Source organism: Baekduia sp. (assembly GCF_035318805.1).
In the GTDB taxonomy this organism is placed as follows: domain Bacteria; phylum Actinomycetota; class Thermoleophilia; order Solirubrobacterales; family Solirubrobacteraceae; genus Baekduia.
Genome location: NZ_DATHDY010000042.1, coordinates 1 through 108,097, shown reverse-complemented (window position 1 = coordinate 108,097; position 108,097 = coordinate 1). Strand labels below are relative to the sequence as shown.

Below are 108,097 nucleotides of genomic sequence, written 5' to 3'. Positions count from 1 at the left end.
GGCCTCTGCCCACTGATCGGAGGACAGGACGAGCGCGCCGCCGCCGTCGTTGACGCCGGGTGAGTTGCCGGCGGTGTGCGAGCCCTCCTTGCCGGTCAGGCCCGGGAGCTTGCTCAGCGCCTCGAGCGTCGAGCCGCGGCGCGGGCCCTCGTCGACCTCGACGACGGTGTCGCCTTTGCGGCCCTTGATCGTGACGGAGGCGATCTCGTCGGCCATGCGGCCCTCGTCGATCGCGGCCAGCGCCCGTTCGTGGCTGCGCAGCGCCCAGCGGTCGAGGTCGGGGCGCGTGAGCTCGAGCTGGTCGCCGATCTCGGTCGCCTCGTCGAACATCTGCCGGCCGCTGAACGGGTTGGTCAGCCCGTCGTGGACCATCGCGTCCAGCGCCTTGGCGTCGCCCATGCGGTAGCCAAAGCGCGCCTGGGGCAGCAGATACGGCGCCCCGGACATCGACTCCATCCCGCCGCCGACGCCGACCGTGACATCGCCGGCGCGGATCGCCTGGTCGAGGATCACCGTCGCGCGCAACCCCGACGCGCACACCTTGTTGACCGTCTCCGAGGAGACCTCGTTCGGGATCCCGGCCTTGATCTGGGCCTGACGCGAGGGGACCTGCCCCTGGCCGGCCTGCAACACCTGACCCATCACGACATGATCGACCTGGTCGGGCGCGACGTCGGCGCGCTGCAGCGCCGCGGCGATCGCCGTCGCGCCGAGCTCGGTCGCAGCGACGGTGGACAGGCCGCCGCCGAGCTTCCCGATCGGGGTACGCGCGGCGCCGAGGATGACGGTCTTGGGCATGGACCCGCAGCCTAGGCGCGGCCAACGGCCACCCCTACCGACTCCGGGCCAGCACCTCCCGAACCTTCGGCCAGTCAGCTCCGTCGTGTACGTCGCCGACGACCGTGCAGCGCCGTTGCAACGCCCCGGGTCTACAACGGGAGAGCGATGATCACTCCCTCCGCTCGCGCCGACGCGTCGCCCGCTCTCGTGCCACAGCCGCCGCACCCGGCCACGTGGGTGCCGCCACGGGCCAGCGTGACGCCGCTGCGGGTGGCGGAGCCCGTCGAGCCGGCGGCCGGCGACGAGCGCCCAGTTGGCCGCGCGCACGAGATCCGCGCGATCATCGCCGACGGTCAGCGGCTGGTCCGCTCCGGACTCCGGCGGCTGTTCGAAGAGCAGCGCGACATCGCGGTCACGGGCGAGGCCGAGAACGGCGATCAGCTCATGGCGCTCGTGCGCAGCGCGCAGCCGGACGTGGTCGTCATCGACGCGGGGCTGCCCGGCGTCGACGGGTTCGAAGTGACGCGGCGGATCCTGGCCGAGTCGCCGTCACGAGCCGTGGGCGTCGTGCTGCTCGTCGGCGGCGAGGACGACGAGGTCGTGCTCGCCGCGCTCGAGGCGGGCGCGGGCGGCGTCCTGGCCAAGGAGAGCGAGGCGCCGGAGTTCCTGCGGGCCGTGCGGGTGGTCGCCCACGGTGGCGCCACGCTCGGTCCGGAGCTGACGCCCCGGCTCATCGCGTGGCTCCTATGTCACACGGCCTGCCGCGGGGAAGGTCCCGCCGAGCTCTCCGAGCTCACGCCGCGCGAGCGTCAGGTCATGGCGCTGGTCGCCGCCGGGTTGAGCAACGACGAGATCGCGGAGCGGCTGGTCGTCACGCCGGCGACCGCCAAGACGCACGTCAGCCGCGCCCGCCGCAAGGTCGGCGCGCGGGACCGCGCGCAGCTCGTCGTCTACGCCTACAGGAACGGCTTGGTCGCCGCCCCCCGCGCGGTGGCCGAGGACGGCGAAGCCGGGGTCGTACGCCAGCCGCGGGCTCGATGGACGACGCCCGCATCTCACGAGGAGCGTCGCTCTGCCTGACGCGGCTCGACGGAACGATCGCAACGAAGCGCCCGGTCGGACGCGGAGGACCGACCGGGCGCAGGGAGGGAGGAGGAGAGGACCGCGTGTCAGGGCATCGGGTGAGCCATGAAGAACGTGTACATGGCGGCCGTCTCGTCCGGACCGGCCGGGTCCGAGTACTGCTGGCAGCCGCATCCGCCGGACCACGCGTGGCCCATGCCGGCCACGAGCCAGGACTGCATCAGCTCGCCCTCGTCGCGGTCCGAGTAGGTGGTCACCGTGTAGCCCTGCCCGCCGGACGAGGTGCCGTGTGTCACGGCGGTGGGCTGGACCGGGACGGAGCCGTCCTTGCCGCCGCCATCGGCGTAGTCGTCGGTCACCTGCCACTGCTGCACGAGCTGCTGGGCGTTGACCGGTGGCACCGTCGTGTCCTGGTCTCCCTCGAACAGGATCACCGGCATCGGCCTGGCGTGGCTCCCCATGGCCTGGTAGGCCTGCTGTCCGGCCGCGACCGGGTCGGCGCTCTTGTAGCCGGCGCAGGCGGCCGTCGCCGCGTACTCACAGCCCGAGCCGATCCCGGCGGCGGCGTACAGGTCGGGGTACGTCGCGGCCATGACGGAGGCCATCGCGCCGCCGGCCGACAGCCCGTTGACGTAGATCCGGTGGGGATCGACGGTGTAGTGCTGCTGGACCCACTGGGTGATGCCCGCGATGAGGGCCGGCTCGCCCTGGTCGCGCGCCATGTGGGCCTGCTGGAAGAAGTTCCAGCACTCCAGGTTGTTGCCGCTGTGGCTCTGCTGCGGGAACACCACGATGAAGCCCTTGGCTTCCGCGAGCGCGTCCCAGCGCGTCAGCTGGCGGAACACGTCGGCCGTCTCGGTGCACCCGTGCAGGGCGACGACGAGCGGCACCGCCGTGCCGGCCTTGTACGTCGACGGGACGTAGGCCTGGTAGTCGAGCGCGCCGGCCGAGCCCGTGTAGGTGCCCGTGAACGTCTTGCCGGCAGCCTGGCCGGACGTCGGGGTCGACGTCGGGGGTGCGGTCGTCGTTCCACCGCCCGTGACGGGGAGGGGGTTCCACGTCGGCTTCGTCGGGTTCGCGCCGACGGGGAGGCTTGGGAGCTTGGGCAGCCCTGGGATCGTGGGCAGGCTCGGCCACGTGGGCCAACTCGGGACCGTCCAGCCCGTGGCAGCTCCTGCGGCGGTGGGCCATAGGGCGAACGTCAACACGCCCACGAGGCAGATCGCCGCCGGCCACGTGCTCCGGAGTCGCCGCGCCCGTCGTCGTCGTGCGTCGTTGGTGGGCGGCCCCGCGCCCCGGATCATCCGTGAATCGGTGTCGTACGGCAGCATGCTTCGTGCTCCTCTCGGGCTTCGTGCCCGGTGGATCGGCGTATGCGCCAACCGTAATTCGGGCGGACGGCGCAATGAAATGCGTGATAACAAGAACCTGGCGGCTCCCGCTTCGTAGCCCCTACAGACGGCCTGCGGCCCGGCACGCCGCTGCGGCGTACGTCTAGGGGTGCCGTAGGCGGCCACCGAGGCGGAGGCCCACGACGGCCGGCCGTCGCCGCCGGAGGTGGGTCCCCAGTCGCGACAGCGACACAGTTTCCTAGGGCGCCAGGCTCGTGGCCTCACGGATGCGATGCGGGGAGGCCATCGGCAGCCTGCGGATGGACATCTCGACCATCAAGGAGGCCCGGCTTGCCTCGCCCCAGAGCGATCGCGCGGCAGATCAACGACGACTTCGACCAGTGGACGGACGCCTACGTCGACTGGATCGAGGAGTGCATCAACGTCCAGGAGGCGTATGAGAGCTGGTGCAGCTCCGGCACCGGCGAGGACGCGGACCTCGCGTTCCTCGTCTACCGCGCCGCACTCGATCGTGAGGAGCAGGCGTCGATCCTCATCGCCGAGCTCGCACCATGACGACGCGCGCGAGCGCACGCGAGGATGCTCGGCGCGCTCGGCGGTCACACGGGAGCGGTCGACCGTCGACCGCGCTGGGGACGCCGTCCCCAGCGCTGCCTCCTCACGCCACGCGCCGCCGCGCGACCTCGCCGTAGTCCCGGGCCGGATCGCCCGCGGCAACGGCGTCGTCGGGGACGATGCGCAGCTCGTCGCCGTCGGGATTCGGCGCTGCCTGGGCCGTGCCCGCCCAGGTCTCGACGCGCCCCGCCCACTCGTCGGCTGCATCCCGGCGACGCGTCGTCCGCACGCCGGACGCGCCGGTGGTCGTCGCGGGGCCAGCTCCATGTTCGCTCACGTGCGTTCTCCTGTTCTGGCGGGCGCGAGCATCGTCGACCACCACGTCCCTGCGGCCCACTGAGCCGGAGGGCAGCATCCGCCCCTCCGGAGGACAGCCTCGAGCCGGCGGCTACGTCGCATCGCGTCCCTGGACCGCCGGGCACGCATCGGCGGCGTGTCCGCCGGCCCGCAGGTGGTCGAGGATGAGGTCGGCCTCGCGCAGCGGGCGGTCCAGCAGCGCGGGGAGGGGGAGCTCGGGCGCCGGCTCGCCGACGACGCCGCCGATCGGCGCCCGGGCCATCAGGCAGCGAGCCTCGGCTCGCTTCGATGCTGCGTGGCCGGCGGCACGAGCCACCGGCGCCACGGCATGGCTGGCCCGCCGTCGCTGCTGACGCCCCCGAACGGGCCGGCCGACGTAGTGCGGGGATCGCAATGCCCTGCGCATCACGCGAGCGGCCCTCGGGTAGCGGTAGAGCCGGAACGGGCTCGCCGTCCGGTTGCCCTGGTTGTAGGCGAGCATCCGCACGCGGGGATGGGCTGACACCCAGGCGAAGAAGCGCCGGATGAAGCTCGCGTCGTCGCGTCCCCACATCGCCCACTCGCCGAAGACGAACGGCTTGCCGGCGTACCGTGGGGTGGAATAGAAGCGATCCAGCCCGTTGAAGTTCGGAAACCGCGAGTAGAAGTCGGTGCCCACCCAGTCCACGTAGGCGCCACCTGGCCAGTAGCTCGCCGGACCGTTGCCCGCGACGTTCGGCGAGCCGGCGGTCATCGGCGTCCACTGCAGGGTGACCTGCGGACGGGGCAGCCAGCGGGCCGGCCCCGTGGCGGCCCTGCGCAGGCTGGGCATCCCGAGGGCCCGGAGCCGGGCGTCGATCGTCGCGATGCGTCCGCCCTTCACGACCAGGTAGACGCGCCGCCAGGCCTGACGGAACCAGAACTGGGTGTGGGCGGAGTCGCGGGCGCGGCCGTCGCGGCCGTAGGCGCTGTAGGGGTTGGCGGCGTTGTTCATCTCGCCGAACGGCCGCAGGTACACCGGCCGCCCGTAGGCCGCGAAGTCGCGCCGCAGGGAGGACAGGTAGCGGTCACCCCGGCCGAGCGCGATGTCGCGCGGGGTGATGCGCTCCCGGGTCCCGGGGCCGTTGTAGGTCGAGAGATGCACCATGAGCCCGGCGCGGGCATCCTGGGCGCGCCGGTAGGCGTACTGGAAGGAGTCGCCCCAGTTGACGAAGAACTGGAACACCGCGGGCCGCTTGCCGGCCGCGCGCACGTAGCCGTCGACGGTGCGCCCACCGGTCACGCCCACGAGCACCTTCCCGTGGGGTGCTCCATAGGGCTGCGCCGAAGCGGGTGCGGCGATCGCCGCCAGGGTGGCGACCACCGCGGCGACGAGCACACAGACAGCGATCTGGGCGCGGGCGCGCGCCCGCGTTCGGGATGACGAGCGTCTGCTGGGCAATGGGGCCCCCGGGGGCGGTGAAGAGCTTTCAGCCGGACGCGAACCTGCCCAGCAAGGACGTCACGAATTGTCCGGGCGGCCGCCCTCCTTGTCATCGCTCTACGGGCGACAATTCCCAGTACCCCCAGGGGTGTACGGTCGACCGGATGCACGCTACTTTGGTGATCGATCCGGTCTTCTGACTCATGAAGAGTGCGGCGCGTGGGAGGACCGGCGTGCCACGGCGGGGGCGGAGCCGCCGCCGTCCTGGATCGCATGGACGACGGCCAAGGCGCCGTCGATGGGGATCGCGAATCCGTCAGGCGTGGCCTGCGGGCCCGGCGGGTCGCCCGCCGCGGCGGTGTCCATGCCGATGACCTGGCCGCCGGCGTCGATCAGCGGGCCGCCGGAGTCGCCGGGCTCGATGCGCGCGTCGGTCTCGATGAGATCGTGCAGATGCTCGGGCTCGAGGCCGTTCTCGTCGGTCACGGTGATCGACCGGTGCAGCTGCGTGACGGTGCCGGCGCTCACCGACGGCGCGCCGCCGACGCCGCCCGCGTTGCCGACGGCGGTGACCGCATCTCCGACGGCCACCGTCGACGAGTCGCCGAACGTCGCGGGCGTGAGCGCGGGCGCTCCGAGGACCTGGAGCAGCGCCACGTCCTGGTCTGCGTCGGCGCCGAGCACCCGTGCCCGGTACCGGCGGCCGCCGGGCACCGTGACCCGGATCCGCCTCGCGCCGCGGATCACGTGGTTGTTGGTGAGCACCGCGCCCTGCGGGGTGACGACCATCCCGGTCCCGGCCGCGATCGTGCCGGTGTCTCCGACATGGCCCGTGATGTCCACCACGCCGTCGACCATGGCCCGCACGGGCGCCGGCGACCCACCGCCAGGGCCGTCCGCCGCCGTCGCGGCGCGCATCGGCGAGCTCGAGGGGGGCGTGCCGGCGAGGGCGAGGCCGGCGGCCAGGACGACCGGCCAGCGGCGGCCCAGGGCGGTCGCGATCGCGACGATGCCGTCGACCGCCATCTAGTAACCAAGCGTCTTGTAGCTGATGTGCGTGCAGCCGTGCAGCTGGTAGATGCGACGGGACCTGTGCGACAGGTACACGATGGTCTGCCGCGAGTGGCACGTGATCGAGCCGTAGCCGAAGTGGGCGTGGACGACGTCGGCGCCGCCGCCGGTGTCGATGGTGTTGTGACCGTGGCTGGCGTAGATGAAGTCGCGGCCGGCGCCGCCCTGCAGGACGTCCTGCTGCGTGGTCGGCTGCCCTGAGGGCTTGTAGTCACCCCAGATCACGTCGCCCGCGTTGCCGGCGTAGATCGTGTCGTTGCCGTGGCCGCCCAGCAGCTCGTTGTGGAGGTAGGGGAGCGGGGCGACGATCGGGCCGCTCTCGTCGAGCTTGTGCATGACGAGCGCGCCGTCGATGTTCGGCCAGCCGGCGTGGCTGGTGTTCGCGCCCGCCATGGGCGCGATGCACGTCGACAGCAACAGCAGGAGCAGACCGGGCAGCAGGACACGGCGCATGGACGGCACCACCAGACCAGAGGAGGGAACGGGCGCGACCGGACGCGGGCACCGGCGCGGTGCCCGACGGACCGCGCGTGCTCGCTCAGCGATGAGCTGATCGCAGCATGCAGGCGTCCGGGTCATCACGGTACCCGCCGGCCGTGGCCTGCGCCCGCCGTCCTTCGGGCGGGTAGGCGACCGCCCGAGGGACAGGGCGGGCGGGTCGGTGCCGGAAGGGTCAGTCGGAATCGGCACTCCGGACAGCTCCCGACACGGCGGCCGCGACGCACCATGTCAGAGATGACGTCGACGTCCACACCTCTCCGGCGCACACGGCCCTCCCGTGTGGCGGCCGGTGACGGTCGGGCGCCTGCACCCGGCCTGACCCGCCCGGGCGAAGGGTGACCGACGCCGGCGCGCGGCGGGTTCACGCCCGCCGCGCGTCCTGCTGCACTCGCGCCATCGAAGCCCTGTCGCAGACCGAAACGGAGGATCGCCATGCATGACCCGCACACGACTGCACTCGAGGTCGATCTCGGCGAAGCCCGGCGCCGGCTTCGGCTGGCCCGAGAGCAGATGGCCGCGCACGCCACGACCGAGCACGTGCGGTCCGCCGGGGCGCGGCGGCACTGGCCGAGTCACGGCGCCGCCGAGCAGGCCGGCCGGTAGGAGACTGTGTCGCTATCGCGACTGGGGACCCACCTCCGGCGGCGACGGCTGGCCATCGTGGGCCTCGGCCTCGCTGGGCCGCCTACGGCACCCCTAGCTGTGTCGCTATCGCGACTGGGGACCCACCTCCGGCGGCGACGGCTGCCCATCGTGGGCCTCGGCCTCGCTGGGCCGCCTACGGCACCCCTAGCTGTGTCGCTATCGCGACTGGGGACCCACCTCCGGCGGCGACGGCTGGCCATCGCGGGCCTCGGCCTCGCTGGGCCGCCTACGGCACCCCCAGTGGCGAGCGCGGCCCTCGGCCGAGGGCCAGCGCGGACCGGTCACGCGGTCAGCGGGCGACGCCGGCCGCCGCGCCTACGGTGCGGCGATGCAACGATCGGTCACGGCGGGCGCAGGCTGGCAGGTCGAGTCGTGGGAGCAGCCCTCGGGGCGCACCGGCTCGCAGGACGCCAAGTTGGTGTGGCTCGACCCGACCGCGGGCCGGCTGCGCGTGGCGGCGATGGACGGCGTGACGCCGAGCCTGCGGTGTCGCACCGTCGCCGGCGTCGACGGCGCGATGTACGCGGCCGCGGTCGTCCGCCTGGCGCTGCAGCGAACCGAGGCTGCGCTGGACGAGTGCGTGCTGGCGGCCAATCGCCACCTCCACGACGCGGCGCTCTCGCGGTCGCGAGACCAGATGCAGGCGTGCGTGACGGCCGTCGAGCTCTTCCCCGACGGCCACGTCGACGTCGTCCGCGCAGGCGACTGCGAGGCGTGGGCGCGTACCGAGCGAGGGTGGGTCTCGCTCGGATCCGGCAGCGCGCTGACCCGCGACGTGGCCGCCGAGTGGGCGGACTGGCAGCGCCGCAACGCCACCGTCAGCCGCGACGTGCGCCACGACGCGGAGGAGCGGTTCCTGGGTCGCCGGCTGGCGTGGACGTCGACCGCGGTCGGTCGCTTCGCCTCACCGGTGCTTCAGCATTTCAGCGCCGACAGGGTGCTCGAGCTGGTGCTGGCCAGCGACGGGGCCCGCCTGTCGGAGCTCGTGCTCGACGACCTGCCGTCGTGGCTCGGCGGCCTGCGCCGCTGGGAGTCCCAGCGCCGGCATCTGGGCCGGGCGGCCGAGAAGGTCCACGACGACGTGACGGTGCTCCGCCTGCGCCCCAGCCCGGTGGCGGCGGTCGGATCGACGCCCCGGGAGGCCCTTCCGGGAGGAGTCGACCTGGGACGACGGGCGGCGTGACGGTAGTGGGGAGAAGTGCAGGACACACGGTCCCGAGGGCCGGTCCAACGCGGGGTCACGAGCGGGCATCGTGTTGACGGTGGGCGGCATCCGCCGCTCGACGAAAAGGAGATCACCATGTTGTCCATGAAACGGCGTTGCGCCGCAGCCACCGCCGCTGTCGCCGCCCTGGCCGTCGCGATGCCGGTGGCGGGTGCCGGCGCGGCGATTCCACTTCCCTCGCTGCCGCCGCTCGGCGCCGGCATCAACGTCAACAACCTGTGTCCGACGCTGCCGGGATTCCTGAACATGGGCCCGACCGGCCCGCTCGGACCGCTCGGCGCCTACGGGCCGCAGCACAACGCGAACGACCTGCCGACCGGGTGCGCCGCGTTCAACCTCGGGCCGAGCGGGCCGCTGGGCCCCCATGGCGTCTTGGCCGGCGCCCCGACGGGCTGAAGCAGCCGCAGGTGACATCGCTGTCCCGGTGGGCAGGCCACGCCCGCCCACCGGACAGCTCGCCGCGGCCGTGATGGACGCCAAGCTTCCGCGACCTCGTTGCCCACTACGCGCCTTCGCCCATGCCCCGGGGGCAGCGACGAGCCAGTAGTCGAGCCCCGGTCGGCGGAGAGCAAGGAGCTACAGCACGCATGTCATCACGCACCCGTCGGGCCGCAGCGGCGGCGCTCATCGGCGTCCTCGCCGGCAGCCTTCCCGTCAGCGCCGTCAGCGCCGAAGCCGGCACGGACCACGCCAACGCCGACCGCAGCATCGGCCCGGTTGGTGCCAGCCAGCCTCCCGATGCGCCGCCCGATCCCGCAGCAGGCGGCGGCGACGGGACCGCGCCGCCGGACGGCGCCCCGGACGGAACCGCCCCAGCGTCTCCGAGCAGCGAGCAGGCCGGCGGTCCGCAATGCGGGCAGGTGATCTTCACCGACTCGCTGCCCGACACGCTGCCCGCCGCGCTCAGCTGCGGCCCGGTGACCATCAACATGACGGTCAACACGGTGACCACGACCACCACCATCACGACGGTCAGCGCTCCGATCACCGCGGCCGGCGGCCCGATCAGCACCGAGGTCGCCAGCCCGGCTGCGGTCGCGACCCCGGCGGCGGCCATCACGCCCGCGTGCCGCCCGGCGGCCAGCAAGCCGAAGGCCACGCGAACCAAGCGCAGGGCGAAGGCCAAGCGCCCCAAGCGCAAGGCATCCACCACCACGGTGGTGCTCCAGCCCAGGAAGGAGGCGCGACCGGTCAGGATCGTCGTGCGTCTCCGGCCGCGCCTGGGCCGCTGATCGGCGCATGGACGACGCGCTGTCTCGGCGGGCCGGCCATACACTGCTCGGGCGGCACGACGAGCTGGCGGTGCTCGACCGGCTGGTCTCCGCCGTGCGGGCGGGGCACAGCGGCGCGCTGGTCGTGCGCGGCGAGCCGGGCATCGGGAAGTCGGAGCTGCTGCGCCACGTGATCGAGGTTGCGTCGCCGGCCTGCCGGGTCGAGCGGGCGGCCGGTGTGGAGTCCGAGATGGAGCTGCCGTATGCGGGCCTGCATCAGCTGTGCGGGCCCCTGCTCGACCGGATGGACCGCCTGCCCGGCCCGCAGCGCACGGCGCTCGAGGCGGCATTCGGGCTGTCGGCGAGTGCGGCGCCGGATCGCTTCTTCGTCGCGCTGGCGGTGCTCGGCCTGCTGTCCGACGTGGCCGCCGAGCAGCCGCTGGTGTGCGTGGTGGACGACGCGCAGTGGCTGGATCGCGCGTCGCTGCAGACGCTGGGCTTCGTGGCGCGGCGGCTGGGCGTGGAGTCGGTCGCGCTGGTGTTCGCCGTGCGCGAGCGCGACGACGAGCTCGCGGGCCTGCCCGAGCTGAAGGTCGGCGGCCTGCGCGGCGACGATGCGCGCGCGCTGCTGAGCTCCGTGCTCCTCGGGCCGCTGGACCGGCGCGTGGCGGACCGCATCCTGGCCGAGACCGGCGGCAACCCGTTGGCGCTGCTGGAGCTGCCACGCGGGCTGACCGGAGCCCAGCTGGCGGGCGGGTTCGTCGTTCCCGACGGCGTGCCGCTGTCGGGCCGCATCGAGGAGAACTTCCGGCGGCGCATGGAGCACCTGCCGCCCGACGCGCGGAGGCTGCTGCTGCTCGCGGCGGCCGAGCCGGTCGGCGACCCGGCACTGCTGTGGCGCGCGGCGGCGCGGCTCGGCATCCCGCCCCACACGGCGAGCGTCGCCGAGCGCGAGATGCTGATGGAGATCGGCACGCGGGTCAGGTTCCGGCACCCCCTGGTGCGCTCGGCGGTCTATGGGGCCGCGTCTGCGGCGGAGCGCCGCGACGTCCACCGGGCGCTGGCTGCTGCCACCGACCCCGAGGCGGATCCGGATCGCCGTGCGTGGCATCGTGCGACCGCGGTCGCGGCGCCCGACGCCGCGGTGGCCGACGAGCTCGAGCGCTCGGCCGGCCGGGCGCAGGCGCGTGGCGGCCTGGCGGCGGCCGCCGCGTTCCTCGAGCGTGCGACCGCGCTGACCGTCGACCCCGCGCTGCGGGCCGAGCGGGCGCTGGAGGCCGCCCAGGCCAAGCTCGAGGCCGGCGCGCCCGCGGCCGCGCTCGGGCTGCTCGCGCTCGCCGAGGCCGTGCCGCTGGAGGAGCTGCAACGCGCGCGCGTGGACCGTTTGCGGGGTCAGATCGCGTTCGCCTCCAGCCGCGGCGCCGACGCGCCGCGGCTGCTGCTGCGGGCGGCGAAGCGGCTGGAGCCGCTCGACGGCCGCCTCGCGCGCGAGACGCACCTGGACGCGCTCCAGGCCGCGATGGTCGCCGGAGCGCTGGGCGACCGCATGCTCGAGGTGGTGGCGCGGTCGGCGCGTGCGGCGCCGCGCGCGCCGGGGCCGCGCATCGCGGCGGACCTGCTGCTCGACGGGGTCGCCGTGCTGTTCACCGACGGGCACGCAGCGGCCGCCCCGCTGCTCGAGCGCGCGCTGGCCGAGACGCCCGACGAGACGTGGACGCGCTGGCCGTGGCTGGCCGCGATGATCGCGTGGGAGCTGTGGGACGTCGAGACCTACTCCGCGGTCGCGGAGCGCCAGGTCGCGCTGGCGCGCGAGGCCGGCGCGATCACGACGCTGTTCCCGGCGCTGTCGATGCTCGCGGTCGCGTGCGTGCACGCGGGCGACTTCGAGGCCGCCCAGGCGCTGCTCGACGAGGCGGCGGCGCTGGCGGACGTGACGGGCGTCACCCCGTGGGCCTACGCGCGGATCGTCCTGTCGGCGTGGCAGGGCCGCCAGCCTGACGCGCTCGAGACGATCGAGGCCGCGGTGCGCGACGCGAGCGCCCGCGGCGAGGGGCTGTTGCTGGCGTTCGGCGAGCTGTTCACGGCGGTGCTCCACAACGGCCTGGGGGACTATCCGGCCGCCCTCGTCGCGGCGCGCCAGGCGTCGAACCGCATCGGCCTGGGCTTCGTGGCTCGGGCGCTGCCCGAGCTGGTCGAAGCGGCCGTGCGGAGCGGCGAGCCCGACGCCGCGGCGGCCGCGCTGGCGCGCCTCCGCGAGCTCACGCGCTCCCACGTGACCGACTGGGCACTCGGCGTCGAGGCCTATGCCACCGCGCTGGTCGACGGCGACGAGCATGCGGACGCGCACTTCCGCGCCGCGGTGCAGCACCTGACGCGCGACGGGCGCGCCGCGTACCTGGCGCGTGCCCATCTGCTCTACGGCCAATGGCTGCGCCAGCAGGACCGGCGCAGAGAGGCGGCCCAGCAGCTGCACCTGGCCCACGACCTCTTCGCCACGATGGGCGCGGAGGCGTTCGCCCGGCGGGCGGCGCGCGAGTTGCTGGCCACCGGGGAGAAGGTCCGCAACCGGACCGGCCAGATGTCGCGGCCGCTCACCGCCCAAGAGGCGCAGATCGCGCAGCTCGCGCGCGACGGCCTCTCGAATCCCGAGATCGGCGATCGGATGTTCATCAGTCGCCGCACCGTCGAGTACCACCTCGCCAAGGTGTTCACGAAGCTCGGCATCCGCTCACGCAGGGAGCTCGAGACCGCGCTCCCGGCGCACGCCAAGCCCTAGGCGAAGCCTCGCCCAGGGGCTCCTAGAGTGGTTGTCCGAGCGCTGACACAGAGGCGCGAAGCCGATCGACCGCTCGACGGTACCGACCGGCACGGTCGTTGACGAGATGCTCATGGGCGAGGGGTAGACGACCGCTTCGTCGACTAAGGCGTGCGGACCCGGTTGACCGACATCACGAGGACGAGCCACTACGGCAGTCGGAGTTGTTGGGGTTGCGGTGGCGTCATGTTGATTGGGTCGCTCAGCGCATCCGCGTCCGCAATGCCTACGTGCGTGGCGAGCATTCAGGCGAGGGGAAGTCCGACGAGTCGACGCGGCGATCGGTGCCCGTGGCCGACGAGGCGTTCGACGTCCTGAAGGTCTGGCAGCAGAGGAGCGCCTACCGCGCACCGGACGATCTGGTCTTGTGTCATCCCGAGTCCGGCAAGCAGCTCGACCAGCCGTCGGAGCGCGAGGTGGAGATGGTCGACGAGGCGTTCTCGCGACGCCGCGCGGTCTAGCGATCCTGTCGGACCAGCTCGTCGATGACGATCGCGTCGAGCGCTTCGTGGTCGTGGGTAGTAGCGGCCCACCAGGCCGACTTGTAGGCGTCGTCGTCGGCGAGGTCGATCAGCGGTCGCAGGCCGTCGAGCATCAGCAAGTAGTTGCGCAGATGCCATGTTGTACGTGTGTTGCCGTCGAGGAACGGGTGGGTGTCGTATACGTCGACGGTCAACGTGTTGGCCTCGGCGACGATGATCTCGACGAGCTCCTCGTCGGACTCGTAGGAGCGGTGTTCGCGGCGGTAGGACCAGTTGTCGCACGCATTGACCAGCGCCGGGACGATCGCGGGCACCTCCACGGCGGTGCCCTTACGGTTGAGCACCATGCTGGTGCGCGGATGGCCGGCGTCGTCGGGGAACGTCGTCTCGAACCAACGGCGGTGGATGTCGAAGACCAGGTGGATGTCGACGGCGCGCCGGATGTCCGACTCCGCGAGAGCGGTCAGCCAGCGCAGGACGTCCTGGCCGCGCTCGGCGATCTCCCGGGCGGTGGCGAGCGGGTCGTAGTCGAACCCGGGCGATGCCTGGAACGCGCCCGGCACTGAGACAGAGCGGGAGAGCTACGCCGCGCGCGGAGGGCGGGTGGCGGGCCGAGGCGCTGCCTCGTCCGCGATCTGGTGAGGCGCTGCGTCCGCAAGCCGCATGGCCGTATCCGTCGATGCCTCGATCTCGTCGTCGGTCAACTCGAACGACGGGCGGGCGCGATCGGCCAACCGGCGCTGCCGGTTCTCGGCGAGGCGAGAGAGCTTGGATCGGTCGACGGACATGGGTCAAAGGGTACCGAGCGAGGCGGTCTTCGGCGAGCTCCTTAGACCATGGCCAACGCACCGCGGCACCTTGCATGCGCATGAGTCTGAAGCAATCGCTAGTGGATCGTTACGACTACGAACGTCCGTTCCGTCCACGATCATCGGCGCATGGTGCCAGTTAGACGAGCCACTGCCGCTGATCTCATAGCGACCATCCCGCAATCGGCGACGCGGGCACGGGTCGAGGCAAGTTTGCCCGAACGACTCAAGCGGGCCGAGCTTCCGCCGCTCGACGGGGGAGCCGCTGAGATCGCGAAGATCAAGCAGGAGATCGCGCTCGACCTCGCGCCGTACGATGCGATGCACATCCTCGCCTGCCTGACGGTCACCCAGTTGTTCACGCGCTCGGAGATCTACAGCGAGTTGGATGACGATTCGGCCGCGACGATCGAGTGGGTCGCGTCCGTATTGCTGGAGCGGCCGTCGCCGTTGCCTACCGCAGAGCCTGCCCCTCCTGCGACGATGAGCGCGGCGATCCAGCGAACGCTTGATCGGACCCGAGGCATCACGATGCAGGCGATCATGGGGGCGCGCCGCCGGCGCGACCAGGCCACAACCGCACTAGATGCAATCGCGGCTGAGGTCGAGGTTCATGACGCCGTCTCCCGGTGGCCAGGGTACGCCGCGCAGGCGCGGATGCTTCTCGAGCGGCTGGCCGAGAGCGCGGACGTCGCGACCTTTCTCCGTGGCGAGATCGGATTCGATCTCAGCCAGGCTCTGCAAATCGAGGATGCGGTCGGACGCTTCTTGACGGCGCGGTTCAACGCACATGGTGAGCGTACGGCTCACGTCGTCAAAAACTTGGAGGCGGAATTCGACGCTCATCCAGAGGCGGTGCCGGCTGCGCTCAAGGTGAGCGACGAAGGGGAGCGCGCGCACCGTGGGCTCTGGATGCTCGCCCAAGAGCACTTCTCCGAACGCCTGCGCGATGCACTGCTCGTGACGGCTGATGATCTCGCGGCCGAAGCCGAGATCGAGGTCAGAGTCGTCGAGGCGTTCTTGCGAGCGTTCTCGAGCAGCTTCGGCGACACGAAGGGCACCAGTCTCCTGACAGGCCGGAACGTCGTCCGGAAACGGCCATTCGTTACCGTCGGCGACGGTCGCTATCTGCTCACTCTGCCGGGCAACCTGCTCTGGAGCATCCGTCCGCTGGCGGAGGCTGGCATGAAAGCCAACGCCGCGATCTTCCACAAGTACGAGTCGGCGCGGTCTCGCTATACGGAATACGAGAGCGCACGCCACTTCGCAACGGCATTGAGAACCGATCAGGTCTGGACCAACGTCGGGTACTGGCTCGACGGGGCGTGCTACGAGGCGGATGTACTCGCGCGCGTCGATGACGTGTGCGTCGTCGTCGAGGCGAAGTCCGGTGAGCTGACGGGCAAGGCGTGGCGCGGACGAAAGGCAGACCTAAAGCGCGACTTGGACAAGCTGCTTGGCGAGAGCAGCATTCAAGCTGGCCGCCTTGCCGCTGAACTTCAAGCGCGTCGAATTCCTGAGTTCGTCGACCGAGCGACAGGAGCAGCCCTGACGATCCCGCTCGAGGGAGTCGATCGCGTCGAGTCCGTGGTTGTGACGCTGGAAGGTCTTGGCTTCGTCGGCCTGCTCCTCCCGCAGCTCCGGGAGGCCGGGGTCCTCGACGAAGGCGAGCCGCCATGGATCGTCTCTCTGTACGACCTCGAGGCGATTGCTGGCTCGTGCGCGCACGCGGCGCAGCTCACGTCATACATCCGCCACCGCCGAACGTTGGACCCGCGCGTGGAGTTCGTCGACGAGTGCGATCTATGGATGTTGCATCTCAAGGAGACGCTCGACTTCCGCGCGGTGCGCGGGCGCGTCATCCTCGTCGACGGTCGAAGCGACGACCTCAACCAGTCCTGGATGTTCGGTGCCCGCACGCCAAAGATGAAGCTCGACAAGTTGTCAAAGCGACGACTGCGCGAGCTGGATCGCAAGCGGCCCGCAGGCTTCATCGCCGCCGGCGAGAGCGTCATCGCGGACGCCCAACGTGGTCGTCGGCCCAAGGTGCAGGTGTTCTAGAAGAGCTACCAGAGCGGCCCCGTCGACTGGAATACGAGGGAAGACCCGCCTGATCTCGCCATGTTCACTCCAGTGTCCCTCTTGGCGGCTGCGTCGTCAGTTGAGGAGCTCGTCGGTCGACGTCGCGGGGCATGATGTCGTCTCGCGTCCGCGTCCGATCCGCCCCTACCGGGCCTCCGTCGGGAGGTCGTTGAGGAAGCGGACTACCCGGACACCGCCGTCGTCGTGTACGAGTTCGCCAAGGACGTCGCGGCGTTCGCGAACGCCGAGGGCGGGGTGATCCTGATCCCGGCCACCAGCCGCCGGGAGGGGGCCGCCGAGGTGATCGACGAGGTCCGCGAGCTGCCGCGCGACCTCGTGAGCCCGCAGTCGTGGCTCGACCACATCGGCGCGAAGGTCTACCCGGAGCCGGCGGGCGTCGACGTCGTGTTCGTCGGCGCCGAGCGGGGTCAGCTCCTGGTGATCGTCCCGGCGCAGGCGGACCCGCGCAAGCCGTTCCTCGTGCGGAACGCGGTCGAGGGCGATCGCGTGCTCTCGCACGCGATCACGCATGCTGCAGGCGCTGGTGGCACGTGCGCGCGCCGCCGGCCTGCAGGTCGACGTGTCGGGCAAGGGGTTTCGCATCAATGTGCCGGGCGAGCTGCCGATCGACCTCTCGGTCGCCGACCTGCATCCGAAGCTTGAGCCCATGGCCCTACACGGCATCCTCGAGCGCCTCGCGGAGCACGGCGTCGAGAGTCGCCGGACGTCCTCGGGGCTGCTGGTCTTGCCCGCCTGACGGGCGGTGCACGGCCCGGGTCTGCGGCTAACGACCAGCCGGCTCGGAGCCAGCGGGCCCCGGCCCGAGCTCAGGCCGACTCGGTGGCGGCGCAAGTTCGCCCGGCCGCTTGTCCTCGCGGCGCCGCCATCCGAGCCGCAACCGCCGCGCTCCTCTCGGGCGCGGATCCCGCACGAGCTGCTCGGCGATCGTCTCGAAGCGGTCCGTGATCCGGGCCAGCTGCTCGGGCGAAGCGCCGGCCGCGCGCGCCTCGGCGAGCACCGCCGACAGCGCGACAGCATCGCCCCGCGCCCGTTGCTGGCGCAGGCCGTGGTGGGCGTCGGCGGCGACGAGGCGCAGCTCTCGAATCGTGTCGTCTTGCTCACCCATGGTCAGTCATCGCTTCCAGCGCCATACGTACCTCGACGACGACGTCGGTGGCGCCCGCCACCGCGACGGCGGCCAACACACCCGCGGCCAGCCGGATGCCGGGGAACAGTGGCGCGGTGCTGCGCAGCGCGTCGTCGGGCGGGAGGGACGCGCACGCGCGCAGGCATCGCTGCAGCGACAGGAGCGCCGAACGCCCGGACTGGCGCGGCCGCTCGCGCCGGACGCTTCCGACCCAACGCTCGGCGTTCGCGGCGCTTTCACGGTCATGGATGGACCCGAGGGCGTGGAGACCCTTCAGGACGATGTCGTCGGACCCCATGGCAGCGATGAGCGCGGCGCGTCCCCAGCGATGCAACGCGACGTCGGCCAGCTCGAATAGCGGCCACGCCGCCGTGATTGCCGACGCTGGAGGCACCGGAGTGTCGCGCAGCGCGCGCCTCAGCCTTGTGCCCTGCTGGCTGTCGAGCTGGTCGTACAGGGACGTGAGGAAGTACGCGGTGATGCTCGGCGGCTCGTCGTCTGTGACGGCCACGGAGGTGAGTCGCACGAAGCTGGCGCCCGCTCTGCGCCCCTGCTCGGCGGCGACCCCGTCCCACAGCACCACGTGGATCGCCGACGGGTCGACCTCGGTGGGGAGCACGGTGCGGAACAGATCGAGCTGGCGTTGCACGTCGTCCTCGGAGACACGCCAGAACGCGGCGAAGTCGCCCGACGTCAGCGGTTCGTCCTGCTGCTCGGCGGCCTGGCCCCACTCGTCGATGAACGCGAGGACCTCGCGCGCCGCCTGGGGATCCCCGGCGCGGGCGCGCACCAGGTCGTCGAGCGGACGCCCGACCTCGCCGGTGAGCGGTAGCCGGATCGCGCGACCGTCCGCGCGGCTCCCGAGTGGCGCGTCAGCGCCGAAGTACATCGCTGCGCCCGTGAGCTGCGCCTCGTGCAGCAGCGCCTCGACCTCGTACTGCTGCACGGTGATCGCGTCCGCGCCGCCGCCGGGCCGGGCAGCAACGAGCTCGGAACGCAGCTGCTCCCAGCTTGCGGCGGTCGCCAGCTCCCGTTGGGCCGCACCGGGACCGAGCACGGCCGCTGCCGCGCGGATCGCTGGCTCGCGCAATCCGGTCGCCATCGCCGGATCCACACGCACCGCGCGCTCGCACAGGCGGATGCCGAGCGCGGCGGCGTGACCGCGCGCAGCATCGGCGATGATCACGCGGCGGGCCAGCCGCCATGAGCCCAGCGCCAGGTGCGGGGGCCGGGCAGCCGTGCCGTTGGACGCGAGCCCGACCGCCAGCCGAGGCGCCTCCCGCGTGCGGGCGAACCGCTCGCGCTCGAACGCCATCACCCGGCCGGTCCGTTGCGGCGGGATCGGCTCGCCCCGGCCGACCCCGGCCAGGGCCAGCAGCGCCGACGTCGGCGCGGGCACCTGAAGCTCCTCGAGTTCGATGCGCAGGAGCTCGGGGATGGACGTAGAGGGGGGCGGGGCCATGGCGACGAGTGAATAACTAGGGTGAATAACCATAGCCATCGTGTAGTCCGCCCGTCAACCTTCCGGCGGATCCCCTGTCTGGCCTCAGCTCGGGCTGCTCGCGTGTTCGGCGGCGGGCTCGGGCATCTGGCATACCTCTCCGGATCGCGCTCCCCTGTCCCGTGCGCCGGGTGAACTCGTCTGCGGTGGATCGTCGGTTCTCCGATACGCAGCCGCTGGCTGGTGGCCACCCTCCGGAAATGTGGGTGGAAGGTCTTGGAGGGGCGCGTCTTCAATGACGCCCTGCTGTTCAAGTCCGTCCAGCCGGAGGAGGGCGTCGTGGTCGCCGTCGAGATCCGCAAGGCGCGAGGCGACCCCAGGGAGAGGGCCGGCGTCGAAGTCGCTGCGACTGATCAGCAGCAGGCGCGCATCTGCGAGCGCCGGGACCGGAAGGGAGGGCCGCCGATCCGGCCGGGGGGGCCCGCGCAGGTCGAGCCTCCGGCCGGCGCTGCCGACGACCCGCTGAGGTCTGTCGCCGAGGTGGTAGCGGCGCTGCGCGCCGCGGACGTGACCGCGCGCGATCCTGGCGCGGATGTGGCGGCCGGACCCGCGCGCGCGGCGGTCGATCGACCCGGGCGGTCGGCCAACCCGGAGCGCACCCGACCGGCGCCCTAGCTAGGCGCGGCCGTTCATGGCACCGATCGCCGCCGCGACCTTCGCCGGGCCGTGCGTGTCGCCCATGACCAGCGTGTAGTGGTTGACGCCGGCGACCGTCTCGACGCGGGCCTCGGGATGGCCGGCCGCGAAGGCGTCCAGCAGCTCGGCGGAGATGAGGGGGTTGTCGGCCTCGTCGAAGAGCCCGCGCTCGGCCCGCAGCACCTGGACCGGGACGTCCGGGCCCACCCGATCGAGGGCCAGCCGGGTCCGGTCGTCGAGCACCATCTCGGCGCTGTCGACGCGCACCGCCGTCGCCGAGGCGACGCACCGCGCCCCGTGGTCCTCCTCCACCAGGTCATAGCGGGCGTAGGCCTCGACGTCGTCGTCCCACGTGCCCGCGAACGCGGGGTGGCCGCGCCACCCCTCGACGTAGACGTCCGCCGACGGGAAGGTGATGTCCAGACGCATCACGGCGTTGTGCACGGTCGTCTGCAGCAGCTGCTCCCGATCGTCGGGCGGAGGCAGCGGCAGACCGGCGTCGAGGAGGACGAGCCCCGCCACACGCCGCGGGTGCTCGGCGGCGAGGCGCGCCGCGACGTAGGCACCCATCGAGTGCCCCACGAGGACGGCACGCTGCGCTCCGACGCTGTCGAGCACCGCGATCAGGTCCTCGACGTGGGTGGCGATCCCGTACGGGCCCGGCAGCGTCGCGCTGCGCCCGCGCCCCCGCAGGTCAGGCGCCAGCAGGCACGTGCTCCCGGATGCGGCGAGCCGGCGGGCGACGGCTCGCCACGTCATGAGCGAGGCGGTGACGCCGTGGATCGCCAGCACGACGGTCTCGGCCTCGTCCGCCGGCGTTCCGGCGCGCGCCACGTGGAGCGCGCCCCCCGCAACCGGGACCTCGAAGCACTGCTCGAATGGATCGCGCCGGCACGGTGGCGGACGATTGTCGACATGGTCGGGCTGGTGACTTGTCACCAGCACAACATGTCGCACAACCGGCGCCCAGTCGGCTGACCGTCGTGACGGCGCCGACTGGACGCCCGGAGGGCGTGTACGGGTCGACGGCGTGCGTCAGTGGAACTTGATGACGTCGACCTTGACGTCGCTCACCGTGAAGTCCTCGCCGCTCTTGGTGCACGAGTTGTTGAGCGTCGCGGTGATCTGATGGGAGCTCGACGCCGACGGCTCCATCACCGAGGTGACCACGATCGGCATCGTGACCGTGGTGGACGCCGGGGCGGTCGGGGCGACGGCGAACGTCGCCGGCTTGCCGTCGACCTGCAGCATGAGCGCGTTCCCGAAGGAGCCGGTGCACGCCGACGGGGTCGTGATGGTCGCGCTGCCGGTGACGAGGTCGACGTCGCCCGGGGCCTGGGTCCACGTGCCGCCGTCGACCGGGACGTTCGTGGTGGCGCCGTGCGGCGCGCCGACCGTCTGGGTGCCGCGGGCCCGGACGACGATCGCTCCGCTGCCGTCCGCGCCCGCCGGGCCGGCCGGGCCGGCCGGGCCCGGGGTGCCCGCGCGCCCGCCCGCGCCCTCGGTGCCCTTGCTGCCGTTCGCTCCGGCCGACCCCTTGGCCGCGGCGTTGCTCGAGGCTCCTGACAGGGCGGCCAGCGTTCCGTGTGCGAAGTCGGCGCGCTTCAGCGTGCCGTCGATGACGTTGCGCCCGTCGACGCTGCCGGCCGCGAGCTTGCCGTGGGTCACGGCGGCGGGCGCGAGGACGCGGCTGGTGACGCTTCCGGGCGTGAGGCGCACCGCCGCGTACGACGTGCCCCCCAGTGCGGCGAACAGCGCGAGATATCCGACGAGGTTGTCTCGGAGATGGCAGATGAACCGGCGGCGCATGGAGGACCTTTCCAGGGGGAGGCGACGGTGGTGGGGCCGGAGTCGACGCTCCGGGCAGAATGCAACAGCCTGCGGCTTCGGGGAGTGGGCGGCAGCTGTCCTACAGGCCAGAGGCCCGCTGGCCCGCCGCCTTGCCGGTGGCCGAGCGCGCGGCCAGCCACGCGGCCACGTCCGGCCAGACCTCCTTGCGCGCCTTGGATCCGGCCATCAGCCCGATGTGGCCACCGGGGCGATCGAGGTGCTCGACGTCGGAGCTGCCCGTCATGTCCAGCAGCGGCCGGGAGTTGGCCGGCGGCGCGATGTGGTCGGCGTCCGCGGTGACGACGAGCAGCGACTGCTCGATGCGAGCGAGATCGACGCGCCGGCCGCGCAGCCTGAGGTGACCGCGGACCAGGCGGTTCTCCTTGTACAGCCACGTGACCCATTCGCGGAAGGCGCGCGCCGGGAAGTCGGGGTTGTCGGCGATCCACTTGGCCATCGACTGGTAGGCCGCACGATCGACCGTGCCGTCGTAGACCGATTCCGCGAGCCGCCGGTAGGTCGTCCACAGGTTCGTGACCGGCTTCATGAGCTTGTTGGCGATGTCGATCGTCACGCCCGGGACTACCGGCCAGTCGTCGGTGACGTGGTCGACGTCGAACGCGTCCGGGCCGACCCACGTCCGATACAGCGACCCGGTCGTGTCGATGGGCGTCGTCAGCAGCACCAGGTTGCGCGCCGGGCTGCGCGCACCCTCGAGGGCGGCGTGCATGGTGCAGAGCGTTCCGCCGATGCACCAGCCGACCAGGGTCAGCTCCTCGGCGCCCGACGAGCGCCGGACCTCGCGCATCGCCCACGGGAGCGCGTCGCACACGTAGTAGTCGAGCCCGGTGTCGGCGTCCTCGGGCCCCGGCAGCCCCCAGTCGAGGAGGTAGACGTCGAAGCCTTCCTGGAGCAGGTACTCGACGAACGAGCTCCCGGGACGCAGGTCGAAGATGTGCGGCCGGTTGATCAGCGCGAAGACGAGCAGCACCGGGACCGCGTGGCGCCGGTCCGCCGAGCGGTACCGGTACAGGGTGGTCTTGCGGTGCGTCCAGACGACGTCCTTGGGCGTCGTGGCGATCCGCACGTCGTCGGTCGTCAGCAGGATGTTGAGCGTCTCGACCGCCGCCGCCGCCACCCGCCCCGGGTGCGGTGGGCTCACGCCGAGCCGCCCTGCGGGTCGCGGGCGTCGCCGATCTTCTCGAGCTCCTGGAGCAGGACCTCGAGCTTGTCCTCGATGCGGTTGAGGCGTCGCCCCAGCCGGTGGACGTCGGCGCGCCCGGCCATGCGCAGGTTGCGCAGGACCATGTCCCAGATCCCGGCGTTGAGCGTCGTGAGCGCCACGGCGTTCTCCGCGGCCTGCCCGAGCACGTCGGTGAAGCCCTTGCCCTCCACCAGCTGCTCCATGCTCGAGGACATCGCCTTCTCGGCGTCGCCGAGCAGCTGACGGAAGGGCGCGGCCACCGGCCAGCCACCCGGGGTGAACGGACCCGCCATGGACGGTCAGTCCCCGTCGAGCAGCTCGCCACGGTGCCCGACGAGCACGTCGCGCAGCGAGGCAGGGCGCCGGCCGGTCAGCAGCTCGAAGGCCGGATCGACCAGGTCGAAGTAGTTCTCGCGGGTCGCCACGCCGAGGTTGACGATCGCGCGGGCCACCGCCTTCGGCGCTCCGAGCCGGGTCAGCCCCCAGACGAGCCGGCGGTCGCCGATCGCCACCACCTCGACGGGCCGCCCGCTGACCTCGCTGACCAGCGCGGCGATGTCGGATTGCGAGAGCGCCTCGGGGCCGGTGACGTCGTAGATCCTGCCCTCGTGGCCGTCGGAGAGGAGCACTGCGACGGCGGCCGCCGCGCAGTCCTGGCGGGAGATCGGCGCGATCCGGCCCTGGCCGGCGTTGGTCACGAGCTTGCCGTAGCGGACCGCCATGACGCCCAGCGGCACCTGGAGATCGGCGTACGCGCCGTACCGCAGGATCGTCCAGGCCATCCCGCTGGACATCAGAGCCTCCTCGGTCTCGCGGTGCTCGTCGGCGACGTCACCGGTCGGATGACCTGTGCACGGGTTGGTCAGCGAGGTGTAGGTCACGTGCCGGATGCCCGCACCCGCCGCGGCGGCGATCGCCGCTCGGTGCTGATCGGTGCGCTCACCGATGTTGTTGGTGCTGATCAGGACCATCCGCGTCGGTCCCTTGAGGGCCTCGGCCAGCGACTCGGGCTCGTCGAAGTCCCCGTACCGGACGTCGGCTCCACGCTCGGCCAGGTCGGCCAGGGCGTGTGGGCGACGGGTGACGAGCACGATGTCGTGGGCGGGCATGCACTCGAGCAGCTGGAGGGCGATGAGCCTCCCGAGCTGGCCCGAAGCGCCGGTGACGGCGACCTTCATCGGGGAAGTTCCTTTCGGTGCGAGGTGGAGTTGAGTGGAGGGCGAGACGGGCATCAGGTCCGGCGGAAGCGCCAGGTCGCAAGGGTGGCGGAGACGATCAGGATCCCGGCCGACCAGATCAGCGCCGAGAGCGCCGGACCCGACGCCGGGGCCGTCCCCTCCATGAGCGCGCGAAGCGCGTCGGCGACCTTGGTCACGGGCTGGTTGTCGGCGAACGTCTGCAGCCAGCCGGGCATCATCGCCGTCGACGTGAACGTCGACGCGGCGAACACGAAGGGGAACGTCACGAGGAAGGCGGCGAGCTGGGCGGTCTCGGTGTCGCGGACCCCCAGCGCGAGCAGCGCGAAGAGCCATGAGCAGGCGTAGCCGAAGAAGACGGCGATCCCCAGGCCGGCGGCGACATGCAGCACGTCGGTGTGCATCCGGAAGCCGACCAGGAGGCCGACGCCGATGAGCAGGGCCACCGTGTAGCTCAGGCGGATCACGTCGGCGAGCGTGCGTGCCGCGAGGATGGCGCCGCGGTGGATGGGCAGCGACCGGAAGCGGTCGGTGATGCCCTTCGACAGGTCGTCGGCGAGTCCGACGGCCGTCGACGACGCGCCGAAGATCACCGTCTGCACCAGCACGCCCGGGATCAGGAAGTCGACGTAGCTCGTGTAGCCCGGCACGTGGATCGATCCGCCGAACACGTAGCGGAACAGCAGCACGAACATGACGGGCATGACCGCCGAGAGCACCATGATCTGCGGCGTGCGCCACATGCGCAGCAGGTGCCGATGCGTGATCAACGTGGTGTCGCGCACGAACGCGCTGGGACCGTGGGACCGGACCGGCGCCGGCGGCGCGGTGACCATGGACGTCCCGTCGACCGGCACGGCGCTCATGCGACCACCTGCTCAGACGCGAGCCGCGGGCCCAGCGCCGAGGGCGCCGTGCCTGGTTGCGCCGAGCCACCGGGGCTCGTCAGCGCGAGGAACACGTCGTCCAGCGAGGGGCGGCGCAGGCTGATGTCGTCGACCTCGATGTGCGACTCCTCGATGCGGCGCGCAGCCATCAGGAGCGTCGCCACCCGGTCGCTGACCGGCAGCGTCACCCGCTGGCCCCGCACGTCGGCGACGGGCGCGCCGGAGCCCAGGCCCGACAGGAGCGCGACGAGCCGATCCAGATCGCCGAAGCTCGCGGCGCGCACCTCCAGGACGTCGCCGCCGACGCGCTCCTTGAGCTCTGCGGGAGAGCCGGTGGCGATCATCCGGCCGCGCTCGATGACGGCGATGCGGTCGGCGAGCCGGTCGGCCTCCTCGAGGTACTGCGTGGTCAACAGGAGCGTCGTGCCCTCCCGCACCAGCTCCTCGATGAACTTCCACAGCTCGATGCGCGTCCCGGGATCGAGGCCCGTGGTCGGCTCGTCCATGATGAGGACGAGCGGCCGGCCCACGAGGCTCGCGCCCAGGTCCAGCCGGCGGCGCATGCCGCCCGAGTACGTGAGCACCAGGCGGTCGGCCGCGCCCGAGAGCGTGAGGCGGTCCAGCACCTCGATCGCCCGCGCCCGCGCCTCGCGGCGGCGCAGCCCGTAGAGCCGTCCGACCAGCTCGAGGTTCTCGCGACCGGTGAGGGTCTCGTCGACCGCCGCGAACTGGCCGGCGAGGCCGATGCGCGAACGCACGGTCTGGGCGTCGCGCACCACGTCGGCGCCCGCGATGCGCGCGTTCCCGACGTCGGGCGACAGCAGGGTGGAGAGGATGCGCACGAGGGTCGTCTTGCCGGCGCCGTTGCGGCCGAGCAGGCCGAGGACGCTGCCGCGCTCGACCGTGAGGTCGACGCCGGCCAGCGCCACCGTCGAGCCGAAAGACTTGACAAGGGCCTCGGCCGTGATCATGGGGGGGTCGCTCATGTGGGGGTCCTTGTTCGCGGTTCAGGTGATGGGATCGAGGACGCGGTCCGCCATCGCGGGCGCTTCGAACAGGGCTCGGTCCATCTCGCGCAGCTCGGGCGAGACGCTCGGGCGAAAGCCCATGCGGTGCAGGACATCGGCCTCGAGATCGAGCCCGGGAGCGATCTCGAGCAGCTCCAGGCCGACGGGCGCGAGGCGCAGGACGCAGCGCTCGGTGATATAGAGCACCCTTTGGCCGCGGGCGCGCGCCTGCGCGGCGCTGAACGTGATGTGCCCGGCGCGCGCGACGAACTTCGACGCGCCCGGCTCGACGACGCGCAGCGCGCCGGCGCCGACGTCCACCTGCGCTCCCGCGGCGAAGGTGCCCATGAAGTACAGCGCGCGCGTGCTCTGGCTGATGTTGATGAAGCCGCCGGCGCCCGGGAAGCGCGACCCGAACCGGCTGACGTTCACGTTGCCGTCGGCGTCGACCTCCGCGAGGCCCAGGAAGGCCTGGTCCAGCCCACCGCCGTCGTAGAAGTCGAACTGGTAGGGCTGGTCGACGATCGCCGCGACGTTCGCGGTCGCCCCGAAGCTCAGCCCGCCGGCCGGCAGGCCGCCGACGCCGCCGGCCTCGACGGTGGGCGTGAACGTGGAGAGCAGGCCCTCCTCCTCGGCGACCCCGACGATGCCCTCCGGCATCCCGATGCCGAGGTTCACGACGGCGCCGGGCTCCAGCTCGAGCGCGGCGCGCCGTGCGATGACCTTGCGCGCGTCGAGGTCCATCAGGGGCATGGCGTCGCTGCTCGTGCGTGCGTCGCCCGAGTAGCTCGGGTTGTAGCGCTCGGCGAAGGTCTGCAGGTGGTTCGCCGGGCTGGCGACGACCACCGCGTCGACGAGGATGCCCGGGATCTGCACCTCGCGCGGCGACAGCGTGTGCCGGGCGACGACGCGCTCCACCTGGACGATCACGGTGCCGCCGGAGTTGTGTGCGGCCTGCGCGATCGACAGCGCCTCGAGCGTCACCGCCTCGCGCTCCATGGTGATGTTCCCGGCGGCGTCCGCGGTGGTTCCGCGCAGGAACGCCACGTCGATGGGCATGCTCGGGTAGAAGAGGTACTCCTCGCCGTCGAGCTCGAGCCGCCGAACGAGGTCGTTCGGCGTGCGCTCGTTGAGGCGGCCTCCGTCCAGACGCGGATCCACGAACGTCCCCAGGCCGACCTTGGTGACGAGTCCCGGCCGCCCCGCCGCCGTCTCGCGGTACAGATGGGAGATGACGCCTTGCGGAAGGCAATAGGCCTCGATGCGATCCTCCATCGCCATCCGGCCCAGGGCGGGCGTCAGGCCCCAGTGCCCGCCGACCACGCGCCGGACGAGGCCCTCGTGGGCGAGGTGGTTCAGGCCGCGGGCCCTGCCGTCGCCCTGGCCGCCGGCGTAGAGGAGGCTGAGGCCGCGCGGCTCGCCGCTGGCCGCGAAGCGGTCCTCGAGGGCGAGCAGCAGCTCCTCGGGAACCCCGATGCCCACGAAGCCGCCCGTGGCGAGCGTCGCCCCGTCGGCGACCAGCGCCGCGGCCGCGCCCGCGCCGATGACCTTCTCGCCCAGCCGTTGCGCGCTCATGCGTCGCCCAGCGCGCACCGGATCGCGCTCGTGACCCTGCCGGCGCCCGGGCCGGGGCCCAGCAGGATGCTGTAGTGGTTGACGTCCTCGACCTCGTCGATCTGGACCTCAGGCCGTGCGGCGCTGAGCTCCTCGATCACCGCGGAGGACAGCAGCGGGTCGTCGTCGAGCATCCCGCGGTGGGCGCGGAGGAGGCGTACGGGCGCCTGCACGCCGGCCAGCGCGTTGCGCGTGGCCTCGTCGAGCAGCAGCTCCCGGCCGTCGGTGCGCACCGCGGACTCCGAGGTGACCGACCGCACGGCGTCGGGGCGGACCTCGTCGCCGGCATCGGTGAGCTCGTACGTGAGGTACGCCTCGACGTCGTCGTCCCACGGCCCCGCGAAGGCCGGATGCATCCGCCACATCTCGAGGTAGTCCGTGCGCCTGGCGTACGTCACGCCGAGCCGGGTGAGCGCCGGGCCGAGCACGGTGTGCAAGGCCTCGTCGGGGTCATGATCGTCGGGAAAGGGGAGGGGCAGGCCGCCGTCGACGAGCACCAGCCCGGACACGCGCTCCGGATGCTCGGCCGCGAACCGCGCCGCGACGTACGCGCCCATGGAATGACCGGCGAGCACCACGGGCCCGACCCGGAGGAAGTCCAGGACGGCCAGCAGATCGGCGACGTGCGCGTCGATCCCGTACGGCCCCGGGAGCTGGGCGCTGCCGCCCCTCCCGCGAAGGTCCGGAGCCAGCAGGCAGGCTGCCGTGGTCGCGGTGAGCTCCCGGGCGACCGACGCCCAGGCCAGATGCGAGGCGGTGATGCCGTGCAGGGCGACCACGACGCCCTCGGCCTCGGCCATGGGCCGACCCGCAGCCGCCACGGTCAGGGCGCCACCGGCGACGGGGATCTCGCACGCAGCATCGAACGCGTCGTCCATGTCGGCACAGACTCGGGCTCGGGACGCGCCGGTAGTGCTGGCCATGGTGCCAGCGCAGGCTGGCCGACGGGTCATCCGGGGGGCGCGGCGCCCGGACCGGCGGCGCACCACGGACCGGTCCGCGCCGCCCGGATGACCAGGCCCCTTCTGCGCGGCCTGACAAGAGACTCACGGGGTCGATCCGTGGTCCGCTGAAACGGCTTCGACCCAACCGGAGCAACAGGAAGCCGCCGGCGGAGGATCGCCGGCGGCTTCCATTCGTCTGGGCGCCGTGAGGACGGAGACGCGGCCGACGGCGTCGGCCGCCGCCGCCGCGCTCAGGGCAGCTCGCGCACCACGATGAGGTTCGTCGCGTCCGGGAAGAACGCCCGCGGCCCGGCCGTCACGACGACACGGTCACCGCTGGCCAGGCCGACCTCGTCGCGGGCGACGTCGAGCGCCGTCTCGGTCAGCTCGTAAGGCGAGCCGCCGACGTCGGCGACGACCGGGTGGACTCCCCATTCGGTCGTGAGCTTCGCGGCGACCCCCGGGTCGTGGGCCAGCGCCAGGATCGGGGTCCTGGACCGGAACTTCGCGCAGTCCCGCGCGGCACCGCCGGTGGTGGTCGGGACCACGAGCAGCTGCGCGGCGAGTTGCTCGGCCAGCACGACCGAGGCGCGCATCACCGTGGCCGACGGCGTGTCTCCCTGGTATTCGCCGACCTGGGCGCGACCGTGCACGACGGGCGTCTCCTCGGCCGCCTCGGCGACCGCCGACATGATCCGGATGGCCTCGACCGGGTGCCTCCCGACCCCGGTCTCGGCGGAGAGCATCACCGCCGAGGTGCCGTCGATGACCGCGTTGGCGACGTCGGCGACCTCGGCCCGCGTCGGCTCGGGCGCCTGGATCATCGACTCGAGCATGTGCGTGGCGGTGATGACGAACTTGCCCGCTTTCGTGGACCGGGAGATCGTGTCCTTCTGCATCAGCGGGACGCGCGCCAGTCCTGCCGTGACCCCGAAGTCGCCGCGGGCGACCATCACGCCGTCCGACGCGTCGATGATCTCGTCGAGGCGCTCGTAGGCCTCGACCGTCTCGATCTTCGCCACGATCGATGCCCGCGAGCCTCCGGCTCGCAGCCGCTCACGGAGCTCGTCGATGTCCGCCGCCGACCGGACGAACGACAGGGCGACGAAGTCGGCCCCGGCGAGCATCGCCGTATCGAGATCGGCCACGTCCTTGTCGGTGATCGCCGGGAGCTCGGGGCGGGCGCGCACGACGTTGATCCCCTTGCGCGGCGCGATCGCGCCGGCCGACACGGCGCGCGCGACGACGTGCCGGTCGCCGGCGCTCTGCACGGCGAACCGGGGCACGCCGTCCCCGATCACGATCTCCGAGCCGCTGGTCACGAGGTGCGCGAAGCCGGCGAAGTCGACGGTGGCATGGCCGGGCGCGGCGGCGTACGGCCCATCAGAGCTGAACGTGACCTCCTCACCGACGAGGACCGGTCGCTCGGCCGTGCTGGCCGAGAGACGCAGCTTGGGGCCCTGGAGGTCGAACAGCACGCCGATCGGCCGCCCGGCGCGCGCCGCGGCCGCGCGAACCTCGCGCGCGCGGCGCAGCAGGTCCCGCGAGTCGCCGTGCGAGCAGTTCAGGCGCGCGCAGTCCAGGCCCGCCGCCACCAGATCGTCGAGGACGCCCGGCGGGTCGGTGGCGGGTCCCAGGGTCGCGACGATCTTCGTCTTCCTGCGGATGGCATGGGTCACGCAGCCAGCGTGCCGCCACCCCACGCGCTTCGAGCTGTTCGCCGGACCGGTTCGGACCGTCCCACGGGTCGACGACTTCGCCGTCGACCCCCGAGACCCTTCGGAGCATCGCGAGGCCGACCCCGACACCCCTGTCGTCGTGCGGCGCGTTCCGCTAGGAGAACGTGTCGCTATCGCGACTGGGGACCCACCTCCGGCGGCGACGGCTGGCCGTCGTGGGCCTGGGCGTCGCTGGCCGCCTACGGCACCCCTAGCCCTGGTGGCGCTCCTGGCCGTCATCGGCGCAGGAGCGGTGATCGATCAGGCTCGGCACGGCATCGACGACGGCGGCCGTTCTGCGTCGCAGGCGCAACCGGTGGTGCAGGCCGTCGCGGACCGCTCGCCGTGCTCTCGACCGCTGCGGCACCCGGATCCCGTGATCCTCGTGCCGGGGACGTTCGCGGCGACCTCGTGGGACGTCATCGGGCCCGCGCTCCTGCGACGCGGGTACTGCGTGTTCACGCTCAGCTACGGCAACGCGGGCACGCTGGACATCGCCGGCTCGGCCCATCAGCTCGCCGCGGCCGTGGGGCACGTCCTGGCCCGCACCGGTGCCCACCAGGTGGCCATCGTCGGGCACTCCGAGGGCGGCATGATGCCCCGCTACTACATCAAGCGGCTGGGCGGGGCGGGCAAGGTGAGCGACCTCGTCGCCCTGGCTCCCTCCAACCACGGCACGACGAACATGCTCACCCTGGCCGGCGCCGCATATGGGTGCACCGCCTGCGCTCAGCAGTTCGCCTGGAACTCGAAGTTCCTGGCGGGACTCAACGCCGGAGACGAGGCACCGCCGCCGGTCGACTACACCGTCGTCCAGACGCGGCTCGACGAGGTCGTCACGCCGTACACCTCGGCCTTCCTGAGCGGTCCGCGCGCCCGCGTCACCGACGTCACCCTCCAGGATCGCTGTCCCGGCGACGCCGTCGATCATGTCGACGTGCCGACCGACCGCGTCGCGGTGCAGTGGGTGGAGAACGCCCTCGCCGTGCGCGGACCGGCCGACCCGCGCTTCCGGCCCCGGTGCTGAGCGGCGACCGCGCCCGCCCGTCCGGCGTCGTGGCAGGGCAACGGCGCTGCAACGGCGTTGCCGTACACCATGAGGCGATGCCTGATCCCCTCGCCACGGACGGCCGGACATGACGTCTGCCGGGCCCGTCGCGATGGACGGGCACCGCGACGGCCCCATTCTGCCGGTCCGCGCGATCATCGCGGTGGAGCACCGGCTGGTGCGCGCCGTCGTGCGGCGGCTGTTCGAGGATCAGCACGACATCTCGATCGCCGGCGAGGCGGCGACCGGTGAGCAGCTGCTGGCGCTCGTGTCGCGGGTGAAGCCCGACGTCGTGGTCATGGACGTCGAGCTGCCCGATGCCGACGGGTTCGAGGTGACCCGGCAGGTGGTCGCCCGATCGCCGGCCGGAGTCGCCCGGGTCGTGCTGCTGATCGACGCCGACAGCGACGACAGCATGCTCCACGCGCTGGAGGCGGGCGCGAGCGGGGTCCTCGCCATGGACAGCGACGCGCCCGAGCTGCTGCGTGCGGTGCGGGTCGTGGCGGCGGGTGGCTCGGTGCTGGGCCCCGACGTGACCCGGAGGGTGATCGCGCATCTGCTGTCCGACGGTCCGCGGCGCTGGAGGGTGCCGGCCGAGCTCTCGGAGCTCACGCCGCGCGAGCGCGAGATCGTGGGCCTCGTGGCCAGGGGGATCGGCAACGCCGAGATCGCCGAGCGCCTGGTCGTGACGCCGTCGACCGTCAAGACCCACGTCAGCCGCGCGTGCCGGAAGGTCGGTGCCCGCGACCGCGCCCAGCTCGTGGTGTTCGCCTACGAGTCCGGCCTGGTCCGTCCCCGGTCCGGTGGCCCGGACCACCACGAGGTCCTCGTCCCGGGTGCGGCTCACGGCCGCTGGCGGAGCGTCGCGCATGACGGACAACGATTTTCGCGCTGAGCGTCACGACGCCAAGGGCCGGAGCCGACAGCCCATTGGGACAGTCGACGCCCGGCGCGCCGGCACGGACCATCCGTGCATGGCAATCAGCGAGATCCAGAGCGTCGCCGAGCGTCCGGAGGGCAACGAGCTCGCGGGGCGGGTGGCGCTGGTCACGGGCGGCACGCGGGGGATCGGCGCGGCGATCTGCCGTGCCCTGGCCGGCCACGGCGCCAGCGTGGCGGCCGGCTTCAGCCACGACCGGGAGCGGGCCGAGGCATTCAGGGCCGAGCTCGCCGCCGGCGGCGCCGACGTGACGCTCCATCGGGGCAACGTGAGCTCGGCCGAGGACTGCCGGCGAACCGTGCAGGAGGTCGTCGACGCGCACGGCCAGATCGACATCCTGGTCAACAACGCCGGGATCACGATGGACCGGATCGTGAGCAAGATGGCCGACGCCGACTGGTACGACGTCATCGGGGTCAACCTCTCCGGCACGTTCTTCATGTCCAAGGCAGCGCTCGAGCACATGCTCGAGCGCGGCAGCGGCCGGATCATCAACATCTCCTCGATCATCGGCCAGACCGGGAACGTGGGGCAGGCGAACTACGCGGCGTCGAAGTCCGGCCTGTTCGGGCTGACGATGTCGCTGGCCAAGGAGGCCGCGTTCTCGCTCAAGCGCGCGGGCCGGCTGGAGGCGTACGGCGCCGGCATCACCGTCAACGCCGTGGCGCCGGGCTTCATCGAGACCGAGATGCTCGACTCGGTGCCGGAGAAGGCGCTGGAGCGGATCCGGTCAGAGGTCCCCTTGCACCGGCTCGGACGGCCCGAGGAGGTCGCCCGTGTGGTCCGGTTCCTCGCCGCCGACGCATCGTCGTACATCACCGGACAGGTCTGGGCGATCAACGGCGGCCAGGAGATGTAGGTGGCCGTCGAGCGAGTGGTGACCATCGCCACGACCAGGTGGCTCGGGTGATCCGGGGCGATCGACCGGAGGACATCCGGCGGCGACTGAGGACCCTGGCGCGGGAGTTCGCGGATGCGATCGCCACGGGGCGGAGCCATCCTGCAACCGACGGCGCCGCCACGGGCGGCCAGCCCCCGACACGTCAGGAGATCCGCATGGAGGAACACGCGTCGAGGCGCTTCGAGGCCTTCGCGGCATGACCCGCCCGCCGCGGTCGGTCGCGCCGCAGCGGCCGCTCACCGCGTTCGTCCTGGCGGGGGGAGCGAGCCTCGGCGCCGTGCAGGTCGGGATGCTCCGGGCGCTCTACGAGCGCAACATCGTCCCCGACCTCCTCGTCGGCGCGTCGGTGGGCGCGCTGAACGCGGCGTTCGTCGCCTCGCGCGCGCAGGACGTGGCCACCGCCGATGCGCTCGCGCGGGTGTGGGCGTCGGTGCAGCGCCAGGACGTCTTCCCGCTGGACCTGCGCACCGTGGTCGGCGGCCTGAGCGGGCGGCGCGACCACCTGGTGGGCGCGCACGCGCTGCGCCGCATCGTGCGGCGCTACATCGGGTTCGAAGACCTCGCCGACTCGCCGATCCCGCTGCACATCGCGACGTACGACCTGGTGAGCGGGCGCGAGGTGCTGCTGTCGGCCGGCCCGGCGGTCGACGCCGTCCTCGCGGCGACGGCGATCCCCGGGATCCTGCCGCCCGTCCAGATGGGCGAGCTGCGGCTCCTCGATGCGGCCGTGGTCAACAACACGCCGATCTCGCACGCCGTGGCGCTCGGCGCCGAGCGTATCTACGTGCTGCCGACCCAGGACCCGATGCGGCCTGGGCGCCGTCTCCCGCGCAACGCGCTGGAATGCGCGATCCAGGCGCTGGGCGTGCGCACCGCCAACCACCTCCAGGCCGAGCTGGCCCGCTACGCGCCCGACGCGGAGCTGATCGTGCTTCCGGCGCCGAGCGACCAGCAGGTCCGGCCCACCGACTTCGGTCAGGCGCGGCGTCTCACGGCCGATGCGCTGGCGGGCGCGCGGATGACGCTCGCGCTCGGCGGCGCCTCGGGCTGGGCCGGCGCGGCGCTGACCCACCTGTACGCCGTGCCCCCGCCCAGCTGAGAGTGAGGAGCCCGGCGGCGGCGGGGCCGTGTCACCCCAAGGCGAACGGGTCTCGGGCCTCGGCGTCGTCGAGCGCCACCCAGACCGTCTTGGTCTCGGTGAACTCGTACACCGCCTCGTGGCCGTTCTCCCGGCCGATCCCGCTCATCTTGAAGCCGCCGAAGGGCGCGTTGGGCGCGACCATCCGGTACGTGTTGACCCAGACGCTCCCGGCCTGCAGGCGGTGCGCGACGCGATGCGCCCGCCGGACGCTCTCGGTCCAGACGCCGGCGGCGAGGCCGAACTCCGAGCTGTTGGCCAGCGCCACGGCCTCGTCCTCGTCGTCGAAGGCGAGGACTGACAGGACCGGGCCGAAGACCTCCTCCCGCGCGATCTCCATGTCCGGGCCGACGTCGGTGAGGATCGTCGGCTCGTAGAACAGGCCGCCGAGCGACGCGGACACGCACGCGCCATGGGCGACGGTGGCGCCCTCGGCGCGCGCCCGGTCGATCAGCCCCGAGACCTTCTCGAGCTGCGGCGCGTTCGCGAGCGGCCCCATCTCGCTGTCGGCGGCCATCGGGTCGCCGAGCTTGATCGCCGTCGCCAGCGTCACGAGCCGGTCGACGACGGCGTCGTGGACGTCGCGATGGACGAGCAGCCGCGAGCCGGCGACGCACGTCTGGCCCGTGGCGGCGAACACGCCGGCGACGATGCCGGTGGCCGCCGCGTCGAGATCGGCGTCGGGGAAGACCAGCTGGGCCGACTTGCCGCCGAGCTCGAGCGCGACGCGCGTCATGTTGTCCATCGCCGCCTTGCCCACGGCGATGCCGGTCTGCGTCGAGCCGGTGAACGTCACCTTGTCGACGCCGGGGTGCGAGACGAGCCACTGGCCGACCTGCGGGGCGACGCCGGTGACGACGTTGAAGACGCCCGCGGGGAACCCGGCCCGCTCGACGCAGCGGGCGAGCTCCAGGGTCGAGATCGGCGTGTAGGGCGACGGCTTGGCGACGACCGTGCAGCCGGCCGCCAGCGCGGGCGCCAGCTTCCACGTCAGGAGCATCAGCGGGGAGTTCCACGCCATGATCGCCCCGACGACGCCCACCGGCTCGCGCCGCGTGTACAGGAAGTAGCCGGGCTTGTGGGACGGGATCGACGCGCCCTCCAGCTTGTCGGCCATCCCGGCGAAGTAGTTGTAGTAGTCGGCCAGGGCCCTGGCCTGGCCCAGCGTCTCCCGCAGGAGCTTGCCGTTGCCGCGGGTCTCGACCGCGGCCAGGTGCTCGGCCTCCTCGGCCAGCACGGTCGCCAGCCGCCGCATGCACGCGGCGCGGTCCGCTCCGGTCATCTTGCCCCAGGGTCCGGCGAGCGCCGCGCGCGCGGCCGCGACGGCGCGGTCGACGTCCTCCCGTCCCGCCTCGGGCGCCCGTGCCCACGGCTTGCCGGTGAAGGGGTTCAGCGCCTCGTAGGTCGCTCCCCCGACGGCGGGGCTGCGCTCGCCGCCGATCGCGAGGTCGTAGGTGGTGAGCTCGTCGGAGGAGATCATCGGGACGCCTCCAGCGCCTCGGCGCGGCCCCGGAGGACGTCGGCCATCCGCACCACGTCGTCCTCGCCGTAGCCGCTGGCGGCGGCCAGCGTGAGCGCCTCGTCGGCGACTGCGACCGAGAGCATCGGCACGTCGGTGCTGCGACCCAGCTCCAGCGCCAGGCCGAGATCCTTCTTGAGCAGGCGCACCGTGAAGAAGACCTCCACGGAGTCGGGGTCGAGGAAGGCCTCGCGCTTGTAGGTGATGTAGGGCGATCCGATGGCGCTGTCGGCCAGCACGTCGAGGGCGCGGTCGCCGGCGATGCCGCTGCGCTCGGCGGCCACGAGGACCTCCGACAGCGCGAGGTTCGTCACGCCGATGAGCGCGTTGACCGCGAGCTTCATGGCCGCTCCGGCGCCGGAGTCGCCGAGGTGGTGTTGAGCCCGGGTCATGGCGCTCAGCACCGGCCGCGCGCGCTCGAAGGCCGCGGCCCCGCCGCCGACCATCGCCACGAGCTGCGCGGCGCGGGCGGCGGGGATGCTGCCCGAGACCGGGGAGTCGAGCAGCTCCGCGCCGCGCTCCGCGCAGCGCGCCGCGAGCCGCCGCGCCAGCTCCGGGCCGATCGTGCTCATCTCGAGGACCAGATCGCCGGTCGAGAGCCCGGCCAGCACGCCGTCGTCGCCGTGGTAGACCGCCTCGGCGGCCGGGCCGTCGGCGATCATCGTGATGGTGACGTCGGCCGCCGCGGCGACCGCCGCCGGCGTGTCGGCCACCGCGGCGCCGCGGGCCGCGAAGGGCGCGCAGTGCTCGACCGTGCGGTTGTAGACCGTCACGGGGAACCCGGCGTCGAGGAGGTTGCCGACCATCGGGCGTCCCATCCGTCCCAGGCCGACGAAGCCGACATGCGGCTGGTCTGGTTGCTGTGCTTGCACGATCGTGGTCCTCGGTCGTTCGATGGGTCAGGGGGTGCGCCAGGTGGCCAGTGCCGTGTCGCAGATCGCTTCGGCGCACCCCACATAGTCGCTCGCCCTGGGGAGGGGGCCGATGTCGGCGGACGCTCCGCAACGCTCACGGACCGCCTGCTCGAGGGTGAGGCCGCGGAGGCGGACGTCCTGCGCCGCCTCGTAGACGACGTCGTGGGCACGCTGGCGGCCCAGCGCCGGGGCGAGCGCGATCATGTAGGCCTCGGCCATGATCAGGCCGCCGTCGGCGAGCAGGTTGCGCTGCATCGCCTCGGCGTCGACGTGGAGGCCGGCGACGACCTCGGCCGCCTCGCGGAGGGCGGCGGCGGTCAGGCAGGCCACCTGCGGGATCACGTGCCACTCGACCTGCCACTCCCCGGCGGCGCGCTCGTGCCCGGCCTCGGCGGCGCGCGGGAGCGCCGTGGCCAGTGCCTGGGCCGTGACGGCGAGTCCGACCACGGCCTCCGACCCGATCGGGTTGCGCTTCTGGGGCATGGTCGACGACGCGCCGCGGTGATGGCCGGACGCCTCGGAAAGCTCACCGATCTCGGTCCGTGACAGGTCGATGACCTCGCGCGCCAGCCGGGCGGCGGTCGCGGCGAGCTGGACGCAGAGCTGTCCGAACTCCAGGACACCGTCGCGGGCCACGTGCCACGGCACGTCGCCGGCGGCGAGGCCCAGGCGCGCGGCGACGCGCGCGCGCAGGGCGGCGGCGTCGGGGCCCAGCGCGGCGGACGTCCCGCCCGCGCCGTGCAGCGACACCACGGCGATGCGCGGGAGCGCCTGGTGGAGGCGCTCGCGATGGCGGGCGAGCTGGGCGACGAACACGGCGACCTTGGCGCCGAGCGTCGTGGGGACGGCCTGCTGGGCATGGGTGCGGCCGGGCATCACGGTGCCGCGGTGGGCGGCGGTCAGCGATGCGAGCTCCTCGCCGAGTGCGTCGACGAGCTCCTGCAGGCGGCCCAGCGCGTCGCGCAGCGCGAGGGCCAGGGCGGTGTCCATGATGTCCTGGGTCGTCGCGCCGTAGTGCACGCGCTCGGGCACGGAGTCGGGGATGGCCGCCGCGACGGCCCGAACGAGGCCGAGGATGGGATAGCCGACGTTGGCCGCCTCGGACCACAGCGCGTCGCGGTCGATGGAGGTCTCGGCGGCCGCGGTCACCGCGACGGCCTCCGCGCCGGAGAGGTGGCCGAGCGCCGCCTGCTCCTCGGCGAGGGCGCATTCGACCGCCAGCCAGTCGGCGATGCTGCGCTCCTCGCTGAACACCGCGTGCATCTCGGGATCGACGTGCAGGCGCGTCAGGAGGGAGAAGGGCTCACGTGGGGCGGATGCGGTGGGCGGGAGCAACATGTTTCGGAGAGATTGACACAGGGGCCTCCAACTGTAAAGTCTCACCAACCACTAGCGGAGGCCTGGCAGGCCTTGGAGGAGACCCACGTTGACCGCACAGCGCACGCTCGTCCGCCACGGATGGGTGATCACCGTCGACCCCGAGCTCGGCGACGTCCCCGCCGGCGACATCCTGATCGAGGACGGGCGGATCGTCGCGGTCGGGCCTGACCTCGGCGTCACCGACGCCAAGGTCATCGACGCGACCGACCGGATCGTCATCCCCGGCTTCATCGACAGCCACCGCCACACGTGGCAGACCGCGCTGCGCAACATCGCCGCCGACTGGACGCTCAGCCAGTACATCACCGCCATCCTCGTGCAGCTCGGCGCCATCTACCGCCCGGAGGACACCTACATCGGCGGTCTGCTCGGCGTCCTGGAAGGGCTGGACGGCGGGATCACCACCATGCTGGACTGGTCGCACGCCCTCAACACGCCCGATCACGCCGACGCCGCGCTGGACGCGCTCGTCGAGTCGCGGGCGCGCGGCGTGCTCGCCCACGGCAACCAGAACAGCATCTGGCTCGGCCCCGCCTCGGCGGACTGGTCCGACGCCCGCCGCCTCCGCGAGGGCCGCTGCTCCTCGGAGGACGGGCTGGTCACCATGGCCATGGCCGTGCGCGGACCGGACTTCGGCAGCATCGAGGCGGCCGAGGAGGACTGGGCCGCGGCGCGCGAGCTGGGCCTGCGCATCACGGTGCACATCGGGGTCGGCGGCTTCGGGAGCCGGCACGTCGCGCTGCTCAACGACCGCGAGCTGATGGGGCCGGACACGACCTACGTGCACTGCAGCCGCCTCCACGACGACGAGCTCGCGATGATCGCCGCGACCGGCGGGACGGCCTCGGTCGCGTGTGAGGTGGAGATGCACATGGGTCACGGCTACCCACCCACCGGTCGCCTGCTCGCCGCGGGCGTGCGGCCCAGCCTGTCGATCGACGTGTGCACGGGCATCGGCGGCGACATGTTCGCCGCCATGCGGTCCACGCTGTCGATGGAGCGCGCGATGGCCAACGACGCGATGCTCAACGCCGGCGTCACCCCCGAGCGCCTGGAGGTGACGTCGCGCGACGTGCTGGAGTTCGCCACGATCCAGGGCGCCCGAGCGCTCGGGCTCGACGATCGCACCGGCAGCATCACGCCCGGCAAGGACGCCGACCTCGTGCTGCTGCGGACCGACCAGCTCAACATGTTCCCGGTCAACCACCCGGTCGCGTCGGTGGCGCTGGCGGCCAACACCTCCAACGTGGACACGGTGCTCGTTCGCGGCCAGGTGGTCAAGCGCGACGGAGAGCTCGTCGGCGTCGACCTCGCCCGCCTGCGCCGTCTCGCCGACGACTCGCGGGAGTTCCTGCTGAGCTCGGTCGGCGCCCCGCGGGACGGCGCCTGGCAGCCCGCGGCGTTCGTCGCGGGCTGACGCTGCGGACGGCGCGCGCGTACGGGCCCGCCCGCCCGCCCGCGCCCCCGCTGCGCTACCGGGGAAGGTCGTCGCGGCGCGGGACGAAGAGCTCCAGCGCGACGACGCCGGCGAGGGCGCGGGCCTCGTGCGGCAGGCCGCCGGGGATCGAGATCGTCTCGCCGGGGCCCACCTCGATGACGCCGCCCGCGGCCTCGTCGTCGAAGACCACGGCGAGGCGGCCCTCCAGCACGGTGGTGTGCTGCTCGTGCGGATGCGCGTGCCGGGGCAGGGTCGTGCCGGACGAGAGCGCGAGCCGCAGGAGCGTCACGCCGTCGCCGTGGACGACCTGGCGGTCGATCCCCGGTGCGACGCGCGTCGTCGGCATGGCGTCCCAGACGACGTAGGTCGCGCGGGGCGCCGCCAGATCGTCGGGCGTCATACGACGAAGTTGGCCAGGCCGCCGTCCACGGCGAGCACCTGACCGGTGATGTAGCTGGCCCGGTCGGACGCCAGGAACGCCACGGCATCGGCCACCTGGTCGGGCTCGGCCCAGCCGTCGCAGCGGACGCCGAGGCGCTCGGCCATGTCGGCCATGAACTGGTCGCCGTCGATGCCCTGCTCGGCCCCGAGGCGCTCGGCGTTGGCGACCCACGCGTCGGTGCGGATGAGCCCGGGGGAGACGCAGTTGACCCGGACGCCGCGTGCCGACAGCTCCTGGGCCAGGTAGCTGGTCAGCGCGAAGATCGCGGCGTTGGCCATGCCGCTGGCCGACGAGTGGGGCAGCAGCGACCGCCCCGAGATGCCGCCGACGTTGATGACCCGTCCGGTGCCGTCGTCGGGGAAGTGCGGCATGGCGGCGCGCGCGATCCGCAGCATGCCCATGGTCTTGACGTCGAAGGTCTCCATCCACTTGCGGTCGTCGGAGCCCTCGACCTTGCCGCCCTGGAGGATCGGGCCGGCGTTGTTGACGACGATGTGCAGCGCGCCGAAGCGCTCCACGACGCGCGACACGGCCGCCTCGGCCTGCTCGGGCTCCTTGAGGTCGCCGGGCACCGCGAGCACCGCGCCGGAGCCGTCCCCCTCGTCGCGCAGTCGCTGCGCCGCCGCCTCCAGCTGGCCGGCGTCCCGCGCCAGGATCGCCACGTTGGCGCCCTCGCGGCGCAGCAGTTGCGCGACGGCGTAGCCGATGCCCTTCGATCCGCCGGTCACCAGCGCGGTACGGCCGTTCAAGCCGAGGTCCATGTGCGTTCTCCTCTGCGGCCTGCGACGCAGGCTCGTCGGTTGCAAGGTTCCCTCGGCGCTCGGCCTGCGGGGCGCGGGCGATCCCGCGAGTGGTCGATCAGCTCCATGGGTCGACGACGATCTTGCCGTGCGCTGCGCCGGAGGCGATCGCGTGCAGACCATCGGGCACGAGCGCGTCCAGGCCGATCAGGCGGTCGCATACCGCGTCACCCAGCCGCCCGTCGGCGAGCAGCTCCAGCGCGCCGGGCAGGTCGTCGGCCAGCACGTGGGCCATCGAGCTGCGCACGTCGATCTCGCGCAGCGTGAGCTCGAGGAGGTCCATCGCGACCGGCTGCTTCTGCAGCCCGATGATCACCACCACGCCACCGCGCCGCGTCAGGGCGATCGCGGTCGCCGGCCCGCCCGCGCCACCCGAGGCCTCGAGCGCCACGTCGGCGCCGCGGCCGCCCGTCAGCTCGAGGACCGTCGCGGCCGGATCGTCGTGCCGCGCGTCGACGACGTCGGTCGCGCCGAGGCGCAGCGCGAGCTCGAGCCTCCCGGGGTCGATGTCGATGGCCACGATCCGTCCGGCGCCGCGTCCGGCGGCGGCGGCCACCACGAAGGCTCCGATGCCGCCGACGCCGATCACGGCCACGCCGGCACCGCGGGCGACCCCGCCGCGGGCCACGGCGTGGATGCCGACGGCCAGCGGCTGGGCGAGCGCCGCGTGGTCGTGCGAGCAGGACGCGGGCACCGCAAGGCAGGTCGACGCCGGAACGCGGACGCGCTCGGCCAGGCCCCCGTGGGCGTGGAGGCCGATCGTGAAGTACCGGGCGCAGAGGTTCGTGCGTCCCGCCAGGCACCACGAGCAGCTCCCGCACGACACGCCGGCGCCGCTGACCACGCGATCGCCGACGCGCAGCCCGGCCACGTCGTCGCCCACCGCGTCGACGACGCCGACGAACTCGTGGCCGAGGATCAGCGGGCCGAGGTGCCCGCTGACCGGATGACGGCGCTGCAGCGGCACGAGGACCGGCCCATGGAGGTACTCGGCGCAGTCGGTCCCGCAGATCGCGGCGCGCAGCACGGTGAGGACGACCTCGCCGGGGCCCGGCGCGCCGGGCGCGTCGACGCGCTCGATGCGCACGTCGCCCGGCCCGTGGAACACCGCGGCGCGCATGGCGCCGGCGCTCATGCGGCCGCCTCGGCGCCGACCAGCGCGGTGGTCCGCAGGCGCGCGAAGGCGCACGCGGCGATCAGGACCAGCCCGCCCGGCAGCCAGTACTGCCATTCCTGGCCCAGGTGGAGGAAGGTGATGGCGTTGAGGACCTGGGTCGTGAGCAGCGCGCCGAGCATCGCACCGACGTAGGAGCCCCGGCCACCGTAGATGCTCGCTCCGCCCAGGACCACGGCGGCGACGCTCGACAGCGTGTACGCCCCGCCGACGCCGGGGTCGCCCAGGCCCACCTGGCCCGCGAGCAGGATGCCCGCCAGCGTGGCGAACAGGGCGCAGAGCACGTAGGCGGCCATGACGGTGCGCCCGACGGGCACGCCGATCCGGTGGGCCGAGGCCTCGTCGGACCCGACGGCGCGCAGGGCCAGCCCGAAGCCCGTCCGGCGCAGCACGAGCTCGCAGGCCACGGCCACCGCGATCGCGACGAGGAACGCGATCGGCACGCCGAGCACGGTCTGCTGGATGCCGGTCATGAACGCGCTGTCGAACACTCCGTCGGGGCTCGGGCGCAGGAGCAGCGCGATGCCGGCCAGGATCGTCAGCGTCGCGACGGTGGTGATGATCGGCGAGATGCGTGCCAGGCGCACGAGCGCGGCGTTGACGGCCCCGACGACGAGCCCCGCTCCGAGCGCCACGGCGACGCCCGCCGCGATCGCGCCCGCTCCGCTCTTGGACAGCAGGAACGACAACAACACCACGGTGAGCGCCATCATCGCGCCGACCGAGAGGTCGATCCCGCCCGTGAGCAGGACGGTGAGCTGTCCGAGCGAGACGAACACGAGCGCCGCCGCCAGGAACAGCATGCTCTGCAGGTTGACGGCGGAGAGGTACGACGCGTCCGACGACGCCGTGTAGGCGCCCAGCAGCGCGACGACCGCCAGCAGCACTGCCGTGGGCGCGTGGTCGCTGCGCGCCAGGTGGCGCAGGCTGCCGCGGGTCCGCGGTCGCGGAGCGGCGTCGGCGGTGCTCGCGCGGGCCTGCGACGAGGCGACCGACGTCCGGGTGATCGCCTCCTCGGTGATCGCGTCGCCGTCCAGCGTCGCGATGAGATGGCCTCGGGAGAACACGGCCACGCGGTCGCACAGGCCCTCGAGCTCCACCGCGTCGGAGGACAGCACCACGACGCCCTTGCCCGAGTCGGCCAGCTCGCGCAGCAGCCGGTAGATCTCGGCGCGGGCCCCGGGGTCGACGCCCTGCGTCGGCTCGTCGCACAGCAGGACGGTGGGCGCGCTGAGCAGGGTGCGTGCGAACACGACCTTCTGCTGGTTGCCGCCCGACAGCGTCGTGACGCCCGTCTCGGGCGACGCCGCCTTGACCGCGACGGCGGCCAGGCCGTCGCGCACCTCCGCGTGCTCGGCCGGCCGGCTGAGGACGCCCGCGCGCGCGAAGCGCCCGAGCGACGAGGCCGCCGCGTTCTCGCGGACCGACAGACCGGCGAAGAGCCCCTCGCGGGCCCGGTCGGCGGGGATGTAGAGCACCCCGGCGGCCCGCGCCGTCGCGACGTCGGCGACCACGGTCGGGCCCGACGGGCCGGCGACGGCCACACGCCCGTCGTGAGACTCGAGCCCGCCGAGCGCCCGCATGACCTGCCGCTGCCCGTTGCCCTCGGCCCCGGCCAGGCCGAGGATCTCCCGGGCCCGCACCGTGAAGCTGACGTCGTGGCAGCTCGCGTTGGAGAGCCCCTCGACGTCGAGCAGGCCGGGCCGCTCGTCGCCGGAGGTCGCCTTGGCCGGGAAGACGGCCGACAGCTCACGGCCGACGATGCGGTGCAGGATCTCGTCCTCGGAGACGCCGGCGGCCGGGAACGTCCCGCGGCTCTCCCCGTTGCGCAGCACGGTGATGCGGTCGGCGATCCGCATGACCTCCGGGATCCGGTGCGAGATGTAGACGATCGCCGTCCCGCGCCGCTGGAACTCGCCGACCTGGGCGAAGAGCCGCTCGACCTCGGCGGCGTTCAGCGCCGCGGTGGGCTCGTCGAGGATCAGCACCTTGGGGTTCAAGGCCATGGCCTTGGCGATCTCGACCATCTGGCGCTCGGCGACCGTGAGGTCCTCGCCGCGCAGCGCCGGGTCGATGTCGGCCTCGATGAGCGCCAGGTGCTCCGCCGCCCAGGCGACGGCGGCCCCGAGCCGGGGCCGCCGTCGACGCGGCAGGACCAGCGCCATGTTCTCGGCCACCGTGAGGTGGTCGACGACGGCCGGATGCTGGTAGACGACCGCGACGCCGAGGTCACGCGCCGCCGACGGCGACGGGTCGAGCCCGACGCCGCCGATGAGCACGTGCCCGGAGTCGGGCGCGAGCGCTCCCGCGGCGATGGCCATCAGCGTGGACTTCCCAGCGCCGTTCTCCCCGAGAAGCGCGTGGACTTCGCCTTCGACCACCTCGAAGCTGACGCCGCGCAGGGCGCGGACGCCGCCGAACGACCGGCGGACGTCCTCGAGCTTCAGCACGGGAGCGCTCATCGCGTCACTCCGCTCCGGCCGCGGCGCCCGTCAACCCGTTGAGCGTCTCCTGCGACAGCAGGTCGTTGGACATGTAGGCGTCGGGCGGGCGCGTGGAGTCGCAGTGGGGTGCGAGGTCCCCGCCGGCCACCGAGTCCTCGAACAGCGGCAGCGAGATGATGGACTTCTCGTCGTTGGCGATGCCGTTGACGGCGGCCACGGCCTTGCGCACGGCGAGGCGGCCCATCCAGTTGCGGCCCGAGATCGTGGCGAGCTCGAAGCTGTCGCTCGTGCCGTCCTCGGCCTTCCACGAGCAGGCGACCTGGTTCGCCTCGAGCGTCGCGACGGGCGGGATCGGACGGCCGGCGGCCTTGAGCACCTTCACGACGGCGGCGCTGGACTGGCCGTCGCCCATGAGGATGCCGTCGATCTTCGGGTACCGGGTCAGCAGACCCGACATCACCTTCTGGCTCTGCGCCGGATCCCAGTTCGTGACGGGCCACGAGTCGGGGTTCGTGCCGGTGACGAGCTTGATCTTCGGGTACTGCTTGAAGGTCTCGATCACTCCGGCTCGCTCGCCCTTGTCGACCGCGTTGCCGGCCGGGCCGCCCAGGTAGATGACGTTGCCCTGCTCCTTCATGCTCTTGGCCAGCCACGTCGCCCAGGTGCGCCCTGCAGCGGTGGGGTCCCAGTCGACGTAGGTGACGTAGTCCTTGCCCGGCGTGCCGCCCGGGTTCGACCCCCACGGGACGACCTTGACGCCGTGCGCGGTTGCGGTGCGGATGCCGGCCAGCTCAGCCGGGCCACCGGCGTCGGGGATGATCACGATCGCGTTGGCGCCCTGGGCCACGAGGCTGTTGGTCCCCGAGATCGCCTTCTGGAGGTCGAAGCCCGCGTTGACCACGATGGTCTTCTTGATCGCGGGGCACTTCTTGGCCTCGAGCTGGATCTGCTGCAGCGAGGACTTCGACCAGCCGTTGAGGCCGCCGCCGTCCTGGATGCCCAGCGTGATCGGCTTGGTGCCGCACCACGGCGTCGTGCCACCAGCGGGCTTGGCCGCGGTGGTGGAGGCCGCGCCCCCAGCATCGGAGCCGGCGTTGGATGCGGTGGATCCGCACGCGGCGAGGGCCAGCGAGCACATCGCGGCCGCCGCCAATGACACACGCGGCGCGAGGCCGCGCGTCGATTCGACGTTCATTTGATCTCCTCCTGCACGAGCGGGGCGGACGCCCCACGGGTTGGTTGCGGCGACGCGGCCGATGGCCGCGCTCCCGGCTGGGCGCCGCCGGCGCCCGCGGAACGTCCAGGTCCCGAGCGCAGCACGCGCGCCCAGGGCACGTTGCGCAGGCCCATGCCGAGCGCGACGATGGACCCCTGGATCAGGTTCTGGACGGCGCTGTCGGATCCGCTGGCCAGAAGGACCTGGTCGAGCTGGCTGAGGAACAGCGCGCCGACGGCGGTCGCCACCACGCTGCCCCGGCCACCGGCCAGCGACGTGCCGCCGAGCACCACCGCCGCGATCGTCGGCAGCAGGTAGGGGTTGCCGGCGAACAGGCTCGGGGCCGAGGTCAGGCTGGCGAGCAGCACGCCGGCCGCGGCGTAGCAGAGGCTCGCGGCGACGTAGGCGCCGAGCTGGTAGCGCGCCACCGCGATCCCGGCCACCCGCGCGGCCGCCGGGTTGGCGCCGACGAGCTCGAAGCGGCGGCCGGCCACGGTCTTGTGCATCAACCACGACACCGTCCCGACGAGCGCGACCGCGAGCAGGGCGAGCACGGGAACGCCCGCCACCGTGCGGTCGCCGAAGCGCGACAGGTTGGCCGGCACGGTGTTGGCGATGCTGCCGCCGGTGATCTTGATCACGGCGCCGAGCGCGAGCGCGTTGACGCCGAGCGTGGCCACCAGGGGCGTGACGCCCATGCGCGTGACGAGCAGCCCGATGACCACGCCGCAGGCCGCGGCGGCCAGGGCCACGACGAGCAGCGCGAGGGCCAGCCGGTCGGAGTTGCCGTGGGGAACGCGGGTCACCAGCGCCGCGGCGAGCGACATCGTGCCCGGCACGGAGAGGTCCAGCCCGCGCTGCTGGACGACGAGCGTCTGCCCGACCGCCGCGATGGCGAGGATGCCGGCGAACGGCAGCATCGCCTTCAGCGCGCTGGCGCCCACGCTGCCCGAGGCCAGCGCGGGGCTGACGGCGAACAGCAGCACGGCAGCGGCCCAGATCGCGGTGAACGGGCCGGGCTGAGCGCGGCGACGCAGACCGTCCGCCAGGCGGCGGGAAGTCGTCTCCTCCATGACGAGTTTGTAACACCACGAGAAACGTAATGTCAACTAGGAATAAACGATTCGTCTCGACACACGAGACAAATGAGGCCCCGCGCTACGGCACGTAGGGCGCCGGAATCCAGGTCCCGCCGCAGCAGGCGTCCGCGATCGAGGGCTGATGGCGGGCCTCGCCGAGCAGGTGGTCGCGGCTCGCCTCGGCCCGGCGCCGCAGCGCCGGCTGGTCGACGCCCACCAGACGGCCGTCGCGCTTGACCGCACGGCCGCGCACGAGCACGTGCTCCACCAGCCCGGGGTGGGCGTCGTAGACCAGCGCCGCGTACGGGTGGTTGAGCGGCGTCAGCGCGAGATCGTCGGCGCGCACCACGATGACGTCGGCGTCCTTGCCCGGGGTCAGGCTGCCGATGCGATGCTCCAGCCCGACCGCTCGGGCGCCCTCGACGGTCGCGAACTCCACCACGTCGCGGCAGGTGACCCGGAGCGCGTCGACGGTGGTGCCGGCCGCGTCCGCGGCGGCGTGGTCCAGCGCTCGCTGCACGCCGATCGTCGTGCGCATGACGCCGAACATGTGGCCCCCGTTGGACGAGCACACGTCGATCGACAGGCTCGGTCGCAGGCCCGCGTCCAGCAGCCGCCCGGTGGCCGGCCAGCCGTGCCCCATCTGCATCTCGACGTCGGCCGCGACGGAGGCGGTGCCGCCGCTGTCGGCGATCATCGCGATCTCGTCGTCGCCCAGCGTGTTGCAGTGCACGTACGTGACGTCGGGCCCCATGAGGCCCACGTCGCGCAGCCACGCGACGGGCCGGCTCTTGCCCCAGTCGCCGTCGCCGACGTGGACGGTGACGCGCACGCCGAGCTCGCGGGCCAGGCGGTAGTCGTCGGTGGTGACGTCCTTGGTCGCGAACTGCGGCCCGCGCAGGGCCATCGCCATGGTCACCAGCTGGTCGTCGCTGGAGAAGTGCTCGGTCCGGATCCGCCGCGCGTCGGCGGGATGCGGCACGTCGCTGGGCACCTGGTACTGCGCGGCTCCGCCGCCGTGGGCGAAGACGGCGCGCGCCCCCGACTCCCGGAGTCCGGCGATCGCGGCGTCCGCGTGGTCGGGCGTGTTGAGGTTGTGCGACCAGTCGAGCAGCGTCGTGATGCCCGAGTCCAGCGCCTCCAACGTGCCGAGCAGGTTGGCGGTCTGGGTGTCCTCCGGGCGAAACAGCCCGCTGAGGCCGGCGTGCAGGCCGGTGAAGTAGTGCGCCAGCGTCCAGTCCGACGCGAGGTTGCGCAGCGACGCCTGCCACGTGTGCCGGTGGGTGTCGACGAACCCCGGGAGGACGATCGCGTCGCGCGCGTCGATCACGGTCGCCCCCTCGGCCTCCAGCCCGACGCCGACCGCCGCGATGCGGCCGTCCTGCACGAGGACGTCGCCCTGCTCGAGGTCGCCGATCGCGCGATCCATCGTGAGCACCGTGCCACCGGTGATCAAGACCCGTTCCATCTGCATGCATCGCTCCCTGTCGCTCTCCCTGAGATGCCGGCCCAGCTCCAGGCCACCGGCCGTGTGGTCTACATTGACACTCGGCATCACCGATGTAAAGTGAGGCGAATCACCTGGCTGCAGGTGCTGATACGGCGAACGAGAGGGGACAGGACATGGGCCACACCTACGGGCTCAACGCGGTCGACTGGGAGCAGCGCCTCGACACCGACGCCTTGCGCACGGGCCGGCTGGCCCGCGCCAAGCAGGCGCTCGAGGACTCCGAGCTCGGGGCGCTCCTCCTCTTCGACATGGCGAACATCCGCTACGTCACGTCCACGACGATCGGCATCTGGGCGAGTGACAAGCTGGCCCGGTTCGCCCTGCTGCCACGCGGCGGCGATCCGCTGATGTGGGACTTCGGATCCGCCGCGCGCCACCACGAGCTCTACTGCCCGTGGATCAGCGACGACACGTCGGCGGGCATCTCGACGATGCGCGGCGCCTTCTCGCCGGAGTCCGGTCGCGCCCAGGACGTCGCCGAGAAGATCCGCCGCGAGCTCGACGCCCGCGGCCTCGCGGGGACGACGATCGGCATCGACGCGATCGAGCCCGAGGTGCTGTTCGCGCTGCAGGCGGCCGGGCTGAAGCTCGCCGACGGCCAGCAGCTGATGCAGCGCGCCCGCTCGATCAAGACGCCCCAGGAGATCATCGCCCTGGACACCGCCTGCATGATGGTCGACGCCGCCTACGACGAGCTGTACCGGGCGCTCAAGCCCGGCATGCGGGAGAACGAATGCGTCGGCCTGGTCAGCAAGGTCCTCTACGACCTCGGCAGCGAGCACGTCGAGGGCGTCAACGCGATCTCCGGCGAGCGCTGCAGCCCGCACCCGCACATCTTCTCCGATCGCGCGCTGCGTCCCGGCGATCCGGCGTACTTCGACATCATCCACAGCTATCTCGGCTACCGGACGTGCTACTACCGCACGTTCGTGGTCGGCTCGGGCTCGCGCGCGCAGGCCGACGCCTACCGGCGCTGCCGCGACATCCTCGACCAGGCGATCGCCCTGATCCGTCCCGGGCGCACGACCGCCGAGATCGCCGCGTCCTTCCCGCGCGCCGAGGAGTTCGGCTTCCCCAACGAGGAGGCGGCATTCGCGCTGCAGTTCGGGCACGGCGTCGGCCTCGGCGTCTGGGAGAAGCCGATCATCAGCCGCCTGGTGTCGCTCGACCATCCCGAGACGCTCGAAGAGGGCATGGTGTTCGCCATCGAGACGTTCTGGCCCGCGACCGACGGCTGGTCGGCCGCGCGCATCGAGGAGCAGCTGGTCGTGACCGCCGACGGCTGCGAGATCATCACGCGCTTCCCGGCGGAGGAGCTCATGGTCGCCGGCCCGACGAACTACTTCACGGTGAAGGGCGCGCTGCCGACCATGCGCGACACGCAGTCCCACCTCAATCGCGTGGTCGCTCCGAGCACCGACGGTCCTGGGCTCCTGACGGGCGCCTAGCCTAGACTCCGAGGAGTGGCTCTCGATGCGGACAAGCCGGCGGGGGAGCGGCGTGAAGAGGTCATGCTCACGCCGGAGATCGGCGACCGCCTGCGGCGCGCCCGCGAGGCGCGCGGGCTCGGGGTGCGGGCCCTGTCGCGCCTGATCGGCGTCTCGGGCAGCACCGTCTCCCAGATCGAGCTCGGCAACGTGATGCCGTCCGTGGCGACGCTCTACCGGCTCGTGTCCACGCTGGAGATCTCGATGGACGATCTCTTCTCGGTGCCGCCGGCAGCGGGCACCGAGGACGGCGGCGTGCCCGGCCCGCCGCCCGAGCAGCAGGGCAAGGACCCGGTGCAGCGCCGCGAAGGCCGGCCGAGCCTGAAGCTGGCGTCCGGCGTGGTGTGGGAGCGGCTGAGCAACGTCGCCAACCCCAACGTCGAGTTCATCTGGAGCACCTACGACCCGCACGGCGAGTCGTGTCCTCCCGACGGGCTCATGCGCCACGGCGGCACCGAGTTCGGCTACGTCCAGAGCGGACGGCTGGGCGTGACGATCGGCTTCCGCACCTACGAGCTCGATGCCGGCGACTCCATCTCCTTCAACTCCACCGAGCCGCACCGGCTGTTCGCGCTCGGAGACGACTCGGCAGAGGTGCTCTGGGTTATCGTCGGCCGCTACGGCGACGCGCGCGAGCTGCCGCCGGCGCCCGAAGGCTGACCCGGCGGCGGGGCCTTAGGAGCGTGGGTCGCTAACCGCCGCGGGTTTCGCCCCCTGGGCGAAGACCCGCAAGGGAACCTGGCCCTCTGGGCCAGTGTTCCCCTAGGCCGCCGGTCGGAACTCCGAGGCGGGCGCGCCGGCTTCGGGCCACGGCCCGCTGCGGGCCGTCTCGACGGCGGCCTCGAGCTCGGCGGCCACGCGCTCCTCGACGGCGTCGACGTCCGCCGCGGCAACGCCGAAGCGCTCGGCCAGGATGGCGCGGGAGACCAGCAGCGGATCGCGCTGCCTCCACTCGTCGAGCTCGCCGTCCTTGCGGTACCGGCCCGGGTCGCTGCGCGAGTGGCCGACGAAGCGGTAGGTGAGGGACTCGATGAACTGCGGCCCGCCGCCGGCGCGGGCGCGGGCGACGGCCTCGACCGCCGCGGCGTGGACGGCGGTCACGTCCATGCCGTCGACGACCGCCGTCGGGATCTCCATCGTGCGCGGCCGATCGGCCAGCGTGCCGGCCATGGCCTCCTCGTAGGGCGTGAACTCGGCGTAGCGGTTGTTCTCGCAGACGAAGACGACCGGCAGCGACAGCACCTTGGCGAAGTTCAGCGACTCGTGGAAGTACCCCTGGTTGCTCGTGCCCTCGCCGAAGAACGCCACGGCGACGTTGCCGGTGCGCCGCAGCGCGAGCGCGGCGCCGGTCGCCGCGGCGATGCTCCCGCCGATGATGCCGAAGCACCCGATGAGCCCGTGCTCGACGTCGATGACGTTCATGGACCCCGCCCGGCCGCCGCATACGCCCGTGGTGCGCCCGAGCATCTCGGCCATGAGCGCGCTCGGGTCGACGCCGATGGCGAGCGCGTGCCCGTGGCCGCGGTAGGTGCCGGCGATCCGGTCGCCGTCCTTCAGCGCGCGGCACACGGCGGTCGCCCCGGCCTCCTGGCCGGAGTACAGGTGCGTCGTCCCGTGGACCTCGCCCTTGGTGAACAGCCGCTGGACGGCGTCTTCGAACCCGCGGATCAGCACCATGCGCGCGTGCAGCTCCAGGAGCGCGTCGCGGTCCAGCAGGTCCGCCGGCGGGGGCGCGTCCGGCCCCTGTCGGTGCTTGGTGCTCGTCGCCATCTGGCGCCTCCTCGGTCGGCGGGTCCTCGCGGTGGCCAGCGGGGACGGGTGTGAGACCACAATAAACGTTTGCCGTCGATTCAGGCAAATTTGCGCTGTAGCGCCGAGTTCCGTAACGTATAACCACACAGTTGCTCGGCCGCCCCGGCCGTTGCGTTCGTCTACACCTCACAGCGAGAGCACTATGTCCCTGCTGGCCTCGGCCACCGACGTCCTCATGCCGCGCCTCTCGGACTCCATGGAGGAGGGAACCATCGTGCGTTGGCTCGTCGACGACGGCGCGACCGTCGTCGCAGGCCAGGAGATCGTGGAGATCGAGACCGACAAGGCGACGATGGTCCACGAGGCCGAGGCCGCCGGCGTGCTCGTCGTCGTCGCGCAGGAGGGCGACACCGTCGCGCTCGGCGAGCCCATCGCCCGCCTGGCGCCGATCGGTGGCTCCAACGGAGCTGCTCCGGCGTCCGGCGCGCGCACGCCCGCATCGCCGGTGGCGCGCCGCATCGCCCGCGAGCGCGGGGTGGACCTCGCCGCCGTCACGGGATCGGGCCGCGGCGGCCGCATCACGCGCGCCGACGTCGAGGCCGCGGTCGCGCCGCCGGCGCCGGAGCCCGTCGCGCCGCCTGCGCCACCGGCCGCCTCAGCGGCGGCGCCGCCCGCGGCCGCCACCGCCGCCCCGAGCCAGGCCGCCCGCGCGCCGAAGGGCGCGACCGAGCTCTTCGAGCTCAGCCGCATGCAGAAGACCATCGCCCGCCGCATGGCCGAGGCGAAGGCGACCGTCCCGGAGTTCACGCTGTCGCGCACCGTCGCGATGGACGCGGCCGTGACGCTGCGCACGATGGTCGGCGACGCGCCGCTGCCGTCCTACAACGACATGGTCGTGAGGGCCTGCGGGCTGGCGCTGCGCGCCGTGCCGCGAGCCAACGGCACCTACCGCGACGAGCGCTTCGAGCTCCATGAGCGCGTCAACGTCGGGATCGCGGTCGCAGCCGACGACGCACTGCTGGTGCCGACGATCTTCGACGCCGACATCCGGTCGCTCGGCTCGATCGCACGCACCGCGCGCAGGCTGGCCGCCCGCTGCCGCGACGGCGTCGTCACGGCAGCCGAGCTGGCGGGCGGGACGTTCGCCGTCTCGAACCTCGGCATGCTCGGCGTCGACCGCTTCACGGCGGTGATCAATCCGCCGCACGCGGCGATCCTGGCGGTCGGCGCGCTGCGCTCGCAGGCGGTCGTGCGCGACGGCGAGCTGGCGGTCGGCCAGACGATGGAGCTCACGCTCACCTGCGACCACCGGATCCTCTACGGCGCGCAGGCGGCAGAGCTCCTGGGCCTCATCGCCGGACACCTCGAGTCCCCCGCGTCCCTGCTCCTCTGACCCCGTCCCTGCCCGGAGAACCGCTCATGCCCGACCTCGAATTCCGTACCGCGATCCACGACGCGCTCGAAGCAGAGCTCGCCGCCGACGAGGACGTGGTCTTCTTCGGCGAGGACGTCGCCCTGCCCGGCGGCGTGTTCGCGGTGACGCCCGGCCTCGCCGAGCGCTTCGGCGCCGAGCGGGTCTTCGACACGCCGATCTCCGAGCTCGCGCTGAGCGGCGCGGCGTTCGGCAGCGCCGTCTGCGGTCTGCGCCCGGTGGTCGAGATCATGTTCGGCGACTTCTTGGCGCTGGCGATGGACAGCCTCGTCAACCAATCGGCGAAGTACTGGTTCCTGTCCAACGAGCAGGCATCGGTCCCGCTGGTCATCCGGTCGGCGGTCGGCGGCCGCGGGCGCTTCGGGGCCATCCACTCGCAGATGCCGATCACGTGGTTCCTCAACGTGCCCGGCCTGAAGATCGTCTGTCCGGCGACGCCCGCCGACGCCAAGCTGCTGCTGCGCGCCGCCATCCGCGACGACAACCCCGTGCTGTTCCTCGAGCACAAGCGGTTGTACTCCATCAAGGGCCCGGCGCCCGCCGCCGGTGAGCAGGCGCGGATCGGCGAGGCGCGGGTGGTCCGCGCCGGATCGGACCTGACGATCGTCACCGCCATGCGGGGCGTCCACGATGCCCTCGACGCGGCCGAGACGCTCGCGGGCAGCGGGGTCGACGCCGAGGTGATCGACCTCCGGACGCTCCGGCCGTGGGACCGTGCGACGGTCTTGGAGTCCGTGCGGCGGACGAACCGCGTCCTGGTCGTCGAGGAGGGACCCGAGACCGGCGGATGGGCCGGCGAGATCCTCGCCGCCATCGCCCACGAGGCGCTCGACGACCTCGACGACGCCTGGCGCCTGACCACCCCGGACGTCCCGATCCCGTACAGCCCGCCGCTCGAGGACGCGCACTACCCCGGACCCGAGCAGATCGTTGCGTCGGTGCTCGAGCGCCTGGCGGTCGCCTGAGCCGGCACGGACCGCCGGCTCATCCCGTTGGGATGATGCCGCGCCCCAGGCGATCGACGACGATGCGGGCATCGGTCCTCGGACTCGCATGGCCATGCACGCCTCCACGACATCCGGCTCGCGTCACGATCCCCGACCGGGAGTGCCATGACGACGCTGCCTGGCGGGGACCCCTCGTCCGCGCTGCGGCGGACGGTCTTCTTCGCGGCCGGTCTCGGCGCCGCGGCGGTCCGCGCATCCCGGGTTCCGGCCGGCGTGGCGGTCGAGCTGGGCCGCGCCGTGGAGCTGCGCAGCCGCCGCCTGGTCGGCGACGCGGCCGGCCAAGCCGGCCTCGCGGCCCTGGACGCCGTGCTCGCGTCGCGGTTCACCGACGAGGCCGTCGAGCGCGTGCTGCGCAGCCCCGCCGCCGGACGGGCGGTCGTCGGCGCGCTCGGCGCCCCGTTGGCCGAGCAGGCGCTGACGAGCGCGCTGAGCGGTCCCCTGGTCGACGCCCTCGCTCGCGACGTGGCGCGCTACGCCGTGGTGGAGCGGGTGAGCGGCGAGATCCTCGCCGGCGAGGCCCTCGACCACCTGACCGCCACGCTCCTCGAAGGGGATGCGCTGGAGAAGCTGTTCGAGCGGATCGAGGCCGCCGGCGTTCCGGAGCGGCTGGTGGAGCGCGTGCTCGTCGACGGCGTCGCCGAGCAGGTCGTCGCGCGCGTGCTCGAGGGGCCCGAGCTCGAGCGGCTCGTCGACGTCGCGCTCAGCAGCGATCGGGTCCAGGGCGCGTTCGGCGCCGCCCTGGAGAGCGAAGGGGCCGAGCGCCTAGTCACCCGCGCGATGGACAGCCCGGGCGCGGAGCGGCTCGTGGGCCGCGCGCTCAAGAGCCCGGGGATGGAACGGCTCGTGATGGGGGTCGTGGACAGTCCCGCGACCGAGCGCCTCGTGACCGGCGTGATCGAGAGCCGGCTGCTCGACCAGGCGGTCTCACGCCTGCTCGAGAGCGAGGAGCTGTGGCTGATGGTCGAGGAGATCGCCCGCAGCCCCGCCGTGACCGAGGCGATCACCCAGCAGAGCGTCGGCTTCGCGGGTCAGGTCGGCGACGAGGTCCGCACGCGGTCGGGCAACGCCGACGCCTGGCTGGAACGCGCGGCACGCCGTGTCCGCCACCCGCGTCGCTACGGCGAGGGCGCCCCCGGGCCGAGTCACGACCCGGCGGCGCCATGACCGCCACGCACGGGCCCGGCGAGGACCACGCCGCGCGGGCGGCACGCGCTCAGCTGGCGGCCGCGCTGCGCGCGCGGGCCGACACCGCCGCGCGCAGCACCGTCACGCCGGCCGAGGCGGAGCGCGCCGGCACCTACGCCGGCCTGGTGACCCGCACCGTCGCCTACGTCCTCGACGCGGCGGTCATCAACCTGGTGGCGTTCGTGGTCGGCGCTGCCGCCGCGCTCGCGCTGTCGATCTTCGACCTGTCCAACGCCCTCCAGACCGCCGTCACGGCGACCCTCGCCGCGGTGTACGTGCTGTGGGCCATCGCCTACTTCGCGGCGTTCTGGTCCACGACCGGCCAGACCCCCGGCGCTCGCGTCATGCGCATCCGCGTGGTCGACGCGCACGGCGGGCGGGGGCTGAAGCCGCGGCGCGCGCTCGTGCGCGTCGCCGGCCTCGTGCTCGCCACGATCCCGCTGTTCGCCGGGTTCCTCATGATGCTCTGGGACCGTCGGCGCCGCTGCCTTCAGGACCGCCTGGCCCGGACCGTCGTGGTCCATGCCCCGCCGCAGGTCCGCCTCGTGCGCCGCCACGTGACGCCGGACCGCCACGCCGGCGCCGGCTGAGCGGTCAGGTCGGGGCCGCGACCGCCGCAGCGCCATCGTCGGCCGGCGCGACGTCGGCCGCGGCGCGTGCGCGGGCGAGGTCGGCGGAGATGCGCGTGATCGCCGACGTCAGCGGCCCCGCGAGGACCAGGCCGGCGGCGCCGAACAGGCAGCCGCCGGCGATCGTGACGACCAGCACGGCCAGCGGGTGGATCCCGAGCGCGGTGCCGTAGGCGATCGGTTGGACGAGCTGCTGCAGGATGCCGTTGGCCAGCAGCTGGAGGATCACCATCCCGATGGCGGCGTCGGTGCCGGCGCCGCCGAGTGCGACGAGGACGGCGAAGGCCCCGGCGGCCCACGCGCCGAGGTACGGGATGTAGGCGCCGAGGAACGTGACCGCCGCGATCGTGCCGGCCAGCGGGACGCCGAGCAGCAGCGCGCCCGCGCCGACGACGACGGCGTTGAACGCCGCCACCAGCGTGACGCCGAAGAAGTAGCCGCGCAGCGACTGCAGCACGCGGTGCGACACCGAGTGCGCGACGGGTGCCGGGACGGTGCTGTGGCGCTCGACCCACCCGCGGATCTCCGGGCCGTCCTTGAGCAGGAAGAACAGCGACAGCGCGGTGAACGAGAGGAACACGACCAGCGACGACAGCTGCTTGATGCCGCCCGTGACGCCGTGCAGCAGCGCGGGCACGGCCGCCTGCACGGCCGAGCCGAGGTCCTGCTTGGCGTTGTCGGCCTCGCTCGAGCCGACGCCGAGGTCCTTCAGCCACCCGGCGATCGTGTCCTGCGCGCTCTTGAGGTGGCCGCCGAGGTCCGAGCTCTGGCCGATGATCCCGCCGACGACCACGATCGACACCACGACCGCCAACGCGATCAGGCCCAGCAGGATGAGCGCGGCGCCGAGGCCGCGCGGGACGCGATGGCGCTGAAGGCCGCTGACCAGTGGCGAGGCCACGGCCGCGACGACGCCCGCGGTGATGAGCGGCATGACGATCGTCTGGGTCAGCGCCATCAGCCACACGCCGCCGGCCAGCAGCAACGTCACGCCGACCAGCAGCCACGCCGTGAAGCCGAGGTCGCGCAGCCAGGCCGGCGTCCTGAGCACGCCGGTGAGCTGCGCGGGGTCGATCTCGACGACCTCGTCGTCGTCGGCGCGGCGGGCGTGATCGCCGTCGCCGTCGGGATGCTCGTGGTGCCGGAGCCGGCCGCGGATCATGGGGCGAGCGTGCCAGCGGGAGGCGCGTGCGTCGTCATCCCCTTGGGGTGACGGCACGGCGGCACGGACCGCTCCGCCGGCGAGTCATCTGAACCGGGTGATGCCGCCCGCGAGGCGCGCGCGCAGAGTTGGCTCGTGCATCGCACCGTCGCCCGCACGCGGCGTCTGACCGCCGACGCCGTCGAGCTCTACTGGGGCACCGGCCTCTGCGACGACGTCCCGGCGCTGTCGTGGTTCCTCGCCGTCGCCCTGGTCCCGCTCGCGCTCGGGATGACCGCGCTCGCCTCGATCGCCCTGGGCGACTACGCGCAGGCGCAGGCGGTGGCCGAGCGCGCCGCGGGTGTCCTGCCGCCGGACGTGCGCGATCAGCTCGTCCAGCTGATCCTGCGCACGGAGAGCGACTCGGGGTGGCTCCTCGCGGCGTCGGTCGCGGGCATGGTCTGGACGAGCTCCGGCGCCGTCGGGGTGATCGAGCGCGTGATGTCGCGGCTGCTGCAGCGGGAGCGGTTCGGACCGCTGACGGGCAAGGCACGCCATCTCGGGCTGGCCGGCGCGGTCGTCGTGACGATCGTGCTGATGGCGCTGGCCGCCTCGAAGGTCACCGGCCTGCGGGTCCGGCTCGGCCTGGACGGCGCCGGCGCTCAGGTGCTGGTGACCGCCGGGGCGACGCTCGCGAGCGCCGTCGTCTGCGCTGGGCTCTACCGGTTCAGCCCGCGCGACGGCATCCCGTGGCGGGCCGCCATGACGGGTGCGCTGCCCGCCGCGGTGGCGCTCCAGCTGATCCCCACCGCCGTGGCGTTCTACCTGCGGCTCGTCGCGGGCCGGACGCCGGTGCAGGTGTTCCTGGTGCTGGCCGGCGTGCTGTTCACGTGCTATGTCGCCGCGCTGGTGCTCCTGCTCGGCTCAGCGGTCGCGGCCCGCACCTCGTCGCAGGCGGGTGACGTGGTCGGCAGTCGTCGCGTGAGCCGGAGCGAGAGCAGCGCGGTGAGTGCGACGGCGCCGAGCGACAGCCGCAGCGCTTCGAGCTGCGCGTCGCTGTAGCCGGTGGCGACGGCGTGGGCCTGCGGGAGGGCCGCCCATCGTAGGATCGCTGCCGTGGCCGATCCCGCACGCACGCTCACGCTCCTGCACAACCCGCACTGCCCGACGTCGGTGCACGCCCTGGACACCCTCGAAGCCGCCGGACACGACGTGCAGGTGCGCAAGTACCTGCTCGTCAAGGAGCGCTTGAACGAGGAGGAGCTGCGCTCGCTCGCGCAGCGCCTGCAGGGCGATCCGCCGGACGCCCTCATCCGGCGCGACAAGCGGTACGAGACCCTCGGGCTGCACGCCGGCGGCCTCGGGATCGACCAGGTGGTGGCGATCCTCGCCGAGCACCCGGCGCTGCTGCAGCGTCCGATCCTCGACGACGGCGCCGCCGCGATGATCGGGCGCCCCCGCACCCGTGCGGCCGCCTGGGCGGCGGCCGGGCGCGTCGTCGACTCCTAACACACACCTTCCTCAGGAGCGCTCCTGCGCGCGGCCGAACGTGGCCGCAGCGTTCGCGTGGAGCTCTTGGAGTTGCGCCGGGCTGGGGCACCAGGTCGACTCGAAGCCGGCGGTGTCCCAGCCGGCGAGGCGAGCACCGGCCTCGTAGGCGCTCTGGAGGAACGCCAGCAGCGTCGTCCTGGGGTCCGGGGCCGTGCGCACCGTCTCGTAGGGGAGGATCGCCAGCGAGCCGGAGCCGAACTCGATCCACTCGCCCACCGGCAGCGGCTGGTCGCGCAGGCCGTCGGGCTCCGGAGCGGTGTAGGAGTAGTAGGCGGCGTCGCCGACGTTGTCGTCGCCGGCCCAGAACCCGAACGAGATGACCTCGCGCGAGTAGGCCTCCTGCGTGACGGCGTCGGCGTCCAGCGGCGCGCCCGGCCGGCCCGAGAAGCGGCTGACCGCGAGGTCGAGGCTGTGCCAGAACAGGTGCACGGGGCTCGTCTTGCCGTTGAACCAGCCGCTGAACTCCTCGAACACCGCGTCTGACCAGTCGAGGACCCGGCCGAAGCGCGCGATCGCGTCGCGATCCCAGGCCGCGTGCTCGGTGTCCCGAGGAAACGGCGTCGTCATCGGGACGCCGAACGGCTCCTCCCTGATCTCGACGTCGATGCCGAGCTCGGCGAGCATCGCGTGGAGGCGGGCATCGAAGTCGGCGACGGCCAAGCCGGCGGAGAGCGGGAAGGACTCCGTACGCCCGTCGGCCGTCCGCACGACCACCGTGTGATCGACGAAGTCGATGGTGATCTCGAACGTCGTGCCGCCGTGGTGCAGGCGCCGCGTCGTGAGCCCGCGGACGTCGACGTACAGCGGGACGTTCCACCAGTGGTTGCGCGGCGCCGTGGTCGCCAGCCGGATCTTGCCGACGATCTGGCAGTAGAGGTGCAGCGTGTCCTTCGTTGGCCGCCAGTCGGCCAGGTGCAGCTCCGGCAGCGTCATGGTCCCGAGAGTACTCCGCCGACCTCTACGGCACCCCTAGCGGATGGCTGATCGTCGTCGAGCGCAGGACGATGCGCGTCTCGGTCAGCGAGGCGCCTCCGTTGCGCCGGATGGCCCGGACGGTCTGGTCCAGGTCGTCGGCGTCGTGGCAGGCCACGCGCACGTGGTAGTCGAAGCGGCCGGTCACGAACGCGAGCTCCTGGGTCGCGGGCAGCGACGCGACGAACGCCTCGAAGGTCTCGGGCGACGTCTTCGGCAGCAGGCTGACGTCGATGAACGCATCGAGCGCGCGGCCGACCTTCGCCAGGGCCACGGTGGTCGTGAAGCCGGTGATGACGCCGGCGGCCTGCAGGCGACGCACGCGAGCGGCCGCTCCGTGCGGGCTCAGGCCCACCTCGGCGCCCAGGTCGGCGAACGACATCCGGCCGTTCTCCTGCAGGCTGTTGATGATTCGAGTGTCGGTGTGGTCAACGGCTGTGGTTTCCACGGGAATACGTCCGATCTCTTGCAGGTACAGCACGCGCGTCGCATCATGGCAGCCGCCTGCGAACAACCCCTAGGAGCTCCGTGATGAAGGTCGGCGTGCCCACCGAGATCAAGACCGATGAGTATCGGGTGGCGATCACGCCTGCGGGTGTGCGTGAGCTGGTCGATCGTGGTCATGAGGTGTTGATCCAGCGGGGGGCGGGGGAGGGGTCGGCGATCCCCGATGGCGAGTACGTCGAGCAGGGCGCCCGGATCGTCGCGGATGCGGCGGCGGTGTTTGCGGGCGGCGACTTGATCGTCAAGGTCAAGGAGCCTCAGCCCGGGGAGGTCGCGATGCTCGAGCCGCGTCACATCCTGTTTACGTATTTGCATCTGGCGCCGGATGCCGAGTTGACGCGTGGGTTGATGGCGTCCGGGGCGACGTGCATCGCCTATGAGACGGTGACCGACGCCGGGGGGCGGTTGCCGTTGTTGGCGCCGATGAGTGAGGTGGCGGGCAAGATCGCCACGCAGGCCGGGGCGTTCATGTTGGAGAAGCCGTTGGGTGGGCGTGGGTTGTTGTTGGGTGGTGTGCCGGGGGTGGCGGCGGGCAAGGTGATGGTCATCGGTGGTGGTGTGGTGGGGTTGACGGCGGCGGAGATCGCGATCGGGATGGGTGCCGAGACCTATGTCTATGACCGCTCGATCGACCGGCTCCGCGACGTCGACTTCCTGCTCAACAACCGTTGCTCGACGGTGTTCTCTACGACGTTGAGCATCGAGCGGATGCTGCCCGAGGTCGATCTGGTCATCGGCGCGGTGCTGGTCCATGGCGCGAGGGCGCCGCACGTGATCACGCGGGCGCAGTTGGGGTTGATGAAGGAGCATGCGGTGCTGGTCGATGTCTCGATCGACCAGGGCGGCTGCTTTGAGACGTCGCGCCCGACGACGCACAGCGATCCGACCTACGAGGTCGACGGCGTCACGCACTACTGCGTGGCCAACATGCCCGGCGCGGTCCCGATCACCTCGACCTTCGCGCTGACCAACGCCACCATGCCCTACGTCGTCAAGCTCGCCGACGAAGGGGTGCACACGGCGCTGGCGTCCGACGCCGGCTTCTCGGCGGGCCTCAACGTCGCCGCCGGCAAGGTCACCTACGCACCGGTCGCCCGCGACCAGGGCATCGAGTTCACCGCTGCCGCGGAGGCGCTGGGGCGCGTTCCGGCCATGGTCTGATCGGCCTCGACGAGGCCGGCCCCCTCGTGGTCTGCGACGGCTCGGAGTAGCCTCAACCCATGAGCCCGATCCCCGGCGAGCCGCTCAACCCCAAGCCCGCGGAGCTGACGACGAGCGATGGCCGCAAGTTCAAGCTGAAGATCCCCGGCCTCCCGCCGCCGGTGAAGCCCGGGACCACCGAGGAGCGGGGCAGCGCCGAGCCGCCACGGGACGATCCGCGGCCGCCCATCAACCCGAACCACGCCGGCCTCTGACGTCGGCGCACCGGCACCCCTAGGTCAGTGCTCGGCTATCGGGCGCCCCACCGTGAGCGCGCCTCGCAGCTGCGGGTCGAGTTCGGCGAAGCGTGCGTCGGGCTGGGCGCCGAGGCCGTCGAGCATCTTGCTGAAGAACGCGCGGGACGACGCGGCCGCGACCACGTCGAAGATCTCGGTGTCGGAGAGCCCGAGGGAGCGCAGCCGGTCGACGTCGGCCTGGGTCACGGCGCTGGCGTCGTGGGCGACCTTGTCGGCGAGGTCCATCACGGCGACGTCGACGGGGTCCAGGCCGGCGGCGCGATGGTCGGCGACGATCGCCTCGAGCGTGTCGGGCTCCAGGAACTCGTCGACCAGGATGGACCCGTGGGCGAGCGTGCAGTAGCTCGACCGCAGCCGGCGGGCCGCGGCGAACGTCGCCAGCTCATAGCGGCGCAGGTCCATGCCCGCCCTGATCTCGCCGTTGAGCCGGCGCCACGCCGCATAGACCGCCGGGCGCAGTGAGAACGCCTTGGTCAGGTTCGGCAGGTGGCCGAACGACGCGCGGTCGGCGTCGTACATCTCCGCCACCGCGCCTGATGCCTCGCCTGCACCGATGGTCTGGACAAACGTCATGGCGGCGCTCCGTGGGTGGGTCGTTCGGGTCGGCAGCGATGACTTCTGGGTCGCTGCCCGGTCTGGAGAGGATGACCGACATCGCAGACACGACCCAGATCACCGAGGTCGGCGCCGTGTTCGTCCCCGTGGCCGACCACGAGCGGGCGCTCGAGTTCTACGTCGGCACGCTCGGGTTCGAGAAGCGCGTCGACTTCTCCTACGGTGGCGGCATCCGCTGGATCGAGGTGGCCCCGCCGGGCGCCGCGAACACGATCGCGCTGGTCGCGCCGAGCGAGGGAGAGCGTGCCGGCGGCGACGCGGCGCTCTGCGCGTTCGCGACGCAGGACATCGAGGCCGACCACGCGACCCTCCGCGCTCGCGGCGTCGACGTGGACGCGACGGTCGCGCGCGCGGGGACGCCCAGGACGGGGCTCGTTTCGCTCGACGTCACCGTGCCGGACCCGGTGCCGTCGCAGTTCTTCTTCCGCGACCCCGACGGCAACCGCTTCCTGATCGTCCAACCTGGCTGACCGCGCGCGGGGCGACCGGGACGCGGGTCGTGGAGAATCGAGGCCATCGCCCACGGCACCGACGTCACGGAACCGCCTGTGCCCTCCGAGCCCGGAGCGCTGCGCCGCGCGCTGGGGCCGCTCTCGGAGTTCCTGCACGACGAGGCGGCCGGGGGTGTCGTCCTGCTGGTGGCGACGGTCGCCGCGCTGGTGTGGGCCAACGCCGCCGGCGACGGCTACGAGGCCGCCTGGCATCACGAGCTGCGGATCGGGATCGGCGACGCGGCTCTGGCGCTCGACCTGCGCCACTGGGTCGACGACGCGCTGATGGCGGTGTTCTTCTTCGTCGTCGGCCTCGAGATCAAGCGCGAGCTGGTCTCCGGCGAGCTGCAGGACCGCCGCGCCGCGGCGCTGCCCGTCCTGGCCGCGCTCGGCGGGGTCGCGCTGCCGGCCGCCATCTTCGCCGTGACGATGCGCGGCACGGCGGAGTCCGCGGGCTGGGCGGTCCCCGCGGCGACCGACATCGCGTTTGCCGTCGGCGTGATGGCGCTGCTCGGCGACCGGGTGCCCTCGGGGCTCAAGCTCTTCCTGCTGACGATCGCCATCGTCGACGACATCGCCGCGATCGTGCTCATCGCGGCGTTCTACTCGGCGGGCCTCGCGCTGTCCTGGCTGGTCCTCGCCGTCGCCGGGCTCGGCCTCGTCGTCGTGCTGCAGCGCCTCGGCGTCGCGCGCATGTGGCCCTACGCCGCGGTCGGGATCGTGGTCTGGGTGGCGACCCACGAGTCGGGCGTCCACGCCACGATCGCCGGCGTCGCGCTCGGCCTGCTGACCCCCGCCCGCCCGATCGGCGGCCGGCGCGTGCTCGAGCAGCTCGAGCAGCGCCTGCACCCGATCAGCGCGTTCGCCATCGTGCCGCTCTTCGCGCTGGCCAACGCCGGCGTGGACTTCGGCGGCGGCGTGCTCGGCGACGCGGTGCACAGCCGCCTGGCGTGGGCGATCGGCGTGAGCCTGGTGGTCGGCAAGGCGCTCGGGATCTCGGCGGCGACCTTCGCCGGCGTCCGGCTGGGCTGGGGCACGCTGCCGGCCGGCGTGCGGCCGGTGCAGGTCGCGGGCGTGGCCGCGCTCGGCGGCATCGGCTTCACGGTCTCGCTGTTCATCACGCAGCTGGCCTACGAGGCCCCGCTGACCATCACGATGGCGAAGGTCGGCATCTTCGCGGGGTCGCTGGTCAGCGGGGTGCTGGGCGCCGCGATCCTGGCACGAGGGCGATGAGCGGGTACCGCCACGACTGGCTGCCGCACGCCGACTGGGTCGAGCTCGACGGCGTCGGCCACGGCCCGCAGCTCGACGTCCCGGTCGAGGCGGCGCAGTTGATCCTCGGGTTCACGGCCCGCTGACGCCCCCGGCACGCTGGTCGGCGGGGGTACGCTCCAACTCGATGCGCGCGCATCCGCTGTCGCTGCTGCTGCGACCGACGCCTCCATCCCTGGCGCTGGCGTTCGTGGCCGGGTCCGGGCTCATCGTGGCGGAGACGCTCGTGGTGTCCGCGCTGCACCACGTCGTGCCCGAGATCTCCCTGGGCGTCGTCTTCCTCGTCGGCGTGATCGTGGTGTCGACCGTCTGGGGCCTGGCCGCCGGTGTCGTCATGTCGGTGGCGAGCGTTGTCGCGTTCGACGTCTTCCACATCGCGCCCCACGGGAGCCTCGGTCTCGACCGAACCGAGCAGTTGGTCTCGCTCGTGATCCTGCTGGCCGTGGCGCTGCTGCTGACCGCGGTCGCCGAGCTCGCCCGGACGCGCGCCGTGGAGGCCCAGGAGCGGGCCGGGGAAGCCGACCTCGCCGCGGAGATGGCCCGGCTGCTGCTGCGCGAGCGCGACCTGCGCTCGGCCCTGACGGGGGCTTCGGAGCGACTGGCGCAGGAGCTCGGGCTGCGCGAGGCGACGATCGAGCTGGAGCCGGTCGACGGCGACGAGCACCATGTGGCGCTCGTCCTGCGCGACGGCGCCGCGCCCGTCGGCACGCTCCTGGTCCCGTCCGACGTGCCGCCGCGGACCGAGCAGCGCCTGCGCGAGCGGATCCTGCCGTCGCTGGAGGCGCTGCTGCGCGCCGCGCGCGAGCGCGAGGCCATGGCCAGCGCGCTGGTGCTGAGCCGCGACGAGCTCGGTCGGCTCGCAGAGGAGCAGGCGGCGCTGCGGCGCGTCGCGACGCTGGTGGGGCGGATGGGGTCGCCCACCGGCGTGTTCGAGGCGGTCACCCGCGAGGTCGGGCTGCTCTCGGGCGCCGACCTCGCTCGGATGGAGCGCTACGAATCCGACGGCACGGTGACCGGGGTCGCCGGTTGGAGCCGGCACGACCAGGAGCGGCTCGCCGTCGGCACGCGGTTGACGCTCGAGGGCGTGAGCATCGCCGCGCTGGTGCGACAGCGCGGCGGCCCGGTGCGGGTCGATAGCTTCGCCGGCGCCTCCGGGCCCATCGCAGAAGAGGCGCGATCATTGGGGATCCGTGCGTCGGTCGGCTGTCCGATCGTCGTCCGGGGACGCCTCTGGGGCGTCATCGCCGCATCCTCGCGGGGTCCGGTGCCGTTCCCGGCCGAGACCGAGTCGCAGATGGCGGAGTTCACCGAGCTCGCCGCGACCGCCATCGCCAACGCGGAGGGCCGGAGCGAGCTCGCCGCCTCGCGCGCCCGGGTGGTGGCGACCGCCGACGAGACGCGTCGCCGGATCGAGCGCGACCTGCACGACGGGGCCCAGCAGCGCCTCGTCCACACGATCGTCACGCTCAAGCTCGCCCGCGCCGCGCTCGGCGACGACGGCGGCCCGGCCGCGGAGCTGGTGGGGGAGGCGCTCGCCAACGCGGAGCGCGCGAACGACGAGGTGCGCGAGCTCGCCCACGGCATCCTCCCGTCGGCGCTCATGCGCGGCGGGCTGCGCGCCGGAACCCAGACGATCCTCTCGCGCATGCAGCTGCCCGTGTCCGTCGACATCACCGCTGAGCGGCTCCCGTCGTCGCTGGAGGCGACCGCCTACTTCATCGTCGCGGAGGCGACGACGAACACCGTCAAGCACTCCCGGGCCAGCCACGCCTGGGTCAAGGCCTTCGTCGACGACGGCATGCTGCACATCGACGTGCGCGACGACGGCATCGGCGGCGCGCGGCTCGCCGACAGCCCCGGGCTGCTCGGACTCCACGACCGCGCGGCCGCGATCGGCGGCGAGCTGCGCGTCGAGAGCCCCGAGGGCGGCGGCACCGTCGTCGCGGCGACGCTGCCGATCAGGTGACCCCGGCCGCCCGCGCCGGCTCGATGTTCTGGTTGAAGTGGAAGACGTTGTCGGGGTCGTACTGCGCCTTGATCTGCGCCAGGCGCTCGTAGTCGTCGCCGAACGCGGCGCGGACCCGGTCCTGTCCCTCGTCGCCGATGAAGTTGAGGTAGACGCCGCCGCTGCCGAAGGGCTTGAGGTCCGCCGAGATGCCGCGTGCCCACGCGAGGTACCGCTCGTCGTCGTCCGGGCTCTGCCACAGCGCGAACGGATGGGCGACCCACCTCGCCTCGCGCCGGGCCATGGGCGTGTCGCCGGGCGCGACGCGCGCGATCTGCCCGCCCCACGGGAACATGATGGACTGGCAGGCTCCTGGCACCGGCATGCGCTCGGAGTCGGCGGCGAACACCTCGATCGCCTCGTCGCTCAGCGCGTCCAGGTAGTCCGCCGTCCAGTAGTTCCGCAGCCCCGGCGGGTCGTCGATCATCCGCTGGAACTCGGTGTAGGGCATCGGACCAACGAGATCGACGGCCGGGTCCAGCGCCCGGAACCGGGCGGCATGCGGCTCGCCGCCGGCCGGGTCCTCACCGGCCCAGAACACCGCCGCGACGCAGCACAGCTGTCCCTGCAGCTCCGGTGGCACGAACTCCTCGGGCGGCCCGCTGACGTAGACGACCGCCAGCGCGAGCTCGTCAGGGCCCTCGGCCATGGACTCGCGCAGCACCTCCAGCACCTCGCGCCCGCGGTCGCCCGGCCACAGCATCAGGCCGGCCATCACGATCGGTCCGACCGGATGCACGCGGAACTCGAAGGCGGTCGCGACGCCGAAGTTGCCGCCGCCGCCGTGCAGCGCCCAGAACAGGTCGGGGTGCTCGCTGTCGCTGGCGCGCAGCTGCTCGCCGTCGGCCGTCACGAGCTCGACCGCGATCAGGTTGTCGCACGCCAGCCCGTGCTTGCGCTCCAGCCAGCCGGACCCGCCGCCGAGCGTGAAGCCGGCGACGCCGGTGGTCGACACGCGCCCGCCGGTCGTCGCGAGCCCGTGCTCCTGCGTGGCCTGGTCGAGCTCGGCCCAGGTGACGCCCGCGCCGCAGCGCACCGTCCGGCGCGCCGGGTCCACCGCGATCCCCTTCATGGGGCGGACGTCGACGACCAGCCCGTCGTCCACCGTCGACATGCCGGCCACGGAGTGGCCGCCGCTGCGCACCGCGGTCGGCAGGTCCCGCTCGCGCCCGAACCGCACCGCGGCCGTCACGTCCTCGGGGCTCGCGCACTGCGCGATCACCGCCGGCCGCCGGTCGATCATCGCGTTGAAGAGCGTCCGCGCCTCGTCGTAGCCCTCGTCGCGCGGCGCGATCACCCGACCCTGGAAGCTGTCCTTCAGCTCGTCGATTGCCGCATCGCGGACCGGACGGGTGCTCATGACGCCACCTCACTGGGCTCGAAGCAGGGTGCGACGAGCGTAGCCGCGGACGCGCGCGGAGTCGAGGTGGAGGCCGAGCGGCCGACCGGTCCGCGGGGTCCCCGACTCCGGCGAGGGTGAAACAAGACATCGTCCGAGACGGGCCACGACATGAGACAGGCTGTTCTGTTTTGCGGTAGCCTGCGCGCCCATGGCCCAGGACGTGAACGCCGTCGGGCGGCGTCGCCGGCGCCGCAGCGACGTGGCGCTGAACCGCACGAAGCTGCTCGAGGCCGCCCGGCACCTGCTGTCGGAGGACCCCGACGTGAGCATGGCCGCGATCGCCAAGGCCGCAGGCCTCGGCCGGCCGACCGCCTACCGGCACTTCGGGACGCGCGAGGAGCTCGTCGAGGCGGTGCGCCGCCAGGAGCGCGACGACGCCGAGGCCAACGAGCTCGAGTTCGTCCGTCCGGCAGGGGAGCTCGCCCATCGCGCGCCGACGCCCCTGTCGGTGACCGACGTCCTCAACAAGGTGCCGCCGTTCCAGCTGGGCGACCAGATCGTCGCGGAGGCGCAGCGGCTGGCCGGGGTCACGGCGGCGGCGATCTACCTGTGCGACCTCGACGGCACGACGCTGCAGCGGATGGCCGGCGGCGGCGGGTTCCCCGCGAGCCTGCCGGCCCCGCTGGCCGTCGGCCCGGAGATCCCGCGCGAGGGCGTCGCGGTCCTGCGCGCGTCGATCCAGGCCGTGCTGCCGGGCGTCGCGGTCGCGCCGATGTACCTGCGGGGCCGGGCGATCGGGGTGCTGGTGGCGATGGGCGCCGCCGACGACGCCCTGCGCGACCTGGCGGCCGAGGCGGCGGCGGCCATCGCGCTGGCCGACGACTACACCGACGCGATCGGCGGCGTGCGCCGGGCGCGACCCACCAGCCCCGCGGCCGAGATCCAGCAGAACCTGCTGCCTCCGCGGATCCTGCGCATCGCCGGCGCGCTGATCGCCGGCAACGTGCTGCCCGGCTACGACATCGGCGGCGACTGGTTCGACTACGCCGAGAACCGGGACTGCGCCTGGATCGGCATCGCCGACACCGAGGGGAGGGGCCCGCGCGCGGCGGGCCTGGGGGCGGTGATCCTCGGGGCCTTCCGCGCCGCGCGGCACCGCAGCACCGACCCGGCGGTGGTCGTCCGTGCGATGCACGAGGTCCTGCGGGAGGTCTCGGACGCCACCTCGCAGGCGCACGCGACGATCGCGACCTGGAGCGGGCCCACCTCGACGATCCGCTGGATCACGTGCGGCGAGCACGCGCCGGTCCTGATCACCGCCGACGGCACGCTCGAGCTGCTGGGCGACGGCATGCTGCCGCGGCTGGGCCGGCGCGGCCTGACCACCAGCCCGAAGGTCCAGGAGCGCCGGCTCGAGGACGGCGACCGCCTGCTGCTCCTCTCGGACGCGATCATCGACCGGCCGATGCTGGGCGGGGGGACGCTCGGCCTCGACGGCGTCCGCGAGGCGGTGGCCAAGGCGCCGCTGGCCTCGGCCGCAGGGACGTTGCGGGCCATCGAGGACGCCGTGCGCGAGGCCGTCGACGATCCGCTGGCCGACGACGCCACGCTCGTCGTGCTCGTGCCCAACCCCGCGGTGTCCGAGGCGGAGAACGAGGGCTAGGCGAAGCCTCGCCCAGGGGGCTCGTTTCGCTGCGGGTACTCGCCCAGGGGCTCGTACCCGCGGTCCACTAGGGACCCACGCTCCTAGGCGAGGGGCGGCGCAGCCGGTGAGGGCCGCGCCGCCTGCGCCACGTGCTCAGCTGCGGGTCACGCTGGAGGCGGTCTCCGAGACGGCGGCCTTGCCGTGCTCCAGGGCCTCCTGGCCCGTGTCCTTGATCTGGTCCTTGACCTGGTCGGCCATCGGCCCGATCCGCTCGTCCTCGACGCGTGTCGAGGGGATCACCATGCCGGCCAGGAAGCCGACGGCGACCGCGCCGACGGCGAGGCCGAGCGGGTTCTCCTGGGCGACGCCGGCGGCGCGCCTGGCCCCCTGCTTGACGTCGCCGGTGCTCGGCGTCGCCTCCGACGCGCTCTCACGAGCGCCGACGAGCTTGTCCTTGACGGAGTCGACCTTGCCGGTCACGGAGTCCTTCGCCCGGCCCTTGACGTCGGCCTTGTAGCCCAGCGCGTCGACGGTGTCGCCCATGCGCTCGCGGGTGTCCTCGATGTCCCTGCGGATCATGTCCGGGTCTTCGCCCATCGCACGTCCTCCTTCACGGTCTCGACGGTCTGCGGCGCCGGCGGCGTCGCCTCGGTGATCTTGTTGCGGCCCTGGAGGGCCAGGACGCCGGCGACGGCGCCCCACACCACGGTCAGGATCAGCGCGGCGAGCCACGTCGCCATCGCCGTGTCCAGCAGCGCGACGAGCATCGCGGTCAGCGAGCCCAGCGTCAGCAGGCCGGCGACGCCGGCGCCGCCGAGCATCCCGGCGCCCACGCCGGCGCGCCTGCCCTGCTGCTCCAGCTCGGCCCGTGCCAGGGTGAGCTCCTGCTTGACCAGGTTGGAGGTCTCCTCGGAGAGCTGCTTGAGCAGCTCGCCGACGGGCCGCTCCCGGAGCTCCTCGGACTGGTCGGCCATCAGACCGCTCCCGCGGAGGGCGCCGCGCCGGTCCCCGGCGAGGCCATGCCGTTGCCTGGGGTGCGCATGGTGTCGCCCGGCTCGGGTAGGCGCGGCAGCGGCCGCGCGTCGATGCTCGCGGACCGGTACCGGTCGCCGCTGGACGCCTTCAGGAAGCGCGAGGCCGCGAAGCCGAGCGCCAGACCGCCGGCGACGACCGCCCACGGGTTCTTCCGCGCGGCGTCCTCGACGTCGTGCAGGATCTGGTCGGCGTCGGAGTCGGTCAGCCAGCGGCCCGCCTTCTCGACGTGGCCGGCGGCCTGGTCGGCCAGCTTCGCCGGACCCTCCTTGCCCTGCTGACGCAGTTGCTCGCCGACGGCGCGAAGGTCGCCGCCCTGCTCGCTCACGCGGCGGCCCGCGTCGGTCGAGCGCTGATCGATCTGGGTGCGCACCTGGTCGCGCGCCTGCCCCGCCGCCTGCTGGGCCTTCTCCTGCGCCTGGCCGGCGACGCCGGCGGCGCGGTCCTTGACCTGGTCGCTGGTTGATGTGTCGGTCGGTGCCATCGGTCCCTCCGGGGACTCGGGGAATGCTGTCGCGGGCTGCGGTCCCCGAACCGTGCGACGTGTAAACGAGACAACCGGCGATACGGACACGGCTGGCGACGCGCCGAAATGAGACACGCTGCAACCGCTTGCGAAACACGCCTTTCCCGGCGAGCGCGGGCGCGCCAACCGTGTCAGCCGCGCCGGCTCTTCGCGCGGCGGCGGCCGTCGGAGCCCTGGCGCCAAGCTCCTCCAGCGTGTTGCGCAGCGCCTCCTTGCCCTTCTTGGAGCAGAAGGTCCGGTGCCCGATCCGGGCGCCGTCGGTCAGATGCACCTCGGGTCTACCCGCGCGCGGGCAGGTCGAGCGTCTCGGCGGGCGGCGTCCCCTCGTCCAGCTGCTGCTGGCGCTCGATCTCGGCGTTGAGCTCGGCGCCGACGAGCAGCGCCAGGTTGCTCAGCCAGAGCCAGCTGATGAGGAGGATCGCGCCCGTGAACGCGCCGTAGACGGCGCCGAGGTTCCCGGCGCGCGAGACGTAGGCCGAGAAGCCGGCCGACCCGAGCAGCCAGAGGAGGACGCCGACCACCGCGCCGGGCGTGACCCAGCGGAAGGAGCGCTGCTCGACGTCGGGCGTGACGTAGTAGATGAAGGAGAACACGAACATGACGATCGCGACCGCGGCCGGCCAGCGGGCGACGTCCCAGATCCGCGCCACCGTCGGGCCGAGTCCGACGAACCCCAGCAGGTCCTCCGCGAAGCGCCCGCCGACGAACACCAGGATCAGGCTGACCAGCCCGAGCGACATCAGCAGGACGGTCGACGCGACGTCGATCGCCTTGCGGCGCAGGAAGCTGCGGCCGCCCTCGGCCTCGAAGACGACGTTCAGCGCGCGGCGCGCGGCCTCCAGCGCGCCGGTCGTGCCGTAGAGGGTCACGACGACGCCGAACGCCAGCGTCGTCGTGGCCGTGCCCTTGGCCTGCAGCGCGTTGCGCAGCGAGCTGTCGAGCGGGACGAGCACCGACGAGGGCGCGACGTCGCTCAGATAGCCGAAGATCGCGTCGTAGGTCGCCGGGTACTGCCCGACCAGCCCGAGGATCGAGACCGCCAGCAGCAGCGCCGGGAACAGCGACATCAGCGCGTAGTAGGTCAGTGCCGCCGCGTGGTGGGTCATCTGGTCGTCGTAGACCCCGCGCGCGGTGCGGGCGACGATCGCCCGTACCCGGGCGGCGCGCGACGGCAGCTCAGCGCGCACGGGGGGTGGGGGGCTCGAAGAGCATGCACCCGTGGGGTACCCGCGAACCGTCTCCGCAGGGCAACCGGACCGTGGTCCGGTTATGCTATGGTGAGTCATGTCATGGAACTCGGAATCTTCGGCGTCGGCGACCTCCATCCCGACGCCCACACCGGTCGGACCCCGACCGAGCACGAGCGCATCACGGGCATCGCCCGGATCGCCAAGCACGCCGAGGACGTCGGCTTCGACGTCTTCGCCCTCGGCGAGCACCACAACCCACCGTTCATCCCCAGCTCGCCGACGACGATCCTCGGCTACGCCGCCGCGAAGACCGAGCGGATCACGCTGTCGACCTCGACGACGCTCATCACGACCAACGACCCGGTGAAGATCGCCGAGGACTACGCCACGCTGCAGCACCTCGCCGGCGGCCGGGTCGACCTGATGCTCGGCCGTGGCAACACCGCGGAGGTCTATCCGTGGTTCGGCTACGACATCCGCGACGGGATCGCGCTCGCCGTGGAGCACTACGCGCTGCTGCGTCGCCTGTGGGACGAGGAGGAGGTCACGTGGGAGGGTCGCTTCCGCGGACCGCTGACGCGCTTCGTCGCGACCCCGCGGCCGTTGGACGGCGTGCCGCCGTTCGTCTGGCACGGCTCGATCCGCAGCCCGGAGATCGCCGAGCAGGCCGCCTACTACGGCGACGGGTTCTTCGTGAACAACCTGTTCATGAGCCACGACTACTTCAAGCAGTACGTCGACTTCTACCGCGAGCGCTACGCGCACCACCGCGACGCCGGGCGCCACTCCGGGCTCGAGGGCGGCATCGTCGGCGCGGGCGGCGCGATCTACGTCCGGCCCCGCTCGCAGGACGCCTGGCGCGAGTTCCGCCCGACCTTCGAGGGCCATCCGATCCTCGGCAGCTCGGGCAGCCTCGAGGCGGCGGTCGCCAACACCGGGCTCAACGTCGGCAGCCCGGCCGAGATCGTCGAGCAGGTGCTCGCCCAGCGCGAGCAGTTCGGCGACTACCAGCGCCAGCTGTTCGCCGTCGACATGGCGGGCATCCCCGAGCACACGGTGCACGAGCAGCTCGACCTGATCGGCAGCGACGTCCTGCCGGTCCTGCGACGGGAGCTCGGCGCCGCCGGCGCGTCCGCCGGGTCGGCGACCGTCACTCGGGCATGATCCATGGGGCGAGCTGCTCGCCGCGCGCGAGCAGCGTGGCCCGCTGCAGCGCGCGGGTGCCGTAGCGGTCGCGGATCGCGTCGACGGCGGCGTCGAGCGCGTCCTGGTCGCCGCCGTTTAGGGGTGCCGTAGGCGGCCGGCGAGGCCGAGGCCCACGACGGCCAGCCGTCGCCGCCGCAGGTGGGTCCCCCGTCGCGATAGCGACACAGTCTCCTAGCGGCAGCTCGAGCTGCACGCCGGCGTCCCCGCGCTCGAGGTTGGTGACCGTCACGCCAAGCAGCGTCAGGCCGCGCCGGGCGATCGTCTCGCGCTCGGCGTCGATCAGGCCGCGGAACGTGACCAGCACGGTCGCCGTCGTCGCGGTCGGGCGTCGCAGGGTCTTGGACCGGGTGGCGCGCGAGTAGTCCGAGAAGCGCAGCCGCAGCACGACCGTCCGGCCGACCTTGCCGGCCGCGCGCATGCGGCGCGTCACGCGGTCGACCAGCGCGACGGCCACCGCGTCGAGCGCCTCGGGTGAGCGGCCGCGTGAGCCGAGCGCGCTCTGCGACCCGAACGAGCGCCGCCCGCGCCCGGCGCGCACGCGGCGGGGGTCGCGGTTGTGGGCGACCGCATGCAGGTGGCGCCCGGCGGCCCGTCCCACGACCCGCATCAGCACGTCCTCGGGCAGGCCGGCGAGCTGGCCGACCGTCACGATGCCGTGCTCGCGCAGCCTGACGGTCGTCGCCGGGCCGACGCCCCACAGCCGCTGGACCGGCAGGGGATCGAGGAACGCGCGCTCGGCTCCGGGGGCGACGACCAGCAGGCCGTCGGGCTTGGCGGAGTTGCTGGCGATCTTGGCGAGGTGCTTGGTGGTCGCGGCGCCCACGCTGATCGGCAGGCCGACCTGCTCGCGGACCTCGCGCCGCAGCCGCCGCGCGATCTCGGCGGGCGTCCCGCTGATGTGCTCCAGGCCGCTGACGTCGAGGAACGCCTCGTCGATGGAGAGCGGCTCGACGGTCGGCGCCGTCCGCTCGAGGATCGCGAAGACGGCGCGGCTGGCCTCGACGTAGACCGAGAACCGCGGCGCCACCACGATCGCCTCCGGGCAGAGCTGCCGGGCGCGCCGGCCGCCCATCGCCGACCGCACCCCGAACGCGCGCGCCTCGTAGCTGGCGGCCAGCACGACGCCCGGGCCGACGATCACGGGCCGCCCGCGCAGCCGCGGGTCGTCGCGCTGCTCGACCGCGGCGAAGAACGCGTCGAGGTCGGCGTGGAGGACGGACGGGGCGGATCGCACGAACGTATGTTCGCATCCGGGTGTGCGCGAGGCAAGCGGCGTTGCACCGCTCGCGGGCCGCTCCGGGCGACCGCGTCAGGCGGGGACGGGCGCCACGCGCCGCACCGCGGCCCAGCGCTCGATGCGCGCGCAGGCGAACCCGGCCAGGGTGACGATCGCGCCGAGCACGAGCCATCCCGGCTGGCCCCAGGTGATGCAGAGGCCGATGAGCAGCGCCGGCCCGACCGCCTCGGTGATCCCCATGCTCAACCCGAACACGCCTTGGTATTGGCCTTGCGCCTCGGGCCGCGCGAGCGCGAACGACAGCTCGAACATGCCGCCGGCCTGCCAGACCTCGGCCAGCGAATGGATCGCGATCGCCGCGATGAGCAGCGCCAGCGCGACGCCGGCGCCGGCGCCGGCAGACAGGGCGATCAGCGCCCAGGCCGCCAGGAACACGGGCCCCGAGCGCAGCACCATGCGCGCCGCCGAGCGCGGACCGTCGATCGAGCGCGTCGCGGGGACCTGGAGCGCGGCGACGAGCAGCGCCGCGATCAGGAACAGCACCGCCGCCGACCAGCGCGGCGCGTGGGTGTGCAGCGTGACCCACAGCGGAAGCACCACGATCGGGACCTCGTACTGGAGGCTGGCGATCGCCGCCGAGAAGGTCAACGCGAGGTACGGCTTGTCGCGCAGCGCGAGCCAGCGCTGGGCGTCGTGCTCGCCGTCGCCGGCGGCCGTGCGCGTCGGCGGGCGGCGCGGCAGCCGGGCCACGACGGCGGCGGCGAGCACGAAGCTCAGCGCGTCGGCGATCAGCATCCCGACGTACGCGCCCCGTGTGTCGAGGGTCAGCACCAGCGCGGCGCCGAGGCTGCCGATCGCGAGGCCGACGTTCGTCACCGCGCGCAGGTAGCTGCGCAGCTTCGCGCCCTCGCCCTCCTTCGCCACGAGCCCGATGAGCGCCCCGCGCCCGCTGCCGTTGCCCGCGCCGGCGATGGCCGCGACCCCCGCCACGAGCGCGAGCGCGACGACGCTGTGGACGGCGATGAGCGCACAGGCCGCGACGGCCTCGACGAGCATCGCCACGATCACCACCTCGCGCGCGCCGCGCCGGTCGGCCTGGTCGCCGATCACGACACCGCCGACGAGCCCGCACAGCCCACCGAGCGTCAGGCCCAGCCCGACCTCCGCCGGCGACATCCCCGCCGAGCGCGTCAGGTACAGCGTGCCGGCGGCGAAGTAGAGCCCGCTGCCGGCCATGTTGACGAGCGTCATGATGGCCATGAGCCGCTGCTCGGGATCCGACGGGCCGCGGAGAAGGGTGAGGAGCCGCATTGGTGACATCCCACCACAGGAGGCGGCGGACCGCTCCGGGCCGCTGAGCCGTATAGGGAAGGACACCCGACCGGAGACCATGCCCATGCCTCGGATCCTGCCCTGCCTGCTCTGCGCCGCCGTGCTGCTCGGCGCCGTCGCGAGCGCGACGCCCGCGAAGGGCCCGCTCGTCGATCCGGACGAGAGCCCGGATCCGCGCGGGCTGTCGGTGACGGCCAGCGGCCTCGCGTACGTCGCGCGACCGGCGCGGCTGAGCGAGGCGTCGATCCGGCGCGCCGTCGTGGCGACCCGGCCGCGGGCGATCGAGCGCGCGGTCGCCGAGGCGCGAACCCGCGCGGGCGCGCTGGCGGCCATGGCGGGCGTCGCCCTCGGGGACGTCCAGGCCGTCACCGAGCGCGATCAGGTCGCCGAGCTCGGCTACGGGGAGGACCGCTACTGCGGCCCGCGGTCCCGGCCGCGCTGCCGCGTCCCGCTGTTCGGCGCGGCGACCGTCACCGTCACGTTCGCCACCGCGGAGACCTCGGCCGCCGTCGCGGCGGGCCGCGCGCTGGTCGCCGAGGGCACCGGCCAGGGCCGGGTCGCCCCGCGCGACCGGCGCAGCAGCGCCTCGATCAGGCATGCGCTGCGCGCCGCGCGCCTGGCGGCGATGCCCGCGGCGCTGGCCGAGGCCCGGCGCGACGCCCGAAGCATCGCGGCGGGCGCGGGTCTGCCGATGGGCGCGCTGTTCTCGATCGCGGAGGTCCGGCGGCCCTACGAGGACCCCGCGCTCGGCGCGTTCGGGCCCGGTCGGTTCTGCGGGACCGTCAGCCGTCCGGTCTTCCGGCGCGATCCCGCGACGGGGCGCCGGAAGGTCGTCGGTCGCGTGTCGCAGCGCCGCTGCTTCTTCTCGACCACCGCGACGATCGCGCTGCGCGTCACCTACCTGCCCGGGTGAGGCGAGCGTGCAGCCGTAGCCTTGGTGGCGCGTGCGCAAGGTGCTCCTGCTCGTCCTCGGCGCTGCGGCCCTGGTGGCCGGAGCGCTCGCGGCGTCCGCCGCCGCATCAGCCATTTCGTTGCAGGGCCTGGCCCCGTTGCGTGTTGGCCATTTCGTTGCGGGGCCTGGCCCCGTTGGCGTTGGCGCGCCGCATGCCGAGGTCGTCGGGCGATCGGTGCAGGGGCGGGCGATCCGGCTCGTGCGCGTGGGCTCGGCGGCGGCCGCGCAGCGCGTGCTCGTCGTGGGCTGCATCCACGGCACCGAGCGTGCCGGGCTGGCCGTGACCCGGGCGCTGCGGGGCCTGACGCCGCCGCGCGGGGTGCAGCTGCTCGTGCTGGACGAGCTCAACCCGGACGGCTGCGCGCACGGCACGCGCGGCAACGCCCACGGCGTGGACCTCAACCGCAACTTCCCGTGGGGCTGGCGCCGGCAGGGCGGGATCTTTGCATCCGGTCCCCGGCCGGGCTCCGAGCCCGAGACGCGCGCGGCCATGGACCTCATCCTCCGCGAGCGCCCGCGCGTGACGGTCTGGTTTCACCAGCACTTGGATCTCGTCGACGCCCAGCGCGGCGCCGATCCGGCGATCCTGCGGCGCTACGCGGCGGTGTCGCGGATGCGCCTGCATCGCCTGGCGCCCCTGCCGGGCACCGCCTCGCGCTGGCAGAACCATCGCCTCGCCGACACCAGCGCCTTCGTGGTCGAGCTGCCCGCCGGACGGCTGTCGAGCGCGGCGGTACGCCGCCACGTCGCGGCGATCGTGGCGGTGAGCCGGATCGTCGCCGGCACGCCGTGAGCCGCCGACCGCGCGGCGGTCCGATGAGTTCGGGCGCCGCCCGCGGTCTGTACTGCCATGACGGACGTGATGCGGGGGTTCAGCGGCGGCGGCGGGGTGCTAGCCGCACCCGTGTCTCGGGGGGAATCCCCGATGTGCAATCGGTGCGCGGCCGGGACACTCGACGGCATGCTCCTCCCGGCCCCCAACCTCCCGCTTCGCCGCCCGGCGCCGCGGCGCAGCGCACAGCCGTGCGCCGAGGCGGCGGCGCCCCGGACGAGCGCGCCGGCGGAGCCCGGCCTCCCGACCGTCGACGTGCGCGCGATCGCGCGCCGCGCAGCGGTCCCGGCCGGCCTCGCCGCGGCCGCCGCGGCGGTGCTGGTGGCGGCCGGCAAGCCGACGCAGGCCTTCGCCGACGCGCTGGAGCGCGCCGTCCACGCCGACGCGCGCTGGGTGGCGGCCGCCGCGCTCTTCGAGCTGCTGTCGTTCGCCGGCTACGTCGCGCTCCTGTGGCTGGTGGCCGGTCGCGCGACGCCGCGGATGGGCGTGCGCGAGAGCGCCGAGGTCACCCTCGGCGGCGCGGCCGCCACGCGCCTGGTGCCCACCGGCGGCGTCGGCGGCGCGGCCCTCACGCTCTGGGCGCTGCGCCGCACCGGCCTCGACCACCGCCACGCCGGCCGCACGCTGCTGACCTTCCTCGTCCTGCTCTACGCCGTGTTCCTCGGCGCGATCGCCGTCGCCGGCACGCTGCTCGCGCTCGGCGCCGACGGCGCCGACGGCCCGCTCGCGCTGACCGCGATCCCGGCCGCGCTGGCGACCGCGGCCATCGTGACCGCCGTCGCGCTCGGGCTGCGCCACGGGGCCGCCGGCGACGCCGCCCACGCCGGCCGCCCCGGCCGCGTGCGCTCCGCCGGGCGGCTGCTCGGCGAGGCCGTCCACGAGGCGATCCACCTCGTCCGCGGCGCCGACGCGCGCCTGCTCGGCGCCCTGGCGTGGTGGGCGTTCGACGCCGCCGTGCTCTGGGCGATGCTCGACGCGTTCGGCGCCGGCGTGCCGCTCCTGGTCGTCGTGCTGGCCTACTTCGTCGGGCAGGTCGGCAACCTCATCCCGATCCCGGGCGCCGTCAGCGGCGGGATCGCCGGCGTGCTGCTGGCGTTCGGCGTCGACACCGACCTGGCGATCGTCTCGGTGCTCGGCTACCGCGCCGTCGCGATCTGGCTGCCCGCGCCGATCGGCCTCGCGGCGCTGGCGAGCCTGCGGACCACGTTGCGCCGCTGGGCGGTCGAGCCCGCGCCCGCGGGCTGATATCCCTCAGCGCATGAGGATCCTGGTGACCGGCAGCTCGGGGCATCTCGGCGAGGCGCTGATGCGCGTGCTGAGCGCCGACGGGTGCGACGTGGTGGGGCTCGACGTCCTCGACGGCGCGTTCACGACCGAGGTCGGATCGATCGCCGACCGCGCGTTCGTGGGCCGCTGCCTGGAGGGCGTCGACGCGGTCCTGCACGCCGCGACGCTGCACAAGCCGCACGTCGGCTCGCACAGCCGCCAGGAGTTCGTCGACACCAACGTGACCGGGACGCTCAACCTGCTCGAGGAGGCCGTCGAGGCCGGCGTCGGGCGGTTCGTCTTCACGAGCACCACGAGCGCGTTCGGCCGGGCGCTGACGCCGGGCGAAGGCGCGCCCGCGGCGTGGATCACTGAAGACGTCGTACCGGTCCCGCGCAACGTCTACGGCGTGACCAAGACGTCGGCCGAGGGGTTCTGCGAGCTCGTCCACCGCGACCACGGGCTGCCCTGCCTGATCCTGCGGACCTCGCGGTTCTTCCCGGAGGCCGACGATCGCGACGAGGTGCGCACCGCCTACGAGGACGCGAACCTCAAGACCAACGAGCTCCTGTACCGCCGGGTCGACCTCGAGGACGCCGTCAGCGCCCACCGCCTGGCGCTCGAGCGGGCGCCCGCGCTCGGGTTCGGGCGCTACATCATCAGCGCCACGACGCCGTTCACGCGCGAGGACCTGGGCGAGCTGCGCGCCGACGCGCCGGCGGTCGTCGCCCGGCGCTTCCCCGACCACGTCGAGGCCTACGAGCGGCTCGGCTGGCGGATGTTCCCGAGCGTCGAGCGCGTGTATGACAACGCCCGCGCCCGCGCCGACCTCGGCTGGGCGCCGCGCTACGACTTCCGCTACGCGCTCGATCGCCTGGAGCGCGGCGAGGACCCGCGCAGCGAGCTGGCCGGTCGCGGTGGGCGCCAAGGGCTACCACCCGGTCAGCACGGGCCCGTACACCGTGCGGTAAGGGGTCGCCGTCGTGGCCTGAGTGCCGGGCTCGCGCAGGTACGGGGTGCGGCGCCGGGATGCGCTCCATCCACCCGATGTGGGCGGCCCGCCTCAGCGCCACCATGCGTGCATGACCTCCTCCAGCACGATCACCCTGCAGCGCGCGACGGCCGACGACGACGCCGCTCTGCGCACGCTCTCCCAGCTCGACTCCGCCCGCCCGCTGCAGCGCCCGGCGCTGCTGGCCGTCGTCGACGGGCGCTCCGTCGCGGCCGCGTCGCTGAGCGACGGCCGCGTCGTCGCCGACCCGTTCACCGACTCCGCCGAGGCCGTCGCGCTCCTGCGGTCCCACCGCTCGGCGCTGCTGCGCTCGCGCGGCCGCGGCCGCCGCCGCACCAACCGGATCCCGCGGCTGCGCCTGCGCGCGGCGTAGACGGTCCACAGCGGTCGCGCAGCGGTGTGCTGGGCCCGCGGCGCTACGGGCCCAGCAGTCCGGCCGGAACGACGGCGACGCCGTCGGCGCGCCGATAGGCCTCGGTGCGTCGTTGCGGGCGGTCGCGCTGAGCTTGACCTCGATGTCGAGCTGCGCCCGCCGGGCGCGGCCCTGCAGGACGCGGATGCCGGGGAAGCCGGAGCACCGGGACGGTCCTACGGCACCGCGGATGCGTCGCGGCCGGGCGCGTTCGTGGCTGGTGTACGCGACCCGCCCGGCCGGGCGAGCTCGCCGAGGATGATGCGCGCGCCGCGACCTCGCGTGACGAAGCTGAAGATCCACCGGATGAGCACGAAGACGCGGTTCTCGAAGCCGATGAGGTAGTAGAGGTGCAGCGCCAGCCAGAACACCCACGCGGGGAAGCCGCTGAGGTGCAGGCCGTGCAGATCGGCGACCGCGCGGGCCCGGCCGATCGTCGCGACGTTGCCCTTGTCGAGGTAGCGGAAGGGCCGCAGAGGCCGGCCGGCCAGACGGGCGCGGACGGCGCGAGCGGCATAGCGGCCCTGCTGCATCGCGACCGGCGCGACGCCCATGAGCGGCTTCGCGGTCGCGACCATGTCGCCGACCGCGAAGGCCTCAGGGTGTCCGGGCACGCTGAGGTCGGGCGCGACCAGCAGCCGGCCGGCACGGTCGATCTCGGCGCCCGCGGCGTCGGCGAGCATCCGCGCCAGCGGCGAGGCCGTCACGCCCGCAGCCCAGATCGTCGTCCGCGCGTCGATCACGGTCTGCCCGCCGCCGGGCGCGTCCATCGTGACCGCGCCCGGCTCGAGGCCGACGACGGCGTGGCGCACCAGCGTCGTGACGCCGAGCTCGCCGAGCGCCTCCTCGGCCTTGGCCGACAGCGACGGCGGGAACGTCGCGAGGATGCGGTCGCCGGCCTCGGCGAGCAGGATGCGCGACTCGGACGGGTCGATCGTCCGGAAGTCGCGGCGCAGCGTGTCGCGGGCGATCTCGCCGATCTGGCCCGCCATCTCGACGCCCGTCGGGCCGGCGCCGACGATGACGAACGTCAGCCACGCGCGGCGGCGGTCGGCGTCCTGCTCGATCTCCGCCGCCTCGAACGCGCCGAGGATGCGGCGGCGCGCGTCGAGCAGGCTCTCCATCGACTTCAGCTCGGGTGCGGCGGCGGCCCACTCGTCGTGGCCGAAGTACGAGTACTGCGCGCCGCCCGCGACGATCAGCGCGTCGTAGGACAGGGGCGGCGGCTGCGTCTCGTCGTCCAGCACGGGGGCGAGCTGAACGCGGCGCGCGGCGAGGTCGAAGCCCGTGACCTCGGCCAGCAGCACGCGGACGTTCGGGTAGCGCTTGAAGATCGCCCGGAGCGGATGCGCGACCTCGGGCGCCGGCAGCGCCCCGGTCGCCACCTGGTAAGCGAGCGGCTGGAAGAGGTGGAAGTTGCGGCGGTCGACGAGCGTCACGTCGACGCCGGCCCTGGCGAGCTTCAACGCCGCCTGCAGGCCGCCGAACCCACCACCGACGACCACGACCGCGGGAGGGGAATGTCCGTCCACGCCCATGCTTCGCACGTTAGACCTCCGGGCGCGGGGCGCCGGCCGGCGATGTCCGTGCGGATCGTCGGACACACGTCGGTCGGTGCGCCGCCGCGTCGCCGCGCCGCCGCCCGGCCGGCGCGTTGCTGTCAGGCTTGACGGCGATGCCCGACCGCCGCCTCGTGATCGCCATCGGGGCGGTCATCGTCCTGCCGATCGTCTTCGCGGCGCTGGGGGCCGGCCGGGACGTGGGGCTGATCGTCGGCGTCGCGCTGGTCGCCGTCGGCGTCGGCTCGATGCTCGTCAGCGGCGGGCGCGACCGCGGCGACGACGGCTGACCCGGGTTCAGCGCTTCTTCGCCGGCGCCGCCGCGATCCGGAACGCGGCGCGCACGACCGGCTCGCTCCCGGCCCGCGCGACGAGGCGGTAGGCGCCGGGCTTCAGCGCGTGCCCGCCGATGCGGCCCGAGAACCGCAGCGTGTTGGCGCCGGTGCGGCCGGCCTGCGTCAGCTTGCCTGTCACCGTCACGTACTTCGTGCAGCGGCGGCCGCCGGCGGTCTGGGCCGTCGAGCACGTCGTGCCGCGCAGCCGGCCCGTCACGGCGCGCTGCACACGGAAGGTCACCTGCGCCGGGGCCGAGAGCTTGTAGGTGAGGCGCGTGCCGCGGCCCGTGCCGGTGCCGGATCGGAAGGCCCGGGGGCTGAGGGCGAGCGCGGAGAGGACCGGCTTGACCGGCACCACCCGCGGCCCCGTCACGGGCGGCGGACCATCCGGCGACGCTGCGGCCACCACGGTCACGCTGACGCCGGCGGCGCCGGGGACGCCCGCGGCGTCCACGGCGGTGAGCGTCGCGGTGTGCACGCCCGGCGTGGCGAACGCATGGGTCGCGCCGGCGCCGGCGGGCACCGCCGTCCCGTCGTCGAACGTCCACTGGTAGCCGGCGATGGCCTCGCCGGGATCCGGGTCGGTGGCCGAGCCGGTGAAGGCGACCGCCTCGCCGGCCACGGTGCTGGTCGCGCCGGCCGTCGCCGTGACCACCGGCGCCCGGCGCTGGTACTCGAACGCGCCCGCGTCGCGGCGCCCGCCGATCACCCGCGGCAGGCCGTCGGCGTCGGTGACCGACTCGCCGGCCGCGAGCGCGCCGGGCGTCGCGGCGTCGACCAGCGGCGAGTCGTGGCGCAGCCGCCAGTCGCCCGCGGCGGCATCGACGAACCCGGGCGTCGTGCTCAGCGGGTTGGACGCCGGCTGCAGCGCGGGCGTCGCGGCGCCGCCGCTGCCCGAGCGGAGGACGCCGGCGGTCTCATAGCTCGAGAAGCTCGTGGTGAGCGAGGCGACCGAGCCGGCGCCGGCCGCGGTGAGGGAGATGGCGTGGCCGACGCCGGCGATGACCGAGTCGCGCAGCGTGGCCGTCGACGCCTTGCCGCTGCTGGCGTCGATCGACACCGCGACGGCGCCCGGTGCGCCGTGCACGATCGTGACGTGGCGCAGCGCCGCGGTCGCGCTGCCGTTGACGTTGGCCGCCGACATGATCCCGGTGCCCGACGAGCCGCCGAGGTCGACGATCGTGTCCTCGACCGTCAGCGCCGCGTAGTACGCGAGGATCCCGTAGGACGAGCCGGCGAGGCGCGAGCGGCGCACCATCACCGGGCTGCCCGAGGCCTGGATCGCATAGAGGCCGCTGACCCGCGAGTCGGCCAGCGTCGAACCGCCCTGCAGGCTCGCCCCGGTGCCCCCGGGCATGGCCAGCGCGCCATGCGCGAACGACGCGCCGTCGGCGACGACCACGCCGGTGGGGGAGACCGCGCCGGCGGCGGGCGTGATCGCGACGTTCTCGGCGGTGCCGCTCAGCCTGAGCCCGTCCATCCCGGTGCCGCCCGGGACGACGATCGCGAGGTCCCGCACAGTGGTCAGCGCGCCGGCGGCCATCACGGCGCCCGAGTTGACCACGTCGCGCGTGAGGATCGTGGTGGGTCCGGCGCCCTGCAGGATCAGCGCGTCCCCGGCGTTGGCGGCGAACGCGGGGACGGCGCCGCTCCCGCGCAGAGCCTGCCCGACGAGAAGCCGCCGGCGCCGATGTCCAGGGCCGTGTTGGTCCGTGCCCGCGCGTTCTCCCACGCGATCAGGTGCGTGAGCTCGAGCACGCCCTCGTCCCCGTAGCGCTCACGCAGCGCCGCCACCTGCTCGTCGGTGACCTCCGGCGGCGTGACCGACATCGCCCGCCCGTAGCCGATGACCAGCAGCTCGTCGTCGTCGAAGAGCCCCGACCGCTCGGCGTCGTGCAGCGCCAGCAGCTGCTCGTCGCGCAGGCCGGCCCGGCGGGCGTACTCCGACCCGATGTCGAGGCAGAACTCGCAGGCGACCACCCGCGCGGCCTCGAGCACGGCCAGCTCGGCGAGCCGCCGCGGCACGCGCCCGGGGCGCTCGACGGCGCGGTTGTAGGCGGCGAACCAGCGCAGCAGCCGCGGATGCCGGGCGAAGACCAGCGTCGACTCGACGATCGGCGGCCCGTACCGGCGCCGCGCGAGGGCGGCGACGAGCTTCGCCTGGAGACCGGTGGCCGGAGCGACACGCGTCATCGGCCGATCCTGGCGGCCGCGGCGGTCGACAGCCAGGTCCAGTTCGCCGTCCGGAGACCGGACCACCGGCACGGGTGCGGCTACCCGCACCCCGGAGGACGGTGGGGGGCTCCCCGATGCGGCCCGGCCGCCGTGCGGGGAGGCTGCCGCCATGCTCCGTCACCTCCCCGCCGCGGTCCTCGTTCTCGGGACCGCCCTCGCCGTCGCGCCGGCCGCCCATGCGGCCAGGGCCCCGGCCGCCGACCTGCGCGTCGCCGCCACCAAGCCGGCGGCGGTCGCCAAGCCCGGCGACACCGTGACCGTCAGGGTCACGCTGCGCAACACGGGGCGGGGCAGGGCGGGGGCGAGCGTCACGCGCCTGTCGCTCGGCGCCGGCCGCACGTACGCCGCCGGCGACCTCGTCCTCGCGTCGCTGCGCCAGCGGGCGCTGGCCGGCGGTCGCAAGGCCAGGGCCGTCACCGCGAAGCTCCGCGTCCCGCTCGACGGGCGGGCCGCCGGCACCCGCACGCTCGTGGTCTGCGCCGACGCGCCCGCCAAGGTCCGCGAGCGCAGCGAGAAGGACAACTGCGCGGTGGCGGGCAGGATCACGCTGCCGGCCGTCAGCGCCGAGAGCCTCGTGGCCGCCGACCTGGCCGCCCAGCGCATCGATGGCGAGCAGGCGACGGCGCTGCGGCTGCTCGCGCTCGCCGCGCCGCCCGCGGCGCTGCCCGAGCGCTACCGCGGCGCGACCTCGACCGGCGCCGACGCGACCGCCGCGGTGACCGAGGCGGCGGCGCGCTTCACCAGCTACTCGCCCAAGACCCAGGCGCTCCTGGCGCCGCTGTTCTCGCCCCCCGGCCACGTGAAGGCCAAGGCCAAGGCGAAGCCCAAGCCCAAGGCCACGTCCAAGCCCAAGGCCGCCGCCGCCGCCCTTCGTCCGCCGGACCCCAACCACTGCATGGCCCAGACCGCCGGCCAGGTGCCCGACACCACCACGATGGGCAGCTACGTCGCGCCGGCCTCCAAGGTCACGTTCTGGTGGCCCAAGACCAAGAAGAACGGCCCGGGCCTCGCCAAGGCGCTCGCGCGTGAGCTGGACGCCACGATCTGGCCGAAGCTGACCGGCCTGATGGCCCGCACGCCCAAGGCCGACGACAACCTCGACTGCGCGCACGGCGGCTCCGGCGGCCTCGACATCTACCTCGTCGACATGATCGGCGGGCGCCCGTGGAACGCGAAGGTCGACCCCGGCCCGCACGGCGTCACGACGCCCTACACCTGCATCAAGGGCCAGCCGGGGTCCGGCTTCATGACGCTCGCCGACACCTCCAAGGAGACGCTCGCGCACGAGTTCTTCCACCTCCTGCAGCTCGCCTACGCCGACAAGAACGACTGCGACCGGCCGGGCTGGCTCGACGAGGGGACGGCGGAGTGGGCAGTCGAGTTCACCTATCCCGGCACGCTGAAGAACACCAGCGCGGTCTGGCTGGAGGTCTTCGAGGGCACGGGCCTGCTCGACCGCTCCTACGACGCGTGGCCGTTCTGGTACTCGGCCACCCGCGAGGCGGGCGCCAACGTCGTCCGCGCCGCCTACCACAACACCGAGATGCTGGACCGGATCCCGGCCGTCGACCAGGCCATCGGCACGTTCCGCAGCCGCTGGCCCGAGTTCGCCCGCTCGGCCTACAACCAGGCGCCGGTCACCAGCTACACCGACTGGACCAAGACCACGACGAAGCCCAACGTCGTCTCGGGCCTGCTGTCGCTGGGCGGCCAGAGCACCAAGACCGTGTCCTACGCCGGCAGCGCGATCCTCGACCCGCTCACCCGCGACTACCAGGGCTTCGCCTTCGAGGACAAGATCCGCAAGGTCACGCTCAGCGGCCTGCCGGCGGGCGAGGACTACAAGTTGCTCGCGCTCCTGCGGATGAAGGACGGCAGCTGGACCGAGCGCGACGTCAGCAAGGGCGTGACGCTCTGCCGCGACCGCCCATCCGAGGACGTGCAGGAGATGGTGCTGGTGGCCTCCAACGCATCGCCGACCGCGAAGCTGACCGCCGACCCGACGCTCACCGTCGAGGACGCCTGCGCCCTGCCGCGCTTCCGCGTGCTGTCGGCGAGCTTCGCCGTGCACACCACCGGCCTGACGGCCTCCAAGTGGGGGCAGAGCTGCGACGCCACCAACGTGTCAGGCACCGAGGACTACAGCGGAGAGCTCGACGGACCGGTCAACGACCCGGCGTTCAAGCTGACGCGCCAGCTCGGCGGCGGCCTGAAGGGCGACGTCTTCTTCGACGTGCCGGCCGACGGCATGACCGAGCTGCAGGGCTGCGACGAGCCCGACGAGACGCCGTGCACGACGACGAAGTCGATCCGCAAGGCCGACGGCAAGGACACGATCGGATTCGAGATCGAGGTCGAGCCCCACAACCCGCAGGAGGCCCGGCTTCGGTGGCGCATCCACGAGGCGTCGATCGGCTACTTCGACGCCGACGACTCGGTGTGCAACGTCTACGAGTTCTACAACTTCGTCGGACCCGACCAGCAGGTCAAGACCGTGCCGCTCGAGGACCTCCAGCACGGCACGCACACGTTCTCCAACAAGGGCTTCATGTCCTGGAAGGAGGACGAGAAGACCAGCACGCCCGCGACGCTCACCCTCGGCTGGGGCTACGACGTCGAGATCCAGGTGATCGACAAGGACGGCAACCCGATCCCGTGAGGCCGGGGCAGCGCGTGCGTCAGGAGCCGAAGTCGGCCACCAGGGTGGCGCCCGCCGCGCCGAAGGGCGTGGCGGGCACGTGGCCGACGCCGACGACGCGGTAGCTCGGGCTGAGCATGATCCGGCGGTGCGGCGGGCTGCGCAGCCACGCCCGCACGAGGGCCGCCGGAGAGGAGTTGCTGCCGGCGCCCCACGCGAGGTTCTCGCCGAGCCGCCAGCTGTCGCGCCCGCGCGTCCAGCCGGTGCCGGCCACGCGGCCGCGGAGCGTCTGGCCGGTCGGCGAGACGTGGTCGAAGTAGTGGCGCGCCACCATGTCGTGCGCCTTCTGCCGAGCGGCGCGGCGCAGGAGCGGATCGCGCCGCAGCGGGCGCAGGCCGTAGGCGCGGCGGGTCGCGTTCATGCGGCAGAGCGCGATCGCGGCGGGACTGCCGTGGCAGGCGCTTGCGGAGGCGACCCGGACGGCGGGCGACCCGGCGCCGGCCGTGCGCGCAGCTGCCGGGACGGTCAGCGCGCAGACCAGCGCCAGGAGGCCGGCGAGCAGGGGCGCGGGGCGCATGCCCAGAGGCAACCGGCGCTCGCCTCCGGTGCAATCCGGTCGGCCGCTCACCCGAGGCCGGCTCGCGATCACGCGCGGCTGCGACGCCGGGGCGGTCGCGTCCGCGCACCGCAGACCAGCACGCCCTCCGGCCGACCCGTCCGTCAGCATCGAGTCCGTGACGAAGCAGGAGAAGACCGAGCAGGCCCCCGCCGGGGTACAGGAGCGGATCGCCGAGCTGGCGGCGGAGGTGCAGCGGCTCAACGACCTCTACTACGGCACCGGCGACAGCCCGCTGCCCGACGCCGACTTCGACGCGCTCAAGGACGAGCTCGCCGCCCTGGTGGCCGAGCATCCCGAGCTCGAGCCGGCCGACAGCCCGCTGGACAAGGTCAACGCGCCCGCCCAGCTGACGGGCCCGACCGTGCGCCATGCGCGCCCCATGCTGTCCCTGGCCAAGGCGACGACCGAGGAGGCGATCCGCACCTTCTGCGCGCGCTTCGCAGGACAGGTCTTCCGCGTCTCGGAGAAGCTCGACGGCCTGTCGCTGAGCATCGTCTACGAGGACGGCAGGCGCGACTACGTCGCCACGCGCGGCACCGGCGAGGTCGGCGAGCTGGTCACCGACAAGGCGCGCTGGGTCCTGCCCGACCTGCCGGCGGAGATCGACGTGCCCGGGCGCGTCGAGGTCCGTGGCGAGGCGCTGATGCCGCGCTCGACCTGGCAGGCCTACAACGACGCCCATCCCGACAAGCCGCTGACCAACCCGCGCAGCGGCGCCGCCGGGACGTTGATGCAGAAGGACCCCGAGGCCGCAGCGGCCTCCGGGCGCCTGCTGCGCTTCTTCGCCTTCGGCGCCGAGCGCGCCGACGGCCACGAGATCGATCCGACCGCGCTGGGCATCGAGCTGGCGGCGCAGGAGCTGTGCGAGGACGCCGACGCGGTGATCGAGGCCATCCACGCGATCGGCGCGCGCCGCGACGGCCTGGACTACGACATCGACGGCGCGGTGATCCGCCTCCACGAGCCCGCCGCCTTCGAGGCCGCCGGGTTCAACAGCGCCGAGCCGCGCGGCGCGATCGCCTTCAAGTACCCGCCCGAGGAGAAGCTGACCAAGCTGCTGGCGGTCGAGTGGCAGGTCGGCAAGATCGGCCGCATCGCGCCCCGGGCGCGCGTCGAGCCGGTGTTCGTCGGCGGCGTCACGGTCGAGAACATCACGCTGCACAACCCGCGCCTGATCCGCGAGCGCGACCTGCGCATCGGCGACACGATCGCGGTCGTCCGGCGCGGCGACGTCATCCCGTTCGCCGGTCGCTCGATCCCCGAGGACCGCGACGGCAGCGAGGAGGTCATCGTCGCGCCGACGCACTGCCCGTCGTGCGGCACCGAGCTGGAGATCCGCGGCACCGGGGAGGAGCGCTGGTGCCTCAACCTCCAGTGCCCGGCCCAGGCGACGCGCCGGCTCATGCACTGGGCCTCGCGCGCGGCCGCCGACATGGAGGGCGTCGGCGACGTGTGGATCGAGAAGCTCGCCGACGACGGCCTCCTGAAGCGGCGCAGCGACTTCTACACGTTGACCACCGACCAGCTCCTGGCCTACGAGCGCATGGGGGAGGTGAGCGCGGGCAAGATGGTGGACTCGATCGCGGCGTCCAAGGGCGTGGGCCTGCGCCGCGCGCTGATCGGGCTCGCCATCCCGATGGCCTCCGAGGGCGTCGCCAAGCGGCTGTGCCTGGCGGGCTACGGCCGGATCGAGGACGTGATGGCCGCGGGCGCCGAGGAGCTCGAGGCGATCCGCGACATCGGCCCGAAGGTCGCCGAGAGCGTCGCGGCGTTCTTCGCCCGGCCGGAGATCGTCGAGGAGATCGGCGAGCTGCGCGCGCACGGCGTGAACCTCGACGTGCTCGACGAGGACCGTCCCGTCGACGCCGCAGCCGCCGCCGACTCGCCGCTGAAGGGCGCGACCGTGGTGATCACCGGGGCGTTCACCGACCCGCGGACCGGCTCGAAGATCAGCCGCCCGGACGTGACGCGGCTGGTCGAGCAGGCCGCGGCCACGGCCGTCTCGTCGGTGTCGTCGAGCACCGACTACCTGCTGGCGGGCGCGAACGTCGGCGCCGCCAAGACCGCGAAGGCCGAGAAGCTCGGGGTCACCGTGGTCGATCAGGACGAGCTGTGGCGCTGGCTGGCCGAGGCGGGCGTGGCATGACCCCGGGGCCGGTCTCCTGACACGCCCCGCCGAGCGTACGATCCGGTCCGCTTCACTGAGGTCGATGTCCGAGCTCGTGCGACTCCTGGAGGCCGACCCGGATCTCGGGCGCGGTCTCGCGCCCGAGCAGTTCGAGACGGCCGGCCGGGAGCTGGTGGCCACCACGCTGGAGGTGCCGCGCGGCCGCTGGGATCCCACCGCGCAGTGGGCGGAGTCCGACGCCCAGCTGGGGCTGCTCATCGTCGAGGGCATCCTGCTCAGCGAGGTGAGCGTGGGGTCGCGCACCAGCCTCGAGGTGCTCGGCCCTGGTGACGTCGTGCGCCCCTGGCCGAGCGACCGCCACGCGCCGGAGCTCGACGTCCACCTGCGCCTCACCGCGCCCGACGGCGCCCGGCTCGCGGTGCTCGACCGCCACTTCATCGCCCAGGCGCAGCGCTGGCCGTCGGTGCTCGGGCAGATCGCCGAGCGAGCGATGGGGCGGACGTCCAGCGCGACGCTGCGGCTGCTCATCCAGCAGGTCGTGCGCATCGACGAGCGCCTCCTGCTCGCCCTGTGGGGCCTCGCGGAGCGCTTCGGGAAGGTCACGCCCGGGGGCGTCCTCGTCCCGGTCGCGCTCAACCACACCATGTTGGCGGGCCTGGTCGGCGCCCACCGTCCGTCCGTGAGCCACGCGCTCAGCGACCTCACCCAGCGCGGCGCGCTGGAGCGTGTCGAGGGCGGGGGCTGGCTGCTGCACGGCGAGTTCTCGCCCGTAGCCCTCGGCGGCGCCGTGCACGCCTGATCGGGCTAGCGCTCCGCACGGCCCGCGGCCACCTCCGCCGGCAGCGTGATGCGCAGGCGCGTGATCCGCAGGCTGTCGAGCTCCTCGACCCGCAGCCGGACGCCGTCCACGACGGCCTCGTCGCCGACCTGCGGGCGGCGGCCCAGCGCGTCGAACACCAGTCCCGCGAGGGTGCGCGACGGGCCCGTCGGCAGCTCCGTGCCGACGGCCTCGTTGAAGTCGTCGATCGACATGGAGCCGGCCGCCTCGACGGTGTGGTCGTCGATCCAGCGCAGCGTCGAGTCGGGCAGGTCGTACTCGTCCTCGATCTCGCCGACGAGCTCCTCGGTGACGTCCTCGAGCGTGACGATGCCCGCCGTCATCCCGTACTCGTCGGCGACGATCGCCAGCTGCTGGCGCTGCTCGCGCAGCTCGCGCAGCAGCGCGCCGACGTCCTTGCTCTCCGGCACGATCAGGGGCGGGCGCGCGACCTCCCAGACGCGGGTCTCGGGCGCCCGTCGCGCCGCGGCGACGAGGTCGTAGACGTGGACGGTCCCGACGATGCGGTCGATCGACCCACGGCCGGCGGGGTAGCGCGAGTGCGGCGCCTCGACGACCGTGTCGAGCGCCGCGTCGCAGGTGAGCTCGCAGTCGATCCAGTCGACGTCGACCGCCGGCACCATGATGTCGCGCGCCTCGCGGTCGGCGAAGTCGAACACGTTGTGCAGCAGCTCCTCCTGCGCGCGCGGGATCACGCCCGCGCCCTCGGCCTCGTCGACCAGCGCGCGCAGCTCGTCGGCGGTGCGGATGCCCTCGCCGGCGTGGATCTCGCGGATGCCCAACGGGCGCAGGAGCACGGCCGCCGAGCGCTGCAGGACGACGACCATCGGCGCGAACGCCACGGAGATGGCCTGGATGGGCGCGGCGACGAGCATCGCCAGCGTCTCGGCGCGGTCCAGCGTCAGCGCCTTGGGCACGAGCTCGCCGAGGACCACCGACAGGTACGTGATGATCGTGAACGCCAGGACCACGCTCAGCCAGGTCGGGATCCAGTCGCCGAGCAGGCGCCGCACCAGCGGCTCGCTCACCGCACCGGTGAGGATGCCGAGCGCGGTGATGCCGACCTGCGTCGTGGAGATGACGCGGACCGGGTCGTCCATGAGCTTGAGCGCCGCCCGGGCACGGCGGCTGCCCCCGGCGGCGCGGGTGGCCAGCGCCGAGCGCCGGGCCGTCACCACCGCGTACTCGCCGATGACGAAGAACGCGTTCAGCCCGATCAGGCCGAGCACGACGATGATCCGCAGCGCATCGCTCATCTGGGCAGGCCTTGCCCACTCAGTCCCACGAAGGTCAGCCTACCCCCTTCGCCTCGCCCCGCCGCGCGGACAGCGCACCGTCACCCGCGCACCGCTCGTGCGTTCCTAGGGCATGTCCGTCCCCACGTCGCTGCGTCTCCTCGCGCTCCCCGTCGCCCTCCTGACCGCCGTGCTGGCTGCCGCCACGCCCGCCGCGCCGGCCGCGCTGGCCGACGACCCCGTCGCCACGACGAAGACGGCGACGGCGATCACCGCCGACGCCGGGGTGGCCGCCTGGCGAGCCGACGACGGCCGCCTCACCGTCCGGATCGGCTCCCGCGCGCCGGTCACCACCTCGCTGCGGCCGCCCGCCGGCGCGCCGCTCGACGTGGGCGCGCGCAGCGGTGGGGGAGCCCAGCTGATCTACGCGTCGGGGTGCTCGACACGCAGCGATCAGTGCTCGCTGCGCACGGTCGCGCTGAGCACCGCGACGGTCGCCGGCACGCTGCGCCCGCGCACCGTCACGCACGTCCGCTACGGCGGCGGCGGCGCGCCCGCCGTCGCGATCGACGGCTCCCGGATCGCCTACGCCGTGCGCCGCGGCAGCTGCGACGTGCCCTACGTCCGGACGACGTCGCAACGCCGCGCCGCGACGCGCCGGCTCGATCGCGGCCATTGCGCCACGATCGAGCAGCTCGACCTCGGCGAGGGCCGCGTCGCCGTCCTCGCCGGCCCCGGCAACCGCCGGACCGAGGCGCGCGTCATCCGTGCCACGGGCGGTCCGTCGCGCACGCTGCAGGCCGAGTCGCAGGGCGAGGAGTCCAACTTCGTCGGCGCCGTGTCGATCGACGGCGGTGCGCTCTACACCGCCCGCGGCGGCATCCGCCAGGCCAACGTGTTCTCGCGGTTCTCGCTGAAGGACTTCAAGAGAACCGAGGCGCGCGCGTTCGTCTCCCTCGTCGGCCCGTTCGCCCGCGACGCCGGCCGCCAGTACTACGACCAGCAGCCCGCGGGCGGGTCGTTGCACTGCGACGGCACGGGCGGACTCTCGCCGTGCCTCGTCGTCGCGGGCAGCGACGCGTTCGCCTCCGGCGAGCGGCTGCTGGCGCCCGCGCTGGCGCTGACCGTCAGCCCGCAGCCGGTGTTCACCGACACGCCCGCCAGCGCGGTCGTGACCGCCGCCCGCCGGAGCGTGACGCGCACGGCGCAGGCCGGCTCGGTGCCGGTCGGCGGCCTGACGATCGAGCTGCTCTCGGCGCGGCTGACCCAGAGCGCGCCCACGGCGCCGGCGCCGACGGGCGCGACCGCCACGACGGGCGCCGACGGCGTCGCCGCCGTCGCGATCCCCGGCCCAGCGGTCCCGCGCCGGTCGCTCGGCGCCGTCTCGCGTCCGGGCAGCGGCGGGGTCGCGGTCCAGACGCCCGACACGTTCCTGCTGCAGACGTTCGTGCACCTGACCGCCACGCCCGAGCGGCTGGCCGACGGCCGCCTGCGCGTCAGCGGCACGATCAGCCCCGCGCAGCCCGGCCGCAAGGTCCGGCTGGATCGCCGCCTGGAGCGGGTCTGCAACGGCCAGCAGCCCATGAGCACCGTCGTCACGCCGTCGACCGCCGACACGCCGGCCGGGTGCGTCGACCGCTGGACGCAGGACCCGCTGGCGACGGCGGCCGTGAGCGCCGACGGCGCCTCCTACTCCGTCGCGGCCGCGACGCCGGCCGGCGTCTACCGCGTGAGCCTCGACTTCGCGGGCGGCGCCGACGTGCTCCCCGGCGAGAGCCCGGCGATCACGGCGCCCTAGGGACCCCGCGACGGGGCCGGAAGGCCGGTCCCGTCGCGCGACCCTATCGAGGCCTACATGTCGATCCGGTGACCGTTCGGTGAACGACCCTCAAGTTACAAATCGACAACGAAACCGTGACGAGCGGTTCACGAGGAGGGGGTGCATGCGGGCATACGTTGCCCGCGCTTGATCCCCTCCAACAAGGAGCACACGTTGCGCAAGATCGTTCCGGTGGCCGCTGTGGCCGCCACCGGGCTCGCGGCCGCGGCGGCCGCAGTCGCCCAGATCACCACCGGAGTCCCCGCCCCCAACGCGGCCTCCGGAACGCCGGCCAATGTGCTGGCGGCCGGCTTCACCTCGTCGATCGTCGCCAAGGGCACCGATGCGCTGGAGAACCCCGTCGGCATCTTCCAGACCTACGGGTACCTCTCCGACAACGCGGACCCGCTCCAGCGGACCCGCACCGAGCCCGACCAGAACACCTACCTCGTCGCCGACAACGTCGGCGGCCCCACGCCCGGCTACGACTACGGCCGGCACTTCCTGATCCAGGGGCACGAGAACGGCGGCAACAAGGCCTACCTCACGCGCATCAACCTGGACGTCACCGATCCCGATCACCGCGTCACGCTCCTGTCGGCGCCCGGCGGCGCGAACCCGACGAACCAGACGGGCCTCTCGAGCGTCGACGGCTCGACGTACGACCCGTTCAACGGCAAGCTGCTGTTCTCCAGCGAGAGCGGCAACACCGGCCGGATCGTCTCGACGCCCCTGAAGTGGGCGACGAACGACATCCCCGCCGTCCAGACGCTCGACGGCTCGATGGGCCGCGGCGGCTACGAGGGCGTCAACCTCGATCCGCAGGGCAACGTGTACATCGCCGAGGACACCGGTGGATCCGGCGTCACCGACAACGGCACGCCCACCGCGGTCAAGCAGCCCAACTCGTTCATCTACCGGTTCAAGCCACTGGCCGGGAGCCGCGGCGAGCTGCAGCACGGCAAGCTGCAGGCGCTGCAGGTCTCCGTCGACGGTCAGCCGATCAAGTTCCACGACCGCGCGACCGACCCGGCCGGCGCCCGTGACGACGCCCTGGGCGACGCCATCAAGACGCTGCACTCCGGCGCCTCGCTGCAGGCCAAGTGGGTCACGGTGCACGACACCGAGGTCGACGGCACCGCGAGCTTCGACGCCAACGCGGCGGCCAAGAAGGCCCTGGCCACGCCGCTGAAGCGCCCGGAGAACGGCAAGTTCGTCCCCGGCACGGACTTCGCGTCCTACGTGTTCAACGAGACGGGCGACACCGACCTCACGTCCGGGCAGTACCCGGGCGCGGCGGAGCGCGGCGCCTACGGCGCCTACCTGCGCCTCGACATGCCGACCGCCGGTGCCGACGAGGGCACGGTCAAGACGATCGTCCTCGGCGACAAGGACCACACCGCGTTCGACAACATCACGTTCCTCGACAAGGACACGTTCCTGACCACCGAGGACCGTGGCGACACGCTCCACAACCAGCTCAACGCGCTCGACTCCGTGTGGTCGTACGACCTGGGCTCGTCCTACGCCAACGCCAACGGCGAGGCCAAGCGCCTCGTCGCCCTGGGCCGTGACACCGAGTCGGCCAACGACCAGCACACCAACAACGAGCCGACCGGCGTGTTCGTCTCCGACGGCTCCGCCACGCAGGCGGGCCTCCTCGGCGCCGGCGATCCGGCCAAGCAGAGCGGCGTCCGGATCTTCATGACGCAGCAGCACGGCCAGAACGACACGTTCGAGATCACCGCACCGGACGAGGCCGCGGGCGACAAGGGCCCGACCGGCGACCCGGGCCCGCAGGGCCCCGCCGGCGACCAGGGCCAGTCCGGTGACCACGGCGCCGCGGGCGACAAGGGTGCCAACGGCGACCCGGGCCAGCCCGGTCCCGTCGGTCAGCCCGGCCCCGTCGGCGCGCAGGGTCCGATCGGCCCGCAGGGTCCGAAGGGCCTGAGCGGCACGATCACGATCCACGTCGTGTTCGACGACCTGATCGCCGGCTCCGCGTCCGTCAAGGGCAAGGTCAACGGCCCGGGCGCGCTCACGGCGTCGCTCAAGACCACCGGCAAGGGCAAGAAGGTCGCCCTGGCCTCGGGCAAGGGCTCGGTCAAGAGCACCGGCGCCGTGACGCTGAAGCTCAAGCGCTCCACCAGCAAGGCGGCCCGGAAGTACAAGGGCAAGAAGGTCACCGCGACGCTCGCCGTGACCTTCCGCCCGCAGCACGGCGGCAAGGCCTCGACCTTCACCAGGAAGGTCACCGTCAAGCCGTAGTCCGCAGCACACCGACCACGCGCCCTATCCACCGGCGCCCGGGCCCTCAGCGGCCCGGGCGCCGCGGCGTGTTCTCCGCACCGACTTCGAAGGACCCATGACGCACCGACTCCTCACCACCGCGCTCGCGGCCCTCTGCCTCCCGGCGCTGGCCGCCTGCGGCGACGCCCAGGACGGCCGTGGCGACACGGCCGCTGCCGCTGCCGCGCCGGCGACGCCGGTGAGCGCGCCGGCCCCGGTCCGCCTGGACGGCCACGAGCTCGCGCTGCAGCTCGGCAACGGCTTCCGCGCCGCGCTGGACCGCCTCGCGGTGCTGCAGCAGCCGCGCGAGGGCGCGACCGATCTCGGGCAGGATCTGCCGACCGGCCTGCTGCGCGACGTGCGCTGCTCCGCCGCGAGCGGGGGCTACCGCTGCCGCGTCCGGTGGGAGACGCTGCGCGGCACGCCGCAGCGCACCGACTACGCGGTCCGGGTGCTGAAGGGCGGCTGCTTCGCCGCCGGCGCGACGCCGCGGATGCGCCCGCAGTACGACCCCACGATCGCGACCTACACCGAGCACCCGCTGAACGCCGTCGCCAGCCTGCGGAAGGGGTGCTGACCATGCGCCGCGCCGTGCTCGCCACCGTGGTCGGCGTCGCCGTGCTCGCCGCCGGCTGCGGCGGAGGCAACGACGGCGGTCCGTCCGCCGGCCGGCCGCCGGCCGCCAAGCTCGCGTCGCGCGTCGTCCTCTCGGGCAACATCCCGCGGGTGCGGCCCGCGGACTTCCGCGCGCCCACCGCGGCCTACCGCCGCCACGTCCGCGCCACGCTGAAGGTGATGCTGCAGGACGTCGCGCGCCTGCGGTCCGCCGTCGCGGCGAACGACCTTGCGGCCGCCCGCCGCGCGTGGCTGGCCGCCGACGAGCGCTACGAGGAGATCGGCGCCGCCTACGGCGCGTTCGGGGCGCTCGACGCGGCCGTCAACCGCCGGCCCGCCGGCCTGCCCGGCGGCGAGCGCTCAAGGGACTTCACCGGCCTGCACCGCGTCGAGCTGGCGCTGTTCGAGCGGGGCTCCACGCGTGACGCCGCGCCCGCCGCGGCCCGGCTGTCGCGCGACGTCGCGCGGCTGCGGACCCACGTCGGCCGGATCCAGATCGATCCGCTGGAGTACTCGCTGCGCGCCCACGAGGTCCTGGAGGACACGCTGCACCTGCAGCTCTCCGGCCAGGCGAGCCCGTGGAGCGGCGCCGCGCTCACGGCGCTGCGCGGCAACCTGCGCGGCACCCGCGTCGTCGTGAACTCGCTGCGCAAGCTGCTCGTGCGCCGCAACCCGGCGATCGTGACGAGCGCCGACCGCGCGCTCTCCGCGCTGGACCGCGCGCTGACCGCCACCGAGCGCCACGGCGCGCTGCCACGCTGGGACACGCTGCCCCAGACCGAGCGCGAGCGGCTCGCCGGGCTGACCGCCGCGGCGGCCGAGCGCCTCGCCTACGTCCCCGAGCTTGTCGATCCCCGTCCCGCCCGGCCCGTGCAACGGGCCTTCGGCGACCCGGAGGTGCAGTAGATGCTGCGTCGTCGTCAATTCCTCACCGGAGGCGCGGCGCTCGGCGCCGGCGTCGCCCTCGATCGCCTCGCCGGCCGCCCGGGCGCGGCCGCCACGGCGAACGCCCGTGACACGTCCGTCACGGGGCCAGGCCCCGCGACGGATCGGCAACGGCGCTTCGCCTTCGACGGCCCGCGCCAGGCCGGTGTGCTCACCGAGCGCCAGCCCTACGCCATCGTCGTCGCGTTCGACGCCATCACCGCGTCGCCGGCCGAGCTGGCCGAGGGCATGCGCGAGCTGTCGGTCCGCGCCCGCGCGCTGACCACCGGCTACGACGCGCTGCTCGGCGCGCCGAGCGACGGCCCGACGCCCGACTCCGGCGTCCTCGGGTCGAAGGTCACGCCCGGCGGCCTGACCGTGACGATCGGCGTCGGCGCGTCGCTGTTCGACGGCCGCTACGGCCTGGCGGCGCGCAAGCCCGCCGGGCTGAAGCCGATGCCCGTCTTCCCCGACGACGCGCTGGTCGACGCCGAGACGCACGGCGACGTGTTGCTGCAGCTCTGCGGCGACGCCGCGGACGGCCTGCTGCACGCGCTGCGCGACCTGATGCGCGCCACGCGCGGCGTGCTAGCCGCGCGCTGGAAGGTCGAGGGCTTCCTGCCGCCCCCATCTCGAAGCCCCGGCGCCGGTCGCAACCTGCTCGGCTTCAAGGACGGCACCGCCAACCCCGACACCGGCGACGCCGGGCTGATGGACCGGCTGGTCTGGGACGAGGCCGGCGGCACCTACGCAGTGGTGCGGATCATCCGCAACCGCGTCGAGTTCTGGGACCGCGTCGCGCGCGCCGAGCAGGAGCTGATGATCGGCCGCCTGAAGGACACCGGCGCGCCGCTGGGCAAGGCCAAGGAGCTGGACGACCCCGACTACGCCGGCGATCCCAAGGGCGCCCGCATCCCGATGGACGCCCACATCCGGCTCGCGCGCCCGCGCACCGCGGCCACCGAGGACCAGCGCATCCTGCGCCGCGGCTACAACTACTCGCGCGGGATCGACGAGGCCGGCCAGCTCGACATGGGACTGGTCTTCGTCGCGTTCAACCGCGACGTCGAGCGGCAGTTCGAGGTCGTCCAGGGCCGCCTGGCGGGCGAGCCGCTGGTCGACTACGTCGTGCCGACCGGCGGCGGCTACTTCTATCTGCCGCCCGGCGCGCGCGACGCCCAGGACTGGGTGGGCTCCGGCCTGTTCACCTAGAAGGCCCCTGAAAATCAGGCGGCCGCAGCTGGCCGCAGCGACTTTTTCAGGGGTCTTCTATGCGACGGGGTATGTTGCCGGGCGGGCGCGATGACCGAGTCCTCTTCGCAGCAGATCGAGCTGCACGGCCACCCCGTCACCTACCGCCGCGTGGGTGAGGGGCCCGTCGTCGTGCTCATTCACGGCATCACCTCGAGCTCGCGCACGTGGCACTCGATCGTGCCGGCGCTGGCCGAGCGCTGCACCGTGATCGCGCCCGACCTGCTCGGCCACGGCACCTCGGCCAAGCCACGCGGCGACTACTCGCTCGGCGCGTACGCCAGCGGCATCCGCGACCTGCTCCTGGCGCTGGAGATCCCGCGCGCGACGATCGTCGGGCATTCCCTCGGCGGCGGCGTGGCGATGCAGTTCGCCTATCAGTTCCCCGACCGCATCGAGCGGCTCGTGCTCGTCGACTCCGGCGGTCTGGGCGGCGAGGTCAGCGTGGTCCTGCGCGCCGCGACGCTGCCCGGCGCCGAGTACGTCCTGCCGCTGCTGGCCTCGTCGCCGCTGCGGGGCGCCGGCGCCGCGCTCGGGTCGGTCCTGGGCCGGGTCGGACTGCGGGCCTCCGCCGACGTCAAGGGCCTCGCCGAGGGCTTCGAGTCGCTCGGGGACGGGGACGCGCGCCGGGCGTTCCTGCACACCGCGCGCTCGGTGATCGACCCGGCCGGCCAGCGGGTCGACGCGTCGGACCGCCTCTACCTCGCCGAGCACGTGCCGTCGCTGATCGTCTGGGGCGAGCGCGATCGGATGATCCCCGTCCAGCACGGCCACGACGCGCACGCCCTGATGCCCAACAGCCGGCTGGAGACCTTCGCCGGCGCCGGCCACTTCCCCCACAACGACGACCCCGAGCGGTTCGTCTCGCTGCTGCACGACTTCATCTCGACCACCGAGCCGGCGGTGTTCGACGACGACCTGATTCGCCGGCTCATGCTCCGGGACCGCTCATGACCACGCGCGACGACTATCCCCACCGGATGACGATCCCCACGCGGTGGGCCGACAACGACGTCTACGGTCACGTCAACAACGTCGAGTACTACGCGTTCTTCGACACCATCATCAACGACTACCTGATCCGCGAGGGCGGCTTGGACATCCACCGCGATGCCGCGATCGGCCTCTGCGCCGAGTCGCACTGCAGCTTCACGGCGGCGATCGAGTTCCCCGACAGCGTCGACGCGGGCCTGCGCGTCGGCCACCTCGGCCGCACGAGCGTCAAGTACGAGATCGGCCTGTTCGGCGAGGCCGCCGAGACGCCCGCCGCGACCGGATGGTTCGTGCACGTCTTCGTCGATCGCCAGAACCGGCGGCCGGTGCCGATCCCCCCGGCGATCCGCGGCGCGCTCGAGAAGCTGGCATGAGGGTCCGGGGCGCCGTCCTGCGTGAGATGGGGCTGCCCAAGCCCTACGCGGACTCCCGGCCGCTGGAGATCGTGGACCTCGAGCTGGACCCGCCCGGGGCCGGCGAGCTGCTGGTGCGCGTGGGCGCTGCCGGCCTGTGCCATTCCGACCTGTCGGTCATCGACGGCTCGCGCCCGCGCGTGATGCCGATGGTCCTCGGCCACGAGGCCGCGGGCGAGGTCGTCGGCACCGGCGGCGAGACGCCCGGGTTCGCCGAGGGCGACCACGTCGTCCTGTCGTTCGTGCCGACCTGCGGCGCGTGCGGTCCCTGCCGCGCCGGCCGCGCCGCGCTGTGCGAGCCGGGCGCCGCGGCCAACGCGGCGGGCTCGCTGCTGTCGGGCGAGCGGCGCTGGGCCGAGCCGGGGAACGGCAGCGGCGGCCGGCCGCTCCATCACCATCTCGGCGTCTCGGCCTTCGCCGACCACGTCGTGGTCTCGGCGCACTCCGCGATCAAGGTCGACGCGTCGCTGCCGTACGAGATCGCCGCGCTGTTCGGGTGTGCGGTGCTCACCGGCGTCGGCGCCGCGGTCAACAGCGCGCAGGTCGTCGACGGCGACCGCGTCGTGGTGTTCGGCCTGGGCGGCGTCGGCCTCGCGGCGCTGCTGGGGGCGAAGCTGGCCGGCGCGGCGGAGATCGTCGCCGTCGACATGGTGGAGGACAAGCTCGAGCAGGCGCGCCGCCTGGGCGCCACGCCGGTCCACGCCGGCGAGAACGTCGTGGAGGCGGTGCGCGAGGCGACCGGCGGCGGGGGCGACAAGGTCATCGAGACCGTGGGCAGCGCTCGCGTGCTGGCCCAGGCCTACGAGGCCACGCGCCGGGGCGGGACGACGGTCACCGTGGGCCTCCCGCACCCCGAGCAGCGGCTCGACATCCAGGCCGTCAGCCTGGTCGCCGAGGAGCGCACGCTCAAGGGCTCCTACCTCGGCTCGTGCGTGCCCGACCGCGACATCCCGAAGTTCGTGAAGGCCTACCAGGACGGCCGGCTGCCGGTGCAGGAGCTGCTCACCCACCGCATCACGATGGACGAGATCAACCTCGGCTTCGACCGCCTCGCCGCCGGCGCCGCGGTGCGCCAGGCAGTGATCCTGTAGGGGTGCCGTAGGCGGCCAGCGAGGCCGAGGCCCACGACGGCCAGCCGTCGCCGCCGGAGGTGGGTCCCCAGTCGCGACAGCGACACAGTCTCCTAGCGCATCGCCCGCGTGCTCTAGCTTCAGGGGCATGCGCGAGGCCAAGCTGACCGACACCGAAACCGGACGCGTCCCCGAGGGTGAGGGCTGGTTCGTCCTCAACCTCCGCGACGCGCGCTGGGAGACCACGGAGGGCGGCGGCGCGTGGGTGTCGTTCGAGGCGGAGGGCGTGCCGAACCAGATCGGCGCCGGGGCGCACCTGCTGCCGCCCGGGGAGTCGACGGGCTTCTACCACCGCGAGGAGAACCAGGAGGGGTTCCTGGTGCTGTCGGGCGAGTGCCGCGTGATCGTCGAAGGGGAGGAGCGCATGCTGCGCCAGTGGGACTTCTTCCACTGCCCGTCGAAGACGGGCCACATCATGATCGGCGGCTCCGAGCAGCCGTGCGTGCTGTTCATGTTCGGCAACCGCCGGCCCGGCGCCGCGGTCGACTACGAGGTGGAGCCGCTGGCGGCGCAGTACGGCGCCTCGGTGGCGCAGGCCACCAGCTCGGCCAAGGAGGCCTACGGCCCGGACCGCGTGTACACGCCGGTGCGCGCGCCGTGGCCCGAGGACTGAGCCGGGGCCGCGCCGCGCCGCGCCGCGCTACGCCGCGAACCGCAGCGCGTCGGCGGGGCCGTAGAGGCCCTCCAGCGCGGCGACGGCCGCGGGCGTGAACTGCTCGCCGATCAGCGCGTGGCACTCGCTGAGCGCCTCGTCGATCGAGCGCCCTGGGGAGTAGGGCCGGGCGCTGACCATCACGTCGAACGCATCGGCCGCCGCGAGCAGGGCGGCGCCCTCGGTCAGCTCCGCGCCGCGCAGGCCGCGCGGGTACCCGCAGCCGTCGGGGCGCTCGTGGTGGCTGAGGATCCAGTCGACCTGCTCGGCGTCGAGGACCTCCTCGACGATGCGCGCGCTCAGCTCGGCGTGGCCCTGGATGACCGCGTACTCCTCGCGCGTCAGGCGCGCCGGCTTGAGCAGGATCGCGTCGGGGATCCCGATCTTGCCGACGTCGTGCACGAGCGCGGCCTCGTGCAGCAGCGCGACGCGCTCGGGCGTCCAGTTCCGCTGCTCGGCCAGACGCGCTGCGAGCTTCGCGACGCGCTCGGAGTGCTCGGACGTGCTGGGATCGCGGGCGTCGATGGCCCGGGCCAGCGCGCGGATGCCGACGAGCGCCTGGGAGCGCTGCAGCTGCTGCAGTCGCTCGACGGCCGAGAGCTCGTGGATCGTCAGCGGGTCGTAGGTCGAGACGCGGTTGCGCCCGTGCTCCTTGCTCCAGTAGAGCGCGCCGTCGGCGAAGCGGGTCAGCGCCTCGGCCTCGTCGGAGTGGCCGGCGTCGCAGACGCCGACCGAGATCGTCACGCGCGCGCCGCCGGCGAACGGGGAGCGCTCGATGGCGCGGCGGGCGCGCTCCAGCGCGGCGACGGCCTCCTCGCCGCCCACCTCGGGCAGCAGGACGGCGAACTCGTCGCCGCCGATGCGGGCCAGGACGTCCTCGCCGCGGAAGTGCTCGCGCAGGTGGGTGGCGAGCGTGCGCAGTACCTCGTCGCCGACGCCGTGCCCGCCCGCGTCGTTGATGGCTTTGAAGTGGTCGATGTCCACCAGCGCGAGCGACATCGGCCGCTCGTGGCGCTGGGCGCGGCCGAGCTCGGTGCGCAGGCGCTCCTGGAAGGCGCGGTGGTTGGCCAGCCCGGTGAGCGGGTCGGTCGTCGCGTCGGCGCTCAGGCGCGCGACCTCCTCGGTGTTGGCGACCGCCATGCCGACCAGCTCGGCGAACTCGACGAGGTGCTCGACGGCGTCGACGGGCAGCGAGTGGGCCTCGACGGCGGTGACGGCCAGCGCGCCCCAGAGGCGCCCGCGGACGTGGATCGGCGCGCCGGCCCAGGCCTGGAAGCCGAGGTCGAGGAGGAGCTGGGACTGGTGGACCTCGCCGGCGATGTCGTCGATGCGCTGGGCACGGCCGTCGCGGCGGATGCTGGCCATGGGGCTGGCGGCGACGACCGGGAAGCGCGTGCCCGGCATGACCGGCGCGCGGTCCCCCTCCCAGGTGCCGACCACCGTGAGGTGGTCGTCGGCGTCGAAGCGCAGGATCCCGCCGCCCTGGGCGCCGAGCAGCCGCGCGGCCTGCTCGGCGGCGAGGCTGCAGACGACGTCGGGCGTGCGCCCGGCGGCCACCGCGGTGGCGATGCTGCGCAGCGCGTGGTGCTCCTCGGAGAGCCGGTCGGCGGCGTGGTGCATCGCGGTGAGCAGGTGGCGGCCCGTCTGGAGCACGGCGCCGACGACGGCGAACGTCGGCAGGGCCATGGCGAGCTCGCCCGCGGCGCTGGCGGCGCCGCGGTCCCCGAGCACCGGGAACGCCCAGACCAGCCCGCAGGCCACGGTGATCCCGGCGGCCTGCCACGGGCTGAGGAAGCACGCCGCGTAGGCCAAGGCGAAGAAGACGTACAGGCGGGCGGGGGAGTCGGCGCCGCCGGTCAGGTCGGTGACCGCCGCGATGACGATCACGGCCGCAACGCTGGCGGCGGGCAGCAGCCAGGCGGGGGCCTGGCGCCAGTCGACGACGAACAGGGCGCAGGCCGACCAGACCAGCGCGCCCACCGTCCACACCAGTGGCCAGGGGTAGAAGGGCGTGTCGACCTGGGGAAAGAGCGGCAGCGCGGCGGTCGCCAGCGCGGCGATGAACCAGAGCGCGCCGCCGACCCGACCCGCGATCGAGCGCTCGGCGCCGGGCGTCGAGCGCAGATGCGCGGCGAGGCGGTCGACCTGATGGCCCATGTCTCTCGTGTGATCGGGTGCACACAGCCCGAACTTGACGACCTCGGCGCCAACGCCGGAGGAGACGGTCGCGTCTACCGCAACAACTGCTGCAGCCGCCGGGCGTTGCGCGGCGCGCAGGCCTCCCAGTCGTTGTCGAAGTACCCGAAGACGTCGGCCTCCCGGCGCCACGCCGCGAGCCAGCGCCGCTGCGGGCAGTCCGGGGGATGGAAGACGCCCTTCCACGAGCGGTAGATCCAGCCCGAGCAGCCGATGCGCACGTTTGCCATCAGGTGCGGGGTCTACCCTCCCGCGCCGATGCCGGTCCTCCTCGACCTTCCAGGCCCGTCGCGGCGCATCCGCGTCGAGCCGCTGCGGCTGCCCGCGCCCGCCCGCGACCCAGCGCCCGCCCGCGAGCAGGACGACACGCCCGAGCCCGCGGAGCGCGAGCGCGACCCGCAGCGCGAGCCGGCGCCGGCGTGAGCGCCGCTCCGGACTTCCTCGAGGCCGTCGTCGGCTACCGCGCCTGGCATGTGGAGCCCGACGGCCGCCTGCGTCCGTGGACGTTCACGGCGCTGGCGTGGGCGCGGGGCGCCAACGAGGCGGTATGCGCGCGTGACGTGCGCCACCAGCCGCCGGTCGCCGACTGCATGTGCGGGCTCTACGCGCTGACCGATCCCGCCGACCGGCGGCTGGACTTCCGCGCCGACCAGGCCGTCGGGGCGGTCGCCGCCTGGGGCGACATGGAGGTGCACCGCACCGGCTTTCGCGCGCAGCACGCCTGCGTCACGGCGCTGGCGCTGCCCGACCGCGCCGACCACGACCAGCGCGTCGCGCTCGAACGGGCCGCCGAGCGCTACGGCGTGCCGCTCGTGGCGCCCGAGCAGCTGAGCGCCGAGGCGCTGCGCCACGGCGCGCCGCTGCCCGACGACCTCTGGGGTCCCGCCCCGGTGTGGCCCGCGGCGCGCCCGCCGGGCGCCGACCGCCGCGCCGCGGCCGCCGCGCCGGCGGTGGATCCCGCCGCCTTCGGCACGGGCGCCCGCGGCATCGCGCTGGACGCGCATCTGTGGGTCGAGACGGCGCTGGGCGCCGTCGTCGTCGGGCTGACCGAGGCGCTGGCCCGCGACCTGGGCCAGGGGCTCCGGCTGACGCTCCCCGAGCCGGGCGCGGCGCTGGAGGCCGGGGACCGTGCCGCGACCGTCGCCGCCGGTGGCGCGACGTTCGGCGTCTGGGCGCCGGTCGGCGGCTCGGTGCTGGCGGTCAACCCGAAGCTCATCGAGGATCCCGGCCTGCTGGCGCGCGACCCGGAGGGCGCGGGATGGCTGCTGCGACTCGCTCCGCGCGACTGGGAGCGCGACGCGAGCGCGGTGACCTGGGGCGCGGCGGCCTCGCGCCACTACGCCGCCGTGGTCGCCCGGGACGCCGCGCGCGGCGACGCGTTCGCCGACGTCCGGCTCGAGCGCCTGCACGCGCTGCCGCCGGTGCACAGCGCCGCCGACGTGCTGGCCGTCCTGCGCGCCGAGCGCGACGCGACCCGCTTCGCCGACGCCGGCGCCGTCCACGTCGAGCTCGGCGGGCGGGTGCGCGACGCGCTCGCCGCCGATCCGGAGATGCGCGCGCACGTGGGCCGCCTGGATCAGGTCGTCCGCTTCGCGCTGCACGCGCCCGAGGCCGAGCTCGTGCTCGACCTGCGCGGCGGCGAGGCGCGGGTCGTCGACGGCGTGCCCGCGGGCGCGACCGTCGACCTCGAGCTCTCGTGCACCGGCGACGACGCCTACCGCTGGTTCATCGGCGAGCTGGACCCCAGCGCCGCGCTGCGCTGCGGCGACCTCGCGTCCTCGGCGGGCACCGGCCCGACGCTGCGGGCGCTGGCGCTCCTGAAGTACGTGCGCGTCGAGGCGTGGGACGCCGCGCCCACGTGGGCGCGCTGACCGGCGGTTCGCGCCAACCGCCGCGCCACGACGTAAGCTGGTCCGGCATCGGCTGATCGAGGGGCGGAGCGTCAGTGAGCAAGACCGGACCACGGAAGCAGTCCACGGCGCAGCCCGGACTCGACAGCGCCCTCGTCAAGGCGCTGTCGCACCCGCTGCGGATGCGGATCCTCACGCGCCTCAACGAGACCGTGGCGAGCCCGAACGAGATGGCCAAGGAGCTCGACGAGTCCTTGCCATTGGTCAGCTATCACGTGCGGATCCTCCGCGAGCTGCGCTGCATCGAGCTCGTGCGCACCACGCCGCGACGCGGGGCGATCGAGCACCACTACCGCGCGCTGGCCCGGCCGTACCTCGGCGACGCGGACTGGGCGCAGCTGCCGGTGAGCGCCCGCGAGAGCGTGTCGGCGACGATCCTCGAGAAGGCGTTCACCGACGTGCGCGCGGCCGTCGCGGCCGAGACGTTCGACCAGCGCACCGACCGCCACCTGTCGCACACGCCGCTCGTGCTCGACGAGCAGGGGTGGAAGGAGCTCAACGCGCGGCTGGCCGGCGTGCTCGACTGGGCGCTGGAGGAGCAGGCGGCGAGCGCGGGGCGGCTGGAGGACGGCGAGGCGGGCGGGGCCGAGGTCAGGGCTCGGCTGATGCTGGCGAGCTACTCGGCGCCGCCTCCGGGTGGGGGAGAGGACGGCGGCCGCGGGGGTCCCGCCGCGCCTGCGGCGGCGGCCACCAGGCGCAGGCGCGCCAAGCGTTGAGGGCAGGCGCGGGACGGCCCGCGCCCGCGCCTGGTAGGGCACGCCGGCGCAGAGGTGGGAGGCCGCCGTACCACCTTGGGCGAGCCGGCGTCCGACCCGCCGTCGGGGTGCTGTGAGCGCTCTAGAGTGGGGGCCGGTCATCCTCGATGTCGCTGACGCTGTCTGTGAACCTCCGTTCGGTCCGGTGGGTGCGCGCGCTCGCGATCGCCCCCGCGCTGGTGGCGGCCGTGGCGGCCGTCGCGCCCTGCACCGCGGGCGCCGTGGTGCGGCCGCCGGGCACGGCGCGCGCCGCGAGCGCGAGCGCCGCCGCTGCGGCGCAGCGCGAGCTGGTCGTGAGCCTGCGCGACGGCGGGCGCCGGTACGTGCAGGTCGCACCGCAGCGGTCGGTGCGGGCGACGCTCGCACGGCTGCGGGCGCGCAGCGACGTGCGCTGGGTCCGCCCGCGCGTGGTGGCGCACGCCGCGGCGGTCGAGCCGTTCGTGCCCAACGATCCCGGCGTGGCCGGGGTGGCGGCCGGGTGGCAGCGGATGCAGTGGAACTTCCTGCCGGGCGTGGGGGTCGACGCGCCGCGCGCGTGGGCGAATCTCCGCGCGGTCGGCCGGCCGGGCGCGGCGGGCGTCACGATCGCGGCGCTCGACACGGGCGCGGCCTACGCCAACCGCGCGGGGTTGCAGCGCTCGCCCGACTTCCGCCCGGCGCAGTTCGTCAAGGGCTATGACTTCTGCGCGCACGACGGCCAGACCCTCGCCTGCTCGGGGCGCGACGAGTTCCCGGAGGATCGCAACGGGCACGGCACGCACGTGGCCGGCACGCTGGCCGAGGCCACCGACAACGGGGTCGGCCTGACCGGCCTGGCCTACGGCGCGCGCATCATGCCGGTCAAGGTCCTCAACTCCGACGGGGCCGGCGACGAGGCGAGCATCGCGGCGGGCATCCGCTTCGCGGCCAGGCGTGGCGCCGACATCATCAACATGAGCCTGGAGTTCGACTCCAACGTCCGGGGCGACGAGATCCCCGACATCCTCGACGCCCTCGCCTACGCGCGCCGCAGGGGCGTGCTGGTCGTCGGCGCCTCGGGCAACGAGGGGCTGCGGGCGGTCGCGTATCCGGCGCGCTCGGGCGACGTCCTGTCGGTCGGGGCGACCACCGAGCACGGCTGCGTGTCGGACTACTCCAACCAGGGCGCGCGGCTCGACCTCGTGGCGCCGGGCGGCGGCAAGGATGCGCTGGAGGCCGCACCGGGCGGCCTCTGCCAGCCGCAGCCGGGCACCGGGCGCGACATCTTCCAGGAGACCTACCGGAGCCGCAACAACCGCGCCTTCGGGTTCCCGCAGGACTACGAGGGCACCTCGATGGCGGCGCCCGCCGTGAGCGCGACCGCCGCCCTCGTCCTGGCCTCCGGGATCCTGGGCCCGAACCCGTCCCCCGAGGCGCTCGCGGCGCGCCTCAAGGCGACGGCCCGCGACCTCGGAGCGCCCGGCGTCGACCGGCAGTACGGGGCAGGCCTCATCGACGCCGGCGCGGCGACCGATCCGGCGATCCCGGCGACGGCGACGCCGTAGAGCGGCGAAAGGCGAAAGGCCCGCGGGTGCGGGCCTTTCTGCATGCGGATGAGAGGACTCGAACCTCCACGGGATTGCTCCCACGGCGACCTGAACGCCGCGCGTCTACCAATTCCGCCACATCCGCCGGCGAGCAGCGAGCATAGCGTCCGGCCCCGGCTCCGCGTCCGCTCGTGGGCCGGCCGGAGCGCTCGCGGATCGTTTGTTATTCTCTTCAACCCCTGCCGCCATCGTCCAGGGGACTAGGACGCCGCCCTCTCACGGCGGAAACCGGGGTTCGAATCCCCGTGGCGGTACTTTCGAAAGCCTCGCCCGATGAGCGGGGCTTTCGTCGTTCTCGGGGTCCTTGCCACCGAGCTGCTGGGGTCCGAGTGCGAACGGTCGGCGGCCCGGCCTCCACCACTGGGTAGGACGCCGGTCGCCGATGGAGCGCACCATGTCGCCACGTGCTTCGCGGGTCGCTCAACCGCGGGGCACGTTGCATGCCGGGAGGCCGCGATGCAGCGCTCGTGCGCGCGTCAGGCCTGCGGCGAGCTGCAGCACTCGTCGGCGCACGCGG

Annotated in this window: 103 protein-coding genes, 2 tRNA genes and 1 pseudogene; 55 read left to right on the top strand and 51 right to left on the bottom strand. The window is 73.5% G+C overall.

From position 1 onward, the window contains the following. The coding region (locus VK501_RS10280) for an acetyl-CoA C-acyltransferase (RefSeq protein ID WP_324337277.1) at positions 1–798 on the bottom strand (798 nt) is incomplete at its 3' end. Positions 799–945: 147 nt separating this feature from the next. On the opposite strand from VK501_RS10280, the gene VK501_RS10275 reads away from it, so the two are divergent. Continuing rightward, positions 946–1,860 (top strand): response regulator transcription factor, encoded by a 915-nt coding sequence (locus VK501_RS10275; protein WP_324337275.1) that lies wholly within the window; start codon positions 946–948, stop codon positions 1,858–1,860. Positions 1,861–1,949: 89 nt separating this feature from the next. Here the strand turns inward: VK501_RS10275 and VK501_RS10270 are convergent, their stop codons facing one another. Then, positions 1,950–3,194 carry a PHB depolymerase family esterase gene (locus tag VK501_RS10270; protein ID WP_324337273.1) on the bottom strand — a complete coding sequence of 415 codons (1,245 nt, stop codon included), beginning with the start codon at positions 3,192–3,194 and terminating at the stop codon, positions 1,950–1,952. 351 nt (positions 3,195–3,545) lie between these two features. Between VK501_RS10270 and VK501_RS10265 the strand changes: the two genes are divergently transcribed. Further along, entirely contained in the window at positions 3,546–3,770 is a 225-nt protein-coding gene (locus VK501_RS10265) for a hypothetical protein (protein WP_324337271.1), read from the top strand. A 103-nt stretch (positions 3,771–3,873) separates the two neighbouring features. Here VK501_RS10265 and VK501_RS10260 read toward each other — a convergent pair whose 3' ends face one another. The 4 genes from VK501_RS10260 to VK501_RS10245 form a co-directional block, all read right to left on the bottom strand. Continuing rightward, positions 3,874–4,107, bottom strand: coding sequence for a hypothetical protein (locus VK501_RS10260; protein ID WP_324337269.1), 234 nt, complete (start codon positions 4,105–4,107; stop codon positions 3,874–3,876). Between the two features lie 111 nt (positions 4,108–4,218). Continuing rightward, complete coding sequence (locus VK501_RS10255) at positions 4,219–5,484, bottom strand: hypothetical protein (RefSeq protein ID WP_324337267.1); 1,266 nt, start codon at positions 5,482–5,484, stop codon at positions 4,219–4,221. 246 nt (positions 5,485–5,730) lie between these two features. After that, entirely contained in the window at positions 5,731–6,555 is an 825-nt protein-coding gene (locus VK501_RS10250; RefSeq protein ID WP_324337265.1) for a S1C family serine protease, read from the bottom strand. Then, positions 6,556–7,053, bottom strand: coding sequence for a hypothetical protein (locus tag VK501_RS10245; RefSeq protein WP_324337264.1), 498 nt, complete (start codon positions 7,051–7,053; stop codon positions 6,556–6,558). Between the two features lie 480 nt (positions 7,054–7,533). Between VK501_RS10245 and VK501_RS10240 the strand changes: the two genes are divergently transcribed. The 6 genes from VK501_RS10240 (at position 7,534) to VK501_RS10215 (ending at position 13,458) form a co-directional block, all read left to right on the top strand. Beyond that, positions 7,534–7,704: a hypothetical protein gene (locus VK501_RS10240; RefSeq protein ID WP_324337262.1), complete on the top strand. Its 171-nt coding sequence runs from the start codon at positions 7,534–7,536 to the stop codon at positions 7,702–7,704. Between the two features lie 370 nt (positions 7,705–8,074). Further along, on the top strand, positions 8,075–8,929 hold the full coding sequence (locus tag VK501_RS10235; RefSeq protein ID WP_324337261.1) for a hypothetical protein: 855 nt from the start codon (positions 8,075–8,077) through the stop codon (positions 8,927–8,929). Between the two features lie 126 nt (positions 8,930–9,055). After that, complete coding sequence (locus tag VK501_RS10230) at positions 9,056–9,367, top strand: hypothetical protein (protein WP_324337259.1); 312 nt, start codon at positions 9,056–9,058, stop codon at positions 9,365–9,367. Between the two features lie 191 nt (positions 9,368–9,558). After that, positions 9,559–10,203: a hypothetical protein gene (locus tag VK501_RS10225; protein WP_324337257.1), complete on the top strand. Its 645-nt coding sequence runs from the start codon at positions 9,559–9,561 to the stop codon at positions 10,201–10,203. A 7-nt stretch (positions 10,204–10,210) separates the two neighbouring features. Next, entirely contained in the window at positions 10,211–12,958 is a 2,748-nt protein-coding gene (locus tag VK501_RS10220; protein WP_324337255.1) for a helix-turn-helix transcriptional regulator, read from the top strand. Positions 12,959–13,056: 98 nt separating this feature from the next. Then, positions 13,057–13,458, top strand: coding sequence for a tyrosine-type recombinase/integrase (locus VK501_RS10215; protein WP_324337253.1), 402 nt, complete (start codon positions 13,057–13,059; stop codon positions 13,456–13,458). Here the strand turns inward: VK501_RS10215 and VK501_RS10210 are convergent. Both VK501_RS10210 and VK501_RS10205 read right to left on the bottom strand, forming a co-directional pair. Further along, positions 13,455–14,042 (bottom strand): Fic family protein, encoded by a 588-nt coding sequence (locus VK501_RS10210; RefSeq protein WP_324337252.1) that lies wholly within the window; start codon positions 14,040–14,042, stop codon positions 13,455–13,457. The genes VK501_RS10215 and VK501_RS10210 overlap by 4 nt on opposite strands. 18 nt (positions 14,043–14,060) lie before the next feature. Further along, positions 14,061–14,267, bottom strand: a complete 207-nt coding sequence (locus tag VK501_RS10205) for a hypothetical protein (protein ID WP_324337250.1) — start codon at positions 14,265–14,267, stop codon at positions 14,061–14,063. A 150-nt stretch (positions 14,268–14,417) separates the two neighbouring features. On the opposite strand from VK501_RS10205, the gene VK501_RS10200 reads away from it, so the two are divergent. Continuing rightward, positions 14,418–16,349 (top strand): hypothetical protein, encoded by a 1,932-nt coding sequence (locus VK501_RS10200; protein ID WP_324337248.1) that lies wholly within the window; start codon positions 14,418–14,420, stop codon positions 16,347–16,349. A 165-nt stretch (positions 16,350–16,514) separates the two neighbouring features. On the opposite strand, the gene VK501_RS10195 is transcribed toward VK501_RS10200, so the two are convergent. Continuing rightward, on the bottom strand, positions 16,515–16,901 hold the full coding sequence (locus VK501_RS10195; protein ID WP_324337246.1) for a hypothetical protein: 387 nt from the start codon (positions 16,899–16,901) through the stop codon (positions 16,515–16,517). On the opposite strand from VK501_RS10195, the gene VK501_RS10190 reads away from it, so the two are divergent. Then, positions 16,900–17,127, top strand: coding sequence for a hypothetical protein (locus tag VK501_RS10190; RefSeq protein WP_324337245.1), 228 nt, complete (start codon positions 16,900–16,902; stop codon positions 17,125–17,127). The two genes, VK501_RS10195 and VK501_RS10190, sit on opposite strands and share 2 nt — an antisense overlap. Positions 17,128–17,154: 27 nt before the next feature. Here VK501_RS10190 and VK501_RS10185 read toward each other — a convergent pair whose 3' ends face one another. Both VK501_RS10185 and VK501_RS10180 read right to left on the bottom strand, forming a co-directional pair. After that, entirely contained in the window at positions 17,155–17,496 is a 342-nt protein-coding gene (locus tag VK501_RS10185) for a hypothetical protein (RefSeq protein ID WP_324337242.1), read from the bottom strand. Beyond that, entirely contained in the window at positions 17,489–18,979 is a 1,491-nt protein-coding gene (locus VK501_RS10180) for a hypothetical protein (protein ID WP_324337240.1), read from the bottom strand. Before VK501_RS10180 ends, VK501_RS10185 begins: the two co-directional genes overlap by 8 nt. Positions 18,980–19,234: 255 nt before the next feature. On the opposite strand from VK501_RS10180, the gene VK501_RS10175 reads away from it, so the two are divergent. Beyond that, positions 19,235–19,633 (top strand): hypothetical protein, encoded by a 399-nt coding sequence (locus VK501_RS10175; RefSeq protein ID WP_324337238.1) that lies wholly within the window; start codon positions 19,235–19,237, stop codon positions 19,631–19,633. Here the strand turns inward: VK501_RS10175 and VK501_RS10170 are convergent, their stop codons facing one another. The 10 genes from VK501_RS10170 to pyk all read right to left on the bottom strand — a co-directional run bounded on the left by VK501_RS10170 (position 19,634) and on the right by pyk (position 30,015). Beyond that, positions 19,634–20,488, bottom strand: a complete 855-nt coding sequence (locus VK501_RS10170) for an alpha/beta hydrolase (protein ID WP_324337237.1) — start codon at positions 20,486–20,488, stop codon at positions 19,634–19,636. Positions 20,489–20,689: 201 nt separating this feature from the next. After that, on the bottom strand, positions 20,690–21,463 hold the full coding sequence (locus tag VK501_RS10165) for a hypothetical protein (protein WP_324337236.1): 774 nt from the start codon (positions 21,461–21,463) through the stop codon (positions 20,690–20,692). A gap of 100 nt (positions 21,464–21,563) precedes the next feature. Further along, positions 21,564–22,646, bottom strand: a complete 1,083-nt coding sequence (locus VK501_RS10160; RefSeq protein WP_324337235.1) for an alpha/beta fold hydrolase — start codon at positions 22,644–22,646, stop codon at positions 21,564–21,566. Continuing rightward, positions 22,643–22,981, bottom strand: coding sequence for a hypothetical protein (locus tag VK501_RS10155; RefSeq protein ID WP_324337232.1), 339 nt, complete (start codon positions 22,979–22,981; stop codon positions 22,643–22,645). Before VK501_RS10155 ends, VK501_RS10160 begins: the two co-directional genes overlap by 4 nt. A 6-nt stretch (positions 22,982–22,987) precedes the next feature. Beyond that, a complete protein-coding gene (locus VK501_RS10150; protein ID WP_324337230.1) occupies positions 22,988–23,866 on the bottom strand; it encodes an NAD(P)H-binding protein in 879 nt (292 codons plus the stop codon). Between the two features lie 53 nt (positions 23,867–23,919). Further along, complete coding sequence (locus tag VK501_RS10145; RefSeq protein WP_324337229.1) at positions 23,920–24,750, bottom strand: ABC transporter permease; 831 nt, start codon at positions 24,748–24,750, stop codon at positions 23,920–23,922. Then, the gene (locus VK501_RS10140; RefSeq protein ID WP_324337227.1) at positions 24,747–25,757 is read right to left on the bottom strand and encodes an ATP-binding cassette domain-containing protein; all 1,011 of its coding nucleotides are present in this window, start codon (positions 25,755–25,757) and stop codon (positions 24,747–24,749) included. The genes VK501_RS10145 and VK501_RS10140 overlap by 4 nt, the downstream gene beginning before the upstream one ends. Before the next feature lie 21 nt (positions 25,758–25,778). After that, positions 25,779–27,353, bottom strand: a complete 1,575-nt coding sequence (locus VK501_RS10135; protein ID WP_324337225.1) for an acyl CoA:acetate/3-ketoacid CoA transferase — start codon at positions 27,351–27,353, stop codon at positions 25,779–25,781. Beyond that, a complete protein-coding gene (locus VK501_RS10130; RefSeq protein ID WP_324337223.1) occupies positions 27,350–28,270 on the bottom strand; it encodes an alpha/beta hydrolase in 921 nt (306 codons plus the stop codon). Before VK501_RS10130 ends, VK501_RS10135 begins: the two co-directional genes overlap by 4 nt. A gap of 317 nt (positions 28,271–28,587) precedes the next feature. Next, positions 28,588–30,015 (bottom strand): pyruvate kinase, encoded by a 1,428-nt coding sequence (gene pyk, locus VK501_RS10125; protein ID WP_324337221.1) that lies wholly within the window; start codon positions 30,013–30,015, stop codon positions 28,588–28,590. Positions 30,016–30,274: 259 nt separating this feature from the next. On the opposite strand from pyk, the gene VK501_RS10120 reads away from it, so the two are divergent. The 4 genes from VK501_RS10120 to VK501_RS10105 all read left to right on the top strand — a co-directional run bounded on the left by VK501_RS10120 (position 30,275) and on the right by VK501_RS10105 (position 34,042). Further along, the gene (locus VK501_RS10120; RefSeq protein WP_324337219.1) at positions 30,275–31,081 is read left to right on the top strand and encodes an esterase/lipase family protein; all 807 of its coding nucleotides are present in this window, start codon (positions 30,275–30,277) and stop codon (positions 31,079–31,081) included. 109 nt (positions 31,082–31,190) lie between these two features. Then, positions 31,191–31,997: a response regulator transcription factor gene (locus VK501_RS10115; RefSeq protein ID WP_324337217.1), complete on the top strand. Its 807-nt coding sequence runs from the start codon at positions 31,191–31,193 to the stop codon at positions 31,995–31,997. Positions 31,998–32,076: 79 nt separating this feature from the next. Next, positions 32,077–32,901, top strand: a complete 825-nt coding sequence (locus VK501_RS10110) for a beta-ketoacyl-ACP reductase (protein WP_324337215.1) — start codon at positions 32,077–32,079, stop codon at positions 32,899–32,901. Between the two features lie 238 nt (positions 32,902–33,139). Beyond that, complete coding sequence (locus VK501_RS10105) at positions 33,140–34,042, top strand: patatin-like phospholipase family protein (protein WP_324337212.1); 903 nt, start codon at positions 33,140–33,142, stop codon at positions 34,040–34,042. Between the two features lie 31 nt (positions 34,043–34,073). Here the strand turns inward: VK501_RS10105 and VK501_RS10100 are convergent, their stop codons facing one another. From VK501_RS10100 to VK501_RS10090, 3 genes are read right to left on the bottom strand one after another with little or no spacing between them, the layout of a single operon-like run. Then, positions 34,074–35,561 (bottom strand): aldehyde dehydrogenase, encoded by a 1,488-nt coding sequence (locus VK501_RS10100; protein ID WP_324337210.1) that lies wholly within the window; start codon positions 35,559–35,561, stop codon positions 34,074–34,076. Then, positions 35,558–36,472, bottom strand: coding sequence for an NAD(P)-dependent oxidoreductase (locus tag VK501_RS10095; protein ID WP_324337208.1), 915 nt, complete (start codon positions 36,470–36,472; stop codon positions 35,558–35,560). Before VK501_RS10095 ends, VK501_RS10100 begins: the two co-directional genes overlap by 4 nt. 27 nt (positions 36,473–36,499) lie before the next feature. Beyond that, complete coding sequence (locus VK501_RS10090; protein ID WP_324337206.1) at positions 36,500–37,852, bottom strand: lyase family protein; 1,353 nt, start codon at positions 37,850–37,852, stop codon at positions 36,500–36,502. 88 nt (positions 37,853–37,940) lie between these two features. Between VK501_RS10090 and VK501_RS10085 the strand changes: the two genes are divergently transcribed. Continuing rightward, a complete protein-coding gene (locus VK501_RS10085; protein ID WP_324337204.1) occupies positions 37,941–39,311 on the top strand; it encodes an amidohydrolase family protein in 1,371 nt (456 codons plus the stop codon). Positions 39,312–39,366: 55 nt separating this feature from the next. Here the strand turns inward: VK501_RS10085 and VK501_RS10080 are convergent, their stop codons facing one another. The 7 genes from VK501_RS10080 to VK501_RS10050 all read right to left on the bottom strand — a co-directional run bounded on the left by VK501_RS10080 (position 39,367) and on the right by VK501_RS10050 (position 47,955). Further along, positions 39,367–39,732, bottom strand: a complete 366-nt coding sequence (locus tag VK501_RS10080; protein WP_324337202.1) for a cupin domain-containing protein — start codon at positions 39,730–39,732, stop codon at positions 39,367–39,369. Then, positions 39,729–40,535 carry an SDR family NAD(P)-dependent oxidoreductase gene (locus tag VK501_RS10075; protein ID WP_324337201.1) on the bottom strand — a complete coding sequence of 269 codons (807 nt, stop codon included), beginning with the start codon at positions 40,533–40,535 and terminating at the stop codon, positions 39,729–39,731. The genes VK501_RS10080 and VK501_RS10075 overlap by 4 nt, the downstream gene beginning before the upstream one ends. A gap of 97 nt (positions 40,536–40,632) precedes the next feature. Then, on the bottom strand, positions 40,633–41,709 hold the full coding sequence (locus VK501_RS10070; RefSeq protein ID WP_324337199.1) for a zinc-dependent alcohol dehydrogenase: 1,077 nt from the start codon (positions 41,707–41,709) through the stop codon (positions 40,633–40,635). Continuing rightward, the gene (locus VK501_RS10065; protein ID WP_324337197.1) at positions 41,706–44,210 is read right to left on the bottom strand and encodes an ATP-binding cassette domain-containing protein; all 2,505 of its coding nucleotides are present in this window, start codon (positions 44,208–44,210) and stop codon (positions 41,706–41,708) included. Before VK501_RS10065 ends, VK501_RS10070 begins: the two co-directional genes overlap by 4 nt. 4 nt (positions 44,211–44,214) lie before the next feature. Then, positions 44,215–45,387 carry a substrate-binding domain-containing protein gene (locus tag VK501_RS10060; RefSeq protein ID WP_324337195.1) on the bottom strand — a complete coding sequence of 391 codons (1,173 nt, stop codon included), beginning with the start codon at positions 45,385–45,387 and terminating at the stop codon, positions 44,215–44,217. Further along, positions 45,384–46,481 carry an ABC transporter permease gene (locus tag VK501_RS10055; protein ID WP_324337193.1) on the bottom strand — a complete coding sequence of 366 codons (1,098 nt, stop codon included), beginning with the start codon at positions 46,479–46,481 and terminating at the stop codon, positions 45,384–45,386. The genes VK501_RS10060 and VK501_RS10055 overlap by 4 nt, the downstream gene beginning before the upstream one ends. Positions 46,482–46,566: 85 nt before the next feature. Further along, positions 46,567–47,955 (bottom strand): amidohydrolase family protein, encoded by a 1,389-nt coding sequence (locus VK501_RS10050; RefSeq protein WP_324337191.1) that lies wholly within the window; start codon positions 47,953–47,955, stop codon positions 46,567–46,569. 155 nt (positions 47,956–48,110) lie between these two features. On the opposite strand from VK501_RS10050, the gene VK501_RS10045 reads away from it, so the two are divergent. Both VK501_RS10045 and VK501_RS10040 read left to right on the top strand, forming a co-directional pair. Continuing rightward, on the top strand, positions 48,111–49,445 hold the full coding sequence (locus VK501_RS10045; protein WP_324337189.1) for a Xaa-Pro peptidase family protein: 1,335 nt from the start codon (positions 48,111–48,113) through the stop codon (positions 49,443–49,445). Between the two features lie 15 nt (positions 49,446–49,460). After that, positions 49,461–50,144, top strand: coding sequence for a helix-turn-helix domain-containing protein (locus tag VK501_RS10040; RefSeq protein WP_324337187.1), 684 nt, complete (start codon positions 49,461–49,463; stop codon positions 50,142–50,144). Between the two features lie 102 nt (positions 50,145–50,246). On the opposite strand, the gene VK501_RS10035 is transcribed toward VK501_RS10040, so the two are convergent. Then, entirely contained in the window at positions 50,247–51,254 is a 1,008-nt protein-coding gene (locus VK501_RS10035) for a thiamine pyrophosphate-dependent dehydrogenase E1 component subunit alpha (protein WP_324337185.1), read from the bottom strand. A 184-nt stretch (positions 51,255–51,438) separates the two neighbouring features. On the opposite strand from VK501_RS10035, the gene VK501_RS10030 reads away from it, so the two are divergent. From VK501_RS10030 to VK501_RS10015, 4 genes are all read left to right on the top strand, one after another. Further along, positions 51,439–52,629, top strand: coding sequence for a dihydrolipoamide acetyltransferase family protein (locus VK501_RS10030; RefSeq protein ID WP_324337183.1), 1,191 nt, complete (start codon positions 51,439–51,441; stop codon positions 52,627–52,629). Positions 52,630–52,655: 26 nt separating this feature from the next. After that, a complete protein-coding gene (locus VK501_RS10025) occupies positions 52,656–53,633 on the top strand; it encodes an alpha-ketoacid dehydrogenase subunit beta (protein WP_324337181.1) in 978 nt (325 codons plus the stop codon). Positions 53,634–53,780: 147 nt separating this feature from the next. Then, positions 53,781–54,839 carry a hypothetical protein gene (locus VK501_RS10020; protein ID WP_324337179.1) on the top strand — a complete coding sequence of 353 codons (1,059 nt, stop codon included), beginning with the start codon at positions 53,781–53,783 and terminating at the stop codon, positions 54,837–54,839. Beyond that, entirely contained in the window at positions 54,836–55,450 is a 615-nt protein-coding gene (locus VK501_RS10015) for an RDD family protein (protein WP_324337177.1), read from the top strand. Before VK501_RS10020 ends, VK501_RS10015 begins: the two co-directional genes overlap by 4 nt. A gap of 4 nt (positions 55,451–55,454) precedes the next feature. Here the strand turns inward: VK501_RS10015 and VK501_RS10010 are convergent, their stop codons facing one another. Beyond that, a complete protein-coding gene (locus VK501_RS10010) occupies positions 55,455–56,651 on the bottom strand; it encodes an AI-2E family transporter (RefSeq protein ID WP_324337175.1) in 1,197 nt (398 codons plus the stop codon). A gap of 135 nt (positions 56,652–56,786) precedes the next feature. Between VK501_RS10010 and VK501_RS10005 the strand changes: the two genes are divergently transcribed. Together VK501_RS10005 and VK501_RS10000 are read left to right on the top strand one after the other, a co-directional pair. Then, positions 56,787–57,692 (top strand): YihY/virulence factor BrkB family protein, encoded by a 906-nt coding sequence (locus VK501_RS10005; RefSeq protein ID WP_324337172.1) that lies wholly within the window; start codon positions 56,787–56,789, stop codon positions 57,690–57,692. Positions 57,693–57,746: 54 nt separating this feature from the next. Then, a complete protein-coding gene (locus tag VK501_RS10000; protein WP_324337170.1) occupies positions 57,747–58,139 on the top strand; it encodes an ArsC/Spx/MgsR family protein in 393 nt (130 codons plus the stop codon). 12 nt (positions 58,140–58,151) lie between these two features. Here VK501_RS10000 and VK501_RS09995 read toward each other — a convergent pair whose 3' ends face one another. Together VK501_RS09995 and VK501_RS09990 are read right to left on the bottom strand one after the other, a co-directional pair. Beyond that, positions 58,152–59,114: a DUF5996 family protein gene (locus VK501_RS09995; protein ID WP_324337168.1), complete on the bottom strand. Its 963-nt coding sequence runs from the start codon at positions 59,112–59,114 to the stop codon at positions 58,152–58,154. Between the two features lie 25 nt (positions 59,115–59,139). Further along, positions 59,140–59,601 carry an Lrp/AsnC family transcriptional regulator gene (locus VK501_RS09990; RefSeq protein WP_324337166.1) on the bottom strand — a complete coding sequence of 154 codons (462 nt, stop codon included), beginning with the start codon at positions 59,599–59,601 and terminating at the stop codon, positions 59,140–59,142. Between the two features lie 83 nt (positions 59,602–59,684). On the opposite strand from VK501_RS09990, the gene ald reads away from it, so the two are divergent. Both ald and VK501_RS09980 read left to right on the top strand, forming a co-directional pair. Then, the gene (ald, locus tag VK501_RS09985) at positions 59,685–60,818 is read left to right on the top strand and encodes an alanine dehydrogenase (protein WP_324337164.1); all 1,134 of its coding nucleotides are present in this window, start codon (positions 59,685–59,687) and stop codon (positions 60,816–60,818) included. A 59-nt stretch (positions 60,819–60,877) separates the two neighbouring features. Beyond that, complete coding sequence (locus VK501_RS09980) at positions 60,878–61,072, top strand: hypothetical protein (protein WP_324337162.1); 195 nt, start codon at positions 60,878–60,880, stop codon at positions 61,070–61,072. Positions 61,073–61,096: 24 nt separating this feature from the next. Here VK501_RS09980 and VK501_RS09975 read toward each other — a convergent pair whose 3' ends face one another. Then, positions 61,097–61,687 carry a hypothetical protein gene (locus VK501_RS09975; RefSeq protein ID WP_324337160.1) on the bottom strand — a complete coding sequence of 197 codons (591 nt, stop codon included), beginning with the start codon at positions 61,685–61,687 and terminating at the stop codon, positions 61,097–61,099. 71 nt (positions 61,688–61,758) lie between these two features. Here VK501_RS09975 and VK501_RS09970 point away from each other — a divergent pair, with 71 nt between their 5' ends. The 4 genes from VK501_RS09970 (at position 61,759) to VK501_RS09955 (ending at position 65,458) form a co-directional block, all read left to right on the top strand. After that, positions 61,759–62,199: a VOC family protein gene (locus VK501_RS09970; RefSeq protein WP_324337158.1), complete on the top strand. Its 441-nt coding sequence runs from the start codon at positions 61,759–61,761 to the stop codon at positions 62,197–62,199. Between the two features lie 78 nt (positions 62,200–62,277). Then, the gene (gene nhaA, locus VK501_RS09965) at positions 62,278–63,453 is read left to right on the top strand and encodes a Na+/H+ antiporter NhaA (protein ID WP_324337156.1); all 1,176 of its coding nucleotides are present in this window, start codon (positions 62,278–62,280) and stop codon (positions 63,451–63,453) included. Continuing rightward, positions 63,450–63,578 (top strand): hypothetical protein, encoded by a 129-nt coding sequence (locus tag VK501_RS09960; protein WP_324337154.1) that lies wholly within the window; start codon positions 63,450–63,452, stop codon positions 63,576–63,578. The genes nhaA and VK501_RS09960 overlap by 4 nt, the downstream gene beginning before the upstream one ends. A gap of 41 nt (positions 63,579–63,619) precedes the next feature. Continuing rightward, positions 63,620–65,458, top strand: a complete 1,839-nt coding sequence (locus tag VK501_RS09955; RefSeq protein ID WP_324337152.1) for a GAF domain-containing sensor histidine kinase — start codon at positions 63,620–63,622, stop codon at positions 65,456–65,458. Here VK501_RS09955 and VK501_RS09950 read toward each other — a convergent pair. Then, positions 65,451–66,857 (bottom strand): FAD-binding oxidoreductase, encoded by a 1,407-nt coding sequence (locus VK501_RS09950; protein ID WP_324337150.1) that lies wholly within the window; start codon positions 66,855–66,857, stop codon positions 65,451–65,453. The two genes, VK501_RS09955 and VK501_RS09950, sit on opposite strands and share 8 nt — an antisense overlap. Before the next feature lie 190 nt (positions 66,858–67,047). Here VK501_RS09950 and VK501_RS09945 point away from each other — a divergent pair, with 190 nt between their 5' ends. Continuing rightward, positions 67,048–68,502 carry a PP2C family protein-serine/threonine phosphatase gene (locus VK501_RS09945; protein ID WP_324337148.1) on the top strand — a complete coding sequence of 485 codons (1,455 nt, stop codon included), beginning with the start codon at positions 67,048–67,050 and terminating at the stop codon, positions 68,500–68,502. 135 nt (positions 68,503–68,637) lie between these two features. Here the strand turns inward: VK501_RS09945 and VK501_RS09940 are convergent, their stop codons facing one another. The 4 genes from VK501_RS09940 to VK501_RS09925 all read right to left on the bottom strand — a co-directional run bounded on the left by VK501_RS09940 (position 68,638) and on the right by VK501_RS09925 (position 71,229). Then, positions 68,638–69,081, bottom strand: a complete 444-nt coding sequence (locus tag VK501_RS09940) for a DUF3618 domain-containing protein (RefSeq protein ID WP_324337146.1) — start codon at positions 69,079–69,081, stop codon at positions 68,638–68,640. Next, complete coding sequence (locus VK501_RS09935) at positions 69,060–69,458, bottom strand: phage holin family protein (protein WP_324337144.1); 399 nt, start codon at positions 69,456–69,458, stop codon at positions 69,060–69,062. The genes VK501_RS09940 and VK501_RS09935 overlap by 22 nt, the downstream gene beginning before the upstream one ends. After that, positions 69,458–70,000 carry a hypothetical protein gene (locus VK501_RS09930; protein WP_324337142.1) on the bottom strand — a complete coding sequence of 181 codons (543 nt, stop codon included), beginning with the start codon at positions 69,998–70,000 and terminating at the stop codon, positions 69,458–69,460. The genes VK501_RS09935 and VK501_RS09930 overlap by 1 nt, the downstream gene beginning before the upstream one ends. Before the next feature lie 320 nt (positions 70,001–70,320). After that, positions 70,321–71,229: a YihY/virulence factor BrkB family protein gene (locus tag VK501_RS09925; protein WP_324337141.1), complete on the bottom strand. Its 909-nt coding sequence runs from the start codon at positions 71,227–71,229 to the stop codon at positions 70,321–70,323. Between the two features lie 102 nt (positions 71,230–71,331). Between VK501_RS09925 and VK501_RS09920 the strand changes: the two genes are divergently transcribed. Further along, on the top strand, positions 71,332–72,396 hold the full coding sequence (locus tag VK501_RS09920; RefSeq protein WP_324337139.1) for a CE1758 family FMN-dependent luciferase-like monooxygenase: 1,065 nt from the start codon (positions 71,332–71,334) through the stop codon (positions 72,394–72,396). Here VK501_RS09920 and dinB read toward each other — a convergent pair. Together dinB and VK501_RS09910 are read right to left on the bottom strand one after the other, a co-directional pair. After that, positions 72,383–73,672: a DNA polymerase IV gene (gene dinB / locus VK501_RS09915; RefSeq protein WP_324337137.1), complete on the bottom strand. Its 1,290-nt coding sequence runs from the start codon at positions 73,670–73,672 to the stop codon at positions 72,383–72,385. The genes VK501_RS09920 and dinB overlap by 14 nt on opposite strands. 75 nt (positions 73,673–73,747) lie before the next feature. Further along, a complete protein-coding gene (locus tag VK501_RS09910; RefSeq protein WP_324337135.1) occupies positions 73,748–74,986 on the bottom strand; it encodes an MFS transporter in 1,239 nt (412 codons plus the stop codon). An 85-nt stretch (positions 74,987–75,071) separates the two neighbouring features. Here VK501_RS09910 and VK501_RS09905 point away from each other — a divergent pair, with 85 nt between their 5' ends. The 5 genes and pseudogenes from VK501_RS09905 (at position 75,072) to VK501_RS28740 (ending at position 79,442) form a co-directional block, all read left to right on the top strand. After that, entirely contained in the window at positions 75,072–75,920 is an 849-nt protein-coding gene (locus VK501_RS09905) for a hypothetical protein (protein WP_324337132.1), read from the top strand. A 31-nt stretch (positions 75,921–75,951) separates the two neighbouring features. Next, entirely contained in the window at positions 75,952–76,752 is an 801-nt protein-coding gene (locus VK501_RS09900; protein WP_324337130.1) for a DUF2817 domain-containing protein, read from the top strand. A 168-nt stretch (positions 76,753–76,920) separates the two neighbouring features. Next, entirely contained in the window at positions 76,921–78,036 is a 1,116-nt protein-coding gene (locus VK501_RS09895; protein WP_324337128.1) for a YbhN family protein, read from the top strand. Between the two features lie 13 nt (positions 78,037–78,049). Continuing rightward, positions 78,050–79,028, top strand: a pseudogene (locus VK501_RS09890) (NAD-dependent epimerase/dehydratase family protein). Positions 79,029–79,139: 111 nt separating this feature from the next. Continuing rightward, positions 79,140–79,442, top strand: coding sequence for a hypothetical protein (locus tag VK501_RS28740; RefSeq protein ID WP_349260993.1), 303 nt, complete (start codon positions 79,140–79,142; stop codon positions 79,440–79,442). A gap of 215 nt (positions 79,443–79,657) precedes the next feature. Here the strand turns inward: VK501_RS28740 and VK501_RS09885 are convergent, their stop codons facing one another. Further along, on the bottom strand, positions 79,658–81,019 hold the full coding sequence (locus tag VK501_RS09885) for an NAD(P)/FAD-dependent oxidoreductase (RefSeq protein WP_324337124.1): 1,362 nt from the start codon (positions 81,017–81,019) through the stop codon (positions 79,658–79,660). 137 nt (positions 81,020–81,156) lie between these two features. Here VK501_RS09885 and VK501_RS09880 point away from each other — a divergent pair, with 137 nt between their 5' ends. Beyond that, positions 81,157–81,330, top strand: a complete 174-nt coding sequence (locus VK501_RS09880) for a hypothetical protein (RefSeq protein WP_324337123.1) — start codon at positions 81,157–81,159, stop codon at positions 81,328–81,330. Positions 81,331–81,337: 7 nt separating this feature from the next. On the opposite strand, the gene VK501_RS09875 is transcribed toward VK501_RS09880, so the two are convergent. After that, positions 81,338–82,519: a PKD domain-containing protein gene (locus VK501_RS09875; RefSeq protein ID WP_324337279.1), complete on the bottom strand. Its 1,182-nt coding sequence runs from the start codon at positions 82,517–82,519 to the stop codon at positions 81,338–81,340. A gap of 461 nt (positions 82,520–82,980) precedes the next feature. Next, positions 82,981–83,568: a carboxymuconolactone decarboxylase family protein gene (locus VK501_RS09870; RefSeq protein ID WP_324337121.1), complete on the bottom strand. Its 588-nt coding sequence runs from the start codon at positions 83,566–83,568 to the stop codon at positions 82,981–82,983. A 151-nt stretch (positions 83,569–83,719) separates the two neighbouring features. On the opposite strand from VK501_RS09870, the gene VK501_RS09865 reads away from it, so the two are divergent. Beyond that, positions 83,720–86,269: a CARDB domain-containing protein gene (locus tag VK501_RS09865; RefSeq protein WP_324337119.1), complete on the top strand. Its 2,550-nt coding sequence runs from the start codon at positions 83,720–83,722 to the stop codon at positions 86,267–86,269. Positions 86,270–86,288: 19 nt separating this feature from the next. On the opposite strand, the gene VK501_RS09860 is transcribed toward VK501_RS09865, so the two are convergent. Continuing rightward, entirely contained in the window at positions 86,289–86,825 is a 537-nt protein-coding gene (locus tag VK501_RS09860) for a CAP domain-containing protein (protein WP_324337117.1), read from the bottom strand. A 157-nt stretch (positions 86,826–86,982) separates the two neighbouring features. On the opposite strand from VK501_RS09860, the gene ligA reads away from it, so the two are divergent. Together ligA and VK501_RS09850 are read left to right on the top strand one after the other, a co-directional pair. Continuing rightward, positions 86,983–89,013 carry an NAD-dependent DNA ligase LigA gene (ligA, locus tag VK501_RS09855; RefSeq protein WP_324337115.1) on the top strand — a complete coding sequence of 677 codons (2,031 nt, stop codon included), beginning with the start codon at positions 86,983–86,985 and terminating at the stop codon, positions 89,011–89,013. A gap of 64 nt (positions 89,014–89,077) precedes the next feature. Next, complete coding sequence (locus VK501_RS09850) at positions 89,078–89,794, top strand: helix-turn-helix domain-containing protein (RefSeq protein ID WP_324337113.1); 717 nt, start codon at positions 89,078–89,080, stop codon at positions 89,792–89,794. Positions 89,795–89,799: 5 nt separating this feature from the next. Here the strand turns inward: VK501_RS09850 and VK501_RS09845 are convergent, their stop codons facing one another. After that, positions 89,800–91,089: a hemolysin family protein gene (locus VK501_RS09845; RefSeq protein ID WP_324337111.1), complete on the bottom strand. Its 1,290-nt coding sequence runs from the start codon at positions 91,087–91,089 to the stop codon at positions 89,800–89,802. Between the two features lie 112 nt (positions 91,090–91,201). Here VK501_RS09845 and VK501_RS09840 point away from each other — a divergent pair, with 112 nt between their 5' ends. The 9 genes from VK501_RS09840 to VK501_RS09800 all read left to right on the top strand — a co-directional run bounded on the left by VK501_RS09840 (position 91,202) and on the right by VK501_RS09800 (position 101,115). Beyond that, positions 91,202–92,866: a hypothetical protein gene (locus VK501_RS09840; protein WP_324337109.1), complete on the top strand. Its 1,665-nt coding sequence runs from the start codon at positions 91,202–91,204 to the stop codon at positions 92,864–92,866. 168 nt (positions 92,867–93,034) lie between these two features. Further along, on the top strand, positions 93,035–95,155 hold the full coding sequence (locus VK501_RS09835) for a collagen-like protein (protein ID WP_324337107.1): 2,121 nt from the start codon (positions 93,035–93,037) through the stop codon (positions 95,153–95,155). 97 nt (positions 95,156–95,252) lie between these two features. Continuing rightward, complete coding sequence (locus VK501_RS09830; RefSeq protein WP_324337105.1) at positions 95,253–95,753, top strand: hypothetical protein; 501 nt, start codon at positions 95,253–95,255, stop codon at positions 95,751–95,753. Between the two features lie 2 nt (positions 95,754–95,755). Further along, positions 95,756–96,697 (top strand): EfeM/EfeO family lipoprotein, encoded by a 942-nt coding sequence (locus VK501_RS09825; protein ID WP_324337103.1) that lies wholly within the window; start codon positions 95,756–95,758, stop codon positions 96,695–96,697. Continuing rightward, positions 96,698–97,927, top strand: a complete 1,230-nt coding sequence (locus tag VK501_RS09820) for a Dyp-type peroxidase (protein WP_324337101.1) — start codon at positions 96,698–96,700, stop codon at positions 97,925–97,927. Positions 97,928–98,017: 90 nt separating this feature from the next. Beyond that, the gene (locus VK501_RS09815; RefSeq protein WP_324337099.1) at positions 98,018–98,920 is read left to right on the top strand and encodes an alpha/beta fold hydrolase; all 903 of its coding nucleotides are present in this window, start codon (positions 98,018–98,020) and stop codon (positions 98,918–98,920) included. After that, complete coding sequence (locus tag VK501_RS09810; protein ID WP_324337097.1) at positions 98,917–99,333, top strand: thioesterase family protein; 417 nt, start codon at positions 98,917–98,919, stop codon at positions 99,331–99,333. Before VK501_RS09815 ends, VK501_RS09810 begins: the two co-directional genes overlap by 4 nt. Continuing rightward, a complete protein-coding gene (locus tag VK501_RS09805) occupies positions 99,330–100,463 on the top strand; it encodes a zinc-binding dehydrogenase (protein WP_324337095.1) in 1,134 nt (377 codons plus the stop codon). The genes VK501_RS09810 and VK501_RS09805 overlap by 4 nt, the downstream gene beginning before the upstream one ends. 127 nt (positions 100,464–100,590) lie before the next feature. Beyond that, on the top strand, positions 100,591–101,115 hold the full coding sequence (locus VK501_RS09800) for a cupin domain-containing protein (RefSeq protein WP_324337093.1): 525 nt from the start codon (positions 100,591–100,593) through the stop codon (positions 101,113–101,115). A 27-nt stretch (positions 101,116–101,142) separates the two neighbouring features. Here VK501_RS09800 and VK501_RS09795 read toward each other — a convergent pair whose 3' ends face one another. Then, positions 101,143–103,311: a diguanylate cyclase gene (locus VK501_RS09795; RefSeq protein WP_324337091.1), complete on the bottom strand. Its 2,169-nt coding sequence runs from the start codon at positions 103,309–103,311 to the stop codon at positions 101,143–101,145. A gap of 74 nt (positions 103,312–103,385) precedes the next feature. Then, a complete protein-coding gene (locus tag VK501_RS09790; RefSeq protein WP_324337089.1) occupies positions 103,386–103,580 on the bottom strand; it encodes a hypothetical protein in 195 nt (64 codons plus the stop codon). A gap of 28 nt (positions 103,581–103,608) precedes the next feature. Here VK501_RS09790 and VK501_RS09785 point away from each other — a divergent pair, with 28 nt between their 5' ends. The 4 genes from VK501_RS09785 (at position 103,609) to VK501_RS09770 (ending at position 107,538) form a co-directional block, all read left to right on the top strand. Next, complete coding sequence (locus tag VK501_RS09785; RefSeq protein WP_324337087.1) at positions 103,609–103,773, top strand: hypothetical protein; 165 nt, start codon at positions 103,609–103,611, stop codon at positions 103,771–103,773. Continuing rightward, positions 103,770–105,221 (top strand): SCP2 sterol-binding domain-containing protein, encoded by a 1,452-nt coding sequence (locus VK501_RS09780; RefSeq protein ID WP_324337085.1) that lies wholly within the window; start codon positions 103,770–103,772, stop codon positions 105,219–105,221. The genes VK501_RS09785 and VK501_RS09780 overlap by 4 nt, the downstream gene beginning before the upstream one ends. Before the next feature lie 74 nt (positions 105,222–105,295). Beyond that, complete coding sequence (locus VK501_RS09775; RefSeq protein ID WP_324337083.1) at positions 105,296–105,976, top strand: winged helix-turn-helix domain-containing protein; 681 nt, start codon at positions 105,296–105,298, stop codon at positions 105,974–105,976. 146 nt (positions 105,977–106,122) lie between these two features. Further along, the gene (locus VK501_RS09770; RefSeq protein WP_324337081.1) at positions 106,123–107,538 is read left to right on the top strand and encodes a S8 family serine peptidase; all 1,416 of its coding nucleotides are present in this window, start codon (positions 106,123–106,125) and stop codon (positions 107,536–107,538) included. Positions 107,539–107,581: 43 nt separating this feature from the next. On the opposite strand, the gene VK501_RS09765 is transcribed toward VK501_RS09770, so the two are convergent. Beyond that, positions 107,582–107,665, bottom strand: a tRNA-Leu gene (locus VK501_RS09765). Positions 107,666–107,761: 96 nt separating this feature from the next. Between VK501_RS09765 and VK501_RS09760 the strand changes: the two genes are divergently transcribed. Beyond that, positions 107,762–107,834 (top strand) — tRNA-Glu (locus VK501_RS09760). Positions 107,835–108,097 lie beyond the last annotated feature (263 nt).

Coding starts and splice junctions, on each gene's coding strand:
- VK501_RS09885 (WP_324337124.1), bottom strand. CDS start 81,019: ATGGGCGTGGACGGACATTCCCCTCCCGCGGTCGTGGTCGTCGGTGGT.
- VK501_RS09980 (WP_324337162.1), top strand. CDS start 60,878: ATGAGCCCGATCCCCGGCGAGCCGCTCAACCCCAAGCCCGCGGAGCTG.
- VK501_RS09955 (WP_324337152.1), top strand. CDS start 63,620: ATGCGCGCGCATCCGCTGTCGCTGCTGCTGCGACCGACGCCTCCATCC.
- VK501_RS10080 (WP_324337202.1), bottom strand. CDS start 39,732: ATGACGCCCGACGATCTGGCGGCGCCCCGCGCGACCTACGTCGTCTGG.
- VK501_RS09940 (WP_324337146.1), bottom strand. CDS start 69,081: ATGGGCGAAGACCCGGACATGATCCGCAGGGACATCGAGGACACCCGC.
- VK501_RS10030 (WP_324337183.1), top strand. CDS start 51,439: ATGTCCCTGCTGGCCTCGGCCACCGACGTCCTCATGCCGCGCCTCTCG.
- VK501_RS10150 (WP_324337230.1), bottom strand. CDS start 23,866: ATGAAGGTCGCCGTCACCGGCGCTTCGGGCCAGCTCGGGAGGCTCATC.
- VK501_RS28740 (WP_349260993.1), top strand. CDS start 79,140: ATGACCTCCTCCAGCACGATCACCCTGCAGCGCGCGACGGCCGACGAC.
- VK501_RS09815 (WP_324337099.1), top strand. CDS start 98,018: ATGACCGAGTCCTCTTCGCAGCAGATCGAGCTGCACGGCCACCCCGTC.
- VK501_RS09905 (WP_324337132.1), top strand. CDS start 75,072: ATGCCTCGGATCCTGCCCTGCCTGCTCTGCGCCGCCGTGCTGCTCGGC.
- VK501_RS09770 (WP_324337081.1), top strand. CDS start 106,123: ATGTCGCTGACGCTGTCTGTGAACCTCCGTTCGGTCCGGTGGGTGCGC.
- VK501_RS10205 (WP_324337250.1), bottom strand. CDS start 14,267: ATGTCCGTCGACCGATCCAAGCTCTCTCGCCTCGCCGAGAACCGGCAG.
- VK501_RS10180 (WP_324337240.1), bottom strand. CDS start 18,979: ATGGCCCCGCCCCCCTCTACGTCCATCCCCGAGCTCCTGCGCATCGAA.
- VK501_RS10225 (WP_324337257.1), top strand. CDS start 9,559: ATGTCATCACGCACCCGTCGGGCCGCAGCGGCGGCGCTCATCGGCGTC.
- VK501_RS09975 (WP_324337160.1), bottom strand. CDS start 61,687: ATGACGTTTGTCCAGACCATCGGTGCAGGCGAGGCATCAGGCGCGGTG.
- VK501_RS10155 (WP_324337232.1), bottom strand. CDS start 22,981: ATGGCGGGTCCGTTCACCCCGGGTGGCTGGCCGGTGGCCGCGCCCTTC.
- VK501_RS09805 (WP_324337095.1), top strand. CDS start 99,330: ATGAGGGTCCGGGGCGCCGTCCTGCGTGAGATGGGGCTGCCCAAGCCC.
- VK501_RS09875 (WP_324337279.1), bottom strand. CDS start 82,519: ATGTCGGCGGCCAACGTCAACGGCAGCGCGACCGCGGCGCTGCGCCAC.
- VK501_RS10100 (WP_324337210.1), bottom strand. CDS start 35,561: ATGATCTCCTCCGACGAGCTCACCACCTACGACCTCGCGATCGGCGGC.
- VK501_RS10250 (WP_324337265.1), bottom strand. CDS start 6,555: ATGGCGGTCGACGGCATCGTCGCGATCGCGACCGCCCTGGGCCGCCGC.
- VK501_RS09935 (WP_324337144.1), bottom strand. CDS start 69,458: ATGGCCGACCAGTCCGAGGAGCTCCGGGAGCGGCCCGTCGGCGAGCTG.
- VK501_RS10230 (WP_324337259.1), top strand. CDS start 9,056: ATGAAACGGCGTTGCGCCGCAGCCACCGCCGCTGTCGCCGCCCTGGCC.
- VK501_RS10020 (WP_324337179.1), top strand. CDS start 53,781: ATGACGACGCTGCCTGGCGGGGACCCCTCGTCCGCGCTGCGGCGGACG.
- VK501_RS10135 (WP_324337225.1), bottom strand. CDS start 27,353: ATGAGCGCGCAACGGCTGGGCGAGAAGGTCATCGGCGCGGGCGCGGCC.
- VK501_RS09850 (WP_324337113.1), top strand. CDS start 89,078: ATGTCCGAGCTCGTGCGACTCCTGGAGGCCGACCCGGATCTCGGGCGC.
- VK501_RS09790 (WP_324337089.1), bottom strand. CDS start 103,580: ATGGCAAACGTGCGCATCGGCTGCTCGGGCTGGATCTACCGCTCGTGG.
- VK501_RS09895 (WP_324337128.1), top strand. CDS start 76,921: ATGCTCCTCCCGGCCCCCAACCTCCCGCTTCGCCGCCCGGCGCCGCGG.
- VK501_RS09800 (WP_324337093.1), top strand. CDS start 100,591: ATGCGCGAGGCCAAGCTGACCGACACCGAAACCGGACGCGTCCCCGAG.
- VK501_RS09840 (WP_324337109.1), top strand. CDS start 91,202: ATGTCCGTCCCCACGTCGCTGCGTCTCCTCGCGCTCCCCGTCGCCCTC.
- VK501_RS10235 (WP_324337261.1), top strand. CDS start 8,075: ATGCAACGATCGGTCACGGCGGGCGCAGGCTGGCAGGTCGAGTCGTGG.
- VK501_RS10270 (WP_324337273.1), bottom strand. CDS start 3,194: ATGCTGCCGTACGACACCGATTCACGGATGATCCGGGGCGCGGGGCCG.
- VK501_RS09870 (WP_324337121.1), bottom strand. CDS start 83,568: ATGACGCGTGTCGCTCCGGCCACCGGTCTCCAGGCGAAGCTCGTCGCC.
- VK501_RS09785 (WP_324337087.1), top strand. CDS start 103,609: ATGCCGGTCCTCCTCGACCTTCCAGGCCCGTCGCGGCGCATCCGCGTC.
- VK501_RS09795 (WP_324337091.1), bottom strand. CDS start 103,311: ATGGGCCATCAGGTCGACCGCCTCGCCGCGCATCTGCGCTCGACGCCC.
- VK501_RS09930 (WP_324337142.1), bottom strand. CDS start 70,000: ATGGCACCGACCGACACATCAACCAGCGACCAGGTCAAGGACCGCGCC.
- VK501_RS09910 (WP_324337135.1), bottom strand. CDS start 74,986: ATGCGGCTCCTCACCCTTCTCCGCGGCCCGTCGGATCCCGAGCAGCGG.
- VK501_RS10090 (WP_324337206.1), bottom strand. CDS start 37,852: ATGTTGCTCCCGCCCACCGCATCCGCCCCACGTGAGCCCTTCTCCCTC.
- VK501_RS10070 (WP_324337199.1), bottom strand. CDS start 41,709: ATGAGCGCCGGCGCCATGCGCGCCGCGGTGTTCCACGGGCCGGGCGAC.
- VK501_RS09830 (WP_324337105.1), top strand. CDS start 95,253: ATGACGCACCGACTCCTCACCACCGCGCTCGCGGCCCTCTGCCTCCCG.
- VK501_RS09970 (WP_324337158.1), top strand. CDS start 61,759: ATGACCGACATCGCAGACACGACCCAGATCACCGAGGTCGGCGCCGTG.
- VK501_RS10220 (WP_324337255.1), top strand. CDS start 10,211: ATGGACGACGCGCTGTCTCGGCGGGCCGGCCATACACTGCTCGGGCGG.
- VK501_RS10050 (WP_324337191.1), bottom strand. CDS start 47,955: ATGGAACGGGTCTTGATCACCGGTGGCACGGTGCTCACGATGGATCGC.
- VK501_RS10015 (WP_324337177.1), top strand. CDS start 54,836: ATGACCGCCACGCACGGGCCCGGCGAGGACCACGCCGCGCGGGCGGCA.
- VK501_RS10045 (WP_324337189.1), top strand. CDS start 48,111: ATGGGCCACACCTACGGGCTCAACGCGGTCGACTGGGAGCAGCGCCTC.
- VK501_RS09860 (WP_324337117.1), bottom strand. CDS start 86,825: ATGCGCCCCGCGCCCCTGCTCGCCGGCCTCCTGGCGCTGGTCTGCGCG.
- VK501_RS09810 (WP_324337097.1), top strand. CDS start 98,917: ATGACCACGCGCGACGACTATCCCCACCGGATGACGATCCCCACGCGG.
- VK501_RS10195 (WP_324337246.1), bottom strand. CDS start 16,901: ATGCGTGATCGCGTGCGAGAGCACGCGATCGCCCTCGACCGCGTTCCG.
- VK501_RS09820 (WP_324337101.1), top strand. CDS start 96,698: ATGCTGCGTCGTCGTCAATTCCTCACCGGAGGCGCGGCGCTCGGCGCC.
- VK501_RS10245 (WP_324337264.1), bottom strand. CDS start 7,053: ATGCGCCGTGTCCTGCTGCCCGGTCTGCTCCTGCTGTTGCTGTCGACG.
- VK501_RS10065 (WP_324337197.1), bottom strand. CDS start 44,210: ATGAGCGCTCCCGTGCTGAAGCTCGAGGACGTCCGCCGGTCGTTCGGC.
- VK501_RS09845 (WP_324337111.1), bottom strand. CDS start 91,089: ATGAGCGATGCGCTGCGGATCATCGTCGTGCTCGGCCTGATCGGGCTG.
- VK501_RS10010 (WP_324337175.1), bottom strand. CDS start 56,651: ATGATCCGCGGCCGGCTCCGGCACCACGAGCATCCCGACGGCGACGGC.
- VK501_RS10185 (WP_324337242.1), bottom strand. CDS start 17,496: ATGGGTGAGCAAGACGACACGATTCGAGAGCTGCGCCTCGTCGCCGCC.
- VK501_RS10105 (WP_324337212.1), top strand. CDS start 33,140: ATGACCCGCCCGCCGCGGTCGGTCGCGCCGCAGCGGCCGCTCACCGCG.
- VK501_RS09950 (WP_324337150.1), bottom strand. CDS start 66,857: ATGAGCACCCGTCCGGTCCGCGATGCGGCAATCGACGAGCTGAAGGAC.
- VK501_RS10145 (WP_324337229.1), bottom strand. CDS start 24,750: ATGAGCGCCGTGCCGGTCGACGGGACGTCCATGGTCACCGCGCCGCCG.
- VK501_RS10275 (WP_324337275.1), top strand. CDS start 946: ATGATCACTCCCTCCGCTCGCGCCGACGCGTCGCCCGCTCTCGTGCCA.
- ald (WP_324337164.1), top strand. CDS start 59,685: ATGAAGGTCGGCGTGCCCACCGAGATCAAGACCGATGAGTATCGGGTG.
- VK501_RS10165 (WP_324337236.1), bottom strand. CDS start 21,463: ATGCGCCGCCGGTTCATCTGCCATCTCCGAGACAACCTCGTCGGATAT.
- VK501_RS09880 (WP_324337123.1), top strand. CDS start 81,157: ATGCCCGACCGCCGCCTCGTGATCGCCATCGGGGCGGTCATCGTCCTG.
- VK501_RS10240 (WP_324337262.1), top strand. CDS start 7,534: ATGCATGACCCGCACACGACTGCACTCGAGGTCGATCTCGGCGAAGCC.
- VK501_RS10025 (WP_324337181.1), top strand. CDS start 52,656: ATGCCCGACCTCGAATTCCGTACCGCGATCCACGACGCGCTCGAAGCA.
- VK501_RS10140 (WP_324337227.1), bottom strand. CDS start 25,757: ATGAGCGACCCCCCCATGATCACGGCCGAGGCCCTTGTCAAGTCTTTC.
- VK501_RS10060 (WP_324337195.1), bottom strand. CDS start 45,387: ATGAACGTCGAATCGACGCGCGGCCTCGCGCCGCGTGTGTCATTGGCG.
- VK501_RS10115 (WP_324337217.1), top strand. CDS start 31,191: ATGACGTCTGCCGGGCCCGTCGCGATGGACGGGCACCGCGACGGCCCC.
- VK501_RS10055 (WP_324337193.1), bottom strand. CDS start 46,481: ATGGAGGAGACGACTTCCCGCCGCCTGGCGGACGGTCTGCGTCGCCGC.
- VK501_RS10075 (WP_324337201.1), bottom strand. CDS start 40,535: ATGGACCTCGGCTTGAACGGCCGTACCGCGCTGGTGACCGGCGGATCG.
- VK501_RS10035 (WP_324337185.1), bottom strand. CDS start 51,254: ATGGCGACGAGCACCAAGCACCGACAGGGGCCGGACGCGCCCCCGCCG.
- VK501_RS09825 (WP_324337103.1), top strand. CDS start 95,756: ATGCGCCGCGCCGTGCTCGCCACCGTGGTCGGCGTCGCCGTGCTCGCC.
- VK501_RS09865 (WP_324337119.1), top strand. CDS start 83,720: ATGCTCCGTCACCTCCCCGCCGCGGTCCTCGTTCTCGGGACCGCCCTC.
- VK501_RS09960 (WP_324337154.1), top strand. CDS start 63,450: ATGAGCGGGTACCGCCACGACTGGCTGCCGCACGCCGACTGGGTCGAG.
- VK501_RS09920 (WP_324337139.1), top strand. CDS start 71,332: ATGGAACTCGGAATCTTCGGCGTCGGCGACCTCCATCCCGACGCCCAC.
- VK501_RS09945 (WP_324337148.1), top strand. CDS start 67,048: ATGGCCCAGGACGTGAACGCCGTCGGGCGGCGTCGCCGGCGCCGCAGC.
- VK501_RS10130 (WP_324337223.1), bottom strand. CDS start 28,270: ATGGACGACGCGTTCGATGCTGCGTGCGAGATCCCCGTCGCCGGTGGC.
- VK501_RS09995 (WP_324337168.1), bottom strand. CDS start 59,114: ATGACGCTGCCGGAGCTGCACCTGGCCGACTGGCGGCCAACGAAGGAC.
- VK501_RS10110 (WP_324337215.1), top strand. CDS start 32,077: ATGGCAATCAGCGAGATCCAGAGCGTCGCCGAGCGTCCGGAGGGCAAC.
- VK501_RS10200 (WP_324337248.1), top strand. CDS start 14,418: ATGGTGCCAGTTAGACGAGCCACTGCCGCTGATCTCATAGCGACCATC.
- VK501_RS10190 (WP_324337245.1), top strand. CDS start 16,900: ATGCTGCAGGCGCTGGTGGCACGTGCGCGCGCCGCCGGCCTGCAGGTC.